Annotated in this window: 104 protein-coding genes and 4 pseudogenes (1 of these 108 cut by a window edge); 58 read left to right on the forward strand and 50 right to left on the reverse strand. The window is 64.0% G+C overall.

Going from position 1 to position 113,698, the window contains the following annotated elements; genetic code table 11:
• The 4 genes and pseudogenes from AB3X94_RS30080 to AB3X94_RS30095 all read right to left on the reverse strand — a co-directional run.
• Nucleotides 1-202: pseudogene (locus AB3X94_RS30080) on the reverse strand (branched-chain amino acid ABC transporter permease); the annotation flags it as partial.
• Between the two features lie 228 nt (nt 203-430).
• Nucleotides 431-1,633 (reverse strand): branched-chain amino acid ABC transporter substrate-binding protein, encoded by a 1,203-nt coding sequence (locus tag AB3X94_RS30085; RefSeq protein ID WP_368613493.1) that lies wholly within the window; start codon nt 1,631-1,633, stop codon nt 431-433.
• A gap of 545 nt (nt 1,634-2,178) precedes the next feature.
• Entirely contained in the window at nt 2,179-3,138 is a 960-nt protein-coding gene (gene ispH / locus AB3X94_RS30090) for a 4-hydroxy-3-methylbut-2-enyl diphosphate reductase (RefSeq protein ID WP_176105251.1), read from the reverse strand.
• A 2-nt stretch (nt 3,139-3,140) separates the two neighbouring features.
• Complete coding sequence (locus tag AB3X94_RS30095; RefSeq protein ID WP_008919553.1) at nt 3,141-3,596, reverse strand: peptidylprolyl isomerase; 456 nt, start codon at nt 3,594-3,596, stop codon at nt 3,141-3,143.
• Nucleotides 3,597-3,807: 211 nt separating this feature from the next.
• On the opposite strand from AB3X94_RS30095, the gene radC reads away from it, so the two are divergent.
• The 4 genes from radC to nadB all read left to right on the forward strand — a co-directional run bounded on the left by radC (nt 3,808) and on the right by nadB (nt 7,166).
• A complete protein-coding gene (gene radC / locus AB3X94_RS30100) occupies nt 3,808-4,719 on the forward strand; it encodes a DNA repair protein RadC (protein ID WP_176105250.1) in 912 nt (303 codons plus the stop codon).
• 210 nt (nt 4,720-4,929) lie between these two features.
• Nucleotides 4,930-5,163 carry a 50S ribosomal protein L28 gene (gene rpmB / locus AB3X94_RS30105; RefSeq protein ID WP_006050117.1) on the forward strand — a complete coding sequence of 78 codons (234 nt, stop codon included), beginning with the start codon at nt 4,930-4,932 and terminating at the stop codon, nt 5,161-5,163.
• Nucleotides 5,164-5,173: 10 nt separating this feature from the next.
• Nucleotides 5,174-5,341, forward strand: coding sequence for a 50S ribosomal protein L33 (gene rpmG / locus AB3X94_RS30110; RefSeq protein WP_008919555.1), 168 nt, complete (start codon nt 5,174-5,176; stop codon nt 5,339-5,341).
• Between the two features lie 226 nt (nt 5,342-5,567).
• Complete coding sequence (gene nadB, locus AB3X94_RS30115) at nt 5,568-7,166, forward strand: L-aspartate oxidase (protein ID WP_176105249.1); 1,599 nt, start codon at nt 5,568-5,570, stop codon at nt 7,164-7,166.
• Nucleotides 7,167-7,290: 124 nt separating this feature from the next.
• Here nadB and nadC read toward each other — a convergent pair whose 3' ends face one another.
• From nadC to purN, 6 genes are all read right to left on the reverse strand, one after another.
• Entirely contained in the window at nt 7,291-8,214 is a 924-nt protein-coding gene (gene nadC, locus AB3X94_RS30120; RefSeq protein WP_368613494.1) for a carboxylating nicotinate-nucleotide diphosphorylase, read from the reverse strand.
• Nucleotides 8,214-9,353: a quinolinate synthase NadA gene (gene nadA, locus AB3X94_RS30125; RefSeq protein WP_176110268.1), complete on the reverse strand. Its 1,140-nt coding sequence runs from the start codon at nt 9,351-9,353 to the stop codon at nt 8,214-8,216. The genes nadC and nadA overlap by 1 nt, the downstream gene beginning before the upstream one ends.
• A 130-nt stretch (nt 9,354-9,483) precedes the next feature.
• Entirely contained in the window at nt 9,484-10,680 is a 1,197-nt protein-coding gene (locus tag AB3X94_RS30130) for an acyl-CoA desaturase (protein ID WP_176105247.1), read from the reverse strand.
• Nucleotides 10,681-10,880: 200 nt separating this feature from the next.
• Entirely contained in the window at nt 10,881-12,269 is a 1,389-nt protein-coding gene (locus AB3X94_RS30135; protein WP_368613495.1) for a mechanosensitive ion channel family protein, read from the reverse strand.
• 72 nt (nt 12,270-12,341) lie between these two features.
• Nucleotides 12,342-13,601 (reverse strand): RsmB/NOP family class I SAM-dependent RNA methyltransferase, encoded by a 1,260-nt coding sequence (locus AB3X94_RS30140; RefSeq protein ID WP_368613496.1) that lies wholly within the window; start codon nt 13,599-13,601, stop codon nt 12,342-12,344.
• Nucleotides 13,598-14,251 (reverse strand): phosphoribosylglycinamide formyltransferase, encoded by a 654-nt coding sequence (gene purN, locus AB3X94_RS30145; RefSeq protein ID WP_176105245.1) that lies wholly within the window; start codon nt 14,249-14,251, stop codon nt 13,598-13,600. The genes AB3X94_RS30140 and purN overlap by 4 nt, the downstream gene beginning before the upstream one ends.
• A 129-nt stretch (nt 14,252-14,380) precedes the next feature.
• On the opposite strand from purN, the gene AB3X94_RS30150 reads away from it, so the two are divergent.
• From AB3X94_RS30150 to dut, 6 genes are all read left to right on the forward strand, one after another.
• Complete coding sequence (locus tag AB3X94_RS30150) at nt 14,381-15,376, forward strand: bifunctional riboflavin kinase/FAD synthetase (RefSeq protein WP_176105244.1); 996 nt, start codon at nt 14,381-14,383, stop codon at nt 15,374-15,376.
• A gap of 164 nt (nt 15,377-15,540) precedes the next feature.
• The gene (gene ileS, locus AB3X94_RS30155) at nt 15,541-18,378 is read left to right on the forward strand and encodes an isoleucine--tRNA ligase (RefSeq protein ID WP_176105243.1); all 2,838 of its coding nucleotides are present in this window, start codon (nt 15,541-15,543) and stop codon (nt 18,376-18,378) included.
• Nucleotides 18,378-18,884 carry a signal peptidase II gene (gene lspA / locus AB3X94_RS30160; protein WP_013090301.1) on the forward strand — a complete coding sequence of 169 codons (507 nt, stop codon included), beginning with the start codon at nt 18,378-18,380 and terminating at the stop codon, nt 18,882-18,884. Before ileS ends, lspA begins: the two co-directional genes overlap by 1 nt.
• 127 nt (nt 18,885-19,011) lie before the next feature.
• A complete protein-coding gene (gene coaBC / locus AB3X94_RS30165; protein WP_368613497.1) occupies nt 19,012-20,229 on the forward strand; it encodes a bifunctional phosphopantothenoylcysteine decarboxylase/phosphopantothenate--cysteine ligase CoaBC in 1,218 nt (405 codons plus the stop codon).
• A gap of 81 nt (nt 20,230-20,310) precedes the next feature.
• The gene (locus AB3X94_RS30170) at nt 20,311-21,327 is read left to right on the forward strand and encodes an LLM class flavin-dependent oxidoreductase (protein WP_368613498.1); all 1,017 of its coding nucleotides are present in this window, start codon (nt 20,311-20,313) and stop codon (nt 21,325-21,327) included.
• Nucleotides 21,328-21,392: 65 nt separating this feature from the next.
• Nucleotides 21,393-21,839, forward strand: coding sequence for a dUTP diphosphatase (gene dut, locus AB3X94_RS30175; RefSeq protein WP_176105240.1), 447 nt, complete (start codon nt 21,393-21,395; stop codon nt 21,837-21,839).
• 143 nt (nt 21,840-21,982) lie between these two features.
• Here the strand turns inward: dut and clpA are convergent, their stop codons facing one another.
• Both clpA and clpS read right to left on the reverse strand, forming a co-directional pair.
• On the reverse strand, nt 21,983-24,280 hold the full coding sequence (gene clpA / locus AB3X94_RS30180) for an ATP-dependent Clp protease ATP-binding subunit ClpA (RefSeq protein WP_176105239.1): 2,298 nt from the start codon (nt 24,278-24,280) through the stop codon (nt 21,983-21,985).
• Nucleotides 24,277-24,591 (reverse strand): ATP-dependent Clp protease adapter ClpS, encoded by a 315-nt coding sequence (clpS, locus tag AB3X94_RS30185; protein ID WP_008919570.1) that lies wholly within the window; start codon nt 24,589-24,591, stop codon nt 24,277-24,279. The genes clpA and clpS overlap by 4 nt, the downstream gene beginning before the upstream one ends.
• Before the next feature lie 557 nt (nt 24,592-25,148).
• Here clpS and cspD point away from each other — a divergent pair.
• On the forward strand, nt 25,149-25,355 hold the full coding sequence (gene cspD / locus AB3X94_RS30190; RefSeq protein ID WP_176105238.1) for a cold shock domain-containing protein CspD: 207 nt from the start codon (nt 25,149-25,151) through the stop codon (nt 25,353-25,355).
• Nucleotides 25,356-25,375: 20 nt separating this feature from the next.
• Here cspD and AB3X94_RS30195 read toward each other — a convergent pair whose 3' ends face one another.
• Nucleotides 25,376-25,588, reverse strand: a complete 213-nt coding sequence (locus tag AB3X94_RS30195) for a hypothetical protein (RefSeq protein WP_368613556.1) — start codon at nt 25,586-25,588, stop codon at nt 25,376-25,378.
• Complete coding sequence (gene icd, locus AB3X94_RS30200) at nt 25,549-26,805, reverse strand: NADP-dependent isocitrate dehydrogenase (RefSeq protein WP_176105236.1); 1,257 nt, start codon at nt 26,803-26,805, stop codon at nt 25,549-25,551. The genes AB3X94_RS30195 and icd overlap by 40 nt, the downstream gene beginning before the upstream one ends.
• 261 nt (nt 26,806-27,066) lie before the next feature.
• On the opposite strand from icd, the gene AB3X94_RS30205 reads away from it, so the two are divergent.
• From AB3X94_RS30205 to AB3X94_RS30260, 12 genes are all read left to right on the forward strand, one after another.
• Nucleotides 27,067-27,636 carry a pseudouridine synthase gene (locus AB3X94_RS30205; RefSeq protein ID WP_176105235.1) on the forward strand — a complete coding sequence of 190 codons (570 nt, stop codon included), beginning with the start codon at nt 27,067-27,069 and terminating at the stop codon, nt 27,634-27,636.
• A 441-nt stretch (nt 27,637-28,077) separates the two neighbouring features.
• Entirely contained in the window at nt 28,078-28,269 is a 192-nt protein-coding gene (locus AB3X94_RS30210; protein ID WP_121315523.1) for a hypothetical protein, read from the forward strand.
• Between the two features lie 144 nt (nt 28,270-28,413).
• A complete protein-coding gene (locus AB3X94_RS30215; RefSeq protein ID WP_176105234.1) occupies nt 28,414-28,929 on the forward strand; it encodes a DUF192 domain-containing protein in 516 nt (171 codons plus the stop codon).
• A 334-nt stretch (nt 28,930-29,263) separates the two neighbouring features.
• Nucleotides 29,264-31,372 carry an elongation factor G gene (fusA, locus tag AB3X94_RS30220; RefSeq protein ID WP_176105233.1) on the forward strand — a complete coding sequence of 703 codons (2,109 nt, stop codon included), beginning with the start codon at nt 29,264-29,266 and terminating at the stop codon, nt 31,370-31,372.
• 159 nt (nt 31,373-31,531) lie between these two features.
• Nucleotides 31,532-32,059, forward strand: coding sequence for a cupin domain-containing protein (locus AB3X94_RS30225; protein WP_368613499.1), 528 nt, complete (start codon nt 31,532-31,534; stop codon nt 32,057-32,059).
• A gap of 50 nt (nt 32,060-32,109) precedes the next feature.
• Nucleotides 32,110-33,153, forward strand: coding sequence for a HoxN/HupN/NixA family nickel/cobalt transporter (locus AB3X94_RS30230; RefSeq protein ID WP_368613500.1), 1,044 nt, complete (start codon nt 32,110-32,112; stop codon nt 33,151-33,153).
• Between the two features lie 288 nt (nt 33,154-33,441).
• Nucleotides 33,442-35,115: an ABC transporter substrate-binding protein gene (locus AB3X94_RS30235; protein WP_368613501.1), complete on the forward strand. Its 1,674-nt coding sequence runs from the start codon at nt 33,442-33,444 to the stop codon at nt 35,113-35,115.
• A 41-nt stretch (nt 35,116-35,156) separates the two neighbouring features.
• Entirely contained in the window at nt 35,157-36,185 is a 1,029-nt protein-coding gene (locus tag AB3X94_RS30240) for an ABC transporter permease (protein WP_368613502.1), read from the forward strand.
• Complete coding sequence (locus tag AB3X94_RS30245; protein WP_176105228.1) at nt 36,182-37,096, forward strand: ABC transporter permease; 915 nt, start codon at nt 36,182-36,184, stop codon at nt 37,094-37,096. Before AB3X94_RS30240 ends, AB3X94_RS30245 begins: the two co-directional genes overlap by 4 nt.
• On the forward strand, nt 37,093-39,282 hold the full coding sequence (locus AB3X94_RS30250; RefSeq protein WP_368613503.1) for an ABC transporter ATP-binding protein: 2,190 nt from the start codon (nt 37,093-37,095) through the stop codon (nt 39,280-39,282). The genes AB3X94_RS30245 and AB3X94_RS30250 overlap by 4 nt, the downstream gene beginning before the upstream one ends.
• Before the next feature lie 405 nt (nt 39,283-39,687).
• A complete protein-coding gene (locus AB3X94_RS30255) occupies nt 39,688-40,518 on the forward strand; it encodes a hypothetical protein (protein WP_368613504.1) in 831 nt (276 codons plus the stop codon).
• Between the two features lie 330 nt (nt 40,519-40,848).
• Nucleotides 40,849-41,310, forward strand: coding sequence for a Rap1a/Tai family immunity protein (locus AB3X94_RS30260; protein ID WP_368613505.1), 462 nt, complete (start codon nt 40,849-40,851; stop codon nt 41,308-41,310).
• Nucleotides 41,311-41,403: 93 nt separating this feature from the next.
• On the opposite strand, the gene AB3X94_RS30265 is transcribed toward AB3X94_RS30260, so the two are convergent.
• Nucleotides 41,404-42,249, reverse strand: a complete 846-nt coding sequence (locus tag AB3X94_RS30265) for an aldo/keto reductase (RefSeq protein WP_368613506.1) — start codon at nt 42,247-42,249, stop codon at nt 41,404-41,406.
• Between the two features lie 196 nt (nt 42,250-42,445).
• Between AB3X94_RS30265 and AB3X94_RS30270 the strand changes: the two genes are divergently transcribed.
• On the forward strand, nt 42,446-43,192 hold the full coding sequence (locus AB3X94_RS30270; protein WP_013090333.1) for a GntR family transcriptional regulator: 747 nt from the start codon (nt 42,446-42,448) through the stop codon (nt 43,190-43,192).
• A gap of 73 nt (nt 43,193-43,265) precedes the next feature.
• Here the strand turns inward: AB3X94_RS30270 and AB3X94_RS30275 are convergent, their stop codons facing one another.
• Nucleotides 43,266-44,675 (reverse strand): CoA transferase, encoded by a 1,410-nt coding sequence (locus AB3X94_RS30275; RefSeq protein ID WP_368613507.1) that lies wholly within the window; start codon nt 44,673-44,675, stop codon nt 43,266-43,268.
• A 126-nt stretch (nt 44,676-44,801) separates the two neighbouring features.
• Here AB3X94_RS30275 and AB3X94_RS30280 point away from each other — a divergent pair, with 126 nt between their 5' ends.
• The gene (locus AB3X94_RS30280; protein ID WP_176105222.1) at nt 44,802-46,043 is read left to right on the forward strand and encodes a citrate/2-methylcitrate synthase; all 1,242 of its coding nucleotides are present in this window, start codon (nt 44,802-44,804) and stop codon (nt 46,041-46,043) included.
• A 58-nt stretch (nt 46,044-46,101) separates the two neighbouring features.
• On the opposite strand, the gene AB3X94_RS30285 is transcribed toward AB3X94_RS30280, so the two are convergent.
• Complete coding sequence (locus AB3X94_RS30285; RefSeq protein ID WP_368613508.1) at nt 46,102-46,407, reverse strand: DUF2917 domain-containing protein; 306 nt, start codon at nt 46,405-46,407, stop codon at nt 46,102-46,104.
• Nucleotides 46,408-46,590: 183 nt separating this feature from the next.
• On the opposite strand from AB3X94_RS30285, the gene AB3X94_RS30290 reads away from it, so the two are divergent.
• The 3 genes from AB3X94_RS30290 to AB3X94_RS30300 all read left to right on the forward strand — a co-directional run bounded on the left by AB3X94_RS30290 (nt 46,591) and on the right by AB3X94_RS30300 (nt 51,194).
• A complete protein-coding gene (locus tag AB3X94_RS30290) occupies nt 46,591-48,009 on the forward strand; it encodes a PLP-dependent aminotransferase family protein (RefSeq protein WP_368613509.1) in 1,419 nt (472 codons plus the stop codon).
• A gap of 204 nt (nt 48,010-48,213) precedes the next feature.
• On the forward strand, nt 48,214-49,599 hold the full coding sequence (gene mdtD, locus AB3X94_RS30295) for a multidrug transporter subunit MdtD (protein WP_176110264.1): 1,386 nt from the start codon (nt 48,214-48,216) through the stop codon (nt 49,597-49,599).
• 320 nt (nt 49,600-49,919) lie between these two features.
• On the forward strand, nt 49,920-51,194 hold the full coding sequence (locus AB3X94_RS30300; RefSeq protein WP_176105219.1) for an EAL domain-containing protein: 1,275 nt from the start codon (nt 49,920-49,922) through the stop codon (nt 51,192-51,194).
• On the opposite strand, the gene AB3X94_RS30305 is transcribed toward AB3X94_RS30300, so the two are convergent.
• Nucleotides 51,150-52,205 carry a sigma-70 family RNA polymerase sigma factor gene (locus AB3X94_RS30305; RefSeq protein ID WP_176105218.1) on the reverse strand — a complete coding sequence of 352 codons (1,056 nt, stop codon included), beginning with the start codon at nt 52,203-52,205 and terminating at the stop codon, nt 51,150-51,152. The genes AB3X94_RS30300 and AB3X94_RS30305 overlap by 45 nt on opposite strands.
• A 261-nt stretch (nt 52,206-52,466) precedes the next feature.
• Here AB3X94_RS30305 and clpP point away from each other — a divergent pair, with 261 nt between their 5' ends.
• Both clpP and AB3X94_RS30315 read left to right on the forward strand, forming a co-directional pair.
• Nucleotides 52,467-53,114 (forward strand): ATP-dependent Clp endopeptidase proteolytic subunit ClpP, encoded by a 648-nt coding sequence (gene clpP, locus AB3X94_RS30310; protein ID WP_176105216.1) that lies wholly within the window; start codon nt 52,467-52,469, stop codon nt 53,112-53,114.
• 164 nt (nt 53,115-53,278) lie between these two features.
• Nucleotides 53,279-54,826, forward strand: a complete 1,548-nt coding sequence (locus AB3X94_RS30315; RefSeq protein WP_368613555.1) for an NYN domain-containing protein — start codon at nt 53,279-53,281, stop codon at nt 54,824-54,826.
• A gap of 119 nt (nt 54,827-54,945) precedes the next feature.
• Here the strand turns inward: AB3X94_RS30315 and AB3X94_RS30320 are convergent, their stop codons facing one another.
• The 3 genes from AB3X94_RS30320 to xseA form a co-directional block, all read right to left on the reverse strand.
• A complete protein-coding gene (locus AB3X94_RS30320; RefSeq protein WP_368613510.1) occupies nt 54,946-55,500 on the reverse strand; it encodes a glycine zipper family protein in 555 nt (184 codons plus the stop codon).
• A 535-nt stretch (nt 55,501-56,035) separates the two neighbouring features.
• Nucleotides 56,036-56,614, reverse strand: coding sequence for a superoxide dismutase [Fe] (gene sodB, locus AB3X94_RS30325; RefSeq protein WP_013090345.1), 579 nt, complete (start codon nt 56,612-56,614; stop codon nt 56,036-56,038).
• A gap of 225 nt (nt 56,615-56,839) precedes the next feature.
• Complete coding sequence (xseA, locus tag AB3X94_RS30330; RefSeq protein WP_176105214.1) at nt 56,840-58,219, reverse strand: exodeoxyribonuclease VII large subunit; 1,380 nt, start codon at nt 58,217-58,219, stop codon at nt 56,840-56,842.
• Between the two features lie 548 nt (nt 58,220-58,767).
• Here xseA and lpxK point away from each other — a divergent pair.
• The 5 genes from lpxK (at nt 58,768) to AB3X94_RS30355 (ending at nt 62,850) form a co-directional block, all read left to right on the forward strand.
• Nucleotides 58,768-59,784, forward strand: coding sequence for a tetraacyldisaccharide 4'-kinase (gene lpxK / locus AB3X94_RS30335; protein ID WP_368613511.1), 1,017 nt, complete (start codon nt 58,768-58,770; stop codon nt 59,782-59,784).
• The gene (locus AB3X94_RS30340) at nt 59,765-59,968 is read left to right on the forward strand and encodes a Trm112 family protein (protein WP_007180583.1); all 204 of its coding nucleotides are present in this window, start codon (nt 59,765-59,767) and stop codon (nt 59,966-59,968) included. Before lpxK ends, AB3X94_RS30340 begins: the two co-directional genes overlap by 20 nt.
• Before the next feature lie 191 nt (nt 59,969-60,159).
• The gene (kdsB, locus tag AB3X94_RS30345; RefSeq protein ID WP_368613512.1) at nt 60,160-60,954 is read left to right on the forward strand and encodes a 3-deoxy-manno-octulosonate cytidylyltransferase; all 795 of its coding nucleotides are present in this window, start codon (nt 60,160-60,162) and stop codon (nt 60,952-60,954) included.
• A 210-nt stretch (nt 60,955-61,164) separates the two neighbouring features.
• Nucleotides 61,165-61,830 carry an adenylate kinase gene (gene adk, locus AB3X94_RS30350; protein WP_176105211.1) on the forward strand — a complete coding sequence of 222 codons (666 nt, stop codon included), beginning with the start codon at nt 61,165-61,167 and terminating at the stop codon, nt 61,828-61,830.
• A 261-nt stretch (nt 61,831-62,091) separates the two neighbouring features.
• A complete protein-coding gene (locus AB3X94_RS30355) occupies nt 62,092-62,850 on the forward strand; it encodes a 3-hydroxyacyl-CoA dehydrogenase (protein ID WP_368613513.1) in 759 nt (252 codons plus the stop codon).
• Nucleotides 62,851-62,933: 83 nt separating this feature from the next.
• Here AB3X94_RS30355 and AB3X94_RS30360 read toward each other — a convergent pair whose 3' ends face one another.
• Together AB3X94_RS30360 and murJ are read right to left on the reverse strand one after the other, a co-directional pair.
• Complete coding sequence (locus AB3X94_RS30360) at nt 62,934-63,776, reverse strand: SirB1 family protein (protein ID WP_176110260.1); 843 nt, start codon at nt 63,774-63,776, stop codon at nt 62,934-62,936.
• A gap of 5 nt (nt 63,777-63,781) precedes the next feature.
• Nucleotides 63,782-65,332, reverse strand: coding sequence for a murein biosynthesis integral membrane protein MurJ (gene murJ, locus AB3X94_RS30365; RefSeq protein WP_176105209.1), 1,551 nt, complete (start codon nt 65,330-65,332; stop codon nt 63,782-63,784).
• A gap of 473 nt (nt 65,333-65,805) precedes the next feature.
• Between murJ and rpsT the strand changes: the two genes are divergently transcribed.
• Nucleotides 65,806-66,084 carry a 30S ribosomal protein S20 gene (gene rpsT / locus AB3X94_RS30370; protein ID WP_013090353.1) on the forward strand — a complete coding sequence of 93 codons (279 nt, stop codon included), beginning with the start codon at nt 65,806-65,808 and terminating at the stop codon, nt 66,082-66,084.
• A 157-nt stretch (nt 66,085-66,241) separates the two neighbouring features.
• Here rpsT and AB3X94_RS30375 read toward each other — a convergent pair whose 3' ends face one another.
• A complete protein-coding gene (locus tag AB3X94_RS30375; RefSeq protein ID WP_176105208.1) occupies nt 66,242-66,589 on the reverse strand; it encodes a DUF3579 domain-containing protein in 348 nt (115 codons plus the stop codon).
• Nucleotides 66,590-67,098: 509 nt separating this feature from the next.
• On the opposite strand from AB3X94_RS30375, the gene argF reads away from it, so the two are divergent.
• Nucleotides 67,099-68,028, forward strand: coding sequence for an ornithine carbamoyltransferase (argF, locus tag AB3X94_RS30380; RefSeq protein WP_176105207.1), 930 nt, complete (start codon nt 67,099-67,101; stop codon nt 68,026-68,028).
• 135 nt (nt 68,029-68,163) lie between these two features.
• Here the strand turns inward: argF and murB are convergent, their stop codons facing one another.
• Complete coding sequence (murB, locus tag AB3X94_RS30385) at nt 68,164-69,246, reverse strand: UDP-N-acetylmuramate dehydrogenase (protein WP_368613514.1); 1,083 nt, start codon at nt 69,244-69,246, stop codon at nt 68,164-68,166.
• 202 nt (nt 69,247-69,448) lie between these two features.
• Between murB and AB3X94_RS30390 the strand changes: the two genes are divergently transcribed.
• A complete protein-coding gene (locus AB3X94_RS30390) occupies nt 69,449-69,934 on the forward strand; it encodes a YajQ family cyclic di-GMP-binding protein (protein ID WP_018421633.1) in 486 nt (161 codons plus the stop codon).
• Between the two features lie 93 nt (nt 69,935-70,027).
• Here AB3X94_RS30390 and plsY read toward each other — a convergent pair whose 3' ends face one another.
• Nucleotides 70,028-70,663 carry a glycerol-3-phosphate 1-O-acyltransferase PlsY gene (gene plsY, locus AB3X94_RS30395; protein ID WP_176121703.1) on the reverse strand — a complete coding sequence of 212 codons (636 nt, stop codon included), beginning with the start codon at nt 70,661-70,663 and terminating at the stop codon, nt 70,028-70,030.
• A gap of 142 nt (nt 70,664-70,805) precedes the next feature.
• Nucleotides 70,806-71,297, reverse strand: coding sequence for a Cys-tRNA(Pro) deacylase (gene ybaK / locus AB3X94_RS30400; RefSeq protein ID WP_176105204.1), 492 nt, complete (start codon nt 71,295-71,297; stop codon nt 70,806-70,808).
• Nucleotides 71,298-71,434: 137 nt separating this feature from the next.
• On the opposite strand from ybaK, the gene AB3X94_RS30405 reads away from it, so the two are divergent.
• On the forward strand, nt 71,435-72,997 hold the full coding sequence (locus tag AB3X94_RS30405; RefSeq protein WP_368613515.1) for a class I adenylate-forming enzyme family protein: 1,563 nt from the start codon (nt 71,435-71,437) through the stop codon (nt 72,995-72,997).
• A 33-nt stretch (nt 72,998-73,030) separates the two neighbouring features.
• On the opposite strand, the gene xerD is transcribed toward AB3X94_RS30405, so the two are convergent.
• From xerD to queG, 3 genes are read right to left on the reverse strand one after another with little or no spacing between them, the layout of a single operon-like run.
• Complete coding sequence (xerD, locus tag AB3X94_RS30410) at nt 73,031-73,981, reverse strand: site-specific tyrosine recombinase XerD (RefSeq protein WP_176105202.1); 951 nt, start codon at nt 73,979-73,981, stop codon at nt 73,031-73,033.
• Nucleotides 73,978-74,448, reverse strand: a complete 471-nt coding sequence (locus AB3X94_RS30415; protein ID WP_368613516.1) for a methylated-DNA--[protein]-cysteine S-methyltransferase — start codon at nt 74,446-74,448, stop codon at nt 73,978-73,980. The genes xerD and AB3X94_RS30415 overlap by 4 nt, the downstream gene beginning before the upstream one ends.
• A 52-nt stretch (nt 74,449-74,500) precedes the next feature.
• Nucleotides 74,501-75,811, reverse strand: coding sequence for a tRNA epoxyqueuosine(34) reductase QueG (gene queG / locus AB3X94_RS30420; protein ID WP_368613517.1), 1,311 nt, complete (start codon nt 75,809-75,811; stop codon nt 74,501-74,503).
• A gap of 17 nt (nt 75,812-75,828) precedes the next feature.
• Here queG and tsaE point away from each other — a divergent pair, with 17 nt between their 5' ends.
• Nucleotides 75,829-76,425, forward strand: a complete 597-nt coding sequence (tsaE, locus tag AB3X94_RS30425) for a tRNA (adenosine(37)-N6)-threonylcarbamoyltransferase complex ATPase subunit type 1 TsaE (protein ID WP_368592310.1) — start codon at nt 75,829-75,831, stop codon at nt 76,423-76,425.
• Nucleotides 76,407-78,026, forward strand: coding sequence for an N-acetylmuramoyl-L-alanine amidase (locus AB3X94_RS30430; protein WP_176105198.1), 1,620 nt, complete (start codon nt 76,407-76,409; stop codon nt 78,024-78,026). The genes tsaE and AB3X94_RS30430 overlap by 19 nt, the downstream gene beginning before the upstream one ends.
• A 173-nt stretch (nt 78,027-78,199) precedes the next feature.
• On the opposite strand, the gene AB3X94_RS30435 is transcribed toward AB3X94_RS30430, so the two are convergent.
• The 4 genes and pseudogenes from AB3X94_RS30435 to AB3X94_RS30450 form a co-directional block, all read right to left on the reverse strand.
• Nucleotides 78,200-78,934, reverse strand: a complete 735-nt coding sequence (locus AB3X94_RS30435; RefSeq protein ID WP_176105197.1) for an immunity 52 family protein — start codon at nt 78,932-78,934, stop codon at nt 78,200-78,202.
• Nucleotides 78,935-78,941: 7 nt separating this feature from the next.
• Nucleotides 78,942-79,325: a restriction endonuclease fold toxin 5 domain-containing protein gene (locus AB3X94_RS30440; RefSeq protein WP_246391775.1), complete on the reverse strand. Its 384-nt coding sequence runs from the start codon at nt 79,323-79,325 to the stop codon at nt 78,942-78,944.
• Nucleotides 79,326-79,878: 553 nt separating this feature from the next.
• Nucleotides 79,879-80,112 (reverse strand): annotated as a pseudogene (locus tag AB3X94_RS30445) (DDE transposase); the annotation flags it as partial.
• Between the two features lie 141 nt (nt 80,113-80,253).
• Complete coding sequence (locus AB3X94_RS30450) at nt 80,254-81,135, reverse strand: EamA family transporter (RefSeq protein ID WP_176105195.1); 882 nt, start codon at nt 81,133-81,135, stop codon at nt 80,254-80,256.
• 167 nt (nt 81,136-81,302) lie between these two features.
• Here AB3X94_RS30450 and AB3X94_RS30455 point away from each other — a divergent pair, with 167 nt between their 5' ends.
• Both AB3X94_RS30455 and trxA read left to right on the forward strand, forming a co-directional pair.
• The gene (locus AB3X94_RS30455) at nt 81,303-82,178 is read left to right on the forward strand and encodes a pirin family protein (protein ID WP_176105194.1); all 876 of its coding nucleotides are present in this window, start codon (nt 81,303-81,305) and stop codon (nt 82,176-82,178) included.
• An 89-nt stretch (nt 82,179-82,267) separates the two neighbouring features.
• Nucleotides 82,268-83,116 (forward strand): thioredoxin, encoded by an 849-nt coding sequence (trxA, locus tag AB3X94_RS30460; protein ID WP_176385075.1) that lies wholly within the window; start codon nt 82,268-82,270, stop codon nt 83,114-83,116.
• 74 nt (nt 83,117-83,190) lie between these two features.
• Here trxA and tcdA read toward each other — a convergent pair whose 3' ends face one another.
• The gene (gene tcdA, locus AB3X94_RS30465) at nt 83,191-84,048 is read right to left on the reverse strand and encodes a tRNA cyclic N6-threonylcarbamoyladenosine(37) synthase TcdA (protein ID WP_368613518.1); all 858 of its coding nucleotides are present in this window, start codon (nt 84,046-84,048) and stop codon (nt 83,191-83,193) included.
• Between the two features lie 249 nt (nt 84,049-84,297).
• Here tcdA and pdxH point away from each other — a divergent pair, with 249 nt between their 5' ends.
• The 3 genes from pdxH to AB3X94_RS30480 all read left to right on the forward strand — a co-directional run bounded on the left by pdxH (nt 84,298) and on the right by AB3X94_RS30480 (nt 87,734).
• Nucleotides 84,298-84,939, forward strand: a complete 642-nt coding sequence (gene pdxH / locus AB3X94_RS30470; protein WP_368613519.1) for a pyridoxamine 5'-phosphate oxidase — start codon at nt 84,298-84,300, stop codon at nt 84,937-84,939.
• Between the two features lie 149 nt (nt 84,940-85,088).
• On the forward strand, nt 85,089-86,303 hold the full coding sequence (locus AB3X94_RS30475) for a class I SAM-dependent methyltransferase (RefSeq protein ID WP_368613520.1): 1,215 nt from the start codon (nt 85,089-85,091) through the stop codon (nt 86,301-86,303).
• 84 nt (nt 86,304-86,387) lie between these two features.
• Complete coding sequence (locus AB3X94_RS30480; protein ID WP_368613521.1) at nt 86,388-87,734, forward strand: DUF72 domain-containing protein; 1,347 nt, start codon at nt 86,388-86,390, stop codon at nt 87,732-87,734.
• A 63-nt stretch (nt 87,735-87,797) separates the two neighbouring features.
• Here AB3X94_RS30480 and msrA read toward each other — a convergent pair whose 3' ends face one another.
• Entirely contained in the window at nt 87,798-88,337 is a 540-nt protein-coding gene (gene msrA, locus AB3X94_RS30485) for a peptide-methionine (S)-S-oxide reductase MsrA (RefSeq protein ID WP_176384452.1), read from the reverse strand.
• A 560-nt stretch (nt 88,338-88,897) separates the two neighbouring features.
• Between msrA and AB3X94_RS30490 the strand changes: the two genes are divergently transcribed.
• Entirely contained in the window at nt 88,898-89,407 is a 510-nt protein-coding gene (locus tag AB3X94_RS30490; RefSeq protein ID WP_176105187.1) for a flavin reductase family protein, read from the forward strand.
• 75 nt (nt 89,408-89,482) lie between these two features.
• Here AB3X94_RS30490 and AB3X94_RS30495 read toward each other — a convergent pair whose 3' ends face one another.
• A complete protein-coding gene (locus AB3X94_RS30495; protein ID WP_176105186.1) occupies nt 89,483-89,998 on the reverse strand; it encodes an Lrp/AsnC family transcriptional regulator in 516 nt (171 codons plus the stop codon).
• Between the two features lie 130 nt (nt 89,999-90,128).
• Between AB3X94_RS30495 and kynB the strand changes: the two genes are divergently transcribed.
• The 6 genes and pseudogenes from kynB to AB3X94_RS30525 all read left to right on the forward strand — a co-directional run bounded on the left by kynB (nt 90,129) and on the right by AB3X94_RS30525 (nt 94,140).
• Nucleotides 90,129-90,791, forward strand: coding sequence for an arylformamidase (gene kynB / locus AB3X94_RS30500; RefSeq protein WP_184226408.1), 663 nt, complete (start codon nt 90,129-90,131; stop codon nt 90,789-90,791).
• Between the two features lie 33 nt (nt 90,792-90,824).
• Complete coding sequence (gene kynU / locus AB3X94_RS30505) at nt 90,825-92,075, forward strand: kynureninase (protein ID WP_368613522.1); 1,251 nt, start codon at nt 90,825-90,827, stop codon at nt 92,073-92,075.
• 10 nt (nt 92,076-92,085) lie between these two features.
• Nucleotides 92,086-93,021 carry a tryptophan 2,3-dioxygenase gene (kynA, locus tag AB3X94_RS30510; protein ID WP_368613523.1) on the forward strand — a complete coding sequence of 312 codons (936 nt, stop codon included), beginning with the start codon at nt 92,086-92,088 and terminating at the stop codon, nt 93,019-93,021.
• 209 nt (nt 93,022-93,230) lie between these two features.
• Nucleotides 93,231-93,416, forward strand: a pseudogene (locus AB3X94_RS30515) (hypothetical protein); the annotation flags it as partial.
• Nucleotides 93,417-93,540: 124 nt separating this feature from the next.
• A complete protein-coding gene (locus AB3X94_RS30520) occupies nt 93,541-93,825 on the forward strand; it encodes a contact-dependent growth inhibition system immunity protein (RefSeq protein WP_368613524.1) in 285 nt (94 codons plus the stop codon).
• Nucleotides 93,826-93,855: 30 nt separating this feature from the next.
• Nucleotides 93,856-94,140, forward strand: coding sequence for a contact-dependent growth inhibition system immunity protein (locus AB3X94_RS30525; RefSeq protein ID WP_368613525.1), 285 nt, complete (start codon nt 93,856-93,858; stop codon nt 94,138-94,140).
• A 91-nt stretch (nt 94,141-94,231) separates the two neighbouring features.
• Here the strand turns inward: AB3X94_RS30525 and AB3X94_RS30530 are convergent, their stop codons facing one another.
• The 7 genes from AB3X94_RS30530 to AB3X94_RS30560 all read right to left on the reverse strand — a co-directional run bounded on the left by AB3X94_RS30530 (nt 94,232) and on the right by AB3X94_RS30560 (nt 102,287).
• Nucleotides 94,232-94,969 carry an SDR family oxidoreductase gene (locus tag AB3X94_RS30530; protein WP_176105181.1) on the reverse strand — a complete coding sequence of 246 codons (738 nt, stop codon included), beginning with the start codon at nt 94,967-94,969 and terminating at the stop codon, nt 94,232-94,234.
• Complete coding sequence (locus AB3X94_RS30535; RefSeq protein ID WP_368613526.1) at nt 94,966-96,510, reverse strand: FGGY-family carbohydrate kinase; 1,545 nt, start codon at nt 96,508-96,510, stop codon at nt 94,966-94,968. The genes AB3X94_RS30530 and AB3X94_RS30535 overlap by 4 nt, the downstream gene beginning before the upstream one ends.
• A gap of 31 nt (nt 96,511-96,541) precedes the next feature.
• Nucleotides 96,542-97,630 carry an alcohol dehydrogenase catalytic domain-containing protein gene (locus tag AB3X94_RS30540; RefSeq protein WP_176105179.1) on the reverse strand — a complete coding sequence of 363 codons (1,089 nt, stop codon included), beginning with the start codon at nt 97,628-97,630 and terminating at the stop codon, nt 96,542-96,544.
• 37 nt (nt 97,631-97,667) lie between these two features.
• On the reverse strand, nt 97,668-98,675 hold the full coding sequence (locus AB3X94_RS30545; RefSeq protein WP_368613527.1) for an ABC transporter permease: 1,008 nt from the start codon (nt 98,673-98,675) through the stop codon (nt 97,668-97,670).
• Nucleotides 98,662-100,182 carry a sugar ABC transporter ATP-binding protein gene (locus AB3X94_RS30550; RefSeq protein WP_368613528.1) on the reverse strand — a complete coding sequence of 507 codons (1,521 nt, stop codon included), beginning with the start codon at nt 100,180-100,182 and terminating at the stop codon, nt 98,662-98,664. The genes AB3X94_RS30545 and AB3X94_RS30550 overlap by 14 nt, the downstream gene beginning before the upstream one ends.
• Nucleotides 100,183-100,244: 62 nt before the next feature.
• A complete protein-coding gene (locus AB3X94_RS30555; protein ID WP_368613529.1) occupies nt 100,245-101,198 on the reverse strand; it encodes a substrate-binding domain-containing protein in 954 nt (317 codons plus the stop codon).
• Nucleotides 101,199-101,309: 111 nt separating this feature from the next.
• Nucleotides 101,310-102,287 (reverse strand): AraC family transcriptional regulator, encoded by a 978-nt coding sequence (locus AB3X94_RS30560; protein WP_176105175.1) that lies wholly within the window; start codon nt 102,285-102,287, stop codon nt 101,310-101,312.
• A gap of 373 nt (nt 102,288-102,660) precedes the next feature.
• On the opposite strand from AB3X94_RS30560, the gene dalD reads away from it, so the two are divergent.
• The 3 genes from dalD to AB3X94_RS30575 all read left to right on the forward strand — a co-directional run bounded on the left by dalD (nt 102,661) and on the right by AB3X94_RS30575 (nt 106,661).
• Nucleotides 102,661-104,073, forward strand: coding sequence for a D-arabinitol 4-dehydrogenase (gene dalD / locus AB3X94_RS30565; protein ID WP_368613530.1), 1,413 nt, complete (start codon nt 102,661-102,663; stop codon nt 104,071-104,073).
• A gap of 81 nt (nt 104,074-104,154) precedes the next feature.
• The gene (xylB, locus tag AB3X94_RS30570) at nt 104,155-105,636 is read left to right on the forward strand and encodes a xylulokinase (protein WP_176105173.1); all 1,482 of its coding nucleotides are present in this window, start codon (nt 104,155-104,157) and stop codon (nt 105,634-105,636) included.
• Between the two features lie 77 nt (nt 105,637-105,713).
• Nucleotides 105,714-106,661: a sugar-binding transcriptional regulator gene (locus AB3X94_RS30575; RefSeq protein WP_176105172.1), complete on the forward strand. Its 948-nt coding sequence runs from the start codon at nt 105,714-105,716 to the stop codon at nt 106,659-106,661.
• 337 nt (nt 106,662-106,998) lie between these two features.
• On the opposite strand, the gene AB3X94_RS30580 is transcribed toward AB3X94_RS30575, so the two are convergent.
• Nucleotides 106,999-107,409, reverse strand: a complete 411-nt coding sequence (locus tag AB3X94_RS30580; RefSeq protein WP_368613531.1) for a hypothetical protein — start codon at nt 107,407-107,409, stop codon at nt 106,999-107,001.
• A 350-nt stretch (nt 107,410-107,759) separates the two neighbouring features.
• Here AB3X94_RS30580 and AB3X94_RS30585 point away from each other — a divergent pair.
• Both AB3X94_RS30585 and AB3X94_RS30590 read left to right on the forward strand, forming a co-directional pair.
• Nucleotides 107,760-108,592: pseudogene (locus AB3X94_RS30585) on the forward strand (RNase A-like domain-containing protein).
• A 10-nt stretch (nt 108,593-108,602) separates the two neighbouring features.
• A complete protein-coding gene (locus AB3X94_RS30590; RefSeq protein WP_368613532.1) occupies nt 108,603-108,890 on the forward strand; it encodes a contact-dependent growth inhibition system immunity protein in 288 nt (95 codons plus the stop codon).
• Nucleotides 108,891-109,034: 144 nt separating this feature from the next.
• On the opposite strand, the gene AB3X94_RS30595 is transcribed toward AB3X94_RS30590, so the two are convergent.
• The 5 genes from AB3X94_RS30595 to AB3X94_RS30615 all read right to left on the reverse strand — a co-directional run.
• Nucleotides 109,035-110,144: an ABC transporter ATP-binding protein gene (locus AB3X94_RS30595; RefSeq protein ID WP_368613533.1), complete on the reverse strand. Its 1,110-nt coding sequence runs from the start codon at nt 110,142-110,144 to the stop codon at nt 109,035-109,037.
• Nucleotides 110,145-110,231: 87 nt separating this feature from the next.
• Entirely contained in the window at nt 110,232-110,945 is a 714-nt protein-coding gene (locus AB3X94_RS30600) for an HAD family hydrolase (protein WP_368613534.1), read from the reverse strand.
• Nucleotides 110,942-111,817, reverse strand: coding sequence for a carbohydrate ABC transporter permease (locus AB3X94_RS30605; protein WP_176105166.1), 876 nt, complete (start codon nt 111,815-111,817; stop codon nt 110,942-110,944). Before AB3X94_RS30605 ends, AB3X94_RS30600 begins: the two co-directional genes overlap by 4 nt.
• Nucleotides 111,814-112,749 carry a carbohydrate ABC transporter permease gene (locus AB3X94_RS30610; RefSeq protein ID WP_026229139.1) on the reverse strand — a complete coding sequence of 312 codons (936 nt, stop codon included), beginning with the start codon at nt 112,747-112,749 and terminating at the stop codon, nt 111,814-111,816. The genes AB3X94_RS30605 and AB3X94_RS30610 overlap by 4 nt, the downstream gene beginning before the upstream one ends.
• Before the next feature lie 195 nt (nt 112,750-112,944).
• Nucleotides 112,945-113,698: the 3' portion of a sugar ABC transporter substrate-binding protein gene (locus tag AB3X94_RS30615; protein WP_176105165.1), read on the reverse strand. The gene runs 569 nt beyond the window's last position; only the last 754 of its 1,323 coding nucleotides appear in the window; its start codon lies beyond the right edge, outside the window; it ends in the stop codon at nt 112,945-112,947.

Genomic DNA, 113,698 nt, shown 5'->3' on the forward strand with positions numbered 1-113,698 from the left:
GCACGTTGCCGAGGCCGGGGAAGTGGTTCTGCAGCACACCTATGGCGGAGAGCGCAACCATCGCGCCCACCATCAACACATCGCCGTGAGCGAAGTTGATGATGCCCAGAATGCCGTAAACCATCGTATAGCCCAGTGCGATGATGGCGTAGACACTGCCAAGCACCAGTCCATTCAGGATCTGCTGGATGAAGATATCCATTTATTGCTCCTTAGCCCGTGCGACTGGATTCGCGTTTTTCATCTGCCGGTGGGCGGTGATGCACTACGAATCTCAACGGCACTGCGGGTACTGATGTAAAAGACCGGTAAGGGTTATCCGCTGCCGGCTTGCCCTGACGACCGTGATGCGGTCGCGAGCTCCCCTTGGGCGGATGCAAAAACGGCACCGTTGGATGGTGTCGGTGCCGTCAGGCCGAACTTCCCGTCATCACATCTTTACGACGTCGAGCACTGCTTTCTTGCCGTCCTTGAAGTCGTAAAGTGTAATGGCGCCCTCTTTCAAATCACCCTTGTCGTCGAACGCGATGTGGCCGATTACCCCGTTGTAATCGGTCGAAGGCATCGCAGCCAGCACCTTGGGCGCCTCGATCGAATTAGCGCGCTTCATTGCATCGACGATCACGTACACAGCGTCATACGTGAACGGCGCGTAAATCTGCACCGGCGTGTGGAAGCGGTCCTCGTACTTCTTTTCGAAGTCCGCTCCATTGGTCATTTTCGAAAGCGCGAGTCCTGCTTCCGAACAGACCAGGTTTTGCACGGCGGTACCCGCCAGCTCACCTACCTTGTCGGTACACACACCGTCGCCGCCAAGGATTTTTGCCCTGATACCGAGCGCCGCCGCCTGCTTCGTAAACGGCCCGCCCGTCGCGTCCATGCCGCCGAACATAATCGCGTCCGGCTGAACACTCTTGATCTTCGTGAGAATGGCCCGGAAATCCGTGGCCTTGTCGTTCGTCGCCTCCCGCGCGACGATCTTCGCGCCGCTCGCCTCGGCGGTCTTCGCGAATTCGTCCGCGAGACCTTTGCCGTAGGCGGTCGCATCGTCCACGATCGCGATGCGTTTGGCGCCCAGCGCCTTCGTCGCGTAATTGGCGAGCGCCGGACCCTGCTGCGCGTCGGTCGCGACCACTCGATAGGTCGTCTTGAAACCCTGCTGCGTATACGCCGGATTGGTCGACGACGGCGAGATTTGCACGATGCTCGCGTCGCTATAGATCTTCGAAGCCGGAATCGAGACCCCGGAGTTCAGGTGCCCGATCACCGCGACCACGTGATCGTCCACCAGCTTCTGCGCGACGGCGGTGCCCGTTTTCGGGTCCGCCGCATCGTCCTGCGCGTCGAGTTGCAGCTGGATCTTGCGACCGTCGATCGTCAGGCCCTGCGCATTGATTTCCTCGACCGCGAGGCGCGCCCCATTTTCGTTGTCCTTGCCCAGGTGCGCGATGCCGCCCGTCAACGGGGCCGCGTGACCAATCTTTACGATAGTCGCTTCGCTCGCGGCGGCGACCGCAGCGGACGAAGCCGCCGATGCGCCCGCTCCCGCTTCGCCATCCTGTTTCTTGCCGCACGCGGTCAGCATCGCAACCGCGGCCGCGATGGACACGGCGTAAGCAAATTTGACTCGCATCAAGTAAGGTCTCCTGCGCCTTGCAAAATCCACTGTCCAGGACCTCAAGGCCTTGAGAACGCGCGCATTGTAACTCCAATTATGCGGGTGGCAATATTGTTGAACCGGTGGGGTTTTCCTGCATTGCAACCTGATATTGAAAGCAAAATCCGCAGAAAAGAGCAACCCGGTTGCGATCCGTTTGCGTGCATCAGTTGCACCGTCGCCGAACCCGATGGCACCAAGTGTTGCGGTCCCTCGGCGTGAATGCCGGCTAGGCGGGGGCTTGCGTCCGATATGTCCTTTTATCCCACGCGCGGCAAGAGCACCAATTCAGTGCATGATTAAATCGTCTTAAGCTCTTGGCCTAGATTAAAACAGGGGCGCATCGCTCGAAAATCAATAAAACACCCGATCACAATTTCAAAAAAGTTTGTGCGCGAGAGCACTGAAACGTGCGAATTCATTCGATCCGGCACCTAATTTTCTCAGTGCCCCCCCAGACTCGCGCCATAAAAAAAGCGCGCCCGAGGGCGCGCTTTCCTTTCAGCGATGCTAACGGATTGTCAGGCTGGCAGACCGAGCCCGCGCGGCAGCGGAAACGCGATGTTTTCCTCGATGCCTTCGAGCGCGCGCACGCTGCGCACACCCAGTTCACGCAGACGCGCGATCACTGCCTGGGCGAGCACCTCGGGCGCCGACGCACCGGCGGTCACACCGATGCGGCGCTTGCCCTCCACCCAGACCGGATCGATCTGATCGGGCGAATCGACCATGTAGGCCGGTACGCCGAGCTTCTCGGCGAGTTCGCGCAAGCGGTTCGAATTCGAGCTATTCGGACTGCCGACGACGATCACGACGTCGCACTTCGGCGCCATGAACTTCACGGCGTCCTGGCGATTCTGCGTGGCGTAGCAGATGTCCTGCTTCTTCGGCTCACGGATGGACGGATACTTGGCCTTCAGCGCGCCGATGATTTCGGCGGCGTCGTCGACCGACAGCGTGGTTTGGGTGACGAACGCGATCCGCTCGGGATCGGCGAGCTGCAGCGCCTGCACGTCTTCGATGTCCTCGACCAGATGCATGCCCTCGGCCGCTTGACCCATCGTGCCTTCCACTTCCGGGTGGCCTTTGTGGCCGATCATCACGATGTCGAAACCGTCCTGGCGCATCTTGGCGACTTCGATATGCACCTTGGTCACGAGCGGACAGGTCGCGTCGTATACCCGCAGCCCGCGTGACTCCGCCTCCGAACGCACGGCCTTCGACACGCCATGCGCGCTGAAGATCACCGTGTTGCCAGCCGGCACTTCCTCCAGGTTCTCGATGAAGATCGCACCCTTCTTGCGCAGGTCTTCGACCACATAGGCGTTATGGACGATTTCGTGACGCACGTAGATCGGCGAGCCATACAGCTTGATGGCCCGCTCGACGATCTCGATCGCCCGGTCGACGCCGGCGCAGAAACCGCGTGGCTGGGCCAGCAGGATCTCCGCTTCGGCAAGAGTCGTATCCGTGATGCTCATGTTTACAAAATCCCGATGATTTTCACTTCAAACGCCAGCGCCTGGCCGGCAAGCGGGTGATTGAAATCGAACAGGGCCGACGTTTCGCCGACTTCCTTCAGCACGCCGGCGTAGCGCCCGCCGCCCGGCGCGTTGAATTCGACCAGGTCACCCGGGGAAAAATCCTCGCCGATCACGCTGTTCTCCCGCAGCGTGGCGAGGGACACGCGCTGGATCAGATCCGGATTGCGTGGGCCGAACGCCTGACCCGGCGCTAGCTGAAAGGTCGAATGGTGGCCCACCTTCAAACCCAGCAAAATATCTTCCAGCGGCGGCGCCAGTTGACCTGCACCGAGCAGCAACGTGGCCGGCTTGTCGTTGAACGTGTTGATCACTTCGGCGCCATCGGCAAGGGAAAGCCGGTAATGCAGCGTGACGTGTGAACCGGGTTTCACCTCGGAAATATCGATGATGCTCATGCAATGCTCGCTCAGTCGAAGCGCGCTGCACGCGTGCGCCGCGGGCGCAGTCGACGCGTGTGGCAAACCGTCGGGGTGCCGTGCGCAAAGCGTCTATTGTAAGCCACCTAGCGGGCGCCGGCTTGAGTCCGTCGCGCGTGAGGGTGGCACGGCACTCCGGCGCGTTGCGCCGCGTGTGCGCCGACAACCTTACGCGGAGGACTCTATATATATGGCTGATTTCGCCAGCACAATCGACGAAACACCTGCGGCAAAACTGCGACCGAAGGCGCGCCCACGCGCCACGGGCGGCGCGAAAGCCGCCTCCAATCGGTCGGCCAGGACTCCCTCAGAAACCGCCGACTCGGCGGTCCGCAGCCGGCGGCAACTGTTCCGGGGCAAATGGCTCCGGCGCGACATGCCGCGCGAGCGACTGATCGACCAGGGCCCCGACGTGCTGTCGGACACCGAAATGATCGCGCTCGTGCTCGGCTCCGGCCTGCCCGGTCACGACGTGTTCAGCGTCGCGCGGACGCTGCTCGATCGCTTCGGCTCACTGCGCGCAATGCTCGACGCCACTTATCAGGATTTCGATGGCATTCGCGGCATTGGCCCGGCAAAAAAGGCGCAATTGCTCGCGATCATGGAAATGGCGCGCCGCTCCCTCGTGGACAAGATGCGCAAGCGCCAGCTGATGAATTCGCCCGAAGCGGTCGAAAGTTATCTGCGCCTTCTGATCGGCGGACAGCCGCAGGAGGTGTTCGTGTCGCTGTTTCTCGACGCGCGGCATCGGCTGATCCGCTGCGAGGAAAGCGCGCGCGGCTCGCTCACGCGGATGGCGGTGTATCCACGGGAGATCGTGCGGCGGGCGCTCGCCGCGAACGCGGCCAGCCTGATCGTTGCGCACAATCATCCGTCCGGCGCCGTCGAGCCGAGCGCGAGCGACTGCCGCCTCACGCAGACACTGCGCGACGCGCTCGCGCTCGTCGATGTGCAGCTGATCGATCATCTGGTGATCGGCGCGGACAGCGTATACTCGTTCGCCCGCGCCGGCTGGCCGGAGCTCGCACGCAAGCCCGCTGGAGCGCGGGAAGCGGAAGGGCCACCGCACGGCGCCGTGCCCCGCGTCGCAAATAAGGTTTGATTTTGCGGCTTTTTTTCTGCTAGAATTCCGGTTTGCCTATTTCCAACCCCCTGTTCCGAAGCCATCAAGGCGTTCCGCAAAGGTCAGGCGGCTGTGGTAGCGAAGTGCCTCGATGCAAATTCGGCGCAAGTTCGCACACCCTCAGCGCGGCTCTTTTCGGGAAACTTTCACGGCGTTCGAACTCAGAATTAGCGTATTAGGAGTGCTCTCATGGCACGCGTATGCCAAGTAACTGGGAAAGCGCCGATGAGCGGCAACAACGTTTCCCACGCGAACAACAAGACCAAGCGCCGGTTCTTGCCGAACCTGCAAAGCCGCCGTATCTGGGTGGAAAGCGAAAACCGTTGGGTGCGTCTGCGTATTTCGAACGCCGGCCTGCGCCTGATCGACAAGAACGGTATCGACGCTGTGCTCGCAGACCTGCGCGCACGCGGTGAAGCCTAAGGAGTAAATCATGGCGAAAGGCGCACGCGACAAGATCAAGCTGGAATCGACCGCAGGCACGGGTCACTTCTACACGACCACGAAGAACAAACGCAACATGCCGGAAAAGATGCTGATCAAGAAATTTGATCCGGTCATCCGCAAGCACGTTGACTACAAGGAAACCAAGATCAAGTAATCTTGGCTCTCCAGCCTGACGAAGGCAAAAATATGAAAAGCCTCGCATCCGTGCGAGGCTTTTTTGTTTTTGGGCGGGCTTCGCGATAGCGCAGCAATGCGCGCGCAAATCGCCCTATTCCGTTCGGCCTGCTTTCGCTAGTGCGTCGTGGCGCGTATCCTTTGTCGTTTTCGCGGCGTGCGGTTCGCACGCCGTCATCGCAAAATGAAAGACGGAGATGTGGGTAATGGAATTCGATGTGGCGATTGTCGGTAGCGGTCTGGCTGGTTTGAGCGTCGCGCTCAACCTCGCGCAGACACGGCGCGTTGCTGTGATCGCCAAGCGATCGCTGACCGAGGGCGCGAGCGACTGGGCGCAAGGCGGTATCGCCGCGGTGCTGGATTCCGCGGACAGCGTCGAAAATCACGTGCGCGACACGCTGATCGCGGGTGGCGGTCTGTGCGACGAGGCTGCGACGCGTTTTATCGTCGAGCATGGGCGCGATGCGATCGAATGGCTGATCGAACAGGGCGTGCCATTCACGAAAGACGACGCCGCCGAGCTGGGCTTTCATCTGACGCGCGAAGGCGGCCATAGCCATCGCCGGATCATTCACGCGGCCGACGCGACCGGCCATGCGGTCGTCGCCACGCTCAGCGAGCAGGTGCGCCATCATCCGAACATCACGCTGTTCGAAGATCATCACGCGATCGATCTGATCACGTCCGAACGCCTCGGCCTACCTGGCCGGCGCTGCCATGGTCTGTATGCGCTCGATCTGCAAAGCGGCCGCACCGTTACGATCGAAGCGCCGCATACGGTGCTCGCGACCGGCGGCGCCGGCAAGGTGTACCTGTACACGACCAACCCCGACACCGCGACCGGCGACGGCATCGCGATGGCATGGCGCGCCGGTTGTCGCGTGGCGAACATGGAATTCATCCAGTTCCACCCGACGTGCCTGTTTCACCCGTACGCGAAGTCGTTCCTGATTTCGGAAGCAGTGCGCGGCGAAGGCGGCATTCTGAAGCTGCCCGACGGCACACGCTTCATGCCCAATCACGACGAGCGCGCGGAGCTTGCGCCGCGCGATATCGTCGCGCGGGCGATCGACTTTGAGATCAAAAAACGCGGCATCGACTGCGTGTACCTCGACATCAGCCACCAGCCGGCCGCGTTCCTGCACGAGCATTTCCCGACGATCCTCGCCCGCTGCCTCGAGTTCGGCATCGACATCACGAAAGAGCCGATTCCGGTGGTGCCGGCCGCGCATTACACGTGCGGCGGCGTCGTCACCGATCTGGCGGGGCGCACTGACCTCGCGGGTCTCTACGCGGTCGGCGAAACGTCCTGCACCGGCCTGCACGGCGCGAACCGGCTGGCCAGCAATTCGTTGCTCGAATGCCTCGTGATCGGCCGCGCCGCTGCCGAGGCGATCGAAGCGGAAGGCTTCGCCGCCGCCGTGCACGCGCCGCTGCCGGCTTGGGACGAAAGCCGCGTGTCCGATCCGGACGAGGAAGTGGTGGTCGCGCACAACTGGGACGAACTGCGCCGGCTGATGTGGAACTACGTCGGCATCGTGCGCACCGACAAACGGCTCGAGCGCGCGAAGCACCGGCTCGCGCTGTTGCGCGACGAAATCCACGAGTACTACGCGAACTTCAAGGTAAGCCGCGATCTGCTGGAGCTGCGCAATCTGGTCGACGTGGCGTCCCTGATCGTGGACGGCGCGCGCTCGCGGCGCGAAAGCCGCGGCCTGCATTTCAGTCGCGACTGGCCGGCCACATTGCCCAAGGCGCTGCCGACGGTGCTCACGCCAAAGTATGTCCGCAGGCCGAATGCCTGATGGCATCGCGCCGGAGCATACGCTGAAACGGCGCCGCAAATAACAAGGCCATTGCCGGCAAACTCCGGCAATGGCCTTGTTCAGTCGTCATGGGCGTCGATCGATGCGCTAAGACGCGCGACGCTCAAACGATTCGCATCGAGTAGTCGGTCGCGCGCACGTCCTTGGTCAGCGCACCAATCGACACGCGATCCACGCCCGTCTCCGCGATCGTGCGCACGGTCTCGAAATTGACGCCGCCGGACACCTCGAGCACCGCGCGGCCGGCCGTGACGCGAACCGCGTCGCGCATCATGGCGAACGAGAAGTTGTCGAGCAGAATCGACTCCGCCCGATGCGCGAGCGCGGTTTCAAGTTGTTCGAGCGTTTCGACTTCGATCTGGATGGGCACGCCCGCATTCAACGCGAGAGCCGCGTCCATCGCCGCACCCACTCCGCCGGCCGCCGCAATGTGGTTCTCCTTGATCAGAATGCCGTCGTACAACGCGAGTCGCTGATTGGCACCGCCGCCGACGCGCACCGCGTACTTCTGCGCGAGCCGCAAACCCGGCAGTGTCTTGCGCGTATCGAGAACGCGGGTGCTCGTGTGGGCAATTGCGTCGACATAGCGGCGGGTTGCGCTTGCCACGCCCGACAGCAGTTGCAGGAAATTCATCGCGTTACGCTCGGCGGTCAGCAGCGCGCGTACCGGCCCGCGCAGATCGCAGACCGTCGTATCGGCGCTCATGCGGTCGCCCTCGCGGTAACGCCATTGAACTTCGATGCGCGGATCGACCGCACGCATCACCGCGTCGAACCAAGGCACGCCGCATAGCACCGCTTCCTCGCGCACGATGATGCGCGCGTTGCGAACGTCATCGGCAGGCACGAGGCGGCCGGTCTGATCGCCGCTACCGATATCTTCGGCGAGCGCATCGGCGACGTTGCGCGCGAGCGCAGCGTCGAACGCCTCGCCGTAGTGCGCGTGAATCTCCGCGAAAAGCGGCGATGTTGCGTTGGCCCCATCGCGCGCCACTGCCTGCTCAGGCGCCTTCTGCACCACCGTCATTACGCTGCTCCCACGTTCGAATAGAGTTGCGCGTCGCGCGCGAGATCGCCGCTCGCCTGCACACGCTTCTTGTGACGCGCCGCGAAATCGAGCATACGGTCGATCGGCAGACGCGCCCGCTCGCCGATCGCGCGATCGACGAAGATCTCGTTATGGCCGCGCTCGAGCACATCGGCCAGATTCGCGAGGCCGTTCATCGCCATCCACGGGCAATGCGCGCAGCTCTTGCAGGTCGCGCTGTTGCCGGCCGTCGGCGCGGCAATCAGCGTCTTGCCGGGCGCGGCGAGTTGCATCTTGTGCAGGATGCCGAGGTCGGTCGCGACGATGAAGTGCGTCGCGTCGAGCTTCTGCGCAGCGTCGATCAACTGCGTGGTCGAGCCGACGACGTCCGCCAGCGCGACCACGTTGGCCGGCGACTCCGGATGCACGAGCACCTTCGCGTGCGGATATTCGGCGCGCAGCAGATCGAGCTCGATGCCCTTGAATTCGTCGTGCACGAGGCACGAGCCCTGCCACATCAGCATGTCCGCGCCGGTCTTGCCCTGGATGTAGCTACCGAGATGACGGTCCGGTGCCCAGATGATCTTCTCGCCGCGCGCATGCAGATCGGCGACGATCTCCAACCCGATCGACGACGTCACCATCCAGTCCGCGCGCGCCTTCACGGCTGCGCTCGTGTTCGCGTACACGACCACCGTGCGGTCCGGGTGTGCGTCGCAGAACGCCGAGAACTCGTCGGCCGGACAGCCGAGGTCGAGCGAACAGGTCGCGTCCAGATCCGGCATCAGAATGCGCTTGTCCGGACTGAGAATTTTTGCGGTCTCACCCATGAAGCGCACGCCCGCGACCACCAGCGTCTGCGCTTCGTGATCGCGCCCGAAGCGCGCCATTTCCAGCGAATCGGCCACGCAACCGCCGGTTTCGTCTGCGAGCTCCTGCAATTCAGCGTCGACATAATAATGCGCGACCAGCACCGCTTTCTCGCGCTTGAGCAATTCGCGGATGCGCGCCTTCAGCGCCCGCTTCTCTTCCGCGGACGGCGTCTCGGGCACCTTCGCCCACGCCTGCCCGATCCCGCAGGTCGTGCCCTGCGCCTGAGGCCGATCGAATTCGACGGTCCTGATCGCCTGCTGCTCCATCATCTCCTCTGCCCTCACCTGGCCGCCGCGGCTTGCCACTCGCGCAACACGCGCAATGCATTTCCACGGCCCAAAAACGCAAAACCCCGCCAACGCGGGGTTTTGTGACGTCCTGAAATTTTAATAGATTTCAGGCATATCGACGCAGTCGCATCGCGAAGTCTTGCAGCGCCTTGATGCCGCTCTGCTCGGCGCGATGGCACCAGTCCTGCAATTGCGCCAGCAATTGCTCGCGCGACGCGTTGGAGCGCTCCCACATCGCCGCCAGTTCGTTGCGCATATCGATGTAGGTCTTCAGCTTCTGGCTGCTCGCAAAAATCTGCGGCAGCTGGAGCCTCTGCGGCTCATTAAGGCCCGCCTCTTCCTTGTGGAACCAGCTACGCGCGCCGCGCATCACCTGATACTTCTCGCGCGCTCCGACTTCCTTCAGATGCGCGAGCTCCTGACGGTACGCGCGCTTGATCGCCTTCGCGTAACGCTCCATCACTTCGTAGCGGTTCGCGAGCACGGCCTGCAGCGTGTCCTGATCGAGCACGAGCTTGCCGGTGGTCAGGCGCGGCGTCGGCGCGATCTTCTTCACCTTGGCCAGACGAAACGCCTGCATGATGCGGATGTACATCCAGCCGATGTCGAACTCGTACCACTTGTTCGACAGCTTCGCGGACGTCGCATACGTGTGGTGATTGTTATGCAGTTCCTCGCCACCGATGATGATGCCCCACGGGAAAATGTTGGTGCTCGCATCCGACGAATTGAAGTTGCGATAGCCCCAGAAGTGCGCAAGACCGTTGACCACGCCCGCGGCCCAGAAAGGAATCCAGACCATCTGCACGGCCCAGATGGTCAGACCGACGACGCCGAACAGCGCGACGTTGATCACCATCATCAGGCTTACGCCGAGAATCGGGTATTTCGTGTAGACGTTGCGCTCGATCCAGTCATTCGGCGTACCGTGACTGAACTTGCGCATCGTTTCTTCGTTTTTCGCTTCGGTGCGATAGAGTTCGGCGCCTTCGAGCAGCACTTTCCAGATGCCGCGTGTCTGCGGGCTGTGCGGATCTTCTTCGGTTTCGCACTTCGCGTGATGCTTACGGTGAATCGCCGCCCACTGGCCGGTGAGCATGCCGGTGGTCATCCACAGCCAGAAACGGAAAAAATGGCTCGCGATCGGGTGCAGATCCAGCGCGCGGTGCGCCTGGCAGCGATGCAGATAGACGGTCACGCCGATAATCGTGATGTGCGTCACGATCAGCGTGTACACGACGAGTTGCCACCACGAGAAATGCAGCAGTCCGTGGGCAAGGAAATCGAGCAAAGAATTCAACAAGGTAAGTTACCTGCAGAACGAGAGATACGAAGCACACGCGGTGCGCGTGTCATGAAAGTGAAAGCATACAGCGGGATAGGACGATATTCTACTGGAAGCGTTCCAAGTGTTTGTAACAAATAGGGATTTTTTGTGCGCTATCAAGCCGATAGCGATTGACTCGGCACTGGCGCATCACTTGCGACGGCCAAAAGCTGGCTCTAACGATCGCCGTTGGCGGCCCCGTCGGCGGCCCCGGGCGCTGAATCGGTCGCGGCGTCGTGCGCCGGATCGGTCATTGCTGCCGGGTGCGGCATTGCGCCGCCTGCCCGACCGACGATGCGCACCTCGCGTTGCGCAAGCGGAATCCTGATGCCGTGCTCGGAAAAGAGACGCCAGATGTTGCGGTTGACCGCCGAGAGCACGCCACGTGTGCCGCTCGCCGCGTCTTCGATCCAGAAGCCCAACTCGAGATTGACGCCGTCCGGGCCGAAACCGACCAGAAATGGCGTCGGCGCCGGCTCGCTCAACACCCGCGGCACGTCGGCGGCGGCCAGGGCGAGCAGCGTCATCGCCTGTTCGACGTCGGATGTGTAGGCGATCTGCACGGGCACCCTCGCGTGGCCACGAGTCAGAAACGACGACTGGTTCTGCACGACGTCGGTGATCAACTTCTCGTTCGGAATCAGCGTTTCGATACCGTCGAGTCCGCGCACGACGGTATAGCGCGTGCGAATCTGCGTGACGCGGCCCTGCAGGCCGCCCACGTTGATCGTGTCGCCGATCCGCAACGAGCGGTCGAGCAGGATGATGAAGCCCGACACGTAGTTGCTCGCGATCTTCTGCATGCCGAAGCCGAGCCCGACGCCGAGAGCGCCCCCGAACACACCGAGCACCGTGATGTCGATGCCGACGATCGACAGGCTCATCAGGAGCGCCGCGAGCACGAAGGCCGCGCGGCCGACGCGCGCGACCACCACCTTCAGATTCGCGTCGAGCGTCTTCGAGCGCATCAGGCGGTCTTCGAACGACGAGCCGAGCCACATCGCGACGATCATCGTGACCGCGACCCACAGCAGCCCGGTGATCAGCGACAGCAGCGTCATATGCGCATTGCCGACGCGGAAGCTCACGCTGTCCATCCATGCGATCACGGCGTTCTGAATGCCCAACAGCGTGAGCACCATGCCGACCCAAACGACCACCGACACGATTTTCTCGACCAGAAACAGCCACGGATGCTCGCCCCCTTCGCGGTTGAACACCCGCCGCGCGAAGAAGAACACGATGTAGATCAGCCCGATGCCGACGAGCGGCACCAGCGCCAGATCGAGCAGCGCGGTGTCCATGAACTGGCCGGCGATCGCCCGCGCGAGCCACACGAGCGCCGCGCCGATCAGCGGAAAAGCCGCTCGATCCAGACTTTCCATGCCGAAGCGCAGGCTCTCGTAGCGCGGCGATTGCGACCGCTTGATCCGGCGGCGCAGCGTCCGCGCGAGCAGCCACGCGACGAGCAGCGTCCCGAGCAGGATCGCGACCTGCCACAGCATCACGGGCTGACCGAAGTCGCGCGCGATATCGCTGAACATGTGGGGAAAAGTCGTGTGCATGGACGTCGCCGAAATCGCCGGCACGTGCGGATTCATCAGCCAATCCGTGCGCGCCGGCCTGCAGCCGGTTGCCTAGCTCTGGCGCTCGAGCACGGCGGCGAAGAAGCCGTCGGTCGCGTGGCGATGCGGCCACAGCGACAGGTAGTCGCCCATCTCCAGCTCGATGCGCTGCTCGGCGAGCACGTCGCGCACGGGCACCAGCGCGAAATCAGTGTGGTCGGCGAGGAACTGCTGCACGACCGCCTCGTTTTCCGCGTCGAGAATCGAGCACGTGGCATAGACGAGCCGCCCGCCCTTCTTCACGAGACGCGCCGCGCTCGCGAGAATCGACGCCTGCTTCGGCGCCAGCTCGGCGATCGACCCCGGCGACTGGCGCCACTTCAGATCCGGATTGCGGCGCAGCGTGCCGAGGCCGCTGCACGGCGCATCGACGAGCACGCGGTCGATCTTGCCAGCCAAACGCTTGATCTTCGCGTCGTGTTCGCTGTCGATCAGCACCGGATTCACGTTCGACAGGCCGCTCCTCGCGAGCCGTGGCTTCAGCTTCGCGAGACGACGCTCGGAGATGTCGAACGCGTAGAGTCGGCCGGTCGAGCGCATCGCCGCGCCGAGCGCCAGCGTCTTGCCGCCCGCGCCCGCACAGAAATCGACGATCATCTCGCCGCGCCGCGGCGCGACCAGCGAGCACAGCAGCTGGCTGCCCTCGTCCTGCACTTCGAGCCAGCCCTGCTGGAACGCGTCGAGCTTCGTCAACGCCGGCTTGCCGACCACGCGCACGCCGAGCGGCGCGAACGGCGTCGCGCCCGCCTCGATGCCGGCCTTGGACAGCGCGCCCAGCACGTCGTCGCGGCTCGCCTTGATCGGATTCGCGCGCAGATCCAGCGGCGCCGGGTAGTTCAGCGCGGCGGCCAGCTGCGCGAGTTCCGGACCCTCGAAACGCGTGCTCAAAGCGTGGCAGATCCAGTCGGGCAGATTCAGGCGAATCCGCAGCGGCAGGCTTTCCGGATCGATCTTCGACACGTGTTCGAGCCACGTCGCCTCGGCCTCGCTGACGAACGGCTTCAACGCCGAGCGTCCGACCGTTTGCATCAGGCCCAGCAGGGCCATGCGGCGCGCCGGGCTGCCGGTGCCGCTTTCGGCCAGATGCGCGAACTCCATCCGGCGGCGCAGCACGGCGAACACCGCCTCGGCGATCACACCGCGCTCGGCGTGGCCGAGCTTCGGATGCGCGCGGAAGAAGCGGCTCGTGGTGGCGTCTGCGGGGCCGTTGAGCCGCAGTACTTCGGCCAGCAGCGTTTCAGTTTGTCCAATCAGGAAACCATGCAATCTCATGCGCCCTCTCCGGCGGTGTGACCGGCAAAGAGCCATTGCGGCTCCGACGGCGTAAGCGTGACGCGCGAGCCGTCCAGAGCGAGACGCCCTTCGACGAACCAGCGCACCGCGCGTGGATAAATGATGTGCTCGGTGGCGAGCACGCGTGCGGCGAGCGTCTGTGCGGTATCGCCCGCCTCGACGGGCACGGCCGATTGCACGACGATCGGCCCGTGATCCAGCTTTGATGTGACAAAATGCACCGACGCGCCGTGGAACCGCACGCCGGCGTCGAGCGCCTGCTGGTGAGTCTTCAGGCCCGGAAAGCTCGGCAGCAGCGACGGGTGCACGTTCAGCATGCGCCCGGCGTAATGGTCGACGAAGCGCTCGGTCAGCACCCGCATGAAGCCCGCGAGCACGACGAGGTCCGGCGCGATAGCGTCGATCTGCTCGGCCAGCGCCGCGTCGAAGCTGTCGCGATCCGGAAACTGGCGGTGGTCGACCACCGCCGTGGCGATACCATGCGACGCCGCGAACGTGAGCCCCGCGGCATCGGGACGGTTGGCAATCACGGCGGCGACCCGCGCCGGCCAGCCTTCGCTCGCGCAAGCGCGCACGATGGCTTCCATGTTGCTACCCCGCCCGGAAATCAGGATGACGAGTTTTTTCATGCGCGGATTTTATCATTCGGCAATCGCCCGACCGCGACCGCGCAGCCGTCTATTGCGCCAAGCGTTTATAATCGATTGTTTTGCGGCACCCTGCCCGCGTCCCTATTGCAATCGCAGCAACCCGCTATCGTGAGAGTCTTCCGCGGTCTTCCCAATGCCGAGAGCCGCGCGCCGTGCGCGCTGACCATCGGCAACTTCGACGGTGTCCACCGCGGCCACCAGGCTCTGCTCGCGCACGTGCGCGCGGCCGCCAACGCGCGCGGCCTGCCCGTCTGCGTGATGACCTTCGAGCCGCACCCGCGCGAGTTCTTCAACCCGGCCGGCGCGCCGCCGCGCATCGCGATGCTGCGCGACAAGCTCGAGGCGCTGCGCACCAACGGAGTCGACCGGGTCGTCGTCGAGCACTTCAATCACACGTTCGCGAGCCAGTCGCCAGATGCGTTCGTCGAGCGGATCATCGTCAACGGCTTGCACGCGCGCTGGATCATGATCGGCGACGACTTTCGCTACGGCGCGAAGCGGGCCGGCGATTTCGCGTCGCTGCGCGAGGCCGGCAAGCATTACGGCTTCGAGGTCGAACAGATGGCGACGGTCGCCGATCCGTCGGGCGCGCGCATCTCGAGCTCGGGCGTACGCGCGGCGCTGGTCGCGGGCGACCTCGACTCGGCGCGCGCCGCGCTCGGCCGCGACTATCTGATCAGCGGCCACGTTACCCATGGCATGAAGCTCGGCCGCGATCTCGGCTTTCCGACGCTTAATCTGCCGATCGCGCACAAGCGTCCGGCTCTGGCCGGCATCTTCGTCGTACAGGTGCACGGCATCGCCGAGCACCCGCTGCCGGGCGTCGCGAGCCTCGGCCTGCGCCCCACCGTCGACGATTCCGGCCGCGTGCTGCTGGAAGTGCACCTGCTCGATTGGCACGGCGACGCGTATGGCAAGCTCGTGCGCGTCGAATTTCTGAAGAAGCTGCGCGACGAGGAGAAGTTCGTCGACCTCGAAACGCTTACCGCCGCGATCGCGCGCGACGTCGCCAATGCGCGCGCATGGTTCGCCGCGGTCGGCGCCGGCACGCCGGGCAGCCGTTCCACCGGTTTCGCCACCTCGGCCACCGACCGAATTAGATAACCGCCGCGGTTCGGGCCGGCGCGCCGCGCCGCACGAACCGTCGCCGCGCATCGAAGGGCATCCGGGTTTCACGCGGAGCCGCCCGCCGGGCGCGCCCCGCTCCTCGCGCAGCGCGTAATCCGCGCGCCGCTACGCATAGAAACGAATTCACCGCCACCCACATCATGAGCAACAAGAAAGCCGATTCGAAACCGCAGTCCCGCTACCCGGTCAACCTGCTCGACACGCCGTTTCCGATGCGCGGCGACCTGCCCAAGCGCGAGCCGCAATGGGTCAAGGACTGGCAGGAACGCAAGGTGTACGACAAGATCCGCGCCGCCTCCAAGGGCCGCACGAAGTTCATCCTGCACGACGGGCCGCCGTATGCGAACGGCGACATCCACCTCGGCCACGCGGTGAACAAGATCCTGAAGGACATGATCGTCAAGGCGCGCAATCTGGCGGGCTTCGACGCGGTCTACGTGCCGGGCTGGGACTGCCACGGCATGCCGATCGAAATCCAGATCGAAAAGCAGTTCGGCAAGTCGCTGCCGGCGGCCGAAGTGATGCAGAAGGCGCGCGCCTACGCGACCGAGCAGATCGAGAAGCAGAAGGCCGGCTTCCGCCGCCTGGGCGTGCTCGGCGACTGGGACAATCCGTACAAGACGATGAACTTCGCGAACGAAGCCGGCGAAATCCGCGCGCTCGCGAAAATCATGGAAAAGGGCTACGTGTTCCGCGGCCTGAAGCCGGTCAACTGGTGTTTCGACTGCGGCTCGGCGCTCGCTGAAGCGGAAGTCGAGTACAAGGACAAGACCGATCCGACCATCGACGTGCTATTCAGCTTCGCCGAACCGGAGAAGACCGCGCAGGCGTTCGGCCTTGCCGCGCTGCCGCGCAACGAAGGCGGCATCGTGATCTGGACCACCACGCCGTGGACCATTCCCGCCAACCAGGCGCTGAACCTGCATCCGGAAATCGTTTACGCGCTCGTCGACACGCCGCGCGGCCTGCTGATCCTCGCCGAGGAACGCGTCGAGGCCTGCCTGAAGCTGTACGGCCTCGAAGGAAACGTCATCGCGACGACGCCGGGCGAAAAGCTCGTGAACCTGCGCTTCAACCACCCGCTCGCGTCCGCGCATCCGGGCTACAAGCGCACCGCGCCGGTCTATCTCGGCGACTACGTGACGACCGAAACCGGCACCGGCATCGTGCACTCGTCGCCGGCGTACGGCGTGGAAGACTTCGTGTCGTGTAAGTCGCACGGCATGGCCGACTCGGACATCATCAACCCGGTGATGGGCGACGGCCGCTACATCGAATCGCTCGCACTGTTCGGCGGCCTGTCGATCTGGGCGGCGAATCCGCAGATCGTCGAGGCGCTGCAAGGCGCCGGCGCGCTGCTGCGCACCGAAAAGTACACGCACAGCTACATGCACTGCTGGCGCCACAAGACGCCGATCATCTACCGCGCCACTTCGCAGTGGTTCGCCGGCATGGACGTGAAGCCGAACGACGGCGACAAGACGCTGCGCGAGACCGCGCTCGAAGGCATCGAGAACACGGCGTTCTATCCGTCGTGGGGCAAGCAGCGCCTCTTCAGCATGATCGCGAACCGCCCGGACTGGACGCTGTCGCGCCAGCGCCAATGGGGCGTGCCGATGGCGTTCTTCGTGCACAAGGAAACCGGCGAGCTGCATCCGCGCACGCTGGAGTTGCTCGAACAGGTCGCGCAGCGTGTCGAGAAGGAAGGTATCGAGGCATGGCAATCGCTCGATCCGCGTGAGCTGATCGGCGACGACGCCAACCTGTACGAAAAGAACCGCGACACGCTCGACGTGTGGTTCGACTCGGGCACCACGCACTGGCACGTGCTGCGCGGCTCGCACAAGGATGAGCTGCAGTTCCCGGCCGACCTGTACCTCGAAGGCTCGGACCAGCATCGCGGCTGGTTCCATTCGTCGCTGTTGACCGCGTCGATGCTTGATGGCCGCCCGCCCTACAACGCGCTGCTCACCCACGGCTTCACCGTCGACGGCGAAGGCCGCAAGATGAGCAAGTCGCTCGGCAACGGCATCGATCCGCATGAAGTGGCGAACCGCCTCGGCGCGGAAATCATCCGCCTGTGGATCGCGTCGACCGACTACTCGGGCGAACTCGCGATCTCCGAGGAAATCCTGAAGCGCGTGACGGAAGGCTATCGCCGTATCCGCAATACGCTGCGCTTCCTGCTCGCGAACCTGTCGGACTTCGACTTCGCGCAGCACGCGCGTCCGGTGGAAGACTGGCTTGAAATCGACCGTTACGCGGTGGCGCTGTCGGCGAATCTGCAGAACGACATCCTCGCGCACTACGAGAAGTACGAGTTCCACCCGGTCGTCGCCAAGCTGCAGACGTTCTGCTCGGAAGACCTGGGCGGCTTCTACCTCGACGTGCTGAAGGACCGCCTGTACACGACCGCGGCGGATTCGGTCGCGCGCCGCTCGGCGCAGACCGCGCTCTACCACATCGCGCACGGCCTGCTGCGCGTGATGGCGCCGTTCCTGTCGTTCACCGCGGAAGAAGCGTGGAAGGTGTTCCAGCCGGACAGCGAAACGATCTTCACCGAGACTTACCACGCGTATCCGGCCGTGCCGGACGCGGGCGCGCTGCTCGACAAGTGGACGCTGCTGCGCGCGGTCCGCGGCGACGTGACCAAGGCGCTCGAAGAGGCGCGGGTCGCGAACCTGATCGGCTCGTCGCTGCAGGCGGAAGTCGAAATCCGCGCGAGCGGCGCGCGTTACGACGCGCTCGCGAGCCTCGGCGACGACCTGAAGTTCGTACTGATCACGTCGGCGGCGACCGTCGTCAAGGTCGATAGCGAAGCGGACGAAGGTGTCGAAGTGATCGCCTCGAAGTACCTGAAGTGCGAACGCTGCTGGCACTATCGCGCGGACGTCGGCGCGAACCCCGAGCATCCGTCGCTGTGCGGCCGCTGCTTCAGCAATCTGTTCGGCAGTGGCGAAACGAGGAGCGCGGCATAATGGCGAGAACCATGTCGAAAACGTCCACCGCAAGCGGCTCGCTCGCACCTTGGCTCGGCATCGCGCTGATCGTGATCCTGTTCGACCAGCTGACGAAAATCGCGGTGCGCAAAGTGTTCGCCTACGGTGTGCCGCACGAAGTTACGCCGTTCTTCAACCTGATTCTCGTGTTCAACCGCGGCGCCGCGTTCAGCTTCCTGGCGATGGCGGGCGGCTGGCAGCGCTGGGCGTTCACCGCGCTCGGCGTGGTCGCGGCGCTCGTGATCTGCTACCTGCTCAAGCGGCATAGCGGGCAAAAAATGTTCTGCACGGCGCTCGCGCTGATTCTCGGCGGCGCGCTCGGCAATGTGATCGACCGGCTCGCGTACGGCCACGTGATCGACTTCCTCGACTTCCACGTGGGCGGCTGGCACTGGCCGGCGTTCAATCTCGCCGACAGCGCGATCACGATCGGTGCGATCCTGCTCGTGATCGACGAGTTGCGGCGGGTACGCGGCACACGCTAACGTCGCCGACGTGAGGCACGGCCGCGGTTGCGAGAGCCGCGCCTCACGTCCGGTTTGAAACGTGCGGCGACGGCGACGGGCAACGCCCTCGCGCCGCCTCGCGATCACGCTTTGTCGGAGGCTTTCGTTGGCAACCGCTGAACTCGCAGGCAAACATCTCGTCCTCGGCATGACGGGCGGCATCGCCTGCTACAAGATCGCCGAACTCACGCGTCTGCTGACCAAGGCAGGCGCGACCGTGCAGGTCGTCATGACCGATGCGGCCACCCAGTTCATCACCCCCATCACGATGCAGGCGCTGTCGGGCCGGCCGGTCTACACGAGCCAGTGGGACGCTCGCGTGCCGAACAACATGGCGCACATCGATCTGTCGCGCGAAGCCGATGCGATCGTGATCGCGCCGGCGTCGACCGACTTCCTCGCCAAGCTCGCGCACGGCATGGCCGACGATCTGCTGTCGACTCTGTGCATCGCGCGCGACTGCCCGCTGCTCGTCGTGCCGGCGATGAACCGGCAGATGTGGCAAAACCCGGCCACGCAGCGCAACGTCGCGCAATTGCGCGCGGACGGCATCGCCGTGCTCGGCCCCGATTCGGGCCCGCAGGCTTGCGGCGAAATCGGCGACGGCCGCATGCTCGAAGCGGCCGCGACCTACGAAGCGATCGCGTCGTTCTTCGCGCCGAAGATCCTGTCCGGCCGGCGTGTGCTCCTGACCGCCGGGCCGACCTTCGAACCGCTCGACCCGGTGCGCGGCATCACCAATCGCTCGAGCGGCAAGATGGGCTTCGCGCTCGCGCGCGCCGCGCAGCAGGCCGGCGCCGACGTGCATCTGGTCGCTGGTCCAGTCGCGCTGGAAACGCCGTGGGGCGTATTGCGCGAGGACGTGCAGACCGCGCAGCAGATGCACGACGCGGTGATGCGCGCGGTCGCCCAAGCGGACATCTTTATCGGCGTCGCGGCGGTGGCCGACTGGCGCGTCGACCACGTGAGCGATCAGAAGATCAAGAAGACCGCCGAGCGCACGCTGCCGAACTTTTCATTCGTCGAAAATCCGGACATCCTGGCCGCGGTCGCCCGGCTGCCGAAGCCGCCGTTCGCGGTCGGCTTCGCCGCCGAAAGCGACAATCTCGAAGTCCACGGCGAGGAAAAGCGCGCGCGCAAGAACGTGCCGCTGCTGATCGGCAATCTGGGGCCGCAAACGTTCGGGCTCGACGACAATGAAGTGATTCTGTTCGAAGCAGGCCGCGCGACGAAGCTGCCACGCGCCGACAAGCAGACGCTGGCGCGCGCGCTGATCGCGGAAATCGCGAAGCGTGTGCCGGCCGGCATCAGTCCGGTTGGCTGAACGAGCGAGCGGCATTGGGCCCGTGTGGCCCTGCTGCCTTTGCCCGGCTAGCCGACAGGAACCATCTGGAGCACTACTGCCATGACGCTACTCTCCGTGCTCGATCAAACACCGGTGATCGCCGGCCATTCGGTGGCGGACGCGATCGCCGCGACCATCGAACTCGCGCAGCTTGCCGACGACCTCGGCTACACGCGCTACTGGTGCGCCGAGCACCACGGCCTGCGCGGCGTGTCGAATCCCTGCCCTGAAGTGATGCTGGCGCGCCTCGGCAGCGTGACCAAACGCATTCGCATCGGCTCGGGCGGCATCATGCTGCCGTACTACAGCCCGTTCAAAGTCGCCGAGCAGTTCATGATGCTCGAGGCGCTATTTCCGAACCGCGTCGATCTCGGCGTCGGACGCGCGCCGGGCGGCGACATGCGCACCGCGCAGGCGGTCGCGGCCGGCGCTTACAATCGCGGCGAGATTTTTCCGCAGCAGGTCGCCGAGCTGCTCGGCCTCATGCACGGCGCGCTGCCCGACGATCATTTCGCGCAGGGTGTGCTGCTGCAGCCGCAAATCGATACGCGCCCGCAACTGTGGATGCTCGGCTCGAGCGAATTCGGCGGTCTGCTCGCGGCGCAGCTCGGCATCCGCTTCTCGTTCGCGCATTTCATCAACGCGCATTTCGGCAAGCAAGTCGCGCTGGCGTATCGCGAACGCTTCCAGCCTGGTAACGAGGCGTCGCAGCCGTATCTGGCGGCCGCGGTCTTCGTGATCTGCGCGGATACCGAGCAGGAAGCCGCGGACCTCGAAAAAGCCGTCGATCTACGTCGCGTGCAGATGGCGTATGGTCTGAACGAACCGATTCCGTCGATCGAGCAAGGCATCGCGCAGGAATATGGCGAGCGCGAACAGCTCGTGATCGACCGCGAAAAGCCGCGCAGCATCATCGGCACGCCTGAGCGCGTGACCGAGCGGCTCACGGATTTGCAGCAGCAGTTCCAGGCCGACGAGCTGATGGTGCTGACCGTCGCGGGCAGCTATCGCGCGCGCTTGCGCTCCTACGAACTGCTCGCCGACGCATTTCAGCTCGGCTCGAACCAGGCGGCTTGATCGCAGAGGTTTTGCCGGTCAGCCGTGTGCCCCTCCACCAAACCCACCCCCACTCTCGAACCTGAATGAAACTCGACCTGAAGATTCTCGATCAGCGCATGCGCGAACAGCTCCCCGCTTACGCGACGACCGGTAGCGCCGGCCTCGATCTGCGCGCCTGCCTCGACGAACCGCTGACGCTGAAACCCGGCGAAACTGCGCTGGTGCCGACCGGACTCGCGATCCACGTCGGCGACCCCGGTTATGCGGCGCTGATTCTGCCGCGCTCGGGTCTCGGCCATAAGCATGGGATCGTGTTAGGCAATCTGGTCGGCCTGATCGATTCCGACTACCAGGGGCAACTGATGATTTCGACGTGGAATCGCGGCGAAACGACGTTCGTGCTGAATCCGATGGAACGCCTCGCGCAACTGGTGATCGTCCCGGTCGTGCAGGCCAGGTTCAACATCGTCGATGACTTCGAGGAAAGCGTGCGCGGCGCGGGCGGGTTTGGCAGCACCGGCAAGCATTGATCGATTGCTGCGACGCGGCGGCTGCGGCGTTAAGCGCGCGCCGCGAGCAGAAGATCAGAGCATAAAAAACGGCGCGGGATAAAACCCGCGCCGTTCTGTTTTTGGCGTCTGGCCAGCTTGACTCAATGCCGGCCTGACTGACATCACTCGACTTCCACCGCCTCAGGATTCGGATTACGCGGCGCCGGATGCTCGTCGAAGGTCAACTGCACCTTGTCGTCCGCATCGACGTCGACCGTCACGCGGCCGCCGTTCATCAGCTTGCCGAACAGCAGCTCGTCGGCGAGCGCGCGACGGATCGTGTCCTGGATCAGGCGCTGCATTGGCCGCGCGCCCATCAACGGATCGAAACCGTGCTTCGCCAGATGCTTGCGCAGCGCATCGGTGAACAGCGCATCGACCTTCTTCTCGTGCAACTGATCTTCCAGCTGCATCAGGAACTTGTCGACCACGCGCATGATGATTTCCTCATCGAGCGCACGGAAGCTGATCGTCGCGTCCAGACGGTTGCGGAACTCCGGCGTGAACATGCGCTTGATGTCGACCATCTCGTCGCCCGCCTCGCGGCGATTCGTGAAGCCGATCACTGCCTTGCCCATCGCCTCGGCGCCCGCGTTCGTCGTCATGATGATGATGACGTTGCGGAAGTCCGCCTTGCGGCCGTTGTTGTCCGTCAGCGTGCCGTGGTCCATCACCTGCAGCAGCACGTTGAAGATGTCCGGATGTGCCTTCTCGATTTCGTCGAGCAGCAGCACGCAGTGCGGCTTCTTCGTGATCGCCTCGGTCAGCAGGCCACCCTGGTCGAAACCGACGTAGCCCGGCGGCGCGCCGATCAGCCGGCTCACCGCGTGACGCTCCATGTACTCCGACATGTCGAAGCGGATCAGCTCGATGCCGAGCGTGAACGCGAGCTGCTTCGCGACCTCGGTCTTGCCGACACCGGTCGGACCGGAGAACAGGAACGCGCCGATCGGCTTGTCGAGCTTGCCGAGGCCCGCTCGCGCCATCTTGATCGCCGCCGACAGCGCGTCGATGGCCGGGTCCTGGCCGAACACGACGCTCTTCAGGTCGCGGTCGAGCGTCTGCAGCTTGCTGCGATCGTCTTGCGACACGCTTTGCGCCGGCACGCGCGCGATCTTCGAGATGATTTCCTCGATCTCGTTCTTGCCGATGGTCTTCTTCTGCTTCGACTTCGGCAGAATGCGCTGCGCCGCGCCCGCTTCGTCGATCACGTCGATCGCCTTATCCGGCAAATGACGATCGGTGATGAAGCGCGCCGACAGCTCAGCCGCCGCCGACAGCGCACCCGACGAATACTTGACGCCGTGGTGCTCCTCGAAACGCGACTTCAGCCCGCGCAGGATCGCCACCGTCTGCTCGACGGTCGGCTCGGTCACGTCGACCTTCTGGAAACGACGCGACAGCGCCGCGTCCTTTTCGAAGATGCCGCGATATTCGGTGAAGGTGGTCGCGCCGATGCACTTCAGCGTGCCCGACGAGAGCGCCGGCTTCAGCAGGTTCGACGCATCCAGCGTGCCGCCGGACGCGGCGCCCGCGCCGATCAGCGTATGGATTTCGTCGATGAACAGAATGGCGTGCGGACGCTCCTTCAGTTCCTTCAGCACCGTCTTCAGACGCTGCTCGAAGTCGCCGCGGTACTTGGTGCCAGCGAGCAACGCGCCCATGTCGAGCGAATACACCTGGGCATCCGCGAGGATATCCGGCACTTCGCCGCGCGTGATGCGCCATGCGAGCCCTTCGGCGATCGCGGTCTTGCCGACACCGGCTTCGCCGACCAGCAGCGGATTGTTCTTGCGCCGGCGGCACAGCACCTGCACCACGCGCTCGACTTCCGACTCGCGCCCGATCAGCGGATCGATGCGGCCGTCCTTCGCCATCTGGTTCAGGTTCTGCGTGAACTGGGCGAGCGGCGTTTCCTTCTGCGCGGCGGCTTCGTCGGACTCGGCATTCGCGTCGCTCGCTTTCGCGGCGTCCGAACTGCTCGTCTTGGCGATGCCGTGCGAGATGAAATTGACCACGTCCAGACGCGTGACGCCCTGCTGCTGCAGGTAGTACACCGCGTGCGAATCCTTCTCGCCGAAGATCGCGACCAGCACGTTCGCGCCGGTCACTTCCTTCTTGCCGTTCGAGGTGGACTGCACATGCATGATCGCGCGCTGGATCACACGCTGGAAACCGAGCGTGGGCTGCGTGTCGACGTCGTCCGTGCCCGGCACGGTCGGCGTGTTGTCATGAATGAAGTTGCGCAGGTTCTGACGCAGATCCTCGATATTGGCCGCGCATGCGCGCAGTACCTCTGCCGCCGTCGGGTTATCCAACAGCGCGAGCAAAAGATGTTCGACCGTTATGAACTCGTGCCGTGCCTGGCGCGCTTCCATGAACGCCATATGCAGGCTGACTTCCAGTTCCTGGGCAATCATGCTTCCTCCATCACACACTGCAGCGGATGCCCGGCCTGCCGTGCGTGGGTAACGACTTGCTCGACTTTGGTCGACGCGATGTCCCGCGTATAGACCCCACAAACTCCCCTGCCCTCGCGATGCACCTTCAACATGACCTGCGTTGCGGTTTCACGATCCTTATTGAAATATTCCTGCACGATCATCACGACAAATTCCATCGGCGTGAAGTCGTCATTCAGCAGCACCACCTTGTACATGGACGGCGGCTTGAGTTTCTGCTCCTGCCGTTCCAGTACGGTGCCGTCCTGCTTGTCCGGGATAATCGCCATACACCCATTCTAAACAACTAGGACAGGCCCGCAATCCTGTCAAAACCCGGCCGCCCGGCCGATGAGCCCGTTCGCTGCCGCCCGGCTGTCACGACGCTGTCATGATCGGCGCGGCCTCTCGCGTTATCGACGGGCCGATTGCGGTGCCGGCCCCCATCCTGTCATGCACGGTGCGTGCTGCACCGCGGTCGGATCGAGTATCGCACAACCTGCCGGTACTGGCTGCGAGCGCTCGCAGCGCTGGGCGTCGGCGCCGCGGGCACAGTCAGCATGTGAGTCGATTATGCGACTTTTCAAGCCACGCCGCTTGCGCCACCGCACATACGGAAGCGGTAAAAACCCTGGAAAGCGGCCTGTTTGCAACGCGACAACGACGTCTCAAAATTTTCTTGACACTCGAATAAAGAGCCCCAACAATCAAGCTGGCACTTTTTTCACTAAGCCATAATTTCGAAAAAATGCCGATGGTGAGCTTGTGAGGAGGGGACGACTGCCTCGCGCAGTCGTGGCTTTTCGAGGGCTCGTGGTAGTGACATGAGTTACAGGGGAAGTTGGAAATGGCAACTGGTACGGTCAAATGGTTTAACGACGCCAAAGGTTTCGGATTCATCACGCCTGATGAGGGCGGTGAGGATCTGTTTGCACACTTCTCGGCCATCCAGATGAATGGGTTCAAAACCCTGAAGGAAGGTCAGAAGGTCACCTTCGAGGTCGTGCAAGGCCCGAAAGGCAAACAGGCATCGAACATTCAGACTCCTGCCTGAGGCGGCTCTGCGGCGGTTCGTTACCCGTCCTTTTTGAAACCCGGCTTCTTGCCGGGTTTCTTTTTTGCGGTGGCTTTCTGTTGCAGCGGATTTTCCCGCCGGAAAATCGCGCGAAAATCCCGGGTATAAAAATACCCCGGCCGTTTGCTGGCGCCGGGGTTTTTATGCAAACTGGATAATCCCGGCGCATCAATTACATATTTTCGATCATCACTTGCCCAAATGCGGAACACGACACCTGGGTCGCGCCTTCCATCAGACGGGCAAAATCGTAAGTCACGCGCTTTTGCAGGATCGATTTTTCCATCGATCTGATTATCAGATCCGCCGCCTCGAACCAGCCCAGGTGGCGCAGCATCATTTCCGCCGACAGGATTTCCGAGCCGGGATTCACGTAGTCCTTGCCCGCGTATTTCGGCGCCGTGCCATGAGTCGCCTCGAACATCGCAACCGAATCCGACATATTCGCGCCCGGCGCGATACCGATGCCGCCAACCTGCGCGGCGAGCGCGTCGGAGATGTAGTCGCCGTTCAGGTTCAGCGTGGCGATCACGTCGTATTCGGCCGGGCGCAGCAGGATCTGCTGCAGGAACGCGTCGGCGATCACGTCCTTCACGACGACGTCGCCGCCGGTCTTCGGATTCCTGACTTTCATCCACGGACCGCCGTCCATCAGTTCCGCGTTGAACTCTTTCTGCGCGAGCGCGTAGCCGTAGTCGCGAAACGCGCCTTCGGTGTACTTCATGATGTTGCCCTTGTGCACCAGCGTCACCGAGCGGCGTTCATTGTCGATCGCATACTGGATCGCCTTGCGCACCAGACGTTCGGTCCCTTCGCGCGACACCGGCTTGATGCCGATGCCCGACGAATCCGGGAAGCGGATCTTCTTCACGCCCATTTCTTCGCGCAGGAACCTGATGATCTTCTTCGCCTGTTCGGATTCGGCCGGCCATTCGATGCCCGCGTAAATGTCTTCCGAGTTCTCGCGGAAGATCACCATGTTGGTCTTCTCGGGCTCACGCACCGGCGACGGCACGCCCTTGAAATACTGCACCGGACGCAGGCACACGTAGAGGTCCAGTTCCTGGCGCAACGCGACGTTCAGCGAGCGGATGCCGCCGCCGACCGGCGTGGTGAGCGGCCCCTTGATCGATACGATGTATTCCTTGACCGCCTGCAACGTTTCGTCCGGCAGCCATACGTCCGGGCCGTACACCCGGGTCGCCTTCTCACCCGCGTAGATTTCCATCCAGTGGATTTTCTTCTTGCCGCCGTACGCCTTTTCGACCGCCGCATCGACGACCTTGAGCATGACCGGCGTGATGTCCAGACCGGTGCCGTCGCCTTCGATGTACGGGATGATCGGTTCGTCGGAAACGTTGAGCGAGAAGTCGGCGTTGACGGTGATCTTATCGCCACCTGCCGGAACCTTGATGTGCTGATACGGCATGATCGGACTCCAGTGAAAGCCGTGCAAAAGCTGATGGGAGACTGCGAAAGAGATACGCTCGCCACGCAATGCCGAACCGCCGCGAGCGGCCTGGCCGCTATTCTAGCCCACGCCCCAGGCACGACGCGGCCGCCGCGGGCTCCGTGCTTTCCAACATCGACGACCCCTCGACCGCGCCACGCTCCTCTATAAGATACAAGAATCTGCCTGCCGATTTATGCATTATCATCGCGCCGTACCGCTCTGCCGTCTCGCTCTCCTATGCGCCTTCTCGCCCTCAACAAGCCGTTCGGCACCATCTGTCAATTTTCGCCACATGAGACGCGCGCGTCGCTTGCAGACTGGGTCAAGGTACCCGGTGTCTATCCGGCCGGCCGCCTCGACTCGGATAGCGAAGGCCTGCTGCTGCTCACCGACGACGGCGCGCTGCAGGCGCGCATCGCGGAGCCGCGTCACAAGCTCGTCAAACGCTATTGGGCGCAAGTCGAAGGCGCGGTCGACGACGCCGCGTTGAAACAGCTCGCACGCGGCGTCGATCTCGGTGACTACGTGACACGCCCATGTCAGGCGAGCTATGTCGAACCGTCTGGCTCGCTATGGACGCGCACGCCGCCGATCCGCTATCGCGCTGCGATCCCGACCACGTGGATCGAACTGTCGATCACAGAAGGCAAGAACCGTCAGGTGCGTCGCATGACGGCCGCGGTCGGTTTTCCGACGCTGCGTCTCGTGCGCGTCGGCATCGGTGCGCTTGACATTTTTTCACTCGGACTACAACCGGGTGAGAGCGTCGAGTTGCGAGCGAACGCGCCGTGGGATGGCGTCGCCTGAACGCGAATCAGGCTGCACGTGATCACTGGAAACACGTTTCACGGCCGTGACAATCAACGCTAACTCGTTGTAGCAGCACACAAAACAATGCGTGAAACGCAAGCCCGAAATGCGTGAAACAAATGAGCTCGCGCGAGCCTGCGTGATGCAGTTCGATCGCGTGTGATGACGACAAAAATTTCCGCGCAATTCACGTCAACCGCCGTACAAGTCCACGCGTTATTCGACGCAGATGCCGCCGAAGCTATCCGGCATTCAGCCTTAAAGACCTTTGCATAAGCCGTTTTTGCGCGGCGAGTACGAAAGTCCGAACGCTAGCAGACGCGTCGAAAAATTTTGTTCGATGCGGCTGTCAACCGAAAGGTGGATGGCACGTTTACCGACATGACTCTACATTTGCCGGGTCATTTGGTTAATTAACTCAAGCTGAGGATTCACAAAATGAACAAACTGATCGCCGCTCTGGTCGCTGGCCTCTTCGCAACGGCAGCATTCGCACAAGCATCGGCACCGGAAGCAGCTTCGGCAGCTCCGGCAGCAGCCTCGTCGGCAAAGAAGACCACCAAGCACGCTCACAAGAAGTCGCACAAGAAGGCAGCAGCAGCTGCTGCAGCTTCGGCAGCTTCGGAGTAAGTTGCTTGTAAAAACGCAGTAAAGAACTAGCTTCATTGCCGTTCTTACGGCGTTGTAAGGCAGATCACCGCAAGGCGATCTGCCTTTTTGTTTTTGACACGCTCGCGTAACATGCGCGGGTCGATTTCAGCAAGGAGTCTTGTCGTGCGATTTTCCATCCGCTCGTCGGTGGCGCGTTTCGCCGTTGCCGTTGCACTGCCGCTCGCGGCGCTGTCGTTCGCCGCTACCACGGCTCCCGCCCTGGCGCAGCAGATGCCGCCGGGCGCCAAGCAGCCGGGCGAGTTTCCGCGGGTCAAGCTGACCGCTGGTATGTTCGTGATCGACGCGGCCGTCGCCGCCAATGACGCGGATCGCGAACAGGGCTTGATGTATCGCACGAAGCTCGGGCCGAACGAAGGCATGCTGTTCGTGTTCAACGAGAACGCGGGCCACTGCTTCTGGATGAAGAACACGCTGATTCCGCTGTCGATCGCGTTCATACGCGCCGACGGCACGATCACCGACATCGACGAGATGCAGGCCGAGACCACCAACAACCACTGCCCGACGCACAACGGCGTGTTCGCGCTGGAAATGCCCAAGGGCTGGTTCACGGCGAAGGGCATCAAGCCGGGCATGCAGATCCAGGGCTTGCCGCCGGTGCCGGGTATCACGCAGTAGAGCACCTCACAGCCGGGCTGCGCCCCTGCGCGGCGCCCCGCAGATGGCCACCCGAGCGTCTCCGTAAACTGCCACTGGCCAGCCCGGCCGTCCCGCCCTGCTTTCCCGCAAAAACCCGGCGCCTCAACCCGAGGCCCCGGTTTTTTTTCCGCCCGCACAGCCCCGCGCGGCCAGCCTTCGCGCCGGCTGGCAGGATTCATGCAAAAGACCCATCGAAGCGCTATCCTTGTAATCTCGATTTGGTAACGCCACATAAAGCACCACCCAGACTCCCCGGGCGGCTTACGCGGTCGCCCGGCATGCGTTTCAGGCGCGCCATTACAAGGAGATTCACGTGCCCCGCAAGACTCCAATCGAGCGCTACCGGAATATCGGCATCAGCGCTCACATCGATGCCGGCAAAACCACCACCACCGAACGGATCCTGTTCTACACCGGCGTGACCCACAAGATCGGCGAGGTTCACGACGGTGCGGCGACGATGGACTGGATGGAACAGGAGCAGGAGCGCGGCATCACGATCACGTCGGCGGCCACGACCGCGTTCTGGAAAGGCATGGCCGGCAACTACCCCGAGCATCGGATCAACATCATCGACACCCCCGGGCACGTCGACTTCACGATCGAAGTCGAGCGCTCGATGCGCGTGCTCGACGGCGCGTGCATGGTGTACGACTCGGTCGGCGGCGTGCAGCCGCAATCGGAAACCGTGTGGCGCCAGGCAAACAAGTACAAGGTGCCGCGCATCGCGTTCGTCAACAAGATGGACCGCGTCGGCGCGGACTTCTTCCGCGTGCAGCGGCAGATCGGCGAACGCCTGAAGGGCGTCGCCGTGCCGATCCAGATTCCAATCGGCGCGGAAGAGCACTTCCAGGGCGTGGTCGACCTCGTCAAGATGAAGGCGATCTACTGGGACGACGCGAGCCAGGGCATCAAGTTCGAGTATCGCGACATTCCGGCTGAACTCGCCGCAACGGCGAAGGAATGGCACGACAAGATGGTCGAGGCCGCGGCCGAGGCGAACGAGACGCTGCTCGAAAAGTACCTGGGCGGCGAGCATCACCTCAGCGAAGAAGAAATCAAGCAGGGCATTCGCGCGCGCACGATCGCCAACGAGATCGTGCCGATGCTGTGCGGCAGCGCGTTCAAGAACAAGGGCGTGCAGGCGATGCTCGACGCGGTGATCGACTATCTGCCGTCGCCGGTCGACGTGCCCGCGATCACCGGTCACGACGAGCACGACAAGGAGATCGAGCGTCATCCGAACGACGACGATCCGTTCTCGGCGCTCGCCTTCAAGATCATGACCGACCCGTTCGTCGGCCAGTTGATCTTCTTCCGCGTGTACTCGGGCGTCGTCAATTCGGGCGACACGGTCTACAACGCGGCCAAGGAAAAGAAGGAGCGCCTCGGCCGCATCCTGCAGATGCATGCGAACGAGCGCAAGGAAATCAAGGAGGTCTACGCGGGCGACATCGCCGCGGCCGTCGGCCTGAAGGAAGCGACTACCGGCGACACGCTGTGCGATCCTAATCATGTGATCATCCTCGAAAGGATGATCTTCCCGGACCCGGTGATCTCGCAGGCCGTCGAGCCGAAGACCAAGGCCGATCAGGAGAAGATGGGCATCGCGCTGAATCGTCTCGCGCAGGAAGATCCATCGTTCCGCGTGCAGACCGATGAGGAATCCGGACAGACGATCATCTCCGGCATGGGCGAGCTGCACCTGGAAATTCTGGTCGACCGGATGAAGCGCGAGTTCGGCGTCGAAGCAACTGTCGGCAAGCCGCAGGTCGCCTATCGCGAAACGGTGCGCAACAAGGTAGAGGACGTCGAAGGCAAGTTCGTCAAGCAGTCGGGCGGCCGCGGCCAGTACGGCCACGCGGTGATCGCGCTCGAACCTTCCGAACAGGGCAAAGGCTACGAGTTCGTCGACGCGATCAAGGGCGGCGTGATCCCACGCGAATTCATCCCGGCGGTCGACAAGGGCATCCAGGAGACGCTGAAAGCCGGCGTGCTGGCGGGCTATCCGGTCGTCGACGTGAAGGTCACGCTGACCTTCGGTTCGTACCACGACGTCGACTCGAACGAAAACGCGTTCCGCATGGCTGGCTCGATGGCCTTCAAGGAAGCGATGCGCAAGGCGAAGCCCATACTGCTCGAACCGATGATGGCCGTCGAGGTGGAAACGCCCGAGGACTTCATGGGCAACGTGATGGGCGACCTGTCGAGCCGGCGCGGCATGGTGCAAGGCATGGAAGACATCGCGGGCGGCGGCGGCAAGCTGGTGCGTGCGGAGGTGCCGCTCGCCGAGATGTTCGGCTACTCGACGTCGCTGCGCTCGGCCACTCAGGGCCGCGCGACTTATACGATGGAGTTCAAGCATTACGCCGAAACGCCGAGCAACGTCGCCGAGGCCGTGATCAACGCGAAGAAGCAATGACGCTGACGCGGCACCGCCGAGTGTCTTGAGTCGAAGCCCGCTCCTTGTGAGCGGGCTTTTTTTCGTGGCGCCCTTGCCATCATCACGCCACGCAGCCGTTTTTTGAACGTGCCAGAATGTCGAACAGGTACGCGGCACGCAAGCCAAGGAGGGGACACGATGAGCCAGGATCACGAACATCCGCATTACCGGACCGAGCACGAGACCGCCGAAACCGGCGGGCAGATCGACTGGCGCGAGCACGGCGTGAAGGTCATCCGCGGCGATCAGCTCGATACCAACACCGCGCAAACGCCGGGCATGAACCGCGCGGCTGCGATCAACGCGGCGCGCGTCGGCGCGCAAAAGATCTGGGCCGGCACCGTGACGATCCATCCGAACGCGAAGACCGGCGCGCATCATCACGGCGCGCTCGAAAGCGTGATCTACGTGGTGCGCGGCCAGGCGCGCATGCGCTGGGGCGAGCATCTGGAGTTCACCGCCGAGGCCGGTCCTGGCGACTTCATCTTCGTGCCGCCCTACGTGCCGCATCAGGAGATCAACGCGAGCACCGACGAGCCGCTCGAATGCGTGCTCGTACGCAGCGACAACGAAGCGGTCGTCGTCAATCTGAACATCGATGCTGTCGAGCAGCCGGAAACGGTCTACTGGGTCGATCCGATCCACAAGCATCCGCACGATCACTGAGTCGCTCATTTGCCTGCTCATTCACCTGCTGACTGATCCGCCCGCGCCACATGACGCCTACCGCTTCGCTGCGCCGTCGCCTCGTCACGCTCTACGCGGCGCTGATCGCCGCCAACCTCGGCACCTGGCTGTGGGCGCTGATCGCGTTTCGCCACTTCCCGCTGCTGCTCGGCACCGCGCTGCTCGCGTATGGCTTCGGTCTGCGTCATGCGGTCGACGCCGACCACATCGCGGCGATCGACGCGGTCACGCGCAAGCTGATGCAAACGGGCAAGCGGCCGCTCGGCATCGGGCTCGCGTTTTCGCTCGGACACTCGACCATCGTGATCGCGGCGACGATCGGCATCGCGTGGACCACGCATTCGCTGCACGGGCGCTTCGAGAGCCTCAAGGAACTCGGCGGCACGCTCGGCACGCTGGTTTCGGCGACGTTCCTGCTGGTGCTCGCGGCGGTCAATCTCGTGATCCTGCGCGATGTGTGGCGTCGCTACCGGCACGCGCAACACGATGGCGCCGTGGCGACCGCGCCAACCGATTCGCTCGCCCCAGCCGGGCTGCTGTCGCGTGCGTTACGGCCGCTGTTCCGGCTGGTGACCAAAAGCTGGCACATGTACCCGGTCGGCGTGCTGTTCGGGCTCGGCTTCGATACCGCGACCGAGATCGGCCTGCTCGCGATCGCCGCGTCGCAGGCGAGCACCGGTCTGCCGCTCTACTCGATCCTCGTGTTCCCCGGGCTCTTCACGGCCGGCATGACGCTCGTCGATTCGACCGATAACGTGCTGATGGTGCACGCATACGGCTGGGCGATGGATGACCCGAAGCGCAAGCTGTACTACAACGCGAGCATCACGTTCGTGTCGGCGGTGGTCGCGATCGTGATCGGCGGCATCGAGGCGTTGGGACTACTGTCGGACCGCTTCGGCTGGAGCGGCGGCATGTTGGATGCGATCGCCCGCATCAACGATCACTTTGGCGCGCTCGGCTATGCGATCGTCGCGGCCTTCATGGCGTGCTGGATCGGCTCGGTCCTGTTTCATCGCTGGAGACGGCCAACCGCGGCGACAGGCGCGGCAACAAGCGCGGCGCCCAAATGACTCGTTCCGGTATAACTCACTCGACCCATGCGAGGCGATCGGTAAGGATTCCGGCGCGATGCCGTCATTCTGTCCGCTACGGCGCGCACCGCTCGCAAGCATGCATCGCGCAAGCGTTGCGACGACGACACACCGCGCGCCGTTTATCGCCCGATCGGCTGGCGCGGTGCGCCGCCGGCGCGCCAGAGCCGCGAGCAATCGCTTACACTGAGACGGCTTTTCTCGCGCTGTCGCGCCGCTCGCGCGACGCTTCGGAACCGGCAACAGAACGGACTGGACACGCCATCGATGAAAACGCCAGCGGACCGCCTTCTCGCATCTGACGCACTAAACACAGCCCGCCTCACCGCCGACGCCTACGGCAACCACGCCCTCGACGAATTCCTCGCCGGCCGCATCACGCGCCGCGAACTGCTGCGCTACGCGAGCGTGATCGGTCTTTCGGTCGCGGGCGGCGGCTTGCTCGGCGCGCCGCGAGCGAGGGCGCAAGGTGCGCCGGCCCCGTCGAACCAGACGATCCGCGTCGCGCATCTGACGCCGGCGGGCGCCGTCGATCCACTGACGGTCACCGACGCCGCGAGCCTCGCGCTGCTGAACCAGACCGGCGAATTCCTGATCGACGACGACGGCGAGAAGCTGATGCTCAGACCCGCGCTCGCGCTGTCGTGGAAGCCGAACGACAAGGGCGACGTGTGGACGTTCAGGCTGCGCCCCAACGTGAAATTCCACGACGGCCAGAGCTTCGGCGCGAAAGACGTGGTCGCCACCTTCGACCGTCTCGCCGATCCCGCGAGCGGCTCGGCCGCGTTGTCGGTATTGAAGGGCGTGCTGTCGAAAGGCGGTGCGAAGGTCGTCGACGAACACACGGTCGAGTTTCATCTCGACGCACCGATCGGCAATTTCCCCTACTACGTTTCCTCGGATAATTACAACGCGGTGATCCTGCCCGCGAACTTCGCGGGCAACTACGAAAAGAGCTTCATCGGCACCGGCCCGTTCAAACTCGAAAAGTATCAGCCGAAGGTCGGCGCGTCGTTCGTGCGCAATCCCGACTACTGGGGCGACAAAGCGTTACCGCAACGGGTACAGTTTTCGTTCTATGCGGACGAACAGGCGCAACTGCTCGCGCTGCAAGGCCACCAGGCCGACGTGATGGGCACCTTCACCGTGCAGGGCGGCGCGGCCATTCTGAACAATCCGGACTACAAGGCAGTGGGCGTGAAGTCGAGCGCGCATCGGCAGATCCATATGCGCAACGACAGCCCGCTCTTCAAGGACAAACGCGTGCGCCAGGCGCTCGCGTTGTCGCTCGATCGCGACGTGCTCGTGCGTGGTCTCTTCAAGGGTCGCGCGCAACTCGGCAACGACAGCCCGTTCGCGCCGGTGTTTCCGTCGTCGGACGCAGGCGTGCCGCAACGCAAGATCGATGTCGCGAAGGCGAAGCAGCTGCTCGCGCAAGCCGGCGTGCCGAACGGTTTCGATGTCACGCTGACCACCGAAAAATACATGGAGATCCCCGACCTCGCGGTCGTCGTGCAGAACGCCGCGAAGGCGATCGGCGTGCGCATCAACCTGAAGGTCGAGAGCCAGTCGCTGTACTACGGCGCGGGCACGCCGGGCAAATCCGACTGGCTCGACTCGCCGCTCGGCATCACCGACTACGGTCATCGCGGCGTGCCGAACGTGTTCCTCAACGCGACGCTCACGAGCAACGGCACGTGGAATGCTGCGCACTTCAAGAATCCGCAATACGATCAACTGGTCGCGCAGTTCGTCGCGGCGATCGACCTCGCCACGCAGAAGAAACTCTCCGGACAGATCCAGACGCTGCTGCTCGACGAAACGCCGCTGATCATCCCGTTCTTCTACGATCAGCTGATCGCGATGCGCAAGGGCGTGAACGGCGTGCGCTTCACCGCGCTCGCGCAGCTGTATTTCGATCGCGCGACGCTGAGCGCGTAAGTACCGCGCTGCTCAACGCACCTTTCGCAGGAGAACTCACGATGTCGGCTCCGGCGCCCTCTCCCGCCTCGAACGCATCGCGTTTACCGCGTGCGACGAACGGCAACGCAGGCCGCGTCGCGCGTTTTCTGGCGACGCGCGTGGGTCTGTCGCTGATCACGCTGTGGCTGCTGTCGGTGATCGTGTTCGCGGGCGGCCAGTTGCTGCCCGGCGATATCGGCCGCGCGGTGCTCGGGCCGCTCGCCGATGCGCGCGCGGTCGCCGCGCTCAATCATCAGCTCGGCGCCGACCGGCCGCTGCTCACGCAATACATCGACTGGATCACGCATTTCGTGCGCGGCAACATGGGGCTGTCGTACGCGTATCGCGAACCGGTCGGGCCGTTCATCGCCGATGCGCTAGCGCATTCGGCGAAGCTCGGCCTCTTCGCGTTCATCGTCGTCGTGCCGCTCGGGATTGCGGGCGGCGTGTGGTCTGCGATGCATGCGGGGCGCTGGCTCGATCGCACGATCAGCATTGCCGGTTTGTCGGCGACCGTGGTGCCGGAGTTCGTGTCGTCGATTGTGCTGATCCTCGTGTTCGGCGTGTGGCTGCGCTGGCTGCCGATCGAGGCCTCGTTTCCGCCCGATGCAAGCGTGCTCGAACAGCTGCGGCATCTGGTGCTGCCGGTGCTGCCGCTCGTCTTCGTATTCTTCGGCTATATCGCGCGGATGGCGCGCGCGGGCACCGTCGAAGCGCTCGACGCCGACTACACGCGCACCGCGATCCTCAAGGGCCTGCCGCGCCACGTCGTGATCTGGCGGCACGTGCTGCGCAACGCGCTGCTGCCGACGATCACCGTCGCCGCCACCCAGCTCGGCTACATGATCGGCGGACTCGTGGTGGTCGAAACGCTGTTCCACTACCAGGGGATCGGCTCGCTGATCTACAACGCCGCCAAGGCGAAGGACTTTCCGATGCTCGAAGCGGGCGTGCTGACGATCGGCGTCGTCTATACGCTCGCGAATCTGGTCGCCGATGCGCTGCACGTGCTGCTCAATCCGCGGCTGCGGGTGAGGACCGCGGAATGAATCCGAGCGCGCCACCGGCTCCTTCGACGCCACCAGCGCCGCCCACGCCGGGCGCACCGGGCTCCGCGCCGCGCGCGCCCGCCGAGCCACGCTTCCCGCGCCTCCTGCTGCTTCTGAGTTCGCCGACCTTCATCGTGGGCGCGCTGATCGTAGCGTGGTGGATCGTCTGCGCGATCGCCGGGCCCTGGTTCGTGCATCTCGATCCGTACGCGTCCGATCCGCTCAATTCGCTCACGCCGCCCGATCGCACGCACTGGTTCGGCACTGATCAGCTCGGCCGCGACGTATTCTCACGCGTGATCGTCGGCGCGCGCGACATCCTGACCATCGCGCCGCTCGCGACGCTGCTCGGCACCGCGGCGGGCACCGCGCTCGGCCTGCTGGTCGGCTACTTCGACGGGTGGGTCGACGACGTGATCGGCCGCGTGATCGACGCGGTGCTCGCGCTGCCGCTCGTGATCATCGCGCTGCTCGCGCTCGCCGCGGTCGGCGCATCGAATCTCACGGTGATTCTCGTGATCGGCCTCACCTTCACGCCGATCACCGCGCGCACCGTGCGCGCCGCCGTATTCGCCGAGCGCCATCTCGACTACGTGGCCGCCGCGCAGCTGCGCGGCGAGCGCGCCCCGTACATCATGTTCGTGGAGATCCTGCCCAACGTGCTGCCGCCGATCGTCGTCGAAGCAACGGTGCGGCTCGGCTATGCGATCTTCGCGGTCGCGACGCTGTCGTTTCTCGGCTTCGGCATCCAGCCGCCGTCGGCCGACTGGGGGCTCGCGCTGTCCGAGTCGTACACGCTGATGGCGGGCGGCGCGTGGTGGACCGTCGTGTTCGCGGCGGGCGCGATCGCGTCGCTGGTGGTCGGCGTCAATCTGATCGCCGACAGCGTGCAGGGAGTGCTCGACCGATGAACGGCGCGCCGCCCTCCTCGTTCGCCGCGTTCGACGTGTCGAAGAGCGATCGCACCGATGCGCTGACCGTGGTCGGCCTGACGGTCACCTACCGGATTCGCGGACGCGATCGCGAAGTGCTGCAGGACGTGTCGTTTCGCGTGCGGCGCGGCGAGGCGTATGGGCTCGTCGGCGAATCGGGCTGCGGCAAGTCGACCGTCGCGATGGCGACGCTGCGCTACCTGCCACGCAACGGCAAGGTGAAGGCCGGCAAGATCGTGATCGCCGGCGCGGACGTGCAGAAGCTCGGCGCCGATGCGCTGCGCAGCATGCGGGCGACGACCGTCTCGATGGTCTATCAGGACCCTGGGCGCGCGCTGAACCCGTCGCTGACGATTGCCCGCCAGATATCCGAAGCATTCGAGGCGGCCGGCGTCGCACGCGACGAAGCGTTGCATCGCACGCTCGAGATGTTGCAGCGCGTGCGTATCGCGGCGCCCGAGCGCGTGATGGACAGCTATCCTCATCAACTGTCGGGGGGCATGCAGCAGCGCGTCGTGATCGCGATGGCGCTCGCGTCGAACCCCGCGCTGCTGATTCTTGACGAACCGACCACCGGCCTCGACGCGACCGTCGAAGCGGAAGTGCTCGACCTCGTCGCGCAGTTGCGCGAGGAGCTCGGCACCGCGGTGCTGTTCATCAGCCACAACCTCGCCGTGATCGGCCGCATGTGCGAACGCATCGGCGTGCTGTACGCGGGCAAGCTGGTCGAGGAAGGCGCGACCCAGGACGTGTTCGCGCGGCCGCGTCATCCATACACGGTCGGATTGCTGCGCTGCCTGCCGAGCGCCGGACGCAGCAAGGACCGCGAACGGCTCGATACGATCGCGGGCGGCCTGCCGCTGCCGGGCTCGGTCACGCAGGGCTGCATCTATGCGCAACGCTGCCGTCTCGCCGACGAACGCTGCCGCCGCGACGCGCCGCCGCCCTATCGGCTCGGCGCACCGCATGGGGATCAGATGGCGCGCTGCCACTATCACGAGCGCGCGATCGAGTTGCCGCGGGCGGCACCGAGCGAGGAGCCGGTGGCGGCCGCATCATCCAACGCGGCGGCGCGCGCGTCCTCTGCGCCGGTCTTGCGCGCTCGCAACCTGTCGAAAACATTCCACGTATCCGGTGCGCCGCTGCGCGCGGTCGACGACGTGTCGCTCGAACTCGCGAGCGGCGAGACGCTCGGCCTCGTCGGCGAGTCGGGCAGCGGCAAGACGACGCTCGCGCGGATGATGCTCGGCCTGCTCGCACCCGATGCCGGCGGCGTACTCGAACTCGACGGCGCACCGCTCGCCGCGCGCGTCACGCGACGCAGCGACGAGCAGCTGAAGTCGCTGCAGATTGTGTTCCAGAATCCGGACTCGGCGCTCAATCGCGCGCATTCGGTCAAGCGGCTGATCGGTCGTGCGCTCGCGCGCTTCACCGCGCTGCGCGGACCCCAGATCGACGAAAGGCTCGGCACGCTGACGGACGCCGTGCGGCTGCCCGAGCGCTATCTCGACGCACGTTCGCGCCAGCTATCAGGTGGGCTCAAGCAGCGCGTCGCGATTGCGCGCGCGTTTGCCGGCGAACCACGCGTCGTCGTGTGCGATGAGCCGACTTCGTCGCTCGACGTGTCGGTGCAGGCCGCGATCCTGAACCTGCTCGCCGATCTGCAGCGCGAGCGCGGCGTCAGCTACGTGTTCATCTCGCACGATCTGCACGTGGTGCGCTATGTGTCGGATCGCATCGCGGTGCTCTATCTCGGCCGGCTCCTCGAAATCGGCCCGGCGGCGGCCGTGTTCGATGGACCGCAGCATCCCTATACGGAGGCGCTGTTGTCCGCCGTGCCGACGCTGCCGGGCGAACGCGCGTCCGGCGAGGAACATCGACGTGCGCGCATCCATCTGACGGGCGAGTTGCCCGGGGCCGGCGCGATGCCGTCGGGCTGCGTGTTTCACACGCGCTGTCCGCGCAAGCTCGGCGCGATCTGCGAGCAGCAGGACCCGCCGTTCCTCGACGCCGGCGGCGCCGCCGACTCGCCTTCCGCGCATCGGATTCGCTGCCATATTCCGGTCGCCACGCTGCGCGAGCTGCAATGCGAGCAGCGCGACGACGACGCGGGCAACCCGACGAACGGCGCCGATTCCGACGACGCGTCGGAAAACGCCAGCTAGCGTCGACTCGGCTCTCATCGACGTCGCGTGACGCGGCGCCACCCAGTACAGCGTCCCCTTTACGAATCCCGCGTCGGAACACGCTTTTGTGTCCGCGCGTTTCATCGTCGCAACGTTTTCAGGCGTTTTTCCGGCGTGCGCATCGTACATCCCTAAGTCGCCCGCGTCGCTTCAAGGCTCTGCGACGCGTGGCATGGATATCGCTAAATTTGCGGCCAGAGATTCGAAGCCAAACCGGGCGCGCAACGCCGCGCACATCCGCACGACGAGCGTCACCACGCGATGACGCGATATCAAGCGATCAGCACGGCAGCGACGCGCGGCCAACTTCGACACGACGGACTCGGGGTTCGACAAGACCCGCGTGCATAGGTCGGCCGCCGCTGTGGCAGCTGGAGACGCGCGATGAAAACCAGGAAGTTAGATCAGCATTACTGTGCAATGATGCGCCGCGCAGTGGTCCTCATCGGGGCCGCGGTGCTGGCGGCCGACGCCGCTTACGGGGCGTCGGCGGACGTGATCCCGCGCTCGACGGTGCTGGCCGACGCGTCGCGAGCGCCATCCGGCGATTCAGCGCCGCTGCTGCTCGCGCAGAACGACGATGCGGCGAACGGCGCCGAGGCCGGCACCGCCACCGCCGCAGTCGATGCCGCGTCGGTGTTCGCGCCGGTAGGCTGCGGCGGGCTCGGCGGTCCGGGCTGCGGCCGGCTTGGCGGCGGCAGTGGCAATGGCAGCGGTAGTGGTACTGGCGGCGCGGCGGGTTCGAGCAATAGCGGGGCTGGCGCAAGCGGTAACAGCGGCGCCGGGGCGGCGGGTTCAGGGAGCGGAAGTGGGAGTGGCGGTGCGGGCACGGGCGGTAAGGGAAATAGCGGTGGTGGAAGTAACGGTGCTGGTAGCAGTAGTGGTGGTGGAAACGGTGGGGGCGGCAGTAGCGGCGGTGGAGGCGGTGGAGGCGGCAGCAGCGGCGGTGGCGGTGCTGGTGGCGGAAGCAGCGGCGGCGGCGGGAGCGGCGGCTGCGGTTGCGGAGGCTCCAGCGGTGGTCCGGGCGGTGGCTTTGGCGGTGGCGGCCCCGGTGGTGGTTTCGGCGGCGCGCATGGTGGTGGCTTTGGCGGTGGCTTTGGTGGTGGCTTCGGTGGCGGGTTCGGCGGAGGCTTTGGCGGAGGCTTCGGCGGCGGTCACGGAGGCAAGGGTGGCGGCAGCGGCGGCAGTGGCAACGGCGGCGGGAACGGGCACTAGGCGTCGCCCGTTGCCCCGGGTAGGGGGGCCCCCGCGCCCTACCCGCCGGCGACATGTCCCGGCATACTGTCCGCTATCCGCTGGCAACGGCGGTGGCGTCCCGATCCCCCGGTCGGGCGTCACCGCCGCAGGCCGGTTGGAGCGCCCCCGCCCGCCTGCGGCGCGCGCTGACGGAATGGCCCGGAGAGTGCGCGAGCCGCGCCTCGCATCGTCGCGCGAACCGCACCGCGAGCGGCGGGAACACAACCTTCCCTGCGCGTGAGTGTCATGGAACCAATCCGAGACGACCGCCTCATATCAAATTCATCGTTCGATATGAGGGCCCACAACATGCATAGAAGTGTCCCCCCCTCCGCGACCCGCACGGCAGCCGCCGTGCTGATGGCTACCGCCCTGGGCCTCGCATCGCTCGCCAATGCGCAAACTCCCGCGCAGCCAATGGCGCAAACCCTGTCGCAAGCGGCGCCACCGGTCGATCCGAGCTTCTCCGCCTACTCGCTCGTACAGAACTGCAAACAGCGCCACGACAACGTCGCGCAAGGGCAATGCGTCAGCGCGATCCGCGGCATCATCCACGGTTATCAATACGGCGTGCTGTTCCTCGCCCAACGCGCCACCTTCCCCGCCAACGAAACCCAGCGCGTGTCCCTATGTCTGTCCGACGTGCCGGTGTCGTCGATCGTCGACGACTTCCTCGCCGATGCCGCTCAGGTACCGGACGACGCACTTCAGCACACCCCCGCCGAAGTCGCCGTGCTCGGCTCCGTGCATCAGCACCACCCCTGCACCTGAGCGCCGCGTCAGCGCGCGCGGCGTCATCCGCGCCCACCTCGCTGAGAGCCTCGCGCGCCGCCGCTCCGCAACGGACGGCGGCCGCGCCGGCGCTTACAACATCTCCAGCGCACGCTTGCCGCGCGGCGGCTTGAAGTACGCGTCGAGTGCGGCGAGTTCGCCGGCTTCCAGCACCAGTTGCGACGCGCGATAGTTGTCGCGCACATGCTCGACCCGCGCCGCCTTCGGAATCGCGCACACATTGGACTTGCCCACCACCCACGCGAGCGCCACCTGAAACACGGAGACGCCGCGCGCGTCGGCGATGTCGTCAAGCGGCGAGCGTTTCGGCAGCCGCGCATGATCGACCGGGCTGTATGCCATCGCCGGCATGACGCGCGCGGCGAGCCATGGCAGCAGATCGAACTCCGGCCCGCGCCGCGCCACGTTGTACAGAATCTGGTTGGTCGCGCATGCGTCGCCGCCTGGCGTCGCGATGAGTTCTTCCATGTCGTCGATATCGAAGTTGCTCACGCCCCAGTGACGGATCTTGCCCGCGTGCCGCAGCGCCTCGAAGCCATCGACGGTGTCCGCGAGCGGGACAGAGCCACGCCAGTGCAGCAGATACATATCCAGCCGGTCCGTCTTCAGACGCTTCAGGCTCTGCTCACACGCGGCGATCACGCCGCGCCGGCTGGCGTTGTGCGGATACACCTTGCTGACCAGAAACACCTTGTCGCGCAAACCGGCGAGCGCTTCGCCGAGCAGCGACTCGGTCGCGCCGTCGCCGTACATTTCGGCGGTATCGATCAGCGTCATGCCGAGTTCGATGCCGCAGCGCAGCGCATCGATTTCCGCCGCGCGTCGTGCCCGCTGCTCGCCCATCTCCCACGTGCCCTGCCCCAGTGCCGGAATGCGCTCGCCGCCCGGCAAGCTCACGCTTACGATTTCGCTCGTCATGCTGACTCCTTCGAAAGTGGCTCGATCCGGATGCGATGCAATTGCGCGCGGCCTCACCGCGCAACGCATGCTACGAAAAACCTGGAGATGAGTTTAGCGGCTACGCGGCCTCACGACGGCGCGCCAGGCAAAAGCCCGCTATAACGGGACGCGCCGATGTTTTAAAATTGCCGCTTGCCCATCTTGCGTGAGCCCCATGACCTCTGCCTCGGAAGACCGCTGGCGCGACCTGCGCCCGGACCCGGAAAACGACACGCCGCTCTATCTGCAACTTGCCCGCAAGCTCGGCAGCGCGATCCACGAAAACCGCTGGAACGCCGGTGAGGCGCTCCCCTCCGAGCGGGTGCTGTCGGAGGCGCTCGGCGTATCGCGCATCACTTCGCGTAAGGCGATCGCGCTGCTCGTCGAGCAGGGTTTGATTCGCCGCACCCAGGGCGCGGGCAGCTTCATCACGCCGCGCTATGAAGATCCGTTGTCGCGCCTGTCGAGCTTCAGCGAAATGCTGCGGCGGCGCGGCTTCACACCGAGTTCGAAGTGGCTGTCGCGGGAAATCTCGCCGGCCAATCGCGACGAGGTGATCCAGTTGGGGCTGTCGCCGGCCGCCGCGGTCACACGGCTGCGGCGGCTGAGACTCGCCGACGGCATCGTGATGGCGGTCGAGAATTCGACGTTCCCGGCCGCGGTGATTCCCGATCCGCAGGCAATCGGCGACTCGCTGTACACGTATCTGGAGAATCGCGGATTGACGATCGTGCGCGCGTTGCAGCACTTTCGCGCGGTGAACGCGAGCGACGAGATCGCGCAGCAGATGAGCATCGCGCCGAACGAGGCGTTGCTGTTGATCACGCGCGTGGGCTATACGGCGGATCAGCGCGCGATCGAGTTGACGGACACGTACTGCCGCAACGATTACTACGACTTCGTGGCGGAGTTGAGGAAGTAGGCTGCGGCTCGGTGAATGGTCCCGCAGCCGGGCGCGCCGCGCTTCAAACTCCAACGCGGCGCACGCTGCCCTGTTACGTCCACCGGGCTTCGTGCGCGCCGATGCGCGCCGGCGGCAGCGCATAAAACGCCGGCGTCTGTTCCAGTTCTTCGGCGGGCTGAACGCCCAGCACGCACCCAAACTCCGATTGCACGCTCGCGACGCAATCGCGCACATCGTCGAGCGACATCTCGGGCGCCTGCTGTCCATCGGCCAGCAGCCCGAACGACTGCAGCCAGCGCCCGGTCTGCGCAAGCGACACCTTCACATGCCAGCTGCCACCCTCGCGTGCCCGCCGCGCGAGCGCGACCATCGCGCCGAACGCGGCCAGATAGCCGGTCGCGTGATCGAGCGCCTGACACGGCAGATGCCGCGGCTCGGCCGAACCCGCCGCCGCGCGCTCCGTCCACGCGATGCCGCTCGCCGACTGCACCAGACTATCGAAGCCGCGTCGCTGCGCCCACGGCCCCGTGTACCCGTACGCGCAAACCGACACATAGACGATGCCAGGCCGCAGGCGCGCCAGTTCGTCCGGCCCGAAGCCGCGCGCCGCGAGCGCGCCCGGACGATAGGCCTGCAGGAACACGTCGGCATCGCGCGCGAGTCCGCGCAACGTGTCGCAGCCAGCGGCGTCGCGCAGATCGACGAGCGCCGAACGCTTGCCGCGGCCGTTGTCGATCACGAGCGGCGCGATGTTCGGCAGATGCGGCCCGTTGATCGTCATCACGTCCGCGCCATGATGCGCGAGCGCGCGGCCGGCCACCGGTCCGGCGATGATCCGCGACAGATCCAGCACCCGCACGCACGCGAGCGGACGATCGACGCCTGGTTCGGCGTCGGCGTCGGCGTGGCGCGGCGGCTCGGCCGGCGCGTCGCCGATGCGCTCGATCTCGAACAGCGGCAAGCGCCCGATCGCTTTGGCCTGCTCGAGCGCGGCCCATTCGTCGGGCGTGCGAATCAAGGCGGCGCATAGGCCCGCGTCGGCGAGCGTTTGATCGAGCGTCGCGCCCTCCCAGCCGCGAATCGCGGCCGCCACCGACTCCGGGCCGTTGTCGCAGCCGAGCACGTCGAGCACGCCCTTCAAGTGATGCGCAAAATTCGTGTGCAGTTGGATCCAGCGGCCGTCGCCCGTTTCGTAGAAGCCAGTGACCGGATCGCGCAGCGCGGGCGGCGGCCCATCGTCGATCCGCAGATAGCGTTCGCTGCGAAACGCCGCCAGTGCGCGATGCATCTGCACCGACACCCGTTGCCTGTGTCCGCTGCGCAGGTGCCAGTATTCGGCGGCCGCGAGGCCCGTCGCCGCGATGGTCGACGACGCGAGGCTGCCGACGCGATAGACCGAAGGCAAGCCGGGGTCCGCGCCGGCAAGCGACACGGCGTGCAGCGCGACCGGATCGCAGCCGGCGAGGGTCCAGATGTGCTTGAGGGCGAGTTCGGGTGTCATGGCATCGGGCGCGTTGACCGCGCGCACAGGAAGCAGGTGCACCGAGTCTAAATTTGCGCCTTGCTGCAATCAATCTTGATTATGATAATCAACATATATTGATTTCTTCGGTTTTCACTCGCTTTCATGTCAGCCCCGATTTATCTGACCGCCGCCGAAGCAGCCGCGACGCTCGGCGTCAGCTTGCCGACGCTGTACGCGTACGTGAGCCGCGGCATGCTCGGCTCGTCGCCGGATGCGCAAGGCAGGCATCGCCTCTACGATGCCGCCGAGGTGCGCCGCCTTGCGCGTCGCAAGGCGGACGGCAAGCGAGCGGGCAAGGTCGCGCAGAAGGTGCTCGACTGGGGCGTGCCGGTGCTCGAATCGTCGATCACGCTGGTCGCGGACGGTCGGCTGCTGTATCGCGGGCACGATGCGATCGAGCTTGCACGCAGTGCGTCACTCGAAGACGTCGCGGCGCTGCTGTGGCAATGCAGCGCGCGGCGCATCGCCGATGCGCCCGCCGTGCCGCTCGCCCCCGCGCAATGGGCCGCGTGGCTCAAGCTGTGGAGTGACAGCACGCCACTCGATCGCGCGCTCGTGCTGCTGCCGGCCGCCGCCGCGCAGATGCCGCGCGTGTGGGCGCTCGGCCGCGACGCCCAACTGGACACCGCGTGCGCCGTGATGCGGCTGCTGGCCGCCGCGATGCTGCTAGCGGCGCCGTCGAACGAACCGCTGCATCGGCAGATCGCGACGGCCTGGCGGGTGCGCAGCCGGCCGCAAAGCGGGCTGCTGCGCGCGGCGCTGGTCGCGTGCGCGGATCACGAGCTGAACGCGTCCACGTTCACGGTCCGCTGCATCACCTCGACGGGCACGCACTTGTTCGGCGCGGTCGCGGGCGGCCTCGCGGCGCTCTCCGGGCCGCGTCACGGCGGCGAAACCGTGCGCATTGCGGCCCTGCTCGATGAAGCGTCGCGCTCGCCCGATCTGGACCGCTATCTGGCGAACCGCCTCGCGCGGCACGAGCACGGCGCGCAAGGTCCGGTGCTGTCGGGCTTCGGTCATCCGCTCTATCCGGACGGCGATCCGCGCGCGCGGTTGTTGCTGATGATGCTCGCCGACTGCGCGCCGGCCCGCTCGCCGCTCAACGAGGTGCTGCAGCTTTCACGTGCGGTGCGCGACACGACCGGCGCCGAGCCGACCGTGGATTTCGCGCTTGCGGCGATCGAGCGCGTGCTCGGCTTGCCGACCGGCGCCGCGTTCACGCTCTTTGCGCTCGGGCGGGTGGTCGGCTGGATCGCGCACGCGATGGAGCAGACGCGCGATGGCCGGTTGATCCGGCCGCGAGCGCGGTATATCGGGGAGTATCAGGCGGGAGGGGATGCTTAGGGGCTGCTTTGGGGGCTAGGTCGGGCCCGCAAAGCGGCGGCTCGCCGTTCGCCACGCATCAGACCACGCCCGGCCGACGCGCCAGCCAAGCCGGGACCGGCCAGCCGAGTAGCAGCGTCGGCAGCTTGCGTTGCGAGCCGCTCGCCAGCGCGAAACGCGCCCCCTCCCGCCCCGCGCTGATCCATGCCACCGATCCACGCGCTAACTCGATCGACTGCCCTGCCGCCAGCCAGTGATCTTCATGCTCGCCCTCGACGGTCAGCCAGACCTTGCCGCTGATCATCTTGAAAATCGACGGGCGCCCAACGCGCCAGGCCGTGACGGGCTCGCCATGTTCCAGTTCGAAAACTCGCACTTCTCGCATCGCCGTTCTCCTCGAAGAACTTTCTGTTGTACCGATTATTGGCGTGCGATGATCGGAAACCCATGCACAGTTCCGAACACTTTCATCGGAACTGTTCAGTCAAAAAACCGAACAGTTGGCATGGCTCGCCCGACGCAGGTTAAAAGCTTGCGCGCTCGGGGGCCGGCGTCAGAAGGCAAGCGTATGAAACTCGAAATCCAGCTCGATCGGGACAACGGCGTACCGCTTACCGAGCAGATCGTCACGGGCGTTTCGGCGTGGATCCGTTCGCGCAATGCGCATCCTGGCTCGAAGCTGCCGTCGATCCGCCAGTTCGCCGCCGACTTCGGCGTGAGCCGCTTCCCGGTGATCGAGGCATACGACCGGCTGGTGTCGCTCGGCTATGTCGACTCGCGCCACGGCTCCGGCTTTTACGTCGCCGATCGCCAGCCGACGGACATGCGTTGCCAGGGCACGTCGGACCCGCGCCGCGCCGATGTCGAGTCGGACCATTTGCTTGAGCAATTCAACTTTCCGGGCGAGACGCTGAAGCTCAGCACCGGCTTCATTCCCGAAAGCTGGCGCGACATCGATGGCATTGCGCAGGCGATTCGCCACGTGTCGCGAACCGATCCGGCGAGCATGGTCGAATACGCGACGCCGCTCGGCAATCCCGTCTTGCGCGAACAGTTGCGCGGCCGTATTGGCCAATTGGGCATCCAGGCGGACGCGTCGCAGATTCTGATCACCAATGGCGCGAGCCAGGCGTTCGATCTGCTCGTGCGCTATATGCTGAAGCCTGGCGACACGATCTTTGTCGAGGACCCCGGTTACTACAACCTGTACGGCCTGTTGCGACTGCACGGCATGAAGCTGATCGGCATTCCGCGCACCGGCAGCGGTCCCGACCTCGATGCGATGCAGGCGCAACTGAAGCTGCACCGGCCCAGATTGCTGCTCATCAACACCGTGTTCCACAATCCGACCGGCACCACGGTCGCACCGCAGGTCGCGTTCCGTTTGCTGCAACTGGCGCGTGAGCATCGCTTCCAGATTATCGAGGACGATATCTACGCGGATTTTCAGACCGAGCTCACCGATCGCCTCGCGACCCTCGACCAACTCGAACAGGTGATCTACATCGGCGGACTGTCGAAGACGCTGTCGTCGTCGCTACGGATCGGCTGCGTGGTTGCGAGTCACGCGATCATCAAGGATCTGGTCGATATCAAGATGCTGACGAGCATCGGCGGCTCGCGGTTTGCCGAAGCGGTGGCGGTGTCGATGCTGGAGCGCGGCGCATATCGCAAATATCTGGAGCGACTGCGCCGCCAGATGCGCGGCGCGCTCGGCTCGACCGTCCAGACACTCGAAGATTCCGGCTGGGAGATTTTCGAAGAACCAGCGGGCGGCAAGTTCGTGTGGGCGCGCGTGCCCCATGTCGCGGACGCCGAGCGGCTCGTTGAATGCGGTGTGCCGCTCGGTGTGACGGTGCTGCCTGGACAACACTTCAGGCCGAATCGCGAGGCGAGCCCGTGGATCAGGATTCATGTGGCGTTTGGCAACGAGCCACGGGCGCAGGCGTTTTTTCAGGCGGCGGCGCAGTTGCCGGCTGATGTGTGAACACGGCGCAGAGCGCGGCCGAGCCGCAGCGCCGACACTTGCGCAAGACCGCGCCGCTTGCTGCGCCAGGACTCGCTTTTCCCTAGAATAGCGAGTCCCAGCCCGACCGAGCGCGCCCAGCCGCTTCATATGTCTACGACGCCGACTCCGCCCGCCCTCGCTCCCGACCTCCCCTCTGGCCCTTCGCCCCGCGCACTGACGGTGATGCTGTGGCTGGTCGCCACCGGCTTCTTCATGCAGACGCTCGATTCGACGATCGTCAACACCGCACTCCCCGCGATGGCGACAAGCCTCGGCGAGCTGCCGCTGCGCATGCAATCGGTGGTGATCGCCTACTCGCTGACAATGGCGGTGATGATCCCGGTGTCCGGCTGGCTCGCCGACAGACTCGGCACGCGGCGCGTGTTCTTCAGTGCGATCCTCGTGTTCGCAGTGGGCTCGCTGCTGTGCGCGAACGCGCGCACGCTGAACCAACTGGTGCTCTTCCGCGTTCTGCAAGGCGTGGGCGGCGCGATGCTGCTGCCGGTTGGGCGGCTCGCGGTGCTGCGTACCTTTCCGGCGGAGCGCTATCTGACGGCGTTGGCCTTCGTGGCGATCCCGGGCCTGATCGGACCGTTGATCGGACCGACGCTCGGCGGCTGGCTCGTCAAAATCGCGTCGTGGCACTGGATCTTTCTGATCAACGTGCCGGTAGGCATCGTGGGCTGCATTGCCACGTTTATTTTCATGCCGGATAGCCGCAACGAACACACAGGCAAATTCGACCTCGGCGGCTACCTGCTGCTGGTGGTGGGCATGGTGGCACTTTCGTTCGCGCTCGATGGCCGCACCGAGTTCGGCATTCAACATGCGACGGTGCTGGTGCTGCTGATTCTGAGCATGGCGTGCTTCGTTGCATATGGTCTGCACGCGGTGCGCGAGCCCGAGCCGATCTTTCCGCTCGATCTGTTCAAGATTCACACGTTTAGCGTCGGGCTGCTCGGCAATCTGTTCGCGCGGATCGGCAGCGGCTCGATGCCCTACCTGATTCCTCTGCTGTTGCAGGTGAGCCTCGGCTATAGCGCATTCGAAGCCGGGCTGATGATGCTGCCCGTGGCGGCCGCGGGCATGGCAACGAAGCGTCTCGTGACGACGCTGATTCAGAAGTACAGCTACCGGCGCGTGCTGATGGCGAACACGATTCTGGTGGGTCTGATGATGGCGAGTTTCGCGCTCACGAGCACGAATCAGCCGCTGTGGCTGCGGCTCGTGCAACTGGCGATCTTTGGCGGCGTGAACTCGATGCAGTTCACCGCGATGAACACGTTGACGCTGAAGGACCTGGGCACCGGCGGCGCGAGCAGCGGCAATAGCCTGTTTTCGCTCGTGCAGATGCTTTCGATGAGTCTCGGCGTGACCGTGGCCGGTGCGTTGCTGACGACCTTTACCGGCATCATGCAGCGTGTGACCGCCGCGAATTCGCTGCCCGCGTTTCATGCGACATTCCTGTGTGTCGGCATCATTACCGCATGTTCGTCATGGATCTTTGCGCAGTTGTCGCCGGAGATCCGCACGCCAGCGACGAAGACCGATCCTTCAGAGCGAACCTGAAAGCCGCGCGCGCCAGGACGACGCATCCTCGCGCGCTCACAAACGGATTTCCTGGCATCGCTCCGCGCGGCCCGTACGCAGCATCCTTGAACAGCGTCACCGACCCGCAACAGGGCGCGTGCCGCACCAGCGAAGTGCGTGTCGTCGCCTTCGTAGCGGAGCGGGCGCAGCGGGTTTTCCTCGGAGCATTGCTGGTGGGCGCTCGAGCATTGTTGGTACACGCGCATAGTTCTTGCTCGACTATCCTGTAAACTCTTAGTCTGCGCGTGCGAACTCCTGCCGAGCCCTGCAAGCGCCGCCATTTCCACACGACCGACATGATGAGCATGATCGAACTCGAACATCCCGGCTTCCAGCCACCACGCCCGATGGCCGGCGACGAAGGCTCCCGCCGTACCGTTCTGTATGGCGGCTACACCGTTTTCAGCGTGTTTCAACCGGTCTTCTCGGTATCGCACCGGCGCGCGATCGGGTATCACGCGTCGCTGCGCGTGCACGACGAGCATGAGCAGCAAGTGCCCTCGCACGAAGTCTTTACGCAGGCCGCGCGACGCGGCGACCTGCTCGAACTCGGACGGCTGGCCGAATCGCTGCACCTCGGCAACTTCAACGCGTTCGACAGCCACGACGAATGGCTCTTCCTCAGCCTGCATCCGGCCGCGCTGATGGACACCAGCTACGGCGACGCGCTGCTTGCCAGCCTGAAGACGCTCGGCCTGCCGCCGCAACGCGTGGTGCTCGAAGTTTCCGAACAGGCCGGCGGCGAAACCACGCGCTTCGCCGAAATCGTCGATTCGCTGCGCAAGTCCGGTTTTCTGATCGCGCTCGACGGCTTTGGCGCCAAGCATTCGAACATCGACCGCGTGTGGAATCTGCGGCCGGACATCGTGACGCTCGACCGCTGCATCCTCGCGCAAGCGAGTGAACACTCGCACATCGAACGCGTGTTGCCGGGCCTCGTCTCCCTGTTGCACGAGTCCGGGCAACTGGTGCTGATGGGCGGTCTGAGCACCGAGCGCGACGCGCTGATCGCGCTCGAATGCAATGTGGACTTCGTCCAGGGCGCATTTTTCGCGGGCCCGAGCGTCGAACCCGTCAAGCCGCAGGTTGCCGCTGGCCTGATGGATTCGCTCTCCGCTTCGCTGCGCGAACGCGTTGCCGCTCGAGAGAAAGCGCAATCCGCGCGGCTCGCGCCGTATGTCACTGCGCTCGAGGCTGCCGCAGCTCAGTTGATTGCCGGGGAATCGATCACGCAGGCGACCGCACCTCTGCTCGCGCTGGGAGAAACGGCGCGCTGCTTTGTCCTGGACGGATCGGGCCGGCAGATCGGCGACAACGTGCTGCCGCCGGGCCGCACATCGCAACGCGCAAAGCGCTTCAGCCCGCTGCTGCATTCTGAAGGCGCCAGTTGGGAGCGCCGCCCGTACTTCATTCAGGCGATGCGTCAACCGGGGCGGGTTCATCTAACACCGCCGTATCTGTCGATCAACGAAGCGCATCTGTGCGTCACGGCCTCGATTGCCGCGCATAACTCGCATGGTACGCAGGTGCTATGCGTCGACATCAACTGGGAAGTCGCGGCTCACCGCAGCTGACACCTCCGGATGGCCCTTGATGCGGGCAAGCAGTTCCTTGACCGCCTCACGGCCCAGCATTCGGTTGGCCGCCCGCAAATGCGCGGCGCTGGCCACGATGCGCAGCGAGACGATTCTCGCCGAAAGGTCCGTTGCGCCGTCCGTCACCACGTCGATTAGCCCGACGATATCGCCGTCGCAGAACAGTGCGATACACACGGCACCCGCCATCGACACCACCTCGGTATAGCTCGCCTGTTGCGCGAGCGATGTAACCACAGCGATCCACTTCGGACCTGAACCCGGTTCGCGGGCGCGCTGCGCTTCGGCTCCAGGTGTTGGCCCTTGTGCCCGAAGGGCCAGGTTGGCCGTAGGAAATGGAGTGGGCGTAGCGTACAGAGGTACGTCGCTGATCAGTTGCGGCGCGTCGTTGAAAAGCTGCAGCAAGCCCGCCCGGTCTTGCGCTTCGAGCGCCGCGCGCAATCGCTCGACGATTCGCCCATGCACCGCTGGATCGGGCCGCTCCAACGGCGCGCCCGCCCGTTTCAGACGCTCCTTGGCGCGATGAACCATTTGCCGGCAAGAGGCCGGTGTGCGCTCGAGTATCGACGCGATTTCGGCATAACCGCACTCGAACGCTTCATGCAGGACGAACGCCGCGCGTTCGTCTGGCTTCAGATGTTCGAGCAGCAACATCACGCCATATGACATATCGGCCGCGCGCAATGCCAACTCCTCCGCCGATGGTGCGACCTCGTCGAGCCACGGCTCCGGCAACCAGCCGCAAGCCTGCGACGCGCGCTCGCGCTGCGCGTGCCGCAGACGGTCGATCGCCGTGCGGGTGGTGAGCGTGGTGAGCCATGCGACCGGCGTTTGCACCGCCTGCGTATCGGCCAGATGCCATTTGAGCCAGACGTCCTGCACCACGTCTTCGGCCTCCGCACGACTGCCAAGCATCCGATATGCGAGCGCCAGCAGACGGGCGCGCGCGGCCTCGAAACTGGATGCCTTGTCGATTCCCTGTTCCGTCATGCGTAGACCTCCCGATGTTGCGTCGTGAAAAAGCGGCTGTACACCAGTGGCATGGGTCAGGCGCGCGTCATGTTCGGTATTCCTGAGCTTGACGCATGGGCAACGGGTGATGTGACAGCTCGGCGCAAAAAAACTTCTGTCACAACTCGGGCCGCTGCTTCGTCAAATGAGCAAGAACCGGCGCATGTCACGCGGCTTCTGCCCCGACGCCGCCTGTTGCATCTCCGGATGCCCGTGCCATCCATCCTGAACGAGGAACCCATGCCTTCCAGTTACCCGTCTGTCTCCGCCCTGGGCCTCGTGCCCACGGTGATCGAACAATCCGGCCGGGGCGAGCGCGCCTATGACATCTATTCCCGCCTGCTGCGCGAGCGCATCGTGTTTCTTGTCGGGCCCGTGAACGAGCAGTCAGCCAGTCTGATCGTCGCACAATTGCTGTTTCTCGAATCGGAGAACCCCGACAAGGATATTTCTTTTTACATCAACTCGCCCGGCGGCTCGGTGTATGACGGCCTCGCGATTTACGACACCATGCAGTTCATCAAGCCGGAGGTCTCGACCTTGTGCACGGGCTTTGCCGCGAGCATGGGCACTTTTCTGCTCACCGCGGGCCAACGCGGCAAACGGTATGCGCTACCGAATGCCCGCATCATGATTCACCAGCCTTCCGGCGGTGGTCAGGGCACCGCGGCGGACATCGAAATCCAGGCGAAGGAGGTGCTGTATGTGCGAGCGCGTCTCAATGCGATGATGGCCGAGCGCACCGGACGCAGCATCGAAGATATCGCGCGCGATACCGACCGCGACAACTTCATGTCGGCGCTCGAAGCGAGGGAGTACGGATTGATCGATGACGTGCTGGAAGCTCGCGCGACGTGGAACAACGCAGGTCGTCGCGACACCCTGTAACGGAACTGACATGGAACCGCTCGCTGGGCCGCCGGACAAACCGCTTGCTGCAAATTCCCATCCACCTATCGGTGCGAGCGCACCACAAAAGCTGCTCACCTTCGCTGGAATCGCTATCATGTCGCGATTCGTCGACTTCGACGACCGCTTCAACGGAGATACACATGGCGTCATCCAACGAAAACGTCAGCATGGCGCTGTTCTGCGACTTCGAGAATGTCGCGCTTGGCGTGCGCGATGCGAAATACGACAAGTTCGATATCAAGCTTGTACTCGAGCGCCTGCTGCTGAAGGGCAGCATCGTCGTCAAGAAGGCGTATTGCGACTGGGATCGCTACAAGAGTTTCAAAGGGGCCATGCACGAGGCCAATTTTGAGTTGATCGAGATTCCCCATGTGCGCCAATCGGGCAAGAATTCCGCCGACATTCGGCTTGTCGTCGATGCGCTCGATCTCTGTTATACGAAATCGCACGTCAATACGTTCGTCATCATCAGTGGTGATTCGGATTTTTCGCCGCTCGTGTCGAAGCTGCGCGAGAACGCCAAACAGGTCATCGGCGTCGGTGTGCAGCAGTCCACCTCGGATTTGCTGATTGCGAACTGCGACGAGTTCTTCTTTTACGACGATCTCGTACGCGAAAGTCAGCGCGCAGTCGCGAGGCGCGAATCGTCGCGCCAGCAGCAGAGCGCGCAGCAGGCAGCCAAACGTGCGGCTGATGAAGAGAAAGCCCCGCCGAAGGAAGATCTGGAGAAGCGTCGCAGCAAGGCCGTTGAAATTGCGGTGCAGACGTTCGACGCACTCGCTTCCGAACGTGGCGACAGCGGCAAGATCTGGGCGTCCGTGCTGAAGAACGCGATCAAACGGCGCAAACCGGACTTCAACGAAACGTATTACGGGTTTCGCGCTTTCGGCAATCTGCTGGAAGAGGCGCAGGCGCGCGGGCTGCTCGAATTCGGCCGCGATGAAAAATCAGGCGCGTACGTTTATCGAAGCACGGCTGTGAACGTCGCGAGCGAAGCAGCCAGTGAAACTATCGGCGAAACCGCGGCAGAGTCTGCCGAAACGGGGTCGGCTGAGTCGGCGTCGGCTGAACAGGCGGCCGAACATTCGTATCAAGCGCAGGCGGCGCAAGCGGCCGTGTCCGAGCCGGGCGGCAAGCACAAGTCGCGTCGCAAGGACCGCGCCAACCGCAAGGCGGGGCGGGGACAGGAGGCCCCGCACGGCAAGCACGGTCACCACGAAACGACTGATGAAGAACCTGCGGCTGGCGTTCCTGCTCTCACCGAACACGCGCAGCCCGCCGAGCAGATCCAGCGACAGGAGCCGCGTGAACACGCGCCGCTCCCAGATGAGTTCGTCGTTAAACCGATAGCTGAAGAGACCGAAGCTCGCGCTGTAAAAGCGGCAGCGGATACAGCCGCTGAACAAGGCGTCTTCGGTCAAGAAATCGAGCAGACCGCCGACAGCGACCAACTCGCACAGCGTGAAAGCGCCAAAAAGCGCGCATCCCGCAAAACGGCCGCGAAGAAAGTGAAGAAAAGTACGCCGCGCACCATCGAGGAAGTCCCTGAGATCGCGGCGCCGGCCGAAGCCCCTGCTCCAGCAGTCGATTCGGAAGAAGGATCTGAGGCCGCCAGGAAGGCCGCCCGTAAAACTGCGTCTCGCAGCCGTCGTCCGCGCAAAGCGGCGGCGACGGACAGCACGGAGTAAGAAGCAGCGCGGATTTGACGATCGTCGCTACAAGCTACCGCCCAACCGGGCTACGCATTGAAACCCGGTACCGGCCGACAATGCAAGACGAGCAAGCCGGCCGGCCCCACTGTCACCGCTCAGTAAGCCGGATAAGGCGCATACATGACGGGCGGAGGCGGTGCGTAGTAGTAAGGACGGGGCGCGACATACACCGGCTGCGTCGAATAGTAAGGCTGCGGCTGAGCGATCGTCTCGCCCTTCGATGTCATGCACTGGGCGTAGGCGGTGTCATAGCGTGCCTGCATGCCGGCCGCCGAGTACTGGGCGCCATTCGCACCGTTCGCGCCACCGATCAGCAGGCCGCTGCCCGCCCCGATCGCCGCGCCCGCGCCGGCGTTGCCCGCCGCGGCGCCGAGCAGCGCGCCGACCGCCGCGCCGCCGAGCGTGCCGAGCGCCGCGCTGTTCACGCTGTTCGTGGTGGCAGCCTGCGCAGCGCCGGACGGATTTGTCGTTTGATTCGCGTAGTCGCGACACGCGTAGTCGTTCTGTTGGAACTGGCTGAGCGGCTCGCCGGCGCGCGGCATCGCGGCTATGCTCGGGCCGCTCGGTGGCGCCACTGCGCAACCGCCTAACGCGAGCGCGATGACTGCGGCGGAAATCGCCAGGCTGATCGTTTTATTGCTGGAAATCATGGTGGTGCACTTCGGAGGATTGGAATTCAAACGTTAGGCTAATCGCAAAATTCCGTGGTTACGGCTCCGTTACAGAAAGTTTTTGCACGGCCGGCTGGCCTCGACCCGCCTGCGCGTCGTGGCGGCATTGGGTACGTTATATCAAGTGATGCTTGTAAATGCGCGGGCAATCAATTGACAAGGAACGCCGCCCACACTCGCGTCAAACGATCCCCGCCGCCCAAGCCAATCGACCGCGCGGAGGCCGCCTCAATCAACCGGCTCATTCTCGCCGCCGCAGCAGCTTGCATTGCCTGCGGCGCGCCCGCCCCCGCCAGCTCGGCGAAGTCGACGGGCGGCGGCCGAGGTCCACTTAGCGCCCCGCGAAATCGCAGTTACCAACTGTGACAAACTTCTTTCAGAAGCGCCCCTCCCGTTCCGCTCGCCTCAGAAAAGGAAAAAGCCCTCGCGATGGAGGGCTTTCGTCTCTAGCTAACCATCTTCAATCGCGACCGCAAGGATCACGACATCAGACGACGAGCTGCAACCGGTAACCTTAAGCGAAGTTCTTCGCCGCGAAGTCCCAGTTGACGATGTTCCAGTACGCTTCGACGAACTTCGGACGCGCATTGCGATAGTCGATGTAGTAAGCGTGCTCCCAGACGTCGATCGTCAGCAGAGCCTTGGCGTCGGTGGTGAGCGGCGTGGCGGCGTTGCTCGTCGACACGAGGTCGAGCGAACCATCGGCCTTCTTCACGAGCCATGCCCAGCCCGAGCCGAACGTGCCGACCGCGGTCTTCGCAAACTCTTCCTTGAACTTGTCGAACGAACCCCACTTCGCGTTGATCGCGTCAGCGAGCGCGCCGGTCGGTGCGCCGCCACCTTGCGGCGACAGGCTGTTCCAGAAGAACGTGTGGTTCCACACCTGAGCCGAATTGTTGAAGATACCGCCCGACGACTTCTTGACGATCTCTTCCAGCGACAGGTTCTCGAACTCCGTGCCCTTGATCAGATTGTTCAGGTTGGTCACATAGGTCTGGTGATGCTTGCCATAGTGAAACTCGAGCGTCTCTTCCGACATGTGCGGAGCGAGCGCGTTTTTCGCAAACGGCAGCGGCGGGAGCGTATGTTCCATGGTGCTTTCCTTCTCTATATCTGTTGTGGGGAGTCTGCGGATGACGCTATCGAGCACTCGATTGTAGGCGAGTTGGAATAACCCCGCAAACGACCGGCCTTTATGTCCGGCATGTCGAACACGCCGTGCGCAAGGCCCTTCGGAAGGGTGCGCATGGCGCGTGCCCGGGTCGTCGGCAGGCAGGACATGACAGCAGATGGGCGCCACGCGCCCACCGGCAAAACGTCAGAAGCCCTCGGTCAGACGCGCCTGCACGTCGGCGAGCGCGACGTCGGCCGACCCTTCGGCGAGATGCATCGTCAAACGACGTCCGGGTTTCAGCGACGACGGCGTGCGAATCGCCCGCCCGCTTTGCGCGTCGAGCACGGCCGCATAACCGCGCTCGAGCGTGCGCTGTGGACTCAGCACTTCGAGTCGCGCGCGGAGCATGTCGATACGCGCGACCTGACGTTCATGCTGGCGCGATAGCGCCGCATTCAGGCGCTGCGCCAGCGTGTCGACGCGCGTGCGCTCGGCCGCGAGATCCGGACGCCAGCGCTGCCAGCGCATCTGCAGCAGCGAGAAGCGCGCTCGAGCGTCCCGCACCGGCCGCGCGCCCGCCGACACGAGCCGCACGCGCAATTGCTGCAAATGCGTACGCTGCCGCGCGAGCCGCTCGGCCGGCGACACGAGCCGGCGCGCCAGCCAGTCGAGCTGCTGCGCGCGCCGCTCCATCATGCGGCCGAACGCACGCGCAAGCGTCGCGTGCCGATGATCGAGTTCGCGCAGCAGCATGACGCGCTGCGGACTCACGAGTTCGGCGGCACCGGTTGGCGTCGGCGCACGTACGTCGGCGGCGAAATCGGCGATCGTGAAATCGGTCTCGTGGCCGACGCCGCTCACCACCGGTATCACGCTTTCCGCAATCGCGCGCGCGAGCACTTCTTCGTTGAAGGCCCACAGATCTTCGATCGAGCCGCCGCCGCGACACACGATCAGCACGTCGACCTCGCGGCGGGCGCCAGCCGTCTCGACCATCGCCGCCAGTTTCGCGCTGACGCCCGAACCCTGCACCGGCGCCGGATAAACGATCACCGGAATATGCGGCGCGCGGCGCGACAGCGTCGTCAGTACGTCGCGCAATGCGGCCGCCTGCAACGATGTGACGATACCGATCGCGCGAGGATGCGTCGGCAGTGCGCGTTTGCGCTCGACGGCGAACAACCCTTCGGCTTCGAGTTGCGCCTTCAACCGCAGGAACGCTTCGTACAGACGCCCCTGACCGGTGCGGCGCACCGCTTCGACATTCAGTTGCAATTCACCGCGCGGTTCGTACATCGTCACGAGGGCGCGCACTTCGATGCGATCGCCTTCGCGCGGCATGAATTCGGCGTACTGCGCGCGACCGCGGAACATCACACAGCGCATCTGCGCCTGTGCGTCCTTGATCGAGAAATACCAGTGACCACTCGCAGCGCGCGTGAAGTTCGACACTTCGCCCGCGACCCATACGAGTGGAAACGAGCGTTCGAGCATCGTGCCGATCGCGCGATTGAGCGCGGAGACGGGAACGACGACCTCACCGCCTGGTGTGGCCGCAGAAGCAAAAGGATTTTCGGGGTTCATGCGAGGAATAAATAGCGCTGGCGGGACAGACGATAGACCGAGCGACGTGCGGCGTCCAGCCGGAATCGCAGGATTGTTAAAAGTGTCCACATGGCGGGAACCGCCTGACGAATTCCGCCAGAACGCCCGCCAACGCCAGTAGATTCCTGGCAGACCCTTGATTTATATGGCGTTTGCATCTCAATAGAGAGCGAGCACTTCGATCCAAAGCGCACGGAATGGCCCTCCCGGACGATCGGATGGCAGGTTCTCCACAAAGTTATCCACAGACTGTGGGCGACCGCACATAGCATGGACCAGCGTCCATCAAGCCCTGCGCGACTTGCCGGCCGGGACGCCCGCGCGCTAGAGTTGCGGGTTTCGACGGCATGCCGATCGCGCAGCGCGCCAGGGAGCTTGCCGGCCTGAGGCCAATCAGCACGAGCCCTTTCGCCGCGCGGTTTGCAACTCATTTTTCGACCGTATTCGCATTCGATTGCCCGGAGAACCGCGTTGAAGTTGACCCCGCGTAGTGCGCACGGCACGCAGTCCTTGCCCGCAACCCGCCCATGAGCGAACTCAGCGACCGTCTCGCAGCGCGCCTCGCGCGCGAATGGCAGCAACGCGGCCCGCTCGCGTGGGCGCTGACGCCGCTCGCCTGCGTGTTCGGCGCGGTCGCGGCCGCGCGCCGCGCCGCGTTTTCGCAAGGCTGGCTGAAGTCGGTGCGCGTCGGCGTGCCGGTGGTGGTGGTCGGCAACGTGACGGTTGGGGGCACCGGCAAGACGCCGACCGTCATCGCGCTCGTCGAAGCGTTGCGCACCGCGGGCTTCACGCCTGGCATCGTGTCGCGCGGCTACGGCGCGCGCGTGAGCACGCCGACCCAGGTCACGCCCGGTTCTTCGGCGCGCGTCGGCGGGGACGAACCGTTGCTGATCGCGCGCCGCACCGGCGCACCCGTATGGGTCTGTCCCGATCGCGTCGCCGCCGCGCAGGCGCTGTGCGCTGCGCATCGCGACGTCGACGTGATCGTCAGCGACGACGGCTTGCAGCACTACCGCCTCGCGCGCGACGTCGAACTCGTCGTGTTCGATCACCGGCTCGGCGGCAACGGTTTCCTGCTGCCGGCCGGGCCACTGCGCGAGCCGTTGTCGCGCCGCCGCGACGCGACGCTGATCAATGATCCGTACGCGCGCACGCTGCCCGCGTGGCCGAACACGTTCGCACTGCAGCTCGCGCCCGCCGACGCGTGGCATCTCGACAATCCCGCACTGCGCCGCCCGCTCGCGCAATTCGCCAGTCAACGCGTGCTGGCCGCGGCCGGCATCGGCGCGCCGGAACGCTTCTTCGCGACAGTGCGCGCGGCCGGCATCGCGCCCACGACGCGCGCACTGCCCGATCACTACGCGTTCGAGCGCAATCCGTTCACCGACGTCGACGCCGACGCGATCCTGATTACCGAAAAGGATGCGGTAAAATTGGGGGCCTGGCACGACGCGCGCATCTGGGTAGTCCCGGTCGAAGCCGCGCTTGATCACCGCCTCACTGCATTAGTTGTGGAGAAAGTCCGTGGACGCTCGCCTGCTTGAAATCCTCGTTTGCCCGATCTGCAAGGGCCCGCTCAGCTACGACCGCGCCGCGCAGGAACTGATCTGCAACGCGGACAAGCTCGCCTATCCGATCCGCGACGGCATTCCCGTGATGCTCGTCGACGAAGCGCGGCAGACCGTCGAAGGCACGCCGGTCGATCTGAATCCCGGCTCGGTCGCCTGACCCGGCGCGGCGCCGCGTCGTCTCGCTCGCGCGCGGGTCAAGGGGCAAAGGTTCGTCAACGCCAACCCGCCCGTATGTGCTCCACGATCGATCCGTAGCCGTTTTAGCCGCTCCGGCTTACGTCCGACTCTGCGTGCGCGTCGCGCGCGCAGCCTCTTCCTTCGGCCTGATTGCCGCCCGTTCCCGATCCGATGATCCAACCCACCCCTTATCCGTTTATTGCCGTCGTGCCGGCCCGTCTGGCGTCGACGCGTCTGCCCAACAAGCCGCTCGCGGACATCGGCGGCAAACCGATGGTCGTGCGCGTCGCCGAGCGCGCGCGCGAATCGGGCGCGCAGCAGGTGCTGGTCGCGTCGGACGCGCAGGAAGTGCTCGACGCGGCGCACGACCACGGCTTCGACGCGGTCCTCACGCGCGCCGACCATCCGTCGGGCACCGACCGTCTCGCGGAAGTGGCGACGCGCTTCGGGTGGAGCGACGACACGATCGTCGTCAACGTGCAGGGCGACGAGCCGCTGATCGACCCGGCGCTGGTGCGCGGCGTCGCCGCGCATCTGGCAACGACGAGCGACTGCGCGATCGCGACGGCCGCCCATCCGATCACCGATCCCGCCGAAATTTTCAATCCGAACGTCGTCAAGGTCGTGCCCGATGCGCGCGGCGTCGCGCTGTATTTCTCGCGCGCGCCGATCCCGTGGGCGCGCGACGCATGGCAGCCGCACTGGCCCAACGTCGCGTCGATGCCGGCGCCGCCCGCACCCACCGTCGTATACCGGCACATCGGACTGTACGCGTATCGCGCGAAATTTCTGCGCACGTACCCGAGTCTCGCGATCTCGCCGATCGAACAGGTCGAAGCGCTCGAACAGCTGCGCGCGATGTGGCATGGCGAGCGCATCGCAGTACTCGTCACGCACGACGTGCCGTTGCCGGGCGTCGATACCCCCGCCGATCTCACGCGCGTACGGGCTTTATTCGGGTCTTGAGCGCGGGAAGCCGTGGCATAATCGAACGGTTATGCGCGCCTCCCAGCGCAGGCGACACTCGGGTTATCCCGGTCGCGCCGTGCGGATCTTGCAGCGCCGTCATTTCGACGTGCAGCGCGAACTAGCCAACGGTAGCCGATGCGGAGCCTGCGAGAATCGCCGGGAAGCCTGCTGCGTAAACAAAGAATTCACATAGATCTGGAGATATCCATGCGTTTGATCCTGTTGGGTGCACCGGGTGCTGGCAAAGGCACTCAGGCCAACTTCATCAAGGAAAAGTTCGGCATCCCTCAAATTTCGACCGGCGACATGCTGCGCGCGGCCGTCAAGGCTGGTACGCCGCTCGGCCTCGAAGCAAAGCGCTTCATGGACGCCGGCGAGCTGGTCACGGATGAGTTGATCATCAACCTCGTGAAGGAACGTCTGCAGCAGCCGGACTGCGCGAACGGCTATCTGTTCGACGGCTTCCCGCGCACGATTCCGCAAGCCGAAGCAATGAAGCAGGCCGGTGTCGCGATCGACTACGTGCTCGAGATCGACGTGCCGTTCGACGAGATCATCGTGCGCATGAGCGGCCGCCGCTCGCACCCCGCGTCGGGCCGCACGTATCACGTGACGTTCAACCCGCCGAAGGTCGAAGGCATCGACGACGTGACTGGCGAGCCGCTGATCCAGCGCGACGACGACAAGGAAGAAACGGTCAAGAAGCGTCTGGAAGTGTACGAATCGCAAACCAAGCCGCTGATCGAGTACTACAACGGCTGGGCGAAGAACGGCGATGCGTCGAGCTCGGTGAAGGCGCCCCAATATCGCCGCATTTCGGGCCTCGGCAGCGTCGATGAAATTCGCGCCCGTGCGTTCGATGCGCTGAAGTAAGCTGGATTGATCTAAACATTTCCGCTGTTTGCGTTCGGCCAAAACCCGCCCACATTGGGCGGCTTTTTTATTGGCTCAGCGCGCCAACCGCAACGGCAAGCGCTGTGTGCGGAGCGTCCAACAGAACCAGTTGGTCTTCCCTGGCGCTCGCATGACCGGGACCCACGTCGCTTTCCGCAGCGCAGCACAGCCGCTACAATCGATCGTCGAAAAAATGCTTCGATCCAGACTGCACTGAACAACCGTAGCGAAGGAGAAGACATGGAAATTCGTGACAACGTGTTCCTGATCACCGGCGGTGCATCAGGGCTCGGCGCTGCCACCGCGCGCCTGCTGGTCGAGAACGGCGGCAAGGTCGTGCTCGCCGACCTGAATCTGGACGCGGGCGAGGCGCTCGCCAAGGAGCTCGGCGGCGTATTCGTCAAATGCGACGTGAGCCGGGAAGAGGACGCGCAACAAGCCGTCGAAGCCGCGACGAAGCTCGGCGTGCTGCGCGGACTCGTCAACTGCGCGGGCGTCGCGCCGGCCGCGAAGACCGTCGGCAAGGATGGCCCCCATTCGCTCGATCTGTTCACGCGCACGATCTCGATCAACCTGATCGGCACGTTCAACATGATCCGGCTCGCCGCCGCGCAGATGTCGAAGAACGAGCCGAACGCCAACGGCGAGCGCGGCGTGATCATCAACACCGCATCGGTCGCCGCGTTCGACGGCCAGATCGGCCAGGCGGCCTACTCCGCGTCGAAAGGCGGCGTGGTCAGCATGACCCTGCCGATCGCGCGCGACCTGTCGCGCAACGCGATCCGCGTGATGACGATCGCCCCCGGCATCTTCGAAACGCCCATGCTGCTCGGCATGCCGCAGGAAGTGCAGGACGCGCTCGGCGCGATGGTGCCGTTCCCCCCGCGTCTGGGCAAACCGGCCGAATACGCGATGCTCGCCAAGCAGATCTTCGACAACCCGATGCTGAACGGCGAAGTAATCCGGCTGGACGGCGCGATCCGTATGCAGCCGAAGTGAGGAGCGCCTGGCGATGAAAAAACGCCTGTACATGTGCGACATGTGCAGGCGTTTGCCTTTTATGCAGCGTGAAACGCGCGGCGCTATTCGCCGCCATCGTGCCGCGTGCGCTGCCGCAATTCATGCAGCTGCGACTCGACCACGGTGGCGTCTTCCGCATCGGGGCGATCCCCGAGGTAGCTTTCGAGGTCCTCGAGCGCGGGCCGCAGATAGTCGAGCCGCGCATACGCGAAACCGCGATCGCGCACTTCCTCGATATTGTCCGGCAGCAGAATGACGAGCCGCTGTTGCACCGCGAGCAGTCGTTGCCAACGCTCGGTTTGCAGATAGATCGCCTTCAGGTTGCGCAGCATCCGCGCGACGATCTCGCGACGCGTGGCCGGTTGCAGCAGCATGCGCAGCGCCCGGCCGACCGAATCCCCAGCCGACGCGACGTACGGTTCGAGCATCTCGACCATCTGCGCTTCGGACAGCGAATGACCGGTGGTGGGATCGAGCATCACGTCGCCGTCGGGCGTCGTCACGCGCAGCAGGAAGTGGCCCGGAAACGACACCCCGCGCACCGGAACGCCGAATTGCTCGGCCATCTCCAGATAGAGCACCGCGAGTGAAATCGGGATGCCGCGGCGACGTTTGAGTACGACGTTCAGATGACTGTTGTCGGGGTCGTAGTAATCGTTCAGATTGCTCGCGAAACCGAGTTCACGGAAAAAGAACCGATTGAGGATGCCAACCTTCTGACGGATGTCGGCGTCGTCTGGCATGCGGCGGCGCAGCCGCAGCACCAGCTCGTCGATCTCGGCGAGCACCGACTGCAGATCGAGGTCAGGATAGGCGTCCTGCGCCAGCGAGAGCGCCGTCTCGGTCAGCGGCAGGCTCTCGTCTTCGGCGACGAGCGTACTGAAATAATCGAGAACCCGCGACATGGTGATCACTTCACTCGCCTTTTGAAATACGCGTACTTGAAGCCCATCAGCCAAAGCATACCGAAATATAGCGCGGCGAACAGCACGAGACACGCACCGAGCAATACCATCCGGCTGACCGGCTGGGTATGCATGCCGACCCAGTCGAAGCTGATCGCAAGCCAGCGCATCACGCCGGCAAGCACGAGGCACGCGCCGAGCAGCTGCACGAAAAACTTGAGCCAGCCGCTCGACGGCGTATAGATGCCGCGTTTGCGCAGACCGATGAACAGCAGCAACGCATTCACGCAAGCGCCGAGCCCGACGCTCAGCGTGAGACCCGCATGCGCGAACACCGGCACGAACGCGTAGTTGCACAGCTGCGTGACGACCAGCACGCCGATGCCGATCTTCACCGGCGTCTTGATGTCCTGCTTCGCGTAGAAGCCCGGCGCGAGGATCTTGATCAGGATCAGGCCGACCAGGCCGACGCCGTAAGCGGCGAGCGCGCGGCTCACCATCACGACCGCGGTGCCGTCGAACTTGCCGTAGTTGAACAGCACCGCTGTCAGCGGCTGGGCGAAAAAAAACAGCGCGATCGCGCTTGGTGCGGCGAGCAGGAACGTCACGCGCAGCCCCCAGTCGAGCAGCGACGAATACTCGTGCGAATCGGCATCGACATGCGCCTTCGACAGGCTCGGCAGCAGGATCGTGCCCAGCGCGACGCCGAGCAGCGCGGTCGGAAACTCCATCAGCCGGTCGGCGTAGTTGATCCACGACACCGCGCCGGGGCCGATGTGCGACGCGATGTTGGTGTTGATGATCAGGCTGATCTGCGCGACCGACACCGCGAACATCGCCGGCACCATCTTCGCGAGCACCCGTTTTACGCCGCGATGCGCGAGCGCGTGCAGCGGGTTCAGGCCGATGCGCGGCACCATGTCGATCTTCTTGAGGCCCGGCAGTTGCACCGCGAATTGCAGCACGCCGCCGATGATCACCGCCCACGCGAGCGCATAGACCGGCGTTTGCAGGCGCGGCGCGAGAAACAGCGCAGAGACGATGAACGAAACGTTCAACAGTACCGGCGCGAATGCGGGCAACGAAAAGTTCCGGTACGTATTCAGCACGCCCGACGCCAGCGACGTCAGCGAAATGAAAATGATGTACGGGAACATGATGCGCGTCATCGTGACCGCGAGCTGGTATGCGTGGCCCTCGCGCGCAAGGCCCGAAGCGACGACGAACACGACGCCCGACGCGCCGACCACGCCGATCACCGATAGCACGGCGAGCGCCCACGCGAGCACGGTCGAGGTCGCGTCGACGAGCGCCTTGGTGGCGTCGTGGCCTTGCTGGTTCTTGAACTCGGCGAGGATCGGCACGAAGGCCTGCGAGAACGCGCCTTCGGCGGAAATGCGGCGCAGCAGGTTCGGAATGCGAAAGGCGACGTAGAAAGCGTCGGTGTATTGACTGGCGCCGAACGCACGGGCGATCAGGGTTTCACGGGCCAGTCCGGTCACGCGCGACAGCAGCGTGAAGCCGCTGACCGTCAGCAGGGCTCGGAATAGATTCATGGGGCGCTTATTATACGGGTCCGCTAATGCGGGCGACGAGCCGGAACGCGATTCGGACCGATTTGCCGCGCGGACGTTCGCCGCAATCGGCTGGAAAGTGCGATTTTTGTATTTTCAGCGGCTTTCCGTGCTGCGCCAGCAGTTTAGTGTCAACATGACGCCACTCCCGTCACTGCGACGCCGTCGCGCGTTTCCCGTTGTCACGTGCCTGATTTTGTTGCTATAATCGTCGGTTTCGAAGCTTGCTCAGTTTTCGCACGGTCTTCGGACGGGATTCTCAGGTTGGCGCAGCGCCGCTTGTCAATACATCCGGAAGCCTGGAAACACGGGCCCGCCTTCGCGTAGTTCGATCGATTTTTTCGACACTTTTGCGCCCTTGGGCAATCGCTTCCAAGGGTTCGGATCGAGAAGCAGCACCTCGCCTCATCGTTGAAGGCCGGGTACTGGAAACAGGAACAGGATAAGGAACCGTCATGGCTAACTCCGCACAAGCACGCAAGCGCGCCCGCCAGGCCGCGAAGGCAAACTCGCACAACTCGGCACTGCGCTCGAAATTCCGCACGGCTATCAAGGCTGTCCGCAAGGCAATCGACGCAGGCGACCAGGCTAAGGCCGCCGAAATCTTCAAGGCATCGTCGAAGACCATCGACATCATCGCCGACAAGAACATCATTCACAAAAACAAGGCAGCTCGCCACAAGAGCCGCCTCGCTGCAGCCATCAAGGGTCTGCAAGCGCCCGCAGCGCAGTAATTCCGGTCGGCCCGCTTCGGCGGGCTACCTCCTGTTTCCGCTGCACAAGAAGCCCGCTTTGGCGGGCTTTTTTGTTTTGGCCGGATGACCAGCCACAAAAAAACCCGCTGCTTGCGGGTTTTTGTTTTTCTGCTTTTGCCGATCCGGCCAGCTTGCGTCAGATCGCATGCCGTTTGGCTTGCGGCGCAGGCGCATGCTCGAGTTCCAGTTCGCATGCCTCGGTGACGAGGAGGTCGTTGTCTTTCGCGAAGTTCATAACGAAATCGAAGGCCATTGGCTCGATGTCGCGCAGCCGCGAATCGAGAATCACGCATTTGAGATCGCCGATCATGGTTGGCCGCACGTACAGCGAGTACTGCATATAGGCGTTCGGCCCCTTCCTCACGCCGGGCCCGAACGACGACATGACGCCCGCGAGCCGCTCCGACCAGTCGCTCGGCCGAAATCTTTTTCCGGTCGACGTAATGCCCTGAATGAAATATTCGATTGGAGCTGCTTCGGCCATGTAGAAACACCTGTGTGACTGCCCAGCGGAATGACGACCAACCGGCGACACCGGTTGCACGCTCGAATTCACCGCAAGCGGCATGCACGGCAAGCGCTTGCAGCCACCTGCGACGTGCGTGGCAGCTTGGCGCTAACGCAACAATGACGAGCCGCACCACGAGAACCGCTGCGGCGAACCGGCTGAACCGCTCTGGCGCCCGGCCACGCCGTGACAGACTTTCCGCGCCGCGCCACCCGCGTTTCTTGATGCGAAACGCCGGCCTGCTGGGCTATGGGATAACCCTTAAATTATAGCGCAGCGGGCCCTTTTCCGCAGCGCACACAAGCACCGTCCGATGACCCCGCGCAGCCCAACACGACGCCTTCTGATAGCTTTCTAAGCGCTTTCACGGCCTTCCAGCCGACTCGTCAAACAGGGCGAAATCCTTTATGCTGGATTGAGTTACCACCAAACCCACGGCGGCACAGTCCGGCAACCCTGCCGGGTGAGACCGCCGTATTTGTTTCATGACCGCCAAGAAAATTCGCCACTACCTGCAGTTCAAGGACTTCTCGCTGGAAGACTACGAGTACGTGCTGGAACGCGCGCGCATCCTGAAACGCAAATTCAAGAACTACGAGACCTATCACCCGCTGCACGACCGCACGCTGGCGATGATCTTCGAAAAGAATTCGACGCGCACGCGCCTGTCGTTCGAAGCCGGCATCTTCCAGCTGGGCGGCCACGCGGTGTTCATGAGCACGCGCGACACGCAGCTCGGCCGCGGCGAGCCGATCGAAGACGCCGCCCAGGTCATCTCGCGCATGGTGGACATCATCATGATCCGCACGTTCGGCCAGGACATCATCCAGCGCTTCGCCGAAAATTCGCGCGTGCCGGTGATCAACGGGCTCACGAACGAGTATCACCCGTGCCAGGTGCTCGCGGACATCTTCACGTACTTCGAGCATCGAGGTCCGATCCGCGATAAAACGGTCGCGTGGGTCGGCGACGCGAACAACATGCTGTACACATGGATCGAAGCCGCACAGATCCTCGGCTTCAAACTGCGCCTATCCACGCCGCCCGGCTACAAGCTCGACCGTGCGCTCGTCTCGGCGGAAAGCGCGCCGTTTTACGAGGAGTTCGACGACCCCAACGAAGCCTGCGCGGGCGCCGATCTCGTCACCACCGACGTGTGGACCAGCATGGGCTTCGAGGCCGAAAACGAAGCGCGCAAGAAGGCCTTCGCCGACTGGTGCGTGGACGCCGACATGATGGCGCGCGCGAATCCCGATGCGCTCTTCATGCACTGCCTGCCCGCGCATCGCGGCGAGGAAGTCAGCGCGGAGGTGATCGACGGACCGCAGAGCGTCGTGTGGGATGAAGCGGAAAACCGTCTGCACGTGCAGAAAGCGTTGATGGAATACCTGCTGCTCGGCAAGCTCAATCATTGAGCGAGGCGTTCCCCCAGGCACCAGCCGGGACCGCGTTACAAAAAAGGCGCCGGGAGGAAACTCCCGGCGCCTTTGTGCATTCGTCGACGGTGAAGCTCAGCGCGGCCAGTCAGCGCGAAAAGAGCGCGCTTCCGCTCATAGGCAAACCGGCTCCGCCTCCAGCTCCACGCCAAATTGCCCGAACACTTCGTGCTGGATCGCCCGCGCCAGCGCCAGCACTTCCGTGCCGCTCGCGCCACCGCGATTGACCAGCACCAGCGCCTGGCGTTCATGCACGGCCGCCGCGCCCATCGCGCGGCCCTTCCAGCCGCATCGGTCGATCAGCCAGCCGGCCGCCAGCTTGACCCGCCCGTCCGCCTGCGGATACGACACGATTTCCGGTTCGCGGCGCTTCAGCGCCTCGAACTGCGCGGCATCGATCACCGGATTCTTGAAGAAGCTCCCCGCGTTGCCCAGTTCGAGCGGATCGGGCAGCTTCGCCCGCCGCACGGCGACGACCGCATCGAAAATGGCCTGCGCGGTCGGCTGCGGGGCCGCGCCACCGGCTTTCCCTTGGCTCGCCGCAGGACCCCGCGCCGCCAGCTCGCGCGCAAGATCCGCGTAGCCCGCGCGCGGCTGCCATGCCTTCGGCAAACGAAACGTGACCGACGTGATCACGAAGCGCTCGCGCCCTTCCCGCTTGAAGAAGCTGTCACGATAGCCGAACCGGCACGCATTGGCGTCGAGTTCGACGGCGTTGCCGGTCGCGAGCTCGATCGCCCGCAGCGACGCGAAGCGTTCGCACATTTCGAGCCCGTACGCGCCGATGTTCTGGATCGGCGCCGCGCCGACCGTGCCCGGTATCAGCGCGAGATTCTCGAGGCCGGGCATACCCTGCGCCAACGTCCACGCGACGAACTCGTGCCACGGCTCGCCGCCGGCCGCCTCGACATACCACGCATGCTGATCCTCGCGCACCACGCGGCGGCCGCGCAGCGCCACCAGCAGCACGAGCCCGGCGAAGTCGCCGCTCAGCACGACGTTGCTGCCGCCACCGAGCACGAGGCGCGGCAGGCCCGCGACGCGCGGATCGCCCACCGCGGTGGGCAACTGCTCCTCGCGCTCGATTAGGCACGCGAACTGCGCGCGCACGTCGAAGCCGAACGTGTTGTGGGCCTTCAGCGAATAGCCGGCCAGGAGAGACGCGACGACGGGAGCGGCAAGAGCGGATTGGGGCATCGGAATGGCAGCAGGGCAACAACGGGAAGCGACAGGAAACAACGACCAATGACCAGCCTGACGACACGAGCGGCGCCGCGCGGCGGCCTTGGGCAAAAGAGAGCGGCGTCGGTAAAATGACGTCCGGTCCGTGATTATAGCGAGTGCCTCGCGCGCAGCCGACCGGCCGCGTCGCGCACTGCCGCACTATTGGGAGAAAGCAATGCCATCGTTTGACGTCGTCTGCGAAGCGAACATGATCGAAGTCAAGAACGCGATCGAGCAGTCCAACAAGGAAATTTCGACGCGTTTCGACTTCAAGGGGTCCGACGCGCGCGTCGAGCACAAGGAAAACGAAATCACCGCGTACGCCGACGACGACTTCAAGCTCGGCCAGGTGAAGGACGTGCTGCTGTCGAAAATGGCCAAGCGCAACGTCGACGTGCGCTTCCTCGACTACGGCAAGATCGAGAAGATCGGCGGCGACAAGGTCAAGCAGGTCATCAAGATCAAGAAGGGCGTGTCGGGCGATCTGTCGAAGAAAATCGTGCGTCTGGTGAAGGACAGCAAGATCAAGGTGCAGGCGAGCATTCAGGGCGATGCGGTGCGCATCACCGGTGCGAAGCGCGACGATCTGCAAAGCGTGATCGCGATGCTGCGCAAGGACGTGACCGACACGCCGCTCGACTTCAACAACTTCCGCGACTAAGCGGCACGGCGCGCGAGGCTTGCAACGCAACGCGCCGCGCGCAAAGTCTTCGAGCCGCTTCAGCTCAGGCGGGGCGATGCGGCTCAGCCCGCTTCAAAGATCGTTGCCCGCCGCCGGGCTGGCGGCCTTCTTCTTGTCGCCGATACGGCTCTCCTGCCCCTTCATCAGCTTCGCGATATTGCCGCGATGGCGCCATACGAGCAGCAGGCTCATCGCCAGAACCGCGAGCGCAACGATGCGCGGCCCGAACAGGAACACGTAGAAAAGCGGCGCGAACAGCGCCGAGCACAGCGCCGCCAGCGACGAATAGCGCGTGAAGAACGCGACGATGATCCAGGTCAGCAAGGTCGCGACGCCGAGCGTCGGGTTGATCGCGAGCAGTACGCCCGCGGCGGTCGCGACACCCTTGCCGCCCTTGAAGCGGAAGAAGATCGGATACAGATGGCCGAGAAACACCGCGAGCGACGCAATCGCGATCGAGCGCTCGTCGAGCCCGTAGCGCGCGCCGAAATTCACGACCAGCCACACCGGCAGCCAGCCCTTGAAAGCGTCGCCGATCAGCGTCAGAATCGCGGCCTTCTTGCTGCCGCTGCGCAGCACGTTGGTGGCGCCCGGGTTGCCCGAGCCGTACGAGCGCGGGTCGTCGAGACCCATCGCGGCGCTCACGATCACGGCAAACGACAACGAACCGATCAGATAGGCAACGACAGCGACGATCAGGTTTTGCATCTAGGACTCTTATAAGGATCGCGGTCTGACATTCGATACCCCAACCGCAACAGGGTACGCCCGTCGAAACAAGGCGGCGCACATTTTACCGAAGGCGTCCGCGCGAAAAACATTCAGGCAAACGTCAACTGGCGCGTCGGCGTCAGTCCACGCTCGCGCACTGCACCGGCTTCGCCGCAAGCAGATCCGTGAGCACCTTCGGCTCGATGCTGACGAGAAAGCCGCGCCGCCCTCCGTTCAGCCAGATTTTGTCCATCTCGAGAATGGTCGACTCGACATACACCGGCATCTGCTTGCGCGTGCCGAACGGCGAGGTGCCGCCGATCAGATAACCCGAGTGCCGGTTCGCGACTTCGGGCTTGCACGGCTCGACGCGCTTCGCGCCGATCTGCCGCGCGAGGTTCTTGGTGCTGACGGTGCGATCGCCGTGCATCAGCACGATCAACGGCTTCGCGTGCTCGTCTTCCATCACCAGCGTCTTCACGACGTGATGCTCGTCGACGCAGAGCTGGCGCGCCGATTCCGCGGTGCCGCCATGCTCGACGTAGTCGTAAGGATGCTCGCCGAACGTAACGCCGTGACGGCGCAGCAGCTGCGTGGCGGCGGTTTCGGACACGTGTCTGGATTTGCTCATCGGCGCATTGTAATGGCGAGATTGCACAACGGCTATTTGCCGAACCGGCAATTGTGCGCGCTCGACGCTTGTGGCACGATCGTTCGAAATTATGCCGGCATGGTGCGAGATAGTGCGCGCAGAGCTAGGAGACAGCGTTGAACCAGGCTTCATCCATCCGTTCCACGATCGACATCCCCGCGCTGCTCGCCGCGCTGCCCGCCCGCATCAGCGACATTCCCGCGCTCGCCGCCGCACGCGATCCGCGGCATGTCGCGCTGATCGAAGACGCGCGCCGCCTGACCAATGCGCAACTGCTAGAGGCCGTCGATGCCGCCGCCGCGCTGCTGCGCGAATGGGGCGTGCGCGGCGGCGATCGCGTGATGATCGTCGCGGAGAACAGCATCGCGCAGGTCGTGCTGCTGTTCGCGACCGCCAGGCTCGATGCGTGGGCGCTGGTGTCGAACGCGCGCCTCTCGGCGGCCGAACTCGATTCGATCCGCGCGCACGCGCAACCGCGCGTCGTCGCATATGCGGTCGAAAGCTCGCCCGACGCGTGCCAGCATGCTGAGCGTCATCGAGCGACACCGGCACCCACGCTGTCACCAGACATCGGCGCATGGTCGTATGCGTTGGACGGCAGCGTGCAGGCCGAAGCCGTCGAAGCCGCCAGCGACAGCCAATGCGCGGCACTGATCTACACGACCGGCACCACCGGCGCACCGAAGGGCGTGATGCTGTCGCATCGCAATCTGCTGTACATCGCGGCCGTGTCGAGCCGGCTGCGCCAGGTCGGGCCCGACGACGTCGTCTATGCGGTGCTGCCGATCTCGCATGTGTATGGCTTCGCGTCGGTATGCCTCGGCAGCCTGCATGCGGGCGCGACATTGCGGCTCGCGCCGCGCTTCGTGCCGGAAGCGGTGCGCCGCGCCCTCGCCGACGAGCAGGTGTCGATCTTCCAGGGCGTGCCGGCGATGCACGCGAAGCTGCTCGAACATCTGCACACGCACGGCCACGCATGGTCCGCGCCGCGGCTGCGCTTCGCGTACTCGGGCGGCTCTCCGCTCGACGCCGCGTTGAAGGTGCAGGCCGAAGCCGTGTACGGTCTGCCGCTGCACAACGGCTACGGCATGACCGAAAGCAGCCCGACCGTATCTCAGACGATGGTCGACGCACCGCGCGCCGATTGCTCGGTCGGCGAAGTCATTCCGGGCGTCGAAGTGAAGTTCGTCGGACTCGACGGCGCGCAAGCCTCGCCGGGCGAGACTGGCGAACTGTGGGTGCGCGGCCCGAACGTGATGCTCGGCTACTATCGCAATCCCGAGCAGACCCGCGCGACCGTCACCGAGGATGGCTGGCTGAAGACCGGCGACCTCGCGCGCCGCGACGCGGACGGCGCCTTGCATATCGTCGGGCGCAGCAAGGAGCTGATCATCCGTTCGGGCTTCAACGTGTATCCGGCCGAGGTCGAGCACGTGCTGAACGCGCATCCGCAGGTCGTGCAGTCGGCGGTGATCGGACGCGCGGTCGAGGGCAACGAGGAGGTGATCGCGTTCGTCGAGCTGATTGCCGGCGCGACGGTCGCGCCCGCGGAGTTGATCGCGTGGTGCGGCGAGCGGCTCGCGCCGTACAAGCGGCCGGCCGAGGTGATGGTGCTCGCGGCGCTGCCGGCCGCATCGACCGGCAAGATTCTTAAGCACCGGTTGCGCGAGTTGGTGTGAAGCGAGCGCAGCCCCGCGCGCTTCAAGTCGCGCTCAGCCGCGCGGATGATGCTGCGCATGCAGCGATTTCAGACGCTCTCGCGCGACGTGCGTATAAATCTGCGTCGTCGAAATATCGGTGTGGCCGAGCAGCAATTGCACGACGCGCAGATCGGCACCGTGATTGAGCAGGTGCGTCGCGAACGCATGCCGCAACGTATGCGGCGACAACGGCGCATGCACACCCGCCGCCTGCGCGTGTCGCTTGATGATGTTCCAGAACTGTTGGCGCGTCATGCCTTCGGCGCGTGCCGTCACGAATAGCGCGTCGGCCGCGCGCGGGCCGAGCAGCGCCGGGCGCGCCTCGCGAAGATAGCGCTCGATCCACGCGTGCGCCTCTTCGCCGAACGGCACCAGCCGCTCCTTCGAGCCCTTGCCGGTTACACGCACGACGCCTTCATTGAGCCCCACCTCGACGGTCTTCAGCGTGACCAGTTCGGTCACGCGCAATCCGCTCGCGTACATCAGCTCGAGCATCGTGCGATCGCGCAAGCCGAGCGGCGTATCGAGGTCGGGCGCGCCGAGCAGCGCTTCGACCTGCGCTTCGCTCAACGTCGACGGAAAACGCGGCGGCTGCTTCGCCGAGCGGAGACGCACCGTAGGATCGGCGGCCGCGCGATGCTCGCGCACCGCCCAAGCGTAATAGCGGCGAAACACCGACAGACGGCGGTTCGCCGAGGTCGCCTTGTCCTTTTGCCGCGCCGCGCTGTAGGCGCGCAGGTCGGCTTCGCTCGCGGTGTCGAGCGACGCATTGCGGGTGTGCGCGAGCCATTCGCAGAACAGGCGCAAGTCGCGGCGATACGCGTCGAGCGTGTTGCGCGACAGGCCGTGTTCGAGCCACAGCGCGTCGCAAAAGGCGTCGATCGATGCGGAGCTGGTCAGCAACAGCGGCGATACGGCGGCTGTGTCTTCGACGTTTTCAGCGGTATCGGGGCTCATGCTCATGCGTACGGCACACCTTCATGCGCGAGCAGCCAGCGCTTCACGTCGCGAAAGAAGCCGTCGCCCCCGTCGTGCGCGAAGCCGCCGATGCCGCTCGCACTCACCACGCGGTGACACGGAATCACGATCGGAAAGAAATTCGCGCCGCACGCCTGGCCGACCGCGCGTGGCACGCTGCCGAGCTGCTTCGCGAGTTGTCCGTAAGTCAGCACGACACCCGGCGGAATGGCGCAGATCGCCTGCCACACGCGCCGCTGGAACGCGGTGCCGCACTCGGCGAGCGGCAGCTCGAACTTCGCCGACGCGCTCTCGAAGTAACGCTCGATCTGTTCGGCCGCCTCGCGTGCGAGCGGCGTCTCGGGCGCGACGTTGCGCGTCGAGTCGGGCAGATAGACGATCTCGCGCACCGCCTCGCCTTCGAGCCGGATGCCGACCTTGCCGAACGGCGCATCGATCACTGCGTTGAACATGATTGCCTGCTCCTCTAGCGTGCCGGATTGCCGGCACCGAATTGCCACGACTTTACGCCGCTTCCAGCGCCCACTCCACATGCTCGCGCACGAGCGCCGACGGATCGTCGGCTCGCTGCTTCAACGCCCGCACGATCGCGTCGCGCGCATCGGCGTCGAGAGCTCCGGGCGCGGCGCGCAACGCGTTGCCCATGCCGACCGCGAGATTGCGCAGCCAGCACTCGTAGCCGATGCGGCGAATCGCGCTGCCCTGCATGCGCGTATCGAACTCCTGCGCGCTCCACGCGAACAGTTCGACCAGCGACGCGCGATCGAGCCCGTGCCGCACGTCGAAATCGGCGACTGGCGCGGCCTGCGCGAACTTGTTCCACGGACACACGAGCTGGCAATCATCACAGCCATACACCCGATTGCCGATCAGCGGCCGCAGCTCGCGCGGGATACTGCCCTTCAGCTCGATCGTCAGATACGAAATGCAGCGGCGCGCGTCGACCTTGTACGGCGCGACGATCGCGCCGGTCGGACAGGCGCCGATGCAGCGCGCGCAGCTGCCGCAATGCGAGCCCGGCGTTTCGGGCGCGGCCTCGGGCGAGGTTTCGGCGTCGGTCGGCAGCGGGATGTCGACGTAGATCTCGCCGAGGAAGAACAGCGAGCCGGCGTCGCGCTGCAGAAGCAAGGTATGCTTGCCGCGCCAGCCGATGCCGGCCTTCTGCGCGAGCTCGACTTCGAGCACCGGCGCCGAATCGGTGAACACGCGATAGCCGAACGGCCCGGTCGCCGCTTCGATCCGGTCGGCCAGTTGTTGCAAGCGCTGACGCATCACCTTGTGATAGTCGCGGCCGCGCGCATAGATCGACACGACCGCCGTCGATGGGTCCGCGAGCCGCGCGTGCTCGGCCGCGCGCCAGTCGCGCGCGCGGGGTGTCGCGCGTGACGGGGGTGGCCTTACGTCTTGCGGCATGCTTTCAGGCGCGCGTTCATGCGCCCCCTCATACGTCTCTTCAGCCGCCTCTGCTTCCAGCGTCCGCGCAGGCAAATAGGCGATGCGCACGGTGATCACGCGTCGCGTGCCGGCCACAAGCTCGGCGGGCCTCGCGCGTTTCATGCCGTGTTTGGCCATATAATCCATCTCGCCGTGGCAACCCGCTTCGAGCCACGCTGCAAGCGGCGCTTCGGCGGCCGACAGATCGGTATCGCTAATGCCGATCGCCCCGAAACCGAGTTCACGGCCCCACGCCTTGATGTCGAGCGCGAGCGCACGAAGCGCCGCCTCATCGAAACGGGACGTTGCATCAGAAGCTCGCACGGCATCATCGGCCGATGCGGGCGTGCAGGAAACAGGGGACTTCGGACTTCGGTTCATCACGCCATTTTACGAGAATGCCCGTCAATCCCGATCACGCGACCCTACCGTCCGCTCCGGTGCTGCTCGAACGCTCTTTCGCGCTCGCGGACGAGGCCGCCACGCAGACGTTCGGCGCGCGCTTCGCACAGGCGATCGAAAGCGTACGCGCGGCCTCGCAGCAGGCACAGTCAGCACAGCCCGGCGCCGTAAGCGACCTCGCATTCCACGGCCTGCAAGTCCAACTCGTCGGCGATCTCGGCGCCGGCAAAACCACGCTCGTGCGCGCGACCTTGCGCGGCCTCGGCCACACCGGCCGCGTGCGCAGTCCGACCTACACGCTCGTCGAACCGTATGTGCTCGCACGGCCCGCTGGGGAACTCGCGCTCTATCACTTCGATCTGTACAGATTCTCCGATCCGGCCGAATGGGCCGACGCGGGCTTTCGCGAATATTTCGATAGCGGCGCGGTCTGCCTCGTCGAATGGCCGCAACGCGCGGGACCGCTGCTCGGTGTGCCGGATCTCGTCTTCTCGCTCGGGCTCGTCGGCAACATGGACGCAAACGCGGACGCACGCACACTCGTCGCACGCGCTTATAGCGAATCAGGAAAGGCATGTCTCGAAAGATGTTAATCAAACCGTTCCATTCGATCGAATCGGCAGCGGGCGCAACGCATAACTGGCGGCGCCGGCAGATCCTGCGCGCGGGTGCGTCGACGCTGGTGCTCGGCCTCGTCGCGCCGCGCCTCGCGTTTGCGAGCTCGGTGCTCGGCGTGCGTGTGTGGCCCGCGCGCGACTACACGCGCGTGACGATCGAATCCGATCAGCCGCTGCAGAACACGCAGCAACTGCTGCAGGGACCGGACCGGCTCGTCGTCGATCTGAACGGCCTCGATCTCGATCAGGCGCTCAAGGAACTGGTGTCGAAGATCACACCGAACGATCCGCAAATATCGTCGGTGCGGGTCGGGCAGTATCAGCCGCACGTGGTGCGAATGGTGTTCGACCTGAAGGGCTCGGTGAAGCCGCAGGTGTTCGCGCTGCCGCCAGTCGGCGCGTACAAGTACCGGCTCGTGTTCGACCTGTATCCGGCAGTCGCGCCCGATCCGCTGATGGACCTGCTCGCGCAGTCCGAGCGCAAGCAGCAGGCGCTCAACGAAGAAAACGGCGCGCCGCCGGCGACGCTTTCCGGCCCCGGCACGCCGCCGCCCGTCGACAACAGCGAGGCGTTCTTCGAGCATTACGCGCAGAACGGTGGCGCGGGTAGTGGTGCTGGCAATGGCGGTGCGGGCGTACCGCGTCCGCCGGCGCGTGGCACGCCGGCGCCGTCCGCACCCGCCATTGCCGGCAGGCAGCCCACACCCTCTGCGCCGTCGGCGCCGCCCAGCGTGATCGCCCGCAACAAGGATGGCAGCGCCAACGGCAACGGCACCGCACGCGGCCTCGACAGCAACAACGACAACCTCGGCGACAACGGCGACACCTACGCATTCACTACGCCGAAGTCGGGCCGCAGCAACACCGTGCGACTGCTCACCGTCGCGATTGATCCGGGTCATGGCGGCGAGGACCCGGGCGCGATCGGCGGCTCAGGCACCTACGAGAAGCACGTCGCGCTCGACATCGCGAAGAAGCTGCGCGCGAAGATCGACGCGCAGCCGAACATGCGCGCGATGATGACGCGCGACGCCGACTTCTTCGTGCCGTTGAACGTGCGCGTGCAGAAGGCGCGGCGCGTCGGCGCGGACCTGTTCGTGTCGATCCACGCGGACGCGTTCACGACGCCCGAGGCGAAGGGCTCGTCGGTTTTCGCGCTGTCGGAGCACGGCGCGTCGAGCGCGGCCGCGCGCTGGATGGCGAACAAGGAAAACTCGTCGGACCTGATCGGCGGCATCAACATCAAATCCGACGACGCCACCGTGAACCGCGCGCTATTCGACATGTCGACCACCGCGCAGATTCGCGACTCGATGCGCTACGGCAACTTCGTGCTCAAGGAGATCGGCGACATCAACAAGCTGCACAAGGGCTCGGTCGAGCAGGCCGGCTTCGCGGTGCTGAAGGCGCCGGACATTCCGTCGATCCTCGTCGAAACCGCGTTCATCAGCAATCCAGATGAAGAGCGGCGCCTGAACGACGACGCGTATCGCGACAAGATGGCCAACGCGATTCTGACCGGCATCAAGCGCTATTTCGCGGCGAATCCGCCGCTCGCCAAGAGCCGCATGACGTGATGTCGGCAGCCACTCGCCGCCTGCCAGCACGTATTGGCGTTGGCTGGACGGTTCTCGCCGGCCGAAGCCTGAGATGGCGTCGAGCCGACGCCTGACGAAGATCGGGAGGCCCGATACGGCGCGGGCCTTTTTCGCATGAAGAAGCCCCGCTGAAGCGGGGCAACGATCAAAACTCAAAGGTCAACGAATCGTGGCAGCAAATCCTGGTCTGCCAGACGGATTTCGATATCGTTAGCCGCCTTGACGTGTTTGCGGTTGTTCACGTCGAAGACGTCATCCGTCACGCTGACGATGATCGTGCCTTGCTGCTTGTGTTCCCGCATGACAGGGATCAGGGCGCGCGCTTCTGGCACTTGAGCGGCTGTCAGAGTATGTGGCAAGTAGAGCATCCAGCTAACGCCAGGACGATCTTCAAACACTTTTTCCTTGAAATAGAAGTACGGACCGAATGTGATGTAGAACGACCCATAGATTTCCACAATTTTAGAAAGAACCTCTGCTACGGAGTTATAGTCGCCCAGGCGGGAATTCCGATTTCCCATCTTCTCGTTAAGGGATATGTCAAGCGATTTTGAAAAAATCTCTCCGCCATCAATCTCGACTGTTATTGATGCGCCAACCTGATCCGATCTAACCCCATTCCATATTCCGATTGATTTTGGATCGTCTTTGCTTTTCCCCGGGTACTCTCTCGAAAGAGCATCGATTGCAGTCGTTGATGGAACTTTGTCGTCATAGGCGCGATGCTGAAGTGCCTCTTGCTCGCTCTCGCCCTGTAGATACCATTCGCTCAACTCCCTATCTTTGCGTTTCAGTAGGTCGATGACAGGCCACAGGCGACTCAAGTGAGTTTGCCAATCTGCATTGGGTAAATCAGTCCGATCACGATGTTGTTCTGACAGGTTCATTATTTTCTCACGGCTGGAAAACGGAAGAAACGCCAAATCTCTGCAGTGGCGGCAACATAAACTCTCTCGTTTTAGATGTCTGAAAATACCACATCAGTTTGGCGGGTGGATTGCTGCGTGCAATCGTGCCTTGCTTTTTGATTTGTTCAGCCATGTTTGTAAAGCCTTTAAAAAACTCAAGCGGTCTTCCATTTCCACCGATAAATTGGTCGTAATTCCCCTTGGCTTCCTGCAAGAGACATTGGGAAGGCTGGAAACCATCAAAGTCTGTGCCCAGCCACGCCCATTCCATATTCCAGCCCTGGCTGGTTTCCCTGCCTTTCCCGTCCGACACAATTCCGTACTCAAACCCTGTGATGCGGGCCTGGTAGCGTCGCGGCTCAGGATTCATTCCGTGATTCCTTTGTACCCTTTCGCCGCCCTTCTCAGGCGGGCACTTGCACGGCCTCTCACGCTCGCGGGAGCGATCGCGCGGTAGTTCGCCCCATCCGCCGTCTGCACCCGCACCAGTGCCGCCGCTGCCTGCAGGACCAGCAGACGGTGCGGCGGTGGGGCCTGGAATAGGCAGTGGCATTGCCTGCGCCATTGCGTTTGCTGCGCGCGCGAGCGTCGCCGGGAATGGAATAGCCATCAACGTTTCTCGTTCATTTCCTGGTGTCTTTTTCGCGTTGCCTGCATTGATATTTCGAATCGCTGTTCACCGGAACGCCTGGTTCGCACAGCCAATCTATGACTGCCGGAATCTAGAAAAACTCCGGCGAACGCTATTTTTCCAGAACACATCCGACGAATTAATCATCTAAAACGCGACATAGTCAACGACTTTAAATTGAGATAAAACCGCGTTGCCAGATATTCGCAGTTGCTCTGCCATCTTATTTTCAGGTGCATTTCTCCAACATCACCGTCCAACAAAAAAGCGGCATTGAGCCGTATGCCGTCCAATTAAGGTCTCTTTTGAGAACGCGAACGGTATAGCGAAACGGTCTGGATTTGACGATCCGAGCGCAGGTGCGCCCGGGCCGTTTCTCATTCGGAAGTTGCTTGAGCCGCGCTCGCAAGCGCCTGAGCAACGCGGGCAGTTTGCCGTACGAGCGCGTCACGTCCGCCTAGCCCATTTCGTACTGAATGGTATGCAACGCGCGGATGAAGCTCAGTGCTTCGGGTGCGTGCCTGGCGTGCGGGTAGCCGACGCCGCCGTCCCGATTACAACTGCTTTGCGCCAAAAAACGAAATGCCGTTCAGTCGCTTGACCGAACGGCATTAGGCCTCACGACCGTTTTTCTATTCACGCGCGCAACGCGTGGCGCAACGGTTGCTCAGCGCGCCGGCATCAAGCGTTGCACGACCCAGCCGCCGAACACGTTGACCGCGAGCCCCGCCATCACGAGCAATGCGCCCGCCACCTGCATCGCCGACAGTTCCTCGCCGAGCAGCAACGACGCCGACGCGAGACCGACGATCGGCACCAGCAACGAGAACGGCGCGACCTGGCTCGCCGGATAGCGCGACAGCAGACGGCTCCACAAGCCATAGCCGACCAACGTCGCGATAAACGCCAGATAGACGATCGCGAAGATCGACAGCGCGCTGATACCGGTCAGCGCGGCGGCGATCTCGCGCGGTCCCTCGAACACGAACGACGCGGCGAAAAACGGCAGCGGCGGAATCAGGCTGCCCCACACGACGAGTCCGACCAGATCGACCTTGCCGACCTTCTTCGTGACGATATTGCCGAGCGCCCACATGCACGCGGCGCACAGCGTCAGCAGGAACCCGACGAGCGACATCGTGTGGCCGCCTTGCAGGCCGATCACCGCGAGCCCCGCCGCGGCGATCAGCAGACCCGCGACGTTCGGCAAACGGAAGCGTTCGTGCAGAAACAGCGCCGCGAAAATCAGCGTGAAAAACGCCTGCGCCTGCAGCACCAGCGACGCGAGCCCCGCCGGCATGCCGACGTACATCGCCGAGAACAGGAACGCGAATTGCCCGAACGAGATCGTCGCGCCGTAGGCGAATAGCCACCGCCAAGGCATCTGCGGCCGCTTGACGAAAAACACCGCCGGCACCGCGGCGAGCGCAAAGCGCAGCGCGCCGAGCAGCATCGGCGGCACGCCATGCAGGCCGACCTTGATCACGACGAAATTGACGCCCCACGCGACCACGACGATCAGCGCGAGCAGCAAGTCCCTGGGCGACATCCAGGTCTCCAATGAAATGGTTCGATCCGGCAGTGTAGCCGAGGCTGCGACCCCGGTTCGTTGTGCCCGCCGATGGCGAGCGTGCACCGTTGCCGTCGGCCGCGCGCGACGCGCAGTAGAATCGTCCATTCGAGCTTTCTTCTTCCACTTTCCCGTCGAGCCTGCCCATGACTTCCTCGATCAAAGCCGTCCTCACACCGCACCTACGCGACATCGGCAATCTGGCCGTGCGACGCGTGCTGCCGGCAATGGCGGCGCGCCTCGTCGGCCCGTTCATCTTCTTCGACCACATGGGCCCGGCGACCCTCGAACCCGGCACCGGCCTCGACGTGCGCCCGCATCCGCATATCGGCCTCGCGACCGTCACCTATCTGTTCGACGGCGCGATCATGCATCGCGACAGCCTCGGCTCCGAGCAGAAGATCGTCCCCGGCGACGTCAACTGGATGACGGCCGGACGCGGCATCGTCCATTCGGAGCGCACGCCGGCCGAAGACCGCGCGCGCGGCCAGAAAATTCACGGCATCCAGACCTGGGTCGCACTGCCGCTCGCCGATGAAGACGCCGAGCCGTCGTTCGCGCATCATGCGGCGGCGACCTTGCCGGTCGTCGAGCGCAATGGCGTGACGCTGCGCGTGATCGCGGGCACCGCGTTCGGCGCGGTGTCGCCGGTCGCGACGTTCTCGGGCACGCTGTACGTCGCCGCCGACTTCACGCCGGGCAGCGCGTTCGCGCTCGAACCGGAGCACGAGGAGCGTGGTGTATATCTGGTGGAAGGCGATCTGGAGATCGACGGCACCACGCTCGAAGTCGGCCAGATGGCCGTGCTCGCGCTGGACGAAACCGTCACGCTCGCAAGCACCCACGGCGCGCGCGTGATGCTGCTCGGCGGCGAGAAGCTCGACGGCGAGCGCTTCATCGAATGGAATTTCGTCGCGAGCTCGCGCGAGAAGATCGAAGCCGCGAAGCTCGCATGGACGAATCAGGAAATGGGCCACGTGCCCGGCGAAACCGAATGGATTCCGCTGCCGCAGCGCAAGTAACGGCGCCGGGGCCGCATGCGCGGGACCGCATTGAAATCGCGCGATTCGGCCCCAGCTAGCTACAAACCGTTTCTATCGACGAGGACGCAATGGACACCACTCTGGCCACTTTCGAACAGGACGTCATCAAGGCGTCGATGCTGGCCCCCGTGCTGGTCGATTTCTGGGCGCCGTGGTGCGGCCCCTGCAAGAGTCTCGGCCCGATGCTCGAAAAGCTCGAAGCCGAAGCCGCCGGCAAATGGAAGCTCGTGAAGGTCAACGTGGACGAGAACCACGAACTGGCCGCGCACTTCCAGGTGCGCAGCATTCCGCACGTGATCGCGTTCGCCGACGGCCAGGCCGTCGATCAGTTCATCGGCGTGCTGACGGAAGGACAACTGCGCGAGTTCCTCGACCGGCTCGTGCCGCAGGGCGCGCCGGGAGCGCGCATCGAAGCGCAGACCGCGCTCGCCGAAGGCCGCCGCGACGACGCCTACGACCTGCTGCAAGCGGCGCTCGCGTACGACCCGGGGTTCGACGACGCGCGCATGGACCGCATCGAGTTGCTGCTAGAAGACAACCGCATCGACGAGGCGCGCAACGAAGTCGATTTGCTGTCGCCGAAAACCACGCAAGGCATCGACGCGCGTTTCAACGCAATCAAAACCAGGCTCGACGCGGTGGACGCCGCCGCGGACCTGCCGCCCACCGATGCGCTCGAAGCGCGCGTCGCGGGCAATCCCGACGATCTCGAAGCGCGCTTCGATCTCGCGAATGCGTTTATCGCGCGGCACAAATATGCGCAGGCGCTCGAACATCTGCTCGCGATCGTGCAGCGCGACCGCGCGTTCCGCGAAGATATCGGCCGCAAGACGATGTTGTCGGTGTTCGATCTGGCCGCGCATCAGCCGGAACTGGTGGCGCAGTGGCGGCGCAAGCTGAGCGCGTCGTTGAATTGATCGTTTGTGATGTTCGACTCGATGGCAGTCTGGGCCGCAGAGGCTGACGCCGCCGCCCAGGCTGCCACCTAAACCTAAACCGTCGCCTTCTTCGCCAGCTCCCGCAACACATACGCCGCGGCCGCGAAACCAAAGCTCGCGGTCACGCACACGCTGGACCCAAACCCCGCGCAGTTCAAACCGACCGGCCCCGTATGTCCGGGCGACGTGCTCACGTGCTCGGCTTCTTCATCGATGTCGCAGACGGCCGCTTCCGGATAGATCAGCGGCTCGTCGGAATACACTGCGCTCACCTTGAACTTCGCTTTCGGCCCGCGCGGAAAGCCGTGCTGCTTGCGCAACTGCCCGCGCACCTTCGACAGCAGCGGGTCCTGAATCGTCAGCGCCAGATCGTCGATGCGGATACGCGTCGGGTCGAGCTGACCGCCCGCGCCGCCGACCGTGATCAGCGGCTGCTTGCGCTCGACGCACCACGCGATCAGCGCGGTCTTCGTGCGCACACTGTCGATCGCGTCGATCACATAGTCGAAGCCGTCGCCGAGCGTCGCCGCGAAATTGTCCGGTTCGACGAAGTCTTCGATCAGCCGCACGTCGCAGTGTGGATTGATCGCCGTGATGCGCTCGGCCATCGCTTCGACCTTCGGTTTTCCGTAGTTGCCGTCGAGCGCGTGAATCTGCCGGTTAGTGTTGCTTTCCGCGACGTTGTCGAGATCGATCAGCGTCAGCGTGCCGAGCGCGCTGCGCGCAAGCGCCTCCGCGACCCACGACCCCACCCCGCCGATGCCGATCACCGCGACGTGCGCACCCTCGAATGCGGCGAGCGCGGGCGCGCCATACAGACGGGCGACGCCGCCGAACCGGCGGGCGCGGTCGGCGGTTTCGTTCGCGTCAAGGCTGGTAGTAAGATCGGATTGCGCGGTGGTGCTGGACATGATGGCAGGGCTCGAAAACACAGGCGGAACGTAACAGGCGGCGGCGCGTTGGCAATTCGCTTTGGCCAATCAGGCGCGCAGCCCGTATTTTGCCTGAACACGTGAAAGCAGCCGCGCAGGACCCCGAGCAGCGACACAACGTTGCAGGCTTGGCGCTCGCAACATGCGCCCGCCATACGTTGATCCGCTCGCGCGCAAAAACCTGGTGCCTTAGCTATACTTGGCCCACTGTAGCGTTCGCATAAGAACATGATCTCACTCGCCGAGCTTCGAAAAAACTACTCGCTGGGCTCACTGGACGTTGCCGACGTCAACCACGATCCGTTCCGTCAATTCGACACGTGGTTCCAGCAGGCCATCGACGCCAAGCTGCCCGAGCCGAATGCGATGACGCTGGCCACGGTCGACGCGCGCGGCCGGCCTTCGGCACGCATCGTGCTTATCAAGGGGGTCGACGAGCGTGGTTTCGTGTTCTTCACCAACTACGAGAGCCGCAAAGGCCGCGAACTGAGCGCGAATCCCTACGCGAGCCTGCTGTTTCACTGGATCGAACTCGAACGCCAGGTGCGCATCGAGGGCCGTGTCGTCAAAACGAGCGAGGCAGACAGTGACGCGTATTTCGCATCGCGTCCGCTCGGCTCGCGGATCGGCGCATGGGCATCGAATCAGAGTCAGGTAATTGAAAGCCGCTCGCAGCTCGAAGTACGCGAACGTGAAATCAGCCTGCAATACGGCGAAAATCCTCCGCGTCCGCCGCACTGGGGTGGCTACCGTCTGGTGCCCGACGCGATCGAATTCTGGCAGGGGCGGCCATCGCGGCTGCACGATCGTCTGCTTTATACGCGCGCGGAAGAAGGCGCCAACTGGCTGATCGCACGCCTGCAGCCCTGACCGGACGATGATGGGACGAATGACGCCGGCCGTGCCGCCATCGTAGCGGCGCGCGTCGGCGGGATTGCGTTGCGCGGCCCGCGGAATGCGCCGCGCCCTATCGCGATCCACATAGCTTTGCTTTAAATCAACGGACACGGAGAGATCACATGTTCTGGGAGAAAAAGCTGGCGCAGTGGGTTGAAGATGTCAAAACCACAGCTAACCTGCCCGCACGCCTCGTGCTGTGGGACGGTCAGCAACACGACTTCGGGCAGTTCGCCGCGCCCCAGGTCACGCTACACGTGAAGAGCGCAACCGCGCTGCCCTATCTGCTCGAACCGAGCCTCGACAATCTTGGCGAAGCCTATGTCAAAGGCAAGATCGACATCGAGGGCAAGCTATCGGACATCATCAATATCGGCTATCAGCTCGCGCGCAGTACCGTGACGAGCGCCGGCAAGCTCGCGCGCGTGCGGCGCTACTTCAATCATTCGAAGACGTCGGATAAAAAAGCCATCCAGTATCACTACGACGTGTCGAACGAGTTCTACAAGCTGTGGCTCGACGAAAACATGGTCTACTCGTGCGCGTACTTCGAGACCGGCACCGAAGACCTCGCAACGGCGCAGCTGAAGAAAATCGATCACATTCTGACCAAAATCCAGCTGCAGCCCGGCCAGCGTCTGCTCGACATCGGCTGCGGCTGGGGTGCGCTCGTGCTGCGCGCCGCGCAGAAGTTCGGCGCGAAGTGCGTCGGCGTCACGCTGTCACAGAACCAGTTCGATCTCGCCACCGCGCGCGTCAAGGCGGCGGGGCTCGAGAACCAGATCGAAATCCGCCTGCAGGACTATCGCGACATCCCGGGGCAGTTCGACCGCATCACGAGCGTCGGCATGTTCGAGCACGTCGGCCGCAAGAACCTGCCCGGCTATTTCCAGAAGATGCACGATCTGCTCGCCGACGACGGCATCGCGATGAACCACGGCATCACGTCGAGCGACGCCGATAGCGGCGAAACCGCGCTCGGCGGCGGCGAGTTCATCGACCGCTACGTGTTCCCGGACGGCGAGCTGCCGCATATCAGCCTCGCGCTGGAATCGATGCAGCGCGGCGGACTCGAGCCGATTGACGTCGAAAGCCTGCGCCGTCACTATGCGCACACGCTCGACATCTGGACGGAAAATTTCGAAGCCCACGCGGATCAGGCGCGCAAGCTCGTCGATGACGAAAAATTCCGCATCTGGCGCGTGTATCTGGCCGGCTGCGCGTATGCGTTCGAAAACGACGACGTGTCGATCTTCCAGGTGGTGTGCCGCAAAGCCGGCCGCAGCGCGAAAACCCTGCCGTGGTCGCGCCGCTACATGTACGAAAAACCGCTGTGACCGTGCTGTGACCGGTTACGCCGCGGCGGCGTGCATGAAGCGCGCGCCGCGGCGCATTTCTGATCAACAGCAGGCCGGACATTGATGGACCAGAGCAGGACGAGTGACGTTGAAGAGCCGTTGAACGGCAAGGACGGCAGCGCGGACGATGCGGCGCACGACGCCGCGCAGGAGTTCGATCTGTTCGGGATGCCGGTGGAGGCTGCTGTAGAAGCGCCGGCCGTGTCCACGAACGAGGCCGACTCCATCGCAAGCGCTGCCGCGCAGCCAGCGCGCAAGCGCGCGCCGAAGCCCGCAAAGGCCAACGCTGCCGCGTCGCTGTTCGAACACGACGCCCCGCCCGACAGCCCCGCTGCTGAACCAGACTCGGCACCCGCCCCCATCGACGCCCCGAACAGACGCCGCGGCCGCGACGTGCTCGCCGCGCCGCCCTCGCCCGAACTGCTCGCGCTTGCGGCGCAATTGCCGCCGCAGATCCACCTCGGCACGTCCACATGGTCGTTCCCGGGCTGGAGCGGCATCGTCTACGGCGACGACTACAGCAACAGCAAACTGTCGCGCGAGGGCTTGAGCGCGTACGGCGCGCATCCGCTGCTGAAGGCGGTCAGCATCGACCGCTCGTTCTACCAGGCGCTGACGGTCACCGAATACCTGCGCTACGCGCAGCAGGTGCCCGAGCACTTCCGCTTCATCGTCAAGGCGCCGATGACGATCACCGACGCCACCGTGCGCGCCGAGCGCGGCGAGCCGGTGTCGTTGAACCCGTGCTTCCTGAACGCGCAGATGGCGATCGACGACTTCGTCGCGCCCTGTGTGGAAGGCCTCGGCGCTAAGGCCGGCGCGCTGGTGTTCCAGTTCTCGCCGCTGCCGGATCAGATGCTCGCGCAGCCGGCGGTGTTCATCGAGCGTCTGGGAGAGTTTTTCGGCGCGCTGCCGAGGCTGCCCGACGGCAGTTGCTACGCGGTCGAGATTCGCGACGCGAGTCTGCTCACGCCACGTTTCATCCGGATGCTGAAGACGGCGGGCGTTCGCTACTGCGTTGGCATTCATGCGCGGATGCCCGATCCGCTGCGTCAGGCCGCGGCGCTCGCGCTGCTCGACGGCGAGCCGGCCGGTCCGTTGATCGTGCGCTGGAGCCTGCACGGCGGCTTCAAATACGAACAGGCGAAGGCGAAGTACGAGCCGTTCAACCGGCTCGTCGACGAAGATCCGGCGACGCGCGCGTCGCTCGCCGAGCTGGCCGCGCGCTACGCGCTGGCCGGTCAGCCGGTTGTGATCGCGGTCAACAACAAGGCGGAGGGATCGGCGCCGCTCAGCTGCGTGAAGCTGGCCGAAGAGATCGTCGAAGCCTGCGTGCGTGTCACCCAGGGACGCGGGAATGATGGCGCCGGCGTTGATGACGCGCGGTCGCAAGCACAGGAACCGCTGTGACGAACAGCAGCGGGCGTTCTTGCGTGTCCGCCCGCTGCCGACTCCGATCCTCGCGCTGCGCCGTTAGCGCGCCTTGATCCGATGCGCGAACTTCTGGCGGAACTTCGCGACCTTCGGCGCGACCACGAACGAGCAGTAGCCCTGATTCGGATGCTGCGCGAAATAGTTCTGATGGTAAGCCTCGGCGGGCCAGTAGTTGTCGTCGAGCGGCAGCACCTCGGTCACGATCTTGCCGTCGTAGATGCCCTGTTCGCCGATCTCGCGAATCGCCTGTAGCGCGGTTTCGCGTTGCGCATCGGAATGCGTGAAGATCACCGAACGGTATTGCGTGCCGACGTCGTTACCCTGCCGGTTCACCTGGGTCGGATCGTGGATTGCGAAGAAGATGTCGAGAATCTCGCGATAGCTGATCTTCGCCGGATCGAAGTCGACCCTGACCACTTCCGCGTGACCGGTGTCGCCGTCGCAGACCTGCTCGTAGCTCGGACGGCGCGTGTGACCGCCCGCGTAACCCGACTCCACCGCGTTGACGCCCTCGACGTCCAGATACACCGCTTCGAGGCACCAGAAACATCCACCGCCGAGCGTTGCCGTCTCGTTCATAAGCTTCACCCCAGGATCAGATCCACACAATGATCGGCAGTCGGCCTGCGCAGCGCCGCCGGGTCTGCCACCGCATCCGAATATATGGCCGAAAACGCGGACTAAAAGGCACAACTGATGCACCCGTCGCGCGGCGCGGTTTGCAACGCGTCGCGCCATTCCACGCGAATCCCGCAGTGCAGATATCGAGTATAGAAAGGCCGTCGCGCGACGGGTGAATAACCATGCAGCACAACAGCAAGCGCCGCGCCCAGGCGAACGCATGCTCAGCGAAGCGAAGCGAAAACTGCGGCGAGACGAAGCATGATGATCGGCGTGTCCGCACGAAACACGGCGGCCGGTTCGTGTTCGACTGTGAACGAGCGAACGCCGGATTGCGCACCGTACGCAACGTCGTGCGGCGCGCGCGGCGATTACAGTTAAAATTGGCGAAAATCGATGATTTTCACCATGACTTTCGAAACATCCGCTGCCAGCCGCACATATCCGCGTTCGTATCCGCGGCTCGATTCGCGCTTAAGTCCGTCTTTCACACGGCGCGCGCCGGGGACCCTGCCCCGATGAAGAGCGCGAGCCCACCCAACTTCGACCAGTCCGCGTTTAGACAGGCGCTCAGCCAGTTCGCGACCGGCGTCACCGTGATCACGACACGCGCCGCGTCCGGACAGCTGATCGGCATCACGGCCAGCTCTTTCAACTCGGTGTCGCTCTCTCCGCCGCTCGTGCTATGGAGTCTCGCGACGCGCTCGGCGTCGATGCCGGTGTTCCGCGCCAACAGTCACTACGTGATCAATGTGCTGTCTTCGACGCAGCTCGATCTGTGCAAGCGCTTCGCGACCGTGAAGGGCGACCGCTTCGAGGGCGTATCGCACGCGGCGGGCGACACCGGCATGCCGGTGCTCGACGGCGCGCTCGCGTGGTTCGAATGTCATAACCGCAGCCGCTACGACGAAGGCGACCACGTGATTTTCGTCGGCGAAGTGGAGCGCTGCGGCGTGCACGAAAATGCCGCGGACATGCTGCCGCTCGTGTTCCAGAGCGGACAGTTCCACGGCCTGAAGCCGCTTTGAGCGGCGCGGCGCGCCCCTCGCGCCGGTAGTGCTTGTCGGTCGGACGCGCCAAAACGGCGCGCCCCCTCGTCATCGTCAACGGTCGCTATGCGTGGCCCCGTGCCCGCTGCTCTTCTTCACGAGCGACACCGGCACGCCCGAATCTTCCTTCAGCGTTTCGAGCACGATGTTCGAGCGGATGTCCATCACGCCCGGCGCCTTGTACAGGCGGTTGAGCACGAAATCCGAATAGTGTTTGAGGTTGTGCGCAAGCACGCGCAGCAGGTAGTGGGTTTCGCCGGTCACGACGAACGCGCCGACCACTTCGGGCCAGTCGCGCAACGCCTCGGCAAAGCGCTCGTGCCAGTTCTGCTGGTCGTTGCGCATGGACACCTGCACGAACGCTTCCAGCTCGAACCCCAAAACTTCGCGGTTCAGACACGCGCGGTAGTGTTCGATGACGCCCTGCTCCTCCAGCAGACGCAGGCGTCGCAGACAGGCTGATGGCGACAGCGAGATACGCTCCGCCAGGTCGAGATTGCTGATCCGTCCTTCCTGCTGAAGCACCGTCAAGATACGGCAATCGGTGGCGTCGAGCGAGATCGCGTTCATATTCGGTCTCCCTTTCCGGTTTGGCTCAAATTATGTTCCAAGACACGGCTTGTTAGGAGATTTTTTCGCAATCACATTTCACGGCTTGACCTCTATCATTTAGAGATAGTCACCTTCCGTCGAAACCGTCATGCGCGCACTCTGGGACATCACCCCCGCCGTCGATCCCGCCACGCCCGTCTGGCCGGGCGACACGCCGGTCGGCATCGAACGCGTCTGGCGCATGGAGGCTGGCTCGCCGGTCAATGTCGCGCGTCTGACGATGTCGCCGCACACCGGCGCGCATACCGATGCGCCGCTGCACTACGACGCCGACGGCGCCGCGATCGGCGACGTGCCGCTCGACGCGTATCTCGGTTTATGCAGAGTGATTGACTGTATCGGCGCTTCGCCTGTTGTGACGCCACAACACCTGACCGGCTCGCTCGACGATCTGCCGCCGCGAGTCTTACTGCGCACTTACAGGAATGCGCCGACGCGCGAGTGGGATAGCGCGTTCTGCGCGGTCGCGCCCGAGACCGTCGATCTGCTCGCCGCGCGTGGGGTGAAGCTGATCGGCATCGATACGCCATCGCTCGATCCGCAGGAATCGAAGACGATGGACGCGCATCACCGCATTCGCGCGCACCGGATGGCGATTCTCGAAGGCATCGTGCTCGACGCGGTAGAACCCGGCGACTACGAGCTGATCGCGCTGCCGCTGAAGCTGACCACGCTCGACGCGAGCCCGGTGCGCGCGGTGCTGCGCGCACTACCCGGCTCGCGCCAGGCCACGCCCGCGGCGAGCTACTGACCCGACAACCCAAACCCAACCCATCGAACCACCATGAACCATCGTGACGAAGCCGTGGCGCTCGACAGCGCCGACCCGCTCGCAGCGCTGCGCGACCAGTTCGCGCTATCGCCGACGACTATCTATCTCGACGGCAACTCGCTCGGCGTACCGCCGGCCGCCGCCGCGCAGCGCGCGCAAACCGTGATCGCCGCCGAATGGGGCGAAGGGCTGATCCGCAGCTGGAACAAATCCGGTTGGTTCGTGCTGCCGCGCCGGCTCGGCAACAAGCTCGCGCCGTTGATCGGCGCAGCCGAAGACGAAGTCGTGATCACCGACACGATCTCGACCAACCTGTTCAAGCTGCTGTCGGCCGCGCTGCGGCTCGCGAATGCGCGCGATCCGCAGCGTCGCGTGATCGTGTCCGAGCGCTCGAACTTCCCGAGCGATCTGTATATCGCGCAGGGTTTGATCGAACAGCTCGATCGCGGCTACGAGCTGCGCCTCGTCGACGATCCGTCCGAGCTGCCCGACGCGATCGGCGCGGACACCGCGATCGCGATGATCACGCACGTGAACTACCGGACCGGCTATATGCACGACATGGCCGCGCTGACGAAGCTGATCCACGACAGGGGCGCGCTCGCGCTATGGGACCTCGCGCATTCGGCGGGCGCGGTGCCGGTCGATCTGAACGGCGTCGGCGCCGACTACGCGGTCGGCTGCACCTACAAGTATCTGAACGGCGGCCCCGGTTCGCCCGCTTTCGTGTGGGTGCCCAAGCACCACCAGAACGAGTTCGCGCAGCCGCTGTCGGGCTGGTGGGGGCATCGCGCGCCGTTCGAAATGAATCCGACGTATCAGCCCGACAACGGCGTAGGCCGCTTCCTGTGCGGCACACAGCCGATGGTGTCGATGGCGCTCGTCGAATGCGGGCTCGACGTGTTTCTGCAAACCAACATGCAGGCGGTTCGCGAGAAGTCGCTCGCGCTGACCGATCTGTTCATCGAACTGGTCGAGACGCGTTGCAGCGAATTTCCACTGAAGCTCGTGACGCCGCGCGAGCATGCGCAGCGCGGCTCGCATGCGAGCTTCGAGCATCCGCACGGCTACGAGGTGATGCAGGCGCTGATTGCGCGTGGCGTGATCGGCGACTATCGCGAGCCGCACGTGCTGCGCTTCGGCTTCACGCCGCTGTACACGCGTTTCGTCGACGTCTGGGACGCCGTCGAAACCTTGCGCGACGTGCTCACCCGCGAGGCCTGGAAAGCTCCTGAATTCGCCCAGCGCGGCGCCGTTACCTGAGGACGACAGAATGACCGATCACATGCACACGCCGGGCTTGCCAGAAGAACCGGCGGCACAGGGCTGCCCGTTCGGGCACGGACAGATGGCTTCGGCGCCGGCAGCGAGCGCCGCGAGCACGACAAATAGCGGCTGGCACGACGCGCAGCTCGACTTCTCGGAGTCGATGAGCTACGGCGATTATCTGTCGCTCGGCACGGTGCTGGACGCGCAGCATCCGTTGTCCCCGGATCACAACGAGATGCTGTTCATCATCCAGCATCAGACGAGCGAGCTGTGGATGAAGCTCGCGCTGTACGAGTTGCGCGCGGCACTCGCGGCCGTGCATCGCGACGAGCTGCCGCCCGCGTTCAAGATGCTCGCACGCGTGTCGCGGATCATGGAGCAACTGGTGCAGGCGTGGAGCGTGCTCGCGACGATGACGCCATCCGAATACACGGCGATGCGGCCATACCTCGGCACTTCGTCGGGCTTCCAGTCGTATCAGTACCGGCAGATCGAGTTCCTGCTCGGCAACAAGAACGAGCAGATGCTGAAGCCGCATGCGCATCGCGCCGACGTATACGCGCAAGTGAAGGCATCGCTCGAAGCGCCGTCGTTCTACGACGAAGTGGTGCGGCTGCTTGCGCGTCGCGGCTTCAAGATTTCGTCCGCGCGGCTCGAACGTGACTGGACCAGGCCGACTGAACATGATGCGTCGGTGGAGGCCGCGTGGCTCGAGGTGTATCGCAATCCGTCCGAGCATTGGGAGCTGTACGAGATGGCGGAAGAACTCGTCGATCTCGAGGATGCGTTCCGCCAATGGCGCTTCCGCCACGTGACGACCGTCGAGCGCATCATCGGCTTCAAGCAGGGCACCGGCGGCACTAGCGGCGCGCCGTATCTGCGCAAGATGCTCGATGTCGTGCTGTTTCCCGAGCTCTGGCATGTGCGGACGATGCTGTAACGGTTGGCGCGTATAAAGCATCGCCCTGGCGGACCTAGCGGGAGACAAAAAGCAAGCCATCGTGCTGAGCGTAGTGCTGCGACTATTGCCGCTTGCTGCAGAACAGGCACCGTGCATCGGGCTGAGGAAAGTTCGGAGTTCTCCGAATCTTGAGAGATGGTCAGCATGGCAGCATCGGAACCCCATAAAAAACATCAGAGGGTTTCGATATGCCCGGTGCCGATAACGCCGAAGGAGTGAAGGTTGTACTGAGTGCTCCGCAACTCGCGGCCGTGCTATCTCGTCAGTCGATCAGCCAGTCGGAAATGCTTTCCAACCGGCTTTGGGGCGGTTTACAGGTCGTCGGCGGCGTGCTGGAAATGGTCGGTGCGGGTGCGCTTTGCGCTTTGCCAGAAGACTGACACCCTAGTGGACAGCAGTAAAGTGAAGGTCATCTTGAAGCACGGGACGTACAACGGGATGCCGTACTACATTCTCACGGCCATGATCGAAGGCTGAATTTCACATGGATATTGATATATGAGATACGAAAATTTGTATCAATTGATTTGTGGCCGCTTCAATGAAGACTTCGACCTTTTTGGCAACACAATCGAGGAATTGGTCTTGTCTTTTACATGCGAGTGCACACCGGAAGAGATTAATGCGACGGTGGCCGAGATAGACCGATTCAAGAGCGATCATGCTGGGAATCTCGACGCCGCGTTTGAGAAAAATTTTGGCTATCAGTGCGATCCGACGGTGTGGGAGCAAACCACCGAGGCTTTTCTCGACAAACTTAAGAGTCTTCTCCTGAGCGAGTAGCCTGATTTTCCTCGCACTGGACGGCGATACATGAGATACGACGATCTGGATCAATTGATCGGTGTCTACTTCAATGAGGATTCCGACTACTGGGGAAACACAATTGAAGAGTTGGTGCGGACTTGTGCAAGCGGATGCACGCCAGAAATGATTAACGCAAAGGTGGCCGACATAGATCGGATCAAGAGAGATCACGCTGGAAATCTTGGCGCTGCCTTCGAGGAGGAATTCGGCAGGCAGTTCGATCCGACGCTGTGGGGGCACACCGTCGAATCTTTTCTCGACAAACTTAAACGTCTTCTTCTGAGTGAGTAGCCTGCACCACCGCCCGCCGGACGGCCCCGCCGTCTGGCGGGGCTTACGTCTATTTTCATTTCACCACGCAACCAACGGCGCTTGACACCCCCTAACGCGCGGTATAACCACCATCAATCGGCAAACACACCCCGCTAACCATCGACGCCGCATCGCTCAACAAAAACAGAATCGGCGCCGCGACCTCGGCGGATTCAGCAAAGCGCCTGAGCGGAATCGCCTGCAACGCAGGATCGCGTTTGACGGGATCGCTCCACGCCAGCACCGCCATCGGCGTCAGCGTGACCGTCGGGTTCACGCTATTCACGCGAATCCCGTGCGGCCCCAGCTCGATGCACAACGCGCGCGTGACCGCATCGAGCGCCGCCTTCGACGCCGAATAGCTCAGATGATCGTCGAGCGCGACGAGCGCCGCCTGACTCGACACGTTGACGATGCTGCCCGCGCGCCCCGCGTCGAGCATGCCGCGCGCGACGTGCTTCGCGACCAGCACCGCGCCGCGCGCATTCACCGCCATCACGCGATCGAAGCTCGCGGCCGTGGTATCCACCGCGCGTTCCAGCAACGCGATGCCCGCGCAATTGACGAGACCGTCGAACGGTTCGAGCGACGCGAATGCTTCGTCGATTGCGGCTTCGTCGCTAACATCGAGCTTCAACGGCTCGCAGCCGGTTTCCTCGGCGAGCCGCGCGAGCTCGTTCACGTTGCGCGCGGCCGCGACGACCGATGCGCCGCTCGCGCACAGCGCCTCGACCGTCGCGCGGCCGATGCCGCTGGAGGCGCCCGTCACCAGGATCGAGCGTCCGGAAAAATCGAAAGTAGCGTTCATGATGATTGCAAGCGATGCATGACCGGCTTCAAAACCGGATAGAGATCCACGTACACGCCGAAGCGCTGCTCGTATAACGCCATGCGCCGTGCGTCGGGCTGCGCGCGCTCGATCAGTGTGACCCAGCCGCCTTGCGCCGCTTCGCGCGACACGAGGCCGACGCCGAGCGCGGCGAGCAACGCCGCGCCCATCGCCGCTTCCACGTCCTGCTCGATCGTGTAGACCGGATAGCCGGTGACATCGGCGGTGATCTGCATCCACAGGTCCGAATGCGCGGCGCCGCCCACGACGATCAGCTTGTCGTCGAGCGATTGCGCGCCTTTGCGCCCTGCCTCGATGTTGTGTTTCAGCGCGAACGACACCCCTTCGAGCACCGCGCGATACAGATGCGCACGCGTATGAAACAGCGACAACCCGACGAACGCGCCGCTCGCCTTCGCATCCCACACCGGACTTCGCTCGCCCATCAGATACGGCAGGAACAGCACGCCGTCGGCGCCGGCCGGCACTTGCGCGGCCGTTTCTTCGAGCAGCCGATGCGGATCGCCGTGCGGTGTCGCGCGCGCGGCCTCGATCTCCGCGTGACAGAACTGCTCGCGATACCAGCTGACCGACGCGCCCGCGGTAATCGCGCCGCCGAATACGTAGATATCGTGCTGCCCGTTGAAAACGTGCGGCATGCTGACCAGACCGTGGCGTGCGTCGACACGCTGATTGATGTAGCCCCAGCACATGCTGGTGCCGATCATCGCGACGTGCTGCCCGGCGCGCGTGACACCGGCCGCGAACGTCGCCATCGCCGCATCGACGCCGCCCGCGACGATCGCCGTGCCTGCATCGAGCCCAAGTTGCGCGGACCATTGCGACAACAAGCCGCCCACCACCTCCGACGATTCGACGAGCCGATCCGGCATCATCGTCGCGGGAATGCCGAGCATGTCGAGCGCTTCGTCCGACCAGTCGCGCCGCGCGATATCGTAGACGCCGCCGATATTGCCAGCCGAGCTGTGATCGACGGCGACCTCGCCGGTCAGCATGTAGATCACGTACGCGTTCGGCGGCAGGAAATAGCGCGTATGCGCCCACACGTCCGGCTCGTTCTCGCGCAGCCACAGCATCTTCGTGTAGCCGTAGTAGCTGTCTACCCCATTACCGGTGATCGTATGGAGCCGTTCGAGATCGACGTTCTCGCGCACCCAGTCCACCTGCGCGGTCGCGCGCCGGTCCATCCAGATCAGGCACGGTGCGAGCGGCCGCATGTCGTTATCGACCGGGATGCCAGAGCCGCCGTACAGGCTGCTCACGCACAGCGCCTTGATCGCACCCGGCGCGATGCCGGCCGCCTTCGCGTCGCCGACGCACGCGGCCACGCATTCGACCACGGCCTTCAGCCATACCGCGGGCCACTGCTCGGCCCACAACGGCTTCGGCGTATCGGGTTGATAGCTCGACGCATGCTGCGCGACGATCGCGCCATGCTCGTCGACCAGCAACGCTTTCGTGCTCTGCGTGCCGATATCGACGCCGATGACGTAGTTCATAGAGTCTCCGTTGAAACGCCGCACACGAGATTCATGCGCGCGGCTTCATCAGCACCTTGATCGAGTCGAGCGAATTCGCGATCCTGATCGCTTCGTCCCATTCTTCCAACGAAAAGCCGTGCGTGACGATGCCCTTCGACGTGACAAGTCCGCGCGCGAGCAGATCGATCGCGATCGGATAGCAATAAGGTCCAAGGTGCGCGCCGCGCACATCGAGTTCCTTGCGATCACCGATCACCGACCAGTCGAGCGTCGTATCCGCGCCGAACACCGAGAATTCGACGAAGCGCCCGAGCTTGCGGATCAGGTCCATCCCCTGGTTCACGCCGATCGGCGCGCCCGTCGTTTCAATATAGACGTCGCAGCCGTAGCCGTCAGTCAGTGAACGAATGATCGCGAGCGCGTCGTCCTTCTGAGGATTGATCGTCACGTCCGCGCCGTATTCGCGCGCGAGCGCGAGCCGCTCTTCGACGAGATCGATCACGACGAGCTTCTTTGGCGTCTTCAGATGCGCGACCTGCGTCATCATCAGACCGAGCGGCCCCGCGCCCGCGATCACGACGACGTCGTCGAGTTGCAGATCGCCGCGATTGACCGTGTGAATCGCGCACGCGAGCGGCTCGATGATCGCGGCGTCTTCGAGCGAGATGCCGTCGGGAATCTTGTGGACGATCGCGGTCGGCGGAATCCGCATGTACTCCGCCATGCCGCCATCCGCGACCTCGCGCTGAAAGCCGAAGATGTTGTGCACTTCGCACATCCAGTACTGGCCTGATTTGCAGTAGCGGCACTTGCCGCACGGCACGATCTGCTCGGCGATCACGCGCTCGCCTTTTTGCACGCCGAAATGCTCGGCCGCGCCCTCGCCCAGTTCCTCGACATAGCCAAAGAACTCGTGGCCCGGAATCACCGGCGCCTTGACCCACGGGCTCGGGCCGCCCCAGAACATCTTCGCGCCCGAATGGCATTTGCAGTCGCTCGCGCAGATGCCGCACGCGGCGATGCGGATCACCAGCTCGTGCGCGCGGGCGCGTGGCTTCTGCACTTGCTCGACGCGATAGTCTTTCGGTGCATGACAGACGATGGCGGTCATGTTCTGCTGGTCGGATGGAGTCGTCATTGCATGGTCCTGCAAAAAAGATGTGGGGAAGTGAGCGTTACTTTCTGCGGTCGCGGCTGATATAGATCGCGAGCAGAATGATTCCGCCCTTGATCACGTTCTGCACGTATGGATTGACGCCGACCATGTTCAGGCCGTTATTCAGCACACCGAGTAACAGCGCGCCGATCAGCGTGCCGATGATCGAGCCGCGTCCACCGGAGATCGACGTGCCGCCCATCACGACGGCGGCGATTGCGTCGAGTTCGAAGCCAACGCCCGCGTTCGGCTGGCCGCTCATCAGACGCGCGGTCAGCACGATCGCGGCGAACGCGGACGTCAAGCCGGCGATCGTGTAGACGATCAGCTTCACGCGCGCGACGCGCACGCCGGACAAGCGCGTCGCCTGCTCGTTGCCGCCGATCGCATACACGTAGCGGCCGAACGGCATCCGTTCGAGCAGCACCCACGCGATCACATAGATCACCGCCATGATTACGACCGGCGCCTGGATGCCGAGAATCTTGCCGTTGCCGAAGAAGCTGACCCAGTCGGGCAGGCCGTCGATCGGGTAGCCGCCGGTGTAGATCAGCGCGAGGCCGCGCGCGATACCCATCGTCGCGAGCGTGACGATGATCGGCGGCATGCCGGCGAACGCGACGAAAAAGCCGTTGGCCGCGCCGAAGCCGAGACCGACCGCGAGGCCGATCGCGAGCGCGGCCACCCCGTTCATGCCCGCGACCATCAGCCCGGCCGACAGCGTGCCCGCGAGCGCCATCACCGAGCCGACCGACAGATCGATGCCGCCCGTCAGGATCACGCAGGTCATGCCGACCGCGATGATCGCGTTGATCGACACCTGGCGCAGCACGTTCTCGATGTTTGCGGCCGACAGAAAACTGTCGCTCGCGAACACCATCACGATGCAGACGACCAGCAGGCCGATGAACGGATAGAACAGCGTCGAGCGTTTCAGCGCGGCCCAGGTGAAGCGCACTGGCGCGCCCGGCGTGTCGCTGCTGACGCTCGATGTTTTCGGCGAAGAGGAAGGATTAGGCATGTTCATGAGAAGCTCCAAGCGAACCGGCGGTCGCATAGGTCATCACGGCGTTCGATTCGATCGCGTCGCCTTCGAGCAGCGCTTCGATGCGGCCCTGCCGGAACACGGCGACGCGGTCGCACATGCCGACGATCTCCGGCAACTCGGACGAGATCATGATGATCGAGTAGCCGCGCGCGGTCAGTTCGCGCATCAGCAGATAGATTTCGGCCTTCGCGCCGACGTCGATGCCGCGAGTCGGTTCGTCGAAGATCAGGATGTTGGTGTGGTGATTGAGCCAGCGCGCGATCACGACCTTCTGCTGATTGCCGCCCGACAGCGTCGCGACTTCGGTGTGCATCGTCGGCGCCTTCACGCCCACGCGCTTCATGATGTCGGCGGTCGCGCGCGCCTCGCTGCGCTGGTCGATGAAGAAACGCAGCGACCGGTACTTGCCGAGGTTGTTGATCGAGATGTTCTGCTTGATCGAGAAGTCGGTAATGAGCCCTTCGGTCTTGCGGCTCTCGGGCAGAATGCCGACGCCCGCGCGCAGCGCTTCGGCCGGATCGGCGAGCTTTGCGGCGGTGCCGTTCACGCGAATCTCCTTCACGTACGCGCGCTCCGCGCCGATCACCGCGAGCGCGGTCTCGGTGCGCCCCGAACCGACGAGTCCCGCGAAACCGAGAATCTCTCCTTCGCGCAGCGTGAAGCTCAACTCGGGGCTGTCTTTGAACAACTGCAAGCGCACGACGTCGAGCACGATCTTCGCATCGGCGCGCGGCGCCGGCTTCGGCGGAAAGCTGCTTTCGATGCGGCGTCCCACCATCATCTGCACGAGCCGGCTCACGTCGGATTGCGCGACCTCGGTCATGCCGACGTACTGGCCGTCGCGCAGCACCGTGATGCGGTCGCACACCTCGAAGATCTCTTCGAGGTGGTGCGAGATAAAGATCATCGCGACGCCCTGCTGCTTCAACTCGCGCATGATCGTGAACAGATGCGCGGCTTCGGCGGGCGTCAGCGTCGCGGTCGGTTCGTCGAGAATCAGCACGCGAGCATCGAGCGACAACGCCTTGCCGATTTCGACGAACTGCTGCTGCGCAACGGAGAGTTCCCTGATCGGCACCGACAGGTCGATCGCAACGCCAAGCCGCTGAAAAATCGCGGCCGCCGCGCGGCGCATCCTGGCGCGTTCGAGCAGGCCGAAGCGATTACGCATTTCACGGCCGAGAAACATGTTCTCCACCGCGTTCAGATACGGAATCAGGCTGAACTCCTGAAACACGATACCGACGCCCGCGGCCACCGCGTCGTGGTAGTTCGCGAAGTGGCGTTGCTCGCCGTCGAGCGTGATCGTTCCTTCGTCCGGCTGATAGATGCCGCACAGAATTTTCATCAGCGTCGATTTGCCCGCGCCGTTCTCGCCGAGCAGCGCGTGAATCTCGCCACGCGCGATCTCCAGGTGAATGCCTTGCAGCGCCTTCACACCGGGAAAGCTCTTGCTGATGTTGTCGAGCTTCAGAAGCGTATCCATCGCGTGTTCCTTTGCTGCGCACCGCCGCGCATGATCGCCACGCGCGGCGGCCTGCGCTTGCGTTACCAGCTGAAGCCCTTCGCGTTGCTCCTGTCGATCATTTTCACGTCGACCGGAATCGCTTTCGGCACATTGGCGCCCCACTTCTTCGCGAGCGCGATGCCGAGCGCGATGCGCACCTGGTCTGCCGGGAACTGCGCCGACGTCTCGACGAATTTCGAATCCGGCTTCTGAATCGCGGCTATCGCCTCAGGCGCACCATCGACGCTCGTCAGCTTGATGTCCTTGCCCGACGATTCGATCGCCGACAGCGCGCCCATCGAGCCACCGTCGTTCACGCTGAATACGCCCTTCAGATTCGGATGCGCCTGGATCATGTTCTCGGTGACGGACAGCGCGGTCGCGCGTTCCTGCTTGCCGTTCTGCGTATCGACGAGCTTCACGCCAGGCGATTTCGCGAGCGCCGCCTTGCAGCCGCGCACGCGTTCGAGAATCGGCACAACCGGAATGCCGTCGAGAATCGCCACTTCGCCGCTGCCGCCGATCGACTTCGCGAGGTAGTCGCAAGCCATCACGCCCGCGTCGTAGTTCTTCGAGCCGACGAACGAATCGACCGGGCCGTTCGCGTTCGCATCGACCGCGACCACGACGACGCCCGCCTTCTTCGCCGACGTGACCGCCGACTGGATGCCGGTCGAGTCGGTCGGATTGACGAGCAGGATGTCGATCTTCTTTTGCAGCATGTCTTCGACGTCGCTGACCTGCTTGCTGACGTCGTGATGCGCGTCGGTGACGACGACGGTCGCGCCGGTCGACGCGGCCGCGTCGTTCAGCGCTTTTTGCATCGTCACGAAGTACGGGTTGTTCAGCTCCTGAAACGTCATGCCGATTTTCAGCGGCGCGGCCTGCGCGGTCTGCGCAGCCGACACGCCAACGAGCGACAAACCGAACGCCAGCGCGGCGAAGCGGCGCGCGAACAGGATCGATGGGTTGAGCGAAAGAGTAGACGGCTTCATGGTTGTCTCCATTTTTTGAAGTGAGCACGCCCGTCGCGCTGTGAGCGCACAGCGCGATCGATGCGTGTTGAAACGCGAGTGGACTAAAGCTTTTGGACCACCGGTTGGGCACTATGTGACCGGATAGGCGACGCCGCTACGCGGCAAGCCCGGCGCGAGCACGATCGCCGGCGCGTTGTCGATGCCCCTGCCACGCGCGGCCGCTTGCTCGGAAGCGTCGCGGCTCGCATCGTTCAGTTGCTGATAACGGCGGAACGTCGATGGCGCCATGCCCTTCATGGCCAGAAACTGCCGGTTGAAATTCGACAGGTTGTTGAAGCCCGCCTTGAAGCAGATGTCGGTCACGCTCAGATCGCCGTCGGTCAGCAACTGGCACGCGAGATTGATGCGCATGCGATTCACGTACTGCACGAAAGGCAGCCCGGTATGGCGGCGGAAGTAACGAGAAAACGCGCTGACGCTCTGGCCGGCGAGTTGCGCAAGCTCCGACTCGCGCAATTCGTTCGAGAGGTTCTTGCCGATATACGCGAGCACATGATTGATGCGGGTCGCCGCGAAACTGGTCGGATCGGCCTGGTATGCGGGACTCGCGAGCGTGTCGCGATCCGGCGCGTTCATCAGGATCTCGAGCATCGACATGAACAGCACGAGCCGGCGCAGTCCGCGCGCCCCGAGCAGTTCGAGAAAGAGCGGCTTGATTTGCGCCGAGGTCTCGTGACCGAACGACAGGCCGCGACGCGCATCGGCAAGCATCGCCTCGACCTGACGCCACTCCGGAAAACTCTCAAGACAGTTCGACACGAACTCCTGGCCGAATTGCACGACCAGATTGCGCTGCGCGACGCTCTCGCCTTCGGGCACGTCGCTGACCCAGTTGTGCGGCAGGTTCGGCCCCATCAGCACGAGATTGCCGGGCGCGAAGCTGCCGATGTGATCGCCGACGAACATCTTGCCGGTCGTCGCGACGATCAGATGGATCTCGTACTCCGGATGAAAGTGCCAGCGCACCGTGCGATACGGATAGCCATGCGACCACACTTTGAACGATTCGTCGTGGCGTACGGCCACGATTTCGAGATCAGGTTGCACTGTCTGCCTCCACGGAGCGGCACGGGTGAGGCGCCGCCGATCTTGATCTTGTAAAGCAAAAAGTAACCCCCAAACGCGTTGGCGACCACTTAAAAAGAAGCCGCGGACCGATACTTTTTTGCACTGGGGTTAATCCGGACGCGCGCGAGGTCAAATTTGATGCAATGCAATATGAAGAGCGCAGCGCGTGTTCCCGCCGCGGACACTGCTCGCTGCCGCCCGCGCATCCAGCATGCCGCGCTGCGCCATCAAAACCCCGCCCCGTTGCCTTGACTTTCGTTTCGCCGGGGACGATCATTCGCTCACATACAGAGCAAATGCTCTGCACGCACAAAACGCGCGCCACGAGCGCCGTAGTTTCCGGAGACACGACATGAACAGCGGGCAAGGCAGCGGCGCGGCCGCACACGTGATCCTGCACATCGGCGCGGGTTCGTTTCATCGCGCGCATCAGGCGTGGTATCTGCATCGGCTGAACGAAGCGAGCGCGGCCAGCGAGCCGCACTGGTCGCTGACCGTCGGCAATATTCGCGGCGACATGAACCCGGTGCTCGAAGCGCTCGCTGCGCAGAACGGCGTCTACACGCTCGAAACGGTCACGCCGCAAGGCCAGCGCGCCTACGAGACGATCCGCTCGATCGAGCGCGTGCTGCCGTGGAGCGAAAGCCTCGACGGGTTGATCGAAGCGGGTGCCGATCCGGCCTGCAAGATCATCGCGTTCACCGTGACCGAAGGCGGCTATTACCTCGATGAACACGACCGGCTCGACACCGCGAATCCGGATCTCGCCGCCGACCTCGCCGGCGGTCACACGACGATCTACGGCGCGCTCGCGGCGATTCTCGACGCGCGCGTGAAGCGCGGCGCGGGACCCGTCACGCTGCAGACCTGCGACAACCTGCGCAGCAACGGCGAGCGCTTTCATGCGGGGATGAGCGAGTTTCTCGAACGACGCGGCGCGAACGAACTCGCGCAATGGTTCGACGACAATACGTCATGCCCGTGCTCGATGGTCGATCGCATCACGCCGCGTCCGACGCCCGACGTGCGCGAGCGCGTGAAGGCCGCGACCGGCGTCGACGACGCGAGCCCGGTGATGGGCGAGGCGTTCATCCAGTGGGTGATCGAAGATCGCTTCATCGCGGGACGGCCGCCCTGGGAGAAGGTCGGCGCGGAACTCGTCGATTCGGTGCTGCCGTACGAGGAAGCGAAGATCCGCATCCTCAACGCGACGCATAGCTGCATCGCGTGGGCGGGCACGCTGGTCGGCCTGAACTACATCCACGAAGGCACGCTCGACGCCGACATCCGCCAGTTCGCATACGACTACGTGACCGAGGACGTGATCCCGTGTCTGACACCGAGCCCGCTCGATCTCGAACGCTATCGCGACGTCGTGCTCGAGCGCTTCAGCAATCCGCATATTCTCGACACGAACCAGCGCGTCGCCGCGGATGGCTTCTCGAAGCTGCCCGGCTTCATCGCGCCGACACTCGCCGAATGCTTCGAGCGTGGCGTCACGCCGGCGGCGACCGCGATGTTGCCCGCGTTGTTCTTCCGCTTTCTGGAGCGCTGGCACACGGGCAAGCTGCCCTACGCGTATCAGGACGGCGTGATGGACGAGCGCGTCGCCCACGGCTTGTTCACGGCGCCCGATCCGCTGCGCGCATTCGCGGCCGACCGGCTGCTGTGGGGCGGCATGGCGCAGACGCCCGAGCTCGAAGCGGCGCTCGCGGGCGCGCTCGCGCGTGTCGACGCTTGGCTCGCGAAACGCGGCGCGGCTTGACGAGCCAGGCTTAATGCGCATGACAGCGCGCGCGATGTGCGGATAAAGTAGCGCATCTCCAACGACGAAGGTTTCGCTCCCATGTACCTAGGCATCGACCTCGGCACGTCCGAAGTGAAAGTTCTGCTGCTCGCCTCCGATGGCCGCGTGATCGGCACCGCAGGCTCGCCGTTCACCGTTTCGCGCCCACACCAGCGCTGGGCCGAGCAGAATCCCGAAGACTGGTGGGCGGGCACGCGCAGCGCGCTCGCCGCGTTGCGCGAGCGTCATCCCGACGAGTTCGCGCAGATTCGCGGCATCGGCCTGTCGGGGCAGATGCACGGCGCGGTGCTGCTCGATGCGGAGAATCGCGTGCTGCGGCCCGCGATCCTGTGGAACGACATGCGCAGCGACAAGGAATGCGCGGAGCTGACCGAGCGTGCGCCGGACCTGCACAGCGTCGCCGGCAATCTGGCGATGCCCGGTTTCACCGCGCCGAAGCTGCTCTGGGTCGCGCGTCACGAGCCGGAGATCTTCGCGAAAACCGCCTGCGTGCTGCTGCCCAAAGACTATCTGCGCCTGCAACTGACGGGCGGCAAGGTGTCCGATCCGTCGGACGCGGCCGGTACGCTGTGGCTCGACGTCGCGAAACGCGATTGGTCGGATTCGCTGCTCGCGGCCTGCAACATGACGCGCGCGCAGATGCCGGCGCTGCGCGAAGGCAGCGCGCCGGCCGGCACGCTGTTGCCGGAACTCTCGCGCGAATTCGGCCTGCGCGATGACGTGATCGTCGCGGCCGGCGGCGGCGACAATGCGACCAGCGCGATCGGCATCGGCGCGACGCAACCGGGCGACGGCTTCGTGTCGCTGGGTACATCGGGCGTGCTGTGCGTGGTCGGCGACAGCTTCCGGCCGAACCCGGCCTCCGCCGTGCACGCGTTCTGTCATGCGATCCCGGACCGCTGGCATCAGATGAGCGTGGTGCTGTCGGCGGCGAGCTGTTTGCGCTGGGTCTGCAAGCTCACGTCGACCGACGAGCCGACGCTGCTCGCCGAAATCGAGGCGCTGCCCGCCGAGGCCTTGACCACCGCGCCGCTCTTCTTGCCGTATCTGTCGGGCGAGCGCACGCCGCACAACGACCCCTACGCGCAAGGCGTATTCTTCGGCATGACTCACGCTACCGACCGCGCGCTGCTCGGCTATGCGGTGCTCGAAGGCGTGACGCTCGCGCTGACCGACGGCCTCGACGCGCTGCGCGCGGCCGGCACCGAAGCGAAGGTGCTGTCGCTGCTCGGCGGCGGCGCACGCAGCGACTACTGGGCCCAGTTGCTCGCCGATGCGCTCGACACCGTGACCGTCAAGCATGGCGGCGGCGAAACCGGCGCGGCACTCGGCGCGGCGCGTCTCGGCTGGCTCGCGGCAGGTGGCGAGCCGGCCACCGTGCTGACCAAGCCGCCCGTCGAAAAGGAGTTCACGCCGAATCCGCGCCGCCACGCGGAATTGCGCACGCGCCTCGAAGCGTATCGCGCGCTGTATCGCCACGTACGGCCGCTGTTCGATCCCGCCCGCGCCCCGCTCGCCTGAGCGTCATCCGCGGCCGGCCTGCGCGACAGACGCGCCGCCGGCCGCTATCATCGGCACACTTCAAGCGAAATCTCATCGTGCCCAGGTCCACAGAAAAACTCGATCTCGCCACGCGCGCCGCGTGGCTTTACTACGTCGCGGGCAATACCCAGAACGAAATCGCCGAGAAGCTGCAGGTGTCGCGGCCGGTCGCGCAGCGGCTCGTCGCATTCGCGGTCGAAAAGAACCTGATCCGCGTGCGGGTCGATCACAAGCTCGCCGATTGTCTGTCGCTCGCCGATCAGCTGTCGAAGCGCTACGGCCTGAGCATGTGCGAGGTCGTGCCGATCGATGGCGATACCCCCGAGGAACTCGACCGCAAGCTCGCGGTGGCCGGCGCGCAGGTGATGGAGCGTTATCTGACCGCGGAAAAGCCGATGGTGGTCGCAGTCAGCAGTGGCCGCACGCTGAAGGCCGCGGTCGATCAGATCGCGCAGCTGGACCGTCCGCAGCACCGGTTGGTATCAATGGTCGGGGCGATCGCGCAGGACGGCTCCTCGAACCGCTACGACGTCGCGCTGCACATTTCTGAAAAGACCGGTGGCAAGCATTTTCTGCTGCCCGCGCCGCTACTCGCCGACAGCGAGGCCGAGCGCGCGCAGTGGTGCAATCACCGTCTTTATCGGATCGTCGAGTCGCTGTCCGCGCAGGCCGACGTGGCGTTCGTCGGCATCGGCAACATCGGCATGACCTGTCCGTTGCACGAGGACGGCTTCATCACGGAAGGCGAGGTGAAGGAGTTGATGCACAACGGCGCGGTCGCCGAAATGCTGGGCCTGCCGATCGATGCGGCCGGCGCGCACGTCGAATCGCCGACCGGCCGGCGCGTGACGAGCATCGCGCTCGACGCGCCGCCGCGCCGGCCGACCATCGGGTTTGCGGGCGGACAGCGCAAGCGTGAGGCGTTGATCGCGGTGCTCAAGGGTGGGTGGTTGTCGGGGCTCGTGACGGATGAGTTGTGTGCGCGGGCGGCGTTGGAGGCGTGAAAAAACGCCCGCAGAAGAAGGCGGGCGATCGGTGTAGACGCGCCGCAAGATGGCGCGGTTGGAAGCTTACTCGCTCAGGAGCCTCGTCAACTCCTCAATAAATGAGGCGGCCGTGCGCCCCCACAGGTCTGGCGAAAAGTCCGTAAGTCTCCTCAAATGCCCTGTCCGGGTCAGGGTGCTCGCGCTTGAATCGCCCCATCTCAGACAACATCCTTTCATGCGCGTCCACAGGCGTTCCCTGTTTGTAGCATTCAACGACCTCAGCGATTGCGTCTCCTGAAAGTTCGTAATCTTGATAAGTTGACTGGTTTTCCATGATTTATCTGAAGGCGTCAAATCAATCTTCATCTTCAAACCAGATACAGAAATATTGACCATCTCCACTACTTATAATAATACCCGAGTCAAATGTCGAGTCCGTAAGACCATTCCATGAATTCGACAATGGCGATTCCTTGTTTGAAAAATACCTACTGTCTTTTAATTCATTTTCAGAAATTATTCTTTCAGCAAGCTCTTCCGCTTTACCCCTGTTCATGCGCTCACAATCATAAGCCTGTTCTTTCCATAGCAGATTCGTAAGAATAGCAATGGCCCTGGCTCTATCCTGGGGCATAAGCATCTTCTCGTCGGGCGTCAGGCCGAATTTGGACAGCGCCAAGGACAGGTCATCTGAATAGTCCAGTACATCGGAAATTCTGACCATCGTTGGGCCTCTCGCCGCGAGGATATCGGTGATTAAACTCATTTTCACTTGCCTCAATTAAACATCCAAATAAGCGGTGAGAAAGATAACCGGTGGATTCACGGTCCGTCTATGGGCGAGGGATGATTCGGAGAGAAGGCGCTGTTCGGCGACCAATACCGGGCCGCCAAAGCTGCTATCGCTGACCGACAGTCAGACGGCACCGCGCTCACACTATCTGTAGCTCCGTTACGACGAAACAGTCGCAACGAGCGTAATGCTTTGGCTATTCCCGCTTCACGCAAAACAGGCACCGCGCATCCGACCTACGGAAAATTCGGAGTTGTCCCAATCTTGAGAGGCGGTCAGCAAGTCAGCATTGGAGCCCCACAAAAACATCAGAGGGTTTCAATATGCCCGGTGCCGATAACGCCGAAGGAGTGAAGGTTGTACTGAGTGCTCCGCAAGTCGCGGCCGTGCTGTCTCGCCAGTTGATCAGTCAGACGGAGATGCTTTCCAACCGGCTTTGGGGCGGGTTACAGGTCGTCGGCGGCGTGCTGGAAATGGTCGGCGCGGGTGTGCTGTGCGCTTTGCCAGATCCGACGATGGCGAGCAAAGCCGGCTGTGTCGTATTCGGGATACATGGCTCCGACTCAGCGGCGGCTGGGCTGCGGCAGGTCTGGACGGGTCAGGACACGGCCACGCTGACCCAGCGGGGCACGACTAAACTCGCTGAAGCGATGCAAGCGAGCCCCGACATGGCGAACAACATCGGCCTGTCCCTCGATATCGCCGTGCCATTCGGCTTCTCTGGCTTGGTCAGGGCGGCGCGCGCCGCCCGCATAGCAGTAGGCCGGATCAACCTGGACATGCATGAAGCGAAGGAGGGCAGCAGGATCGGTGGACATACGCTTTTGAAACATGTCGGAAGGACTGAAGCGCAGTTGCGGGAAAGACTGGTAAATGAGCCGCAGCGGAAAGTCGTGTCATCGTTCACAAACCGCGGAACTGCGGAATTGGCTATATCGGAAGTTATGTCTTCAAACGCAATTAGACTCCGCGCGTGGGCGCAGAATCCGACGCGAGATATTACTCTTACACTGATTAAGCACGTCGCAGGCGACGTTGGATATGGGATATCGAGGGAACAGGAAAGCTGACGAAAATGAATAGAGTGACAGTCTTTCTAAGGTACGAACCCTATAATGGCATGCCATATTACGTGCTTACCGCTTATATTGACTGAAGGGAAAACGATGTCGCCCGAACGCTACCCCGCGATGCACCGCATATTTCACGTATATTTTGGTCAGGACTTTGACCTTTTTGGCGAAACCATTGCCGAAATCGTGGCTTGTTACAAAAAGGACAGCCCCCACACTTATTCGAATTTGATTCATGAAATCAATTCGTTCATGGATGAGCACTCGGCCGATCTGGATTGTGCGTTTGAAAAAAGCTATGGAGCGGGCTTTGATCCGACGCTGTGGGGACATACCACCGAGTCTTTTCTTAATGAGCTTAAGCGTCTCATGAGCGAATAGCGTCGCTTTCCCCGAACCGGACGGCTCCCGCCGTCCGGAGGTTTTCCCTGCTTTTATTTCACATCGGAAACCCAAAGCGCCCAACATCCTCGAAAGACAGCGCCTTGAGTGCGCCGTCTGTTTCCGCAATGCGTCATCGCCCGATCACGCCGCCAACACCTCAACAATCTTGCGTTGAAACGCCTTCCCGTCGCTGTCGAACAGATGGCAATGCTCCGGCGTCGCGCCGAGCTTCTGCGTGTTGCCCTTCGCATGACGTTCGAGCGGCGGAATCCGCGCGATCAAACCGTCCGGCGCGACGCTCGACTCCGCGTACAGGTACGCGGCATCGCCGAGCGATTCGACCGTCATCGTGCGTGCCTCGATGCCGTCCTCGGTCGCGCTGACGTGCAGGTGCTCGGGGCGAATGCCGACCGTTACCTTGTCGCCCTGCCTGGCCGCGCCGGGCTCGACCAACACCCGCTGCGTCTCGCCGGTCTCGTAACGCACCGCGACACCGTCGCGCGACACCGACTGCACAATGCCTTCCATGAAGTTCATCTTCGGCGAACCGATGAAACCTGCGACGAAACGGTTCGCGGGCGCGTGATACAGCATCGTCGGGCTGCCGACCTGTTCCAGATTGCCCGCCGACAACACCACGATCTTGTCGGCCAAAGTCATCGCCTCGACCTGGTCGTGCGTCACGTAGATCATCGTCGTCTTCAGCTCGTCGTGCAGGCGCGCGAACTCGAGGCGCATCTTCACGCGCAACGCGGCGTCGAGATTCGATAGCGGCTCGTCGAACAGGAACACCTTCGGCTTGCGCGTGATCGCGCGGCCGATCGCGACACGCTGCCGCTGTCCGCCCGACAACTGCTTGGGCTTGCGATCGAGCAGATGGTCGATATGCAGAATCTTCGCCGCGTTGCGTACGGCCGCGTCGATCTCCGGCTTCTTCGCGCCGGCGAGCTTCAGGCCGAACGCCATGTTGTCGTACAGCGTCATGTGCGGATACAGCGCGTACGACTGGAACACCATCGCGATGCCGCGCTTGGCCGGCGGCACGTCGTTCATGCGCGCGGCGTCGATGTTCAGATCGCCGCCCGTGATGTCCTCGAGGCCCGCGATCATCCGCATCAGGGTCGATTTGCCGCAACCGCTCGGCCCGACGAACACGACGAACTCGCCATCGGCGATGTCGAGATTGATGTCACGCATCACTTCGTTGTCGTCGTAGGCCTTTCTGATGTTGCGCAAGGTTACGCTTGCCATGATGTGTCTCCGTGTAATGCTGTTCGATGCTGCTCGTTACTTCGTGCTGCTACCTGATGCCGTGTCGTGTCGCATACCTTCGCGCGCTCATGGCGCCGCGGCCGTCACGGACAGCGACCATTGCGCGACGAGGTCGGGCAACTGCCGCATATCGTCGAATACATGACGCGCGCCCGCCGCGTGCAGACGCTCGATCTGCGCATCGCTCGCATGACCGCCGCCGATAAACCCCAGCACCGCCATGCCCGCCGTGGCCGCCGCCGTGACACCCGTCACGCTGTCCTCGACGACGAGGCACGCGGCAGGCGCAAGCCCGAAGCCTTGCGCCGCCGCCAGATACACGTCCGGCGCGGGCTTCGGATTCGGCACCGCGTCGGCGCAGAACAACCGCTCGCCGAAGAACCGCTTCAGGCCCGTGCGCGCCAGCACCGTCTCGACGTACGGCCGGAAGCTATTGCTCGCGCAGCCTTTGACGAGCGGCACCTGGGTCAGCGCCATCTCGATGCCGTCTACCGCGGGCGCATCGATCGCCGCCGCTTCGACCGCGCGGCGGATCGCGTCGATATCGTCCGCGCCGAGCTGCTGGCCGAGCTGCGTCGCGGTGTCCTGCAGCACGCGCTCGATGCGCAGCCCGAGCAGCGGCAGCACGACCGGCTCGACCTCGACGCCGGGCCAGCGCGCCTCGAGTTCCCGCACCAGCATGCGCGCGGCCACCGCTTCGCTGTCGATCAGCACGCCGTCGCAATCGCAGATCAACGCATATCGCGCGACGTCCGGACCCGCCGTCGGGTCCGCCGTCACTTGACCGCCCCGAACGTGAGGCCGCGCACCAGCTGCTTCTGCGACAGCCAGCCGACGATCAGGATCGGTGCGACCGCCAGCAACGAAGCGGCCGACAACTTCGCCCAGAACAACCCCTCAGGACTCGAATACGACGCGATGAACACGGTCAGCGGCGCGGCGTTCGAGCTCGACAGGTTGATGCTCCAGAACGCCTCGTTCCACGCCAAGATCACGAGCAGCAGCGCGGTCGACGCGAGTCCGGGCAGTGCCATCGGCATCAACAGATAGACGATCTCCTGCCACGTCGCCGCGCCGTCGATGCGCCCGGCTTCGAGAATGTCACGCGGTATTTCGGCGAAGTACGTGAACGCCATCCAGACCGCGATTGGCAGATTGATCAGCGTGTAGACGATGATCAGACCCGACACCGTATCGAGCAGGCCGCTGTTTTTCCACAGCAGATAGATCGGCACGAGCACGCCGACCGACGGCATCATCTTCGTCGACAGCATCCACAGCAATACCTTCTGCGTGCGGTTCGTCGGGAAGAACGCCATCGCGTACGCGCACGGCACCGCGAGGATCAGGCACAGCAGCGTGACGCCGACCGAGATCAGCACCGAGTTCCACGCGAACGCGAAGTAGTTGCTGCGCGCGAACACTTCGCGGAAGCTGTCGAGCGTCGGCATGAAAAACAGCGATGACGCGTAGGCCTGCTGCTCGGTCTTGAACGCGGTGATCGTCATCCAGAAGATCGGGAAGAACAGCAGCAGCGCGACGAGCCACGCGATCACGCCGGGAATGCCGCGGCGAATCGTGTCGAACGGCGATTTGGTCGGCAACGCGACGGGTTGGGTCGTCGATGCAGCAGTAGAGGCAACGTGGCTCATTTTTCGTACTCCCCTTTCAGGTTCTTCGCGAGCATCCGCACGAGGAAGAACGACACGATGTTGGCCAGCACGACCGCGAGAATACCGCCCGCCGATGCGAGACCGACGTCGAACTGTTGCAGGCCGAGCGAGAAGATCAGATACGACAGCGTGGTGGTCGCGTTGCCGGGGCCGCCGCCCGTGGTCGTGTAGATCTCGGCGAAGATCGACAGCAGGAAAATCGTCTCCATCATCACGACGACCGCGATCGCGCGTCTCAGATGCGGCAGTGTGATGTAGAAGAACATCGAGAACGGACCCGCACCGTCGATCTTCGCGGCTTCCTTCTGCTCCTGGTCGAGCGACTGGATCGCCGTGAACAGGATCAGGAACGCGAACGGCAGCCACTGCCACGCGACGATCATGATCACCGCCGTCAGCGGATAGTCGGCGAACCAGTCGATCGGCTGCATGCCGAGCGCGCGCATGCCCTGCGCGACGAGGCCATACACCGGGTGCAGGATCATGTTCTTCCAGATCAGCGCGCTGACCGTCGGCATCACGAAGAACGGCCCGATCGCGAGCAGGCGCGCGATGCCCTGCCCGTAGAACTTGCGATCGAACAGGATCGCCATCAGCACCCCGCCGACCACGGTGATCACGAGCACCCACACGATCAGCTCGATCGTGTGCGCGATCGACGGGCCGAACGACGGATCGGTCGCGAGATAGCGGTAGTTGTCGAAACCTGCGAAACCGCGCAGATCGGGATTCAGCAGGTTGTAGTGCGAGAACGAGAACCAGATCGTCATCGCGAGCGGAATGACCATCCACAGCACGAGAACGCTGACCGACGGCGCCACGAGCCAGCGGGCCGAATTGGCCTTACGCTCCTCGCGTTCTTTTTCTGTCTGGGGATGGGCGTGCATCAAAGGTAGGCGCAAAGGACGCATGATGGACCACCTGTTCGGTAATGCGCGGAGCGTTCGCCCGAGCCGCGTGTGTGCGACGCGGCGTGCCGTGCTGAATGACGCACGGCACGCGCCGCATCGCTTACGGCGCAGACCAACGGCCGCCCTGCTTCATGAGCCGCATCGGTCGATGCGGCGGGCATGCCGGGTTACAGCAGCGCAGTTATTTCTGCGCAGTTACTTCTGATAACCCGCCTGCTTGACCGCGCGGTCCGCGGCCGCGTTGCCGGCCGCGAGCGCCTGGTCGACCGTCATCTGACCGGCGATCGCGCCGGAGATGCTTTGCCCGACCACCGTGCCAAACGACTGGAACTCAGGAATTCCGACAAACTGGACGCCGGTGTACGGGACCGGCTTCAAGGTCGGATGATCCGGGTCGGCGGTCTGGATCGCCTTCAGCACGAAGTCGCCGAACGGCGCGGCCTGCTTGTACTCGGGGCGCGCATAGGTGGACTGGCGCGTGCCCGGAGGCACCGAGGCCCAGCCTTCGTCCTTCGCGACCAGTTCAATGTACTCCTTCGAGGTCGCCCACTCGATGAACTTCTTCGCCGAATCGGCCTGCTTCGACGACTTCGGAATCGCCAGCGCCCACGCCCACAGCCAGTGCGAGCCCTTCGGCGTGACCGCGACCGGCGCCGCGGCGAAGCCGACCTTGTCGGCGATCTGCGACTGCTGCTTGTTGTACAGCATGCCGGCCGCGACCGTCGCGTCGATCCACATCGCGCACTTGCCGGACGACATCAGCGTCAGGTTTTCGTTGAAGCCGTTCGAGCTCGCTCCCGGAGGGCCGTCCTTCTTCAGCAGATCGACATAGAACGTCATCGCCTTCTTCCATTCCGGCGAGGTCAGCTGCGCGTTCCACTTGTCGTCGAACCAGCGGCCGCCGAACGTGTTCACGACCGTCGTGCCGTACGCCATGTTCTCGCCCCAG

The sequence above is a fragment of the Paraburkholderia sp. BR10923 genome, assembly GCF_040948765.1.
Lineage (GTDB): Bacteria > Pseudomonadota > Gammaproteobacteria > Burkholderiales > Burkholderiaceae > Paraburkholderia > Paraburkholderia youngii.

Excerpts from the sequence above, each read along its gene's own strand:
- AB3X94_RS30305 (WP_176105218.1), bottom strand. The coding sequence starts at position 52,205 with ATGACGGAACAGGGAATCGACAAGGCATCCAGTTTCGAGGCCGCGCGC.
- nadB (WP_176105249.1), top strand. The coding sequence starts at position 5,568 with ATGGAATTCGATGTGGCGATTGTCGGTAGCGGTCTGGCTGGTTTGAGC.
- AB3X94_RS30580 (WP_368613531.1), bottom strand. The coding sequence starts at position 107,409 with ATGAGTTTAATCACCGATATCCTCGCGGCGAGAGGCCCAACGATGGTC.
- nadC (WP_368613494.1), bottom strand. The coding sequence starts at position 8,214 with ATGACGGTGGTGCAGAAGGCGCCTGAGCAGGCAGTGGCGCGCGATGGG.
- AB3X94_RS30440 (WP_246391775.1), bottom strand. The coding sequence starts at position 79,325 with ATGAATCCTGAGCCGCGACGCTACCAGGCCCGCATCACAGGGTTTGAG.
- ileS (WP_176105243.1), top strand. The coding sequence starts at position 15,541 with ATGAGCAACAAGAAAGCCGATTCGAAACCGCAGTCCCGCTACCCGGTC.
- pdxH (WP_368613519.1), top strand. The coding sequence starts at position 84,298 with ATGATCTCACTCGCCGAGCTTCGAAAAAACTACTCGCTGGGCTCACTG.
- AB3X94_RS30590 (WP_368613532.1), top strand. The coding sequence starts at position 108,603 with ATGTCGCCCGAACGCTACCCCGCGATGCACCGCATATTTCACGTATAT.
- AB3X94_RS30315 (WP_368613555.1), top strand. The coding sequence starts at position 53,279 with ATGGCGTCATCCAACGAAAACGTCAGCATGGCGCTGTTCTGCGACTTC.
- nadA (WP_176110268.1), bottom strand. The coding sequence starts at position 9,353 with ATGGAGCAGCAGGCGATCAGGACCGTCGAATTCGATCGGCCTCAGGCG.
- AB3X94_RS30490 (WP_176105187.1), top strand. The coding sequence starts at position 88,898 with ATGAAGAGCGCGAGCCCACCCAACTTCGACCAGTCCGCGTTTAGACAG.
- AB3X94_RS30450 (WP_176105195.1), bottom strand. The coding sequence starts at position 81,135 with ATGTCGCCCAGGGACTTGCTGCTCGCGCTGATCGTCGTGGTCGCGTGG.
- AB3X94_RS30230 (WP_368613500.1), top strand. The coding sequence starts at position 32,110 with ATGACGCCTACCGCTTCGCTGCGCCGTCGCCTCGTCACGCTCTACGCG.
- AB3X94_RS30390 (WP_018421633.1), top strand. The coding sequence starts at position 69,449 with ATGCCATCGTTTGACGTCGTCTGCGAAGCGAACATGATCGAAGTCAAG.
- murB (WP_368613514.1), bottom strand. The coding sequence starts at position 69,246 with ATGCCCCAATCCGCTCTTGCCGCTCCCGTCGTCGCGTCTCTCCTGGCC.
- AB3X94_RS30320 (WP_368613510.1), bottom strand. The coding sequence starts at position 55,500 with ATGATTTCCAGCAATAAAACGATCAGCCTGGCGATTTCCGCCGCAGTC.
- mdtD (WP_176110264.1), top strand. The coding sequence starts at position 48,214 with ATGCTGTGGCTGGTCGCCACCGGCTTCTTCATGCAGACGCTCGATTCG.
- AB3X94_RS30280 (WP_176105222.1), top strand. The coding sequence starts at position 44,802 with ATGTCAGCCCCGATTTATCTGACCGCCGCCGAAGCAGCCGCGACGCTC.
- AB3X94_RS30525 (WP_368613525.1), top strand. The coding sequence starts at position 93,856 with ATGAGATACGACGATCTGGATCAATTGATCGGTGTCTACTTCAATGAG.
- AB3X94_RS30170 (WP_368613498.1), top strand. The coding sequence starts at position 20,311 with ATGACGCTACTCTCCGTGCTCGATCAAACACCGGTGATCGCCGGCCAT.
- AB3X94_RS30265 (WP_368613506.1), bottom strand. The coding sequence starts at position 42,249 with ATGACGAGCGAAATCGTAAGCGTGAGCTTGCCGGGCGGCGAGCGCATT.
- icd (WP_176105236.1), bottom strand. The coding sequence starts at position 26,805 with ATGCCGTATCAGCACATCAAGGTTCCGGCAGGTGGCGATAAGATCACC.
- argF (WP_176105207.1), top strand. The coding sequence starts at position 67,099 with ATGACCGCCAAGAAAATTCGCCACTACCTGCAGTTCAAGGACTTCTCG.
- AB3X94_RS30285 (WP_368613508.1), bottom strand. The coding sequence starts at position 46,407 with ATGCGAGAAGTGCGAGTTTTCGAACTGGAACATGGCGAGCCCGTCACG.
- msrA (WP_176384452.1), bottom strand. The coding sequence starts at position 88,337 with ATGAACGAGACGGCAACGCTCGGCGGTGGATGTTTCTGGTGCCTCGAA.
- ispH (WP_176105251.1), bottom strand. The coding sequence starts at position 3,138 with ATGAGCATCACGGATACGACTCTTGCCGAAGCGGAGATCCTGCTGGCC.
- AB3X94_RS30290 (WP_368613509.1), top strand. The coding sequence starts at position 46,591 with ATGAAACTCGAAATCCAGCTCGATCGGGACAACGGCGTACCGCTTACC.
- xseA (WP_176105214.1), bottom strand. The coding sequence starts at position 58,219 with ATGAACCCCGAAAATCCTTTTGCTTCTGCGGCCACACCAGGCGGTGAG.
- rpsT (WP_013090353.1), top strand. The coding sequence starts at position 65,806 with ATGGCTAACTCCGCACAAGCACGCAAGCGCGCCCGCCAGGCCGCGAAG.
- AB3X94_RS30480 (WP_368613521.1), top strand. The coding sequence starts at position 86,388 with ATGGACCAGAGCAGGACGAGTGACGTTGAAGAGCCGTTGAACGGCAAG.
- AB3X94_RS30415 (WP_368613516.1), bottom strand. The coding sequence starts at position 74,448 with ATGTTCAACGCAGTGATCGATGCGCCGTTCGGCAAGGTCGGCATCCGG.
- AB3X94_RS30360 (WP_176110260.1), bottom strand. The coding sequence starts at position 63,776 with ATGTCGCGGGTTCTCGATTATTTCAGTACGCTCGTCGCCGAAGACGAG.
- kynU (WP_368613522.1), top strand. The coding sequence starts at position 90,825 with ATGAACCATCGTGACGAAGCCGTGGCGCTCGACAGCGCCGACCCGCTC.
- AB3X94_RS30300 (WP_176105219.1), top strand. The coding sequence starts at position 49,920 with ATGAGCATGATCGAACTCGAACATCCCGGCTTCCAGCCACCACGCCCG.
- rpmB (WP_006050117.1), top strand. The coding sequence starts at position 4,930 with ATGGCACGCGTATGCCAAGTAACTGGGAAAGCGCCGATGAGCGGCAAC.
- lpxK (WP_368613511.1), top strand. The coding sequence starts at position 58,768 with ATGAGCGAACTCAGCGACCGTCTCGCAGCGCGCCTCGCGCGCGAATGG.
- dut (WP_176105240.1), top strand. The coding sequence starts at position 21,393 with ATGAAACTCGACCTGAAGATTCTCGATCAGCGCATGCGCGAACAGCTC.
- clpA (WP_176105239.1), bottom strand. The coding sequence starts at position 24,280 with ATGATTGCCCAGGAACTGGAAGTCAGCCTGCATATGGCGTTCATGGAA.
- clpS (WP_008919570.1), bottom strand. The coding sequence starts at position 24,591 with ATGGCGATTATCCCGGACAAGCAGGACGGCACCGTACTGGAACGGCAG.
- dalD (WP_368613530.1), top strand. The coding sequence starts at position 102,661 with ATGAACAGCGGGCAAGGCAGCGGCGCGGCCGCACACGTGATCCTGCAC.
- AB3X94_RS30235 (WP_368613501.1), top strand. The coding sequence starts at position 33,442 with ATGAAAACGCCAGCGGACCGCCTTCTCGCATCTGACGCACTAAACACA.
- AB3X94_RS30605 (WP_176105166.1), bottom strand. The coding sequence starts at position 111,817 with ATGAGCCACGTTGCCTCTACTGCTGCATCGACGACCCAACCCGTCGCG.
- kynB (WP_184226408.1), top strand. The coding sequence starts at position 90,129 with ATGCGCGCACTCTGGGACATCACCCCCGCCGTCGATCCCGCCACGCCC.
- AB3X94_RS30610 (WP_026229139.1), bottom strand. The coding sequence starts at position 112,749 with ATGCGTCCTTTGCGCCTACCTTTGATGCACGCCCATCCCCAGACAGAA.
- AB3X94_RS30135 (WP_368613495.1), bottom strand. The coding sequence starts at position 12,269 with ATGCACACGACTTTTCCCCACATGTTCAGCGATATCGCGCGCGACTTC.
- AB3X94_RS30140 (WP_368613496.1), bottom strand. The coding sequence starts at position 13,601 with ATGAGATTGCATGGTTTCCTGATTGGACAAACTGAAACGCTGCTGGCC.
- rpmG (WP_008919555.1), top strand. The coding sequence starts at position 5,174 with ATGGCGAAAGGCGCACGCGACAAGATCAAGCTGGAATCGACCGCAGGC.
- adk (WP_176105211.1), top strand. The coding sequence starts at position 61,165 with ATGCGTTTGATCCTGTTGGGTGCACCGGGTGCTGGCAAAGGCACTCAG.
- tsaE (WP_368592310.1), top strand. The coding sequence starts at position 75,829 with ATGCCCGTCAATCCCGATCACGCGACCCTACCGTCCGCTCCGGTGCTG.
- AB3X94_RS30355 (WP_368613513.1), top strand. The coding sequence starts at position 62,092 with ATGGAAATTCGTGACAACGTGTTCCTGATCACCGGCGGTGCATCAGGG.
- purN (WP_176105245.1), bottom strand. The coding sequence starts at position 14,251 with ATGAAAAAACTCGTCATCCTGATTTCCGGGCGGGGTAGCAACATGGAA.
- AB3X94_RS30540 (WP_176105179.1), bottom strand. The coding sequence starts at position 97,630 with ATGACGACTCCATCCGACCAGCAGAACATGACCGCCATCGTCTGTCAT.
- sodB (WP_013090345.1), bottom strand. The coding sequence starts at position 56,614 with ATGGAACATACGCTCCCGCCGCTGCCGTTTGCGAAAAACGCGCTCGCT.
- xerD (WP_176105202.1), bottom strand. The coding sequence starts at position 73,981 with ATGAGCATGAGCCCCGATACCGCTGAAAACGTCGAAGACACAGCCGCC.
- AB3X94_RS30095 (WP_008919553.1), bottom strand. The coding sequence starts at position 3,596 with ATGAGCATCATCGATATTTCCGAGGTGAAACCCGGTTCACACGTCACG.
- AB3X94_RS30255 (WP_368613504.1), top strand. The coding sequence starts at position 39,688 with ATGAAAACCAGGAAGTTAGATCAGCATTACTGTGCAATGATGCGCCGC.
- AB3X94_RS30375 (WP_176105208.1), bottom strand. The coding sequence starts at position 66,589 with ATGGCCGAAGCAGCTCCAATCGAATATTTCATTCAGGGCATTACGTCG.
- AB3X94_RS30545 (WP_368613527.1), bottom strand. The coding sequence starts at position 98,675 with ATGAACATGCCTAATCCTTCCTCTTCGCCGAAAACATCGAGCGTCAGC.
- AB3X94_RS30520 (WP_368613524.1), top strand. The coding sequence starts at position 93,541 with ATGAGATACGAAAATTTGTATCAATTGATTTGTGGCCGCTTCAATGAA.
- AB3X94_RS30205 (WP_176105235.1), top strand. The coding sequence starts at position 27,067 with ATGCGCCTTCTCGCCCTCAACAAGCCGTTCGGCACCATCTGTCAATTT.
- kdsB (WP_368613512.1), top strand. The coding sequence starts at position 60,160 with ATGATCCAACCCACCCCTTATCCGTTTATTGCCGTCGTGCCGGCCCGT.
- AB3X94_RS30250 (WP_368613503.1), top strand. The coding sequence starts at position 37,093 with ATGAACGGCGCGCCGCCCTCCTCGTTCGCCGCGTTCGACGTGTCGAAG.
- AB3X94_RS30555 (WP_368613529.1), bottom strand. The coding sequence starts at position 101,198 with ATGAAGCCGTCTACTCTTTCGCTCAACCCATCGATCCTGTTCGCGCGC.
- AB3X94_RS30270 (WP_013090333.1), top strand. The coding sequence starts at position 42,446 with ATGACCTCTGCCTCGGAAGACCGCTGGCGCGACCTGCGCCCGGACCCG.
- cspD (WP_176105238.1), top strand. The coding sequence starts at position 25,149 with ATGGCAACTGGTACGGTCAAATGGTTTAACGACGCCAAAGGTTTCGGA.
- AB3X94_RS30275 (WP_368613507.1), bottom strand. The coding sequence starts at position 44,675 with ATGACACCCGAACTCGCCCTCAAGCACATCTGGACCCTCGCCGGCTGC.
- AB3X94_RS30495 (WP_176105186.1), bottom strand. The coding sequence starts at position 89,998 with ATGAACGCGATCTCGCTCGACGCCACCGATTGCCGTATCTTGACGGTG.
- trxA (WP_176385075.1), top strand. The coding sequence starts at position 82,268 with ATGGACACCACTCTGGCCACTTTCGAACAGGACGTCATCAAGGCGTCG.
- AB3X94_RS30595 (WP_368613533.1), bottom strand. The coding sequence starts at position 110,144 with ATGGCAAGCGTAACCTTGCGCAACATCAGAAAGGCCTACGACGACAAC.
- AB3X94_RS30530 (WP_176105181.1), bottom strand. The coding sequence starts at position 94,969 with ATGAACGCTACTTTCGATTTTTCCGGACGCTCGATCCTGGTGACGGGC.
- clpP (WP_176105216.1), top strand. The coding sequence starts at position 52,467 with ATGCCTTCCAGTTACCCGTCTGTCTCCGCCCTGGGCCTCGTGCCCACG.
- ybaK (WP_176105204.1), bottom strand. The coding sequence starts at position 71,297 with ATGAGCAAATCCAGACACGTGTCCGAAACCGCCGCCACGCAGCTGCTG.
- AB3X94_RS30550 (WP_368613528.1), bottom strand. The coding sequence starts at position 100,182 with ATGGATACGCTTCTGAAGCTCGACAACATCAGCAAGAGCTTTCCCGGT.
- queG (WP_368613517.1), bottom strand. The coding sequence starts at position 75,811 with ATGAACCGAAGTCCGAAGTCCCCTGTTTCCTGCACGCCCGCATCGGCC.
- lspA (WP_013090301.1), top strand. The coding sequence starts at position 18,378 with ATGGCGAGAACCATGTCGAAAACGTCCACCGCAAGCGGCTCGCTCGCA.
- AB3X94_RS30210 (WP_121315523.1), top strand. The coding sequence starts at position 28,078 with ATGAACAAACTGATCGCCGCTCTGGTCGCTGGCCTCTTCGCAACGGCA.
- xylB (WP_176105173.1), top strand. The coding sequence starts at position 104,155 with ATGTACCTAGGCATCGACCTCGGCACGTCCGAAGTGAAAGTTCTGCTG.
- AB3X94_RS30435 (WP_176105197.1), bottom strand. The coding sequence starts at position 78,934 with ATGAACCTGTCAGAACAACATCGTGATCGGACTGATTTACCCAATGCA.
- AB3X94_RS30260 (WP_368613505.1), top strand. The coding sequence starts at position 40,849 with ATGCATAGAAGTGTCCCCCCCTCCGCGACCCGCACGGCAGCCGCCGTG.
- AB3X94_RS30430 (WP_176105198.1), top strand. The coding sequence starts at position 76,407 with ATGTCTCGAAAGATGTTAATCAAACCGTTCCATTCGATCGAATCGGCA.
- kynA (WP_368613523.1), top strand. The coding sequence starts at position 92,086 with ATGACCGATCACATGCACACGCCGGGCTTGCCAGAAGAACCGGCGGCA.
- tcdA (WP_368613518.1), bottom strand. The coding sequence starts at position 84,048 with ATGTCCAGCACCACCGCGCAATCCGATCTTACTACCAGCCTTGACGCG.
- radC (WP_176105250.1), top strand. The coding sequence starts at position 3,808 with ATGGCTGATTTCGCCAGCACAATCGACGAAACACCTGCGGCAAAACTG.
- plsY (WP_176121703.1), bottom strand. The coding sequence starts at position 70,663 with ATGCAAAACCTGATCGTCGCTGTCGTTGCCTATCTGATCGGTTCGTTG.
- murJ (WP_176105209.1), bottom strand. The coding sequence starts at position 65,332 with ATGAATCTATTCCGAGCCCTGCTGACGGTCAGCGGCTTCACGCTGCTG.
- AB3X94_RS30240 (WP_368613502.1), top strand. The coding sequence starts at position 35,157 with ATGTCGGCTCCGGCGCCCTCTCCCGCCTCGAACGCATCGCGTTTACCG.
- AB3X94_RS30245 (WP_176105228.1), top strand. The coding sequence starts at position 36,182 with ATGAATCCGAGCGCGCCACCGGCTCCTTCGACGCCACCAGCGCCGCCC.
- AB3X94_RS30475 (WP_368613520.1), top strand. The coding sequence starts at position 85,089 with ATGTTCTGGGAGAAAAAGCTGGCGCAGTGGGTTGAAGATGTCAAAACC.
- AB3X94_RS30085 (WP_368613493.1), bottom strand. The coding sequence starts at position 1,633 with ATGCGAGTCAAATTTGCTTACGCCGTGTCCATCGCGGCCGCGGTTGCG.
- AB3X94_RS30225 (WP_368613499.1), top strand. The coding sequence starts at position 31,532 with ATGAGCCAGGATCACGAACATCCGCATTACCGGACCGAGCACGAGACC.
- AB3X94_RS30535 (WP_368613526.1), bottom strand. The coding sequence starts at position 96,510 with ATGAACTACGTCATCGGCGTCGATATCGGCACGCAGAGCACGAAAGCG.
- AB3X94_RS30455 (WP_176105194.1), top strand. The coding sequence starts at position 81,303 with ATGACTTCCTCGATCAAAGCCGTCCTCACACCGCACCTACGCGACATC.